Raw genomic sequence first — 114612 nt, 5'->3', positions numbered from 1 at the left:
TATTGCGCGCCGCGCGCGACGCGCTCGATTTCTTCGCGTACCAGGCGCTCGACCAGCGTCGGCAGGTTGTTGTCCAGCCAATCCTGCAGCATCGGCCGTAGCATCTCCTCGGCCATCTCGTCGAAGGTCTTCTTGCTGCGGCTGGCGAAGGCTTCGGAGAGCTCGCCGAAGGCGGCTGCGACTTGCCGTCCCGTATGTTCCGAAACGATCGCCGGCCGAACCGGAATTGTATCGGCCGGGCGCGCGTGCTCGCTGCGCGAAGGATGAGGCTCGAAAGCCGGCTCGGCAGCGAGATCGTCTTCGAAAGCCTCGACCTCCGCGATTGCTGCCTGCCGATTTTCAGTCTCTGGCTGCCTGATCTCGGGCCGCCGTACTGTCTCAGCCGGTTTTGCCTGATTGCCAACGGCCGCGATTTCGCGGCGCCAATCCGTGACGATCGAGTCGGTGGTTTCCGTCTTTGCCCGCACTGCAGCTTCTGCCCCGACGGCGGGGGCAGGTTCACTGGCTATCCTGGCGCTCACTTCCGCCAGGGTCATCGGAGCATGCGCGGGTGGCGCGGCGGTCGTGGCATTTGCCGCAATGGCCGGCTTCACTGGCGACGGCTCGGAGCGCGGCTCCAGCCGCGCAACCACCGGCTCGGCCAGTTGGGCCTGCACCTCGGCCAGCGTCACCGGCTTCTTGCTTTCGGTCGAGCTGTGCAATTCGCTGCGGAAGGCCTCGACATCCGAAACAGGCCCGGCGGCCGGCACAAGGTCCTGTCGCAACTCATCGGCGTCGCCCTTGCGGCCGGTGTCGCTGTCTTCGATGATCCTCCTGATGGAAGCCAGTATTTCTTCCATGGAAGGTTCGCGCTGTGCGCTGCTTGCCGTCGCCATCGTCACATCCGCCGCCCCCGCGCATGATCCCGAAAATCGATCTTCGATTTTCGAAGAGGATCAGGCGCAAAATCAAAGTTCTACAGCCTCCTTTGCGCATCCATCGGACGCGTGGCGCTGCAGTGACCCGTTCCTGGATTCCTGTCCGGCAAAGCCGGATACGAATCATGGCGACAGCGTAGCCGACGGATCGCCATCCGAGAATCCCCAATCTCGGAAGACGCCGGATTTCAACAATTTAGGCTACAAAAGACAAACGCCGCGCATCCTTGGAAAGCGCGGCGCTACGATACTTTCAATCTTTTGAGCCGCCCAGGTGGGCTCAACGACCGTCCGGCGTACGCAGCCCGATCCATTTGTCCTTGACGGCTCTGTAGTGCTCTTCAGGCTTGTACTTCACCACATTCAACGCCAGGCGATCGGCCGACAGGCGGCCCATTGCCGAAAGGATGGCGTAGCTCGCTACAACCACATCGCGCTCGGAGCTGGCGAGGTCGATCTTTGCCGAGATGACGGCGTTCTGGGCGTTCAACACGTCGAGCGTGGTGCGCTGTCCGACATTGCGCTCCTCGATGACGCCGTTGAGTGCCAACTGTGCGGCCGCGATCACCTGCCGATTAGCGTCGACGCTTTCCCGCGCTGCAATGTATTGCGTCCATGCCGAGGTCACGGCCTGGCGCACCGAGTCACGGCTGACATCCACCTCGATGCGAGCCTGGCTGAGCGATTCCTTCGACTGACGAACGAGTGCGGAGGTACGGCCGCCCGAATAGATCGGAACGGTCAGCGTCGCGCCGACGGTGGCGGCATTGGAGTCGCCGTCCGAATTCCCCGCGCCAGGTACGGTATTTTGATAGGCATGGGAAAGGCCGGCACTGGCAGTCAACTGCGGCAGCAACGCACCTTCCTGCGTCTTTACATCAAATCCCGCTGCATCGACGGAATGTAGGGCGGCCAGGATGGCCGGATGCTCGTTCGATGCAATACCGATCGCCGCCTCGAGACTCCTCGGCAACAGCTTCGCCAACGGCGACGCGGCCTTGAGCTTGCCCGGCTCGTCGCCGACGATCTGATGATAGGTTGCCGCACTGGCCAGAGCCTGCGCACGGGCGGCACTCAATTGCGCCACCGCGGCCGAACGCGACGCGTCGGCCTGCGCCACATCGGTGCGCGTGCCCTCGCCGACCTCGAAGCGCGAGCGTGCCGCGCGCGCCTGCTCGGTCAGGAACTGCAGGTTCTGTTCGGTCAGCACCGCCACCTGGCGGTCGCGAATCACGTCCATATAGGCGCTCGCCGCGTTGAACAGCGTGTTCTCTTCGGTGTTGCGCAGGCCCTCGACCGAGGCCCTCACCTGCGCAGCGGCCGACGCGACCCTGTTCTTGGTCTGAAAGCCGTCGAACAGCGTCTGATCAATCCGAACGCCGAAGCTGCCGGTGGTCAATGCCAGGCTCGCGTTCCTGCCGTTTAGGTGCCTGGAGGTGTAATCGATATCAGCCGAACCAGTGATCACCGGGCGATAGCCCGACTTGGCGATCGCCACGCCCTCATCGGTGACGCGCACGCCGGCACGGGCCGAATTCAGCGAGGAATTGTTCTGGTAGGCCTTGGAAAGCGCGCCGAGAATGGTTTCCGCCGAGGCGGCTATCGGCGAAAGCGCTGTCGCGGAAATGAGGACGGTAACAAACAGACTCTTGGCTAAGGACGGCACTTTATATCCCTCATTCGTTTTGCACGGGAACCACGCCACGCCAGCCCATTCCTAGAGATGGGCCAGCGCCGCGTCGATGTATCGTTCCCCCGCTGACAGCCTCCCGAAACCCCGGTTAACCAATCAGCAACGATTGTTCAATCGCAAGCCAACATGACAGAGTCTTTGCTGCAAGGCAAAATCACTTAGAACTCGAAGGCATGAATGCGTTCAAATCCGGGTAGTGGCTTAATTGCCGCATTAAATGCCCGTCTTCCGGTTACAACCCCCCCTGCATTGAAAAAGAGCCGAGCTACGCCCGCATTGCCCTGCCCTTCCACAGCCACCAGCCGGCCGCCTTCGGCAAGCTGGTCAAGCAGCGCCGCAGGCACTTTCTCGACGCTGCCGCCGATGAGAATCACATTGTAGGGCGCCTTGGCGGCATGACCTAGCGGCAGTGGGCCGGTGACCACGGTGACGTTATCGCAGCCCTGCGCCGAAAGCGCCGCTTTGGCTGCTTCCGCCAGTGTGGTATCGCTTTCCAGCGCCACGACGGATTTGGCCAGCCTGGACAGCAGCGCCGCGGAATAACCGGTGCCGCAGCCGACATCGAGCACCGAATCGCCGGCGTCGATCTCGGCCAACTGCAAAAGCTTGGCCAACGGCGACGGCTCCATGAGGTAGCGCGCACCGCTGCCATCGGCGCCGTCGGAGATGCGGATATCCTCGTCGATATAGGCGAGAGCCTGTCGGCCGGCCCCGACAAAGGCCTCGCGCGGCACGGCAAGCATGGCATCGAGCAATGCTGCGTCGGTCACATCGGTGGTGCGGACCTGGCCGTCGACCATCTTGACGCGAAGTTCGGAGAAATCAGCGCTCATGTCCCAACCAATCCGTCAAAGCCAATGCGCTGAAATGCGCTTGTCGCGCCGACACTGCGGCGCATTCGACCGGAACTCAAGCCCCCGGCATGCGGGAGTTGAAGCGATTGGAGGCCTCGCCCGGAATCGAACCGGGGTGCAAGGATTTGCAGTCCTCTGCGTAACCACTCCGCCACGAGGCCTCATCGCTCCCGGCGAGCGAACTCAATATGGTGGCAGCGAAAGGTCGTCAAGCGTCCGCGCGGCATTCCGGCGCGCTTTCCTCATCAGCCGCCGCAACGTGGTTCCCGAGCGGTTTCAGCGCTTGGCGCACCGGCATATTGGCCGCTCCTCAAGCATGGCTGCGCGACCGGCGAAACTCGAACCCGCGGCTTTATGCAGCGGGTGCAAACTGGCTTCCACCGTAAACGCGCGGCTGACACCAGGGCTGCCGTTCTCAAGGAGATATTCGAGGGGAAGGTCTGCGAGGGGCTGGAAGCGAAGCGTCCGCTGAACCGGGACCGCGCGCCATCGCTTTCAATTTGGCCGGCGACGCCGTTCCCACCAGACGACGAACCGGCGCCGCAGGCGGCGCACCGCGGCAAATTCGTAGGAAAGCACCAAAAGGCCGAGCGGAATCATCCAGAAGCCGAGAATCGGGAGGAAACCGAGAAGGCCGAAAAACACCAGCACGATACCGATGGCGATCCTCAGCCCGCGCGAGCGCGGCATGGTGAACTCGCGCCCGAACACCGAGATTTTCCGCGCCGGTGCCTGGTTTTCGTCTGCTGCAGTCATGTCGAAAGTCGATCCGGTTGCCTTCGATAAAGCCATATGCGCTAAAGGCTGCAATCGCCTTTCAGGTTCCGCCGACCAAGGTCCGACGGCGCCCAAGACGGCTCATATGTGGTGTCATCCGGCGATTGCCAGAAACCATTGGGTGAAAATGCGCTAAAAAATGCGAAATGCTTCTTTGCAAAGCCGAAAAGGGTTTGCTATAGGCTGCGCCACTCACATGAGAGCCTCTATTCCCCGGTAGCTCAGTGGTAGAGCAACCGGCTGTTAACCGGTTGGTCGCTGGTTCGAATCCGGCCCGGGGAGCCACCGCCTTTTCTAAGCCGTGGTGCGATCTTGTACACTACAGCGCCATTGTCCGCGCACTTCGGTCCGCTTAGCTTCTGCCAGAACGGCTGGTAACAGCTACGAAGCCGATCGAGGCAGTTTGGTGGGCATCGCGCCCCTGCCCTCGCCCGAAGGCAGCCTGATAACGCCCGGTATCACCTATGAAAATACCAAATCGGGAGGACGTTGGTGCAAACCAAGAAGATCATCAATGACGGCAATCGGGCCGTCGACGAGATGCTGGAAGGCATCCTGGCTGCGCATCCCCGCCATCTCAAAGCCGTTGACGGAAGCCCGCGCTCGATCATCGCCCGCGATGGACCGCGCCAAGGCAAGGTAGGCCTCGTCATTGGTGGCGGCTCGGGCCACGAGCCGAGTTTTCTCGGCTTCGTCGGCAAGGGGCTGGCCGACGCGGCGGCGATCGGCAATGTCTTCGCCTCTCCGCCGCCCGACCCGATCCTCGAATGCGCCAAGGCGGCGAGCGGCGGCGCCGGTGTGCTGTTCATGTACGGCAACTATGCCGGCGACGTCATGAATTTCGACATGGCGGCCGAGATGGCCGCGATGGACGACATCGAGGTGCGCACGGTGCTGAGCACCGACGACGTCGCTTCCGCGCCCGTTGGTGACAGGCACAAGCGGCGCGGTGTCGCAGGGAACTTCTTCATCTTCAAGGCGGCAGGCGCCGCCTGCGACCGCATGTTGTCTTTCGATGAATGCGAACGCATTGCCGGGAAAGCCAACGACCACACCTTTACCATGGGCGTCGCATTGGCGCCCTGTTCGTTGCCGCAAACCCGCCGGCCGAATTTCGAAATCGGACCCGACGAGATGGAGATCGGCATGGGCATCCATGGCGAACCCGGCATCGCACGCGGAAAACTCAAAACGGCCGACGAGATCACCGACGAAATGCTGGACAGGATTCTCGCCGAGATGGCGCCGGCACGCGGCGAGAAGGTCGCCGTGCTGGTCAATTCGCTGGGTTCGACACCGCTGATGGAACTCTACATCATGAACCGGCGCGTGAAGCAGCGGCTTGACGATATCGGTGTATCCATTCACGCAAGCTGGGTCGGCAATTACTGCACCTCGCTCGAAATGGCCGGCGCTTCGATCACGCTGCACCACCTCGACGACGAGTTGCAAACGATGCTCGACCACCCTTGCGACTGCGCCATGTTTCGCGCCGGGTAAACTGGGGACGGCAAGGAACAACAGATGACAACAATCGACACCACCCGCCTTGCCGCGATGTTCGTTGCCATCGCCGACGCCATGTCAGCCGACCGGGACCGGTTGTGCGCGCTTGACGGGGTGATCGGCGATGCCGACCACGGCATTGCCATGGAGTTGGGATTTGCCGCGGCACGCGACGCGGTGGCCGCATTGGACGACGGGACCACCGATCCGACCATCTTGCTGAACACGGCGGCGAAGTCGTTCCTCAACGCCGTCGGCGCCTCCTCGGGCCCGCTCTATGCCACGGCATTCATGCGCGGCGCGGCCGCCGTCAAGGGCAAGGCGACGCTCGACGACGCCGACGCGGTCGCTATGTTCCAAGCGATGGCCAGAGGCATTCAGGATCGCGGCAACGCCGAGCCTGGCGAAAAGACGATGATCGATGCGTGGGCGCCGGCCGCGAGGGCTGCGGGCGAGGCACTGGCCGCCGGCAAGGGGCTGGCCGGCAGCCTCGCGGCTGCAGCCGAGGCGGCAAAGGTCGGCGCGGAGGCGACCAAGACGATGATCGCCACCAAGGGCCGGGCCTCCCGCCTCGGCGAACGCTCGCTTGGCCATATGGATCCAGGCGCGGCGTCCGCCGTAACTGTGATCGAGGCGATGCGGATCGCCTTGACCGGCTAGGTCGGGAGCGGATCCTCAGCGCTTCGCGTCGAGCTTGTCGACAGCCTGCACGTTGGCGGCAGAGGGACCGTTCGGATCGAACTCCGAGGCCAGCCAGGCGTCGGCGATCGATTTGGCCAGTTCGGGGCCGATGACGCGCGCACCCATGGTGATGATCTGGGCATTGTTGGATTTCGCAGCGCGTTCCGCCGAATAGGTGTCGTGGGTTAGCGCGGCACGGATTCCGGGCACCTTGTTGGCCGAGATGCTGACGCCGATGCCGGTGCCGCAAAACAGGATGGCGCGGTCGTAATTGCCGTCGACAATTTCGTGGCCGACCGCAGCGGCAATATCGGCGTAGAATCCGGCCTGGCTGAGATCGACGACCTGCAGTTCTGGCTTGGTGGCGAGATGCTTGGCGATGACATCGAGCAGCGGCTTGCCGGCGCTGTCGGCTCCGAGTGCGATCTTCATGGCAATTAACTCCTTCGTTTTCGTGGTCAGCGCGCAATGGCGGCCGACGCCTTTTTGAGAATGTCGATATAGCCTTCCGCTTGCCATGCCGAGCGGCCGATGAACAGCCCATCGATATGCGGCTGGCCGATCAGTTCGGCCGCGTTGCCGGGATTGACGCTGCCGCCGTAGAGCACAAGCGGGGCGGTCGGCAACCGGGTTGCTGCGACCTGCTTGATCAGCGCCTGCTGCTTGTCGGCATAGTCGGCGCTGGCCGGAATGCCTTTCTCGCCGATCGCCCACACCGGTTCATAGGCAAAGAGTATCTCTGCCGACAACTCATTGTTTGCGAGACCCTGCAGCGCGCCCAAAACCTGCGCGGTCAGGATTTCGTCGGCGCGGCCGCCCTCGCGCTCGGCCAGCGTCTCGCCGACACAAATCAAGGGTACGAAGCCGTGCTTGACTGCCGCTGCGGTTTTCAGTCCCACGATCTTGTCCGTCTCGCCAAAATGCTCACGGCGCTCGCTATGGCCGAGTTCGATCAGGTCGAGCCCACAATCCCTCAGCATCACCGGCGAAATCTCGCCCGTCCAGGCACCGGCATCGGCCCAATGCATGTTCTGGGCGCCGACCTTGACGCGGGTGTTGGCGAGCGCCGCCTTGACCTGCCGCACCGCGGTGAAGGGGGGAATGACGAAAGGCTGTATCGCCGGATCGAAGCCCGGCACGAACGCCGCCAATGCCTCGGCGAACTGCAGCGCCTCCGCCAGCGTCTTGTTCATCTTCCAGCTCGTGCCGACCCAATATGGGGCCATTCTTCTCTCCTTCGATCCGAAATTCGAATGATGCGTGTTTCCGGGTCTGCGCCGGCCTTCGGGCCGGCGGTTTGCCTCAAGCGCGAGGCTTGAGACTTTCGCGGCCGCTGTCGATGTAAGGCGCCCAGAAATCCACCGACTCACGGATCATTGCAATAACCTGATGATCGACCGGTTCCCTCTCCCGGAAGGAAAGTTCAAGGCAGATTTCATTGTCGGTTCCGCCACCCGCCCGCACGGCGTCGAGCAGCTTCTGCGGGATGATGCGGCCATCCTTGTTGTAGGCGGCGGTGAACGGCCAGTGCCCGCCCTTGTTCATCGACGATTGCTTGATGTGGATGATCGGCGATTGCAACGGGAACGCTTTCGCCCAGGCATAGGGATCGGTGTCGTCAGGACTGGGCGAGGTCACGTCGCCATGGTCGATGTCGACCATCATCTGCATCGGGATCGGCAGCTTGGCCGCATCGATGGCGCCCTGCAATTCGACGCAGCTTTCGATCGTGTGGCCAAACTCGCGCCCGACCGACATCGGTTCCCAGAAAAGGTAGGTCAGGCCCGCCGCCTTGGCGTGCTCGGCCACTTCGCGCCAGCATTCGAGCGCGATGTCGAGAAGCGCCGCGCGCCGCTGCGGATCGTCAAAATCCTTGTAGGTGAATATGGCGAACTGCGTGCCCATGCCCGACGCGCCGAGTTCGGCGGAGATGTCGGCGAAGGTCTTGAACCAATCGACATAATAGCGGCGCACATCCGCGTCCGGATGGCCGAAATGATTGAGCCGGCCATAGGGACCGGTCATACCCGAAGTGATCCGCACGCCGGTCCGCGCCAGGGCGCTGTTGAACAGGCGAACGAACTTGGCGATCGTTGCCGCCGGCCAGCCCGGATTGACGAATTCATGCGTCAGTTGCACGTCGCGGATGCCGATGCCATAGGCAATGGCGTCGATCAGATCGTCGGGATCGGCGAAGCGATTGACCAGCGGGTTGGTGTTCAGCGAAAGCGTGAAGGCCATCAGTTCACCGCCGCCATTGTCTTTGTGCACCAGTCTTCGAATGTTTTCCGCTCGGCCGCATTGATATGCAGCCCGTGTTTGGTCCGGCGTTCGAGAACGTCGGCGGCGGTCATCGCCCATTCGGTCTCGAACAGGAAGACAGCTTCGAGCTCATAGAAATCCGGGCCGAAACGACGGCCGAGATCGGCTTCGCCTTTTACGCCTTTCAGCAAGGCGCGCGTGCGCGTGCCGTAGCTGCGGGCATAGTGCTTCACCAGCGACGGGCTAAGCCACGAAAACTCGGCGTGCAGATCGCCCAGGAACTGCTGGAAATCCGCGTTGGGCAGGTCGCCTCCCGGCAGGGGAATTTTGGCTGTCCAGGCCTTCTTCATGGTCGGAAAGAAGGGCTGGATCTTTTCCAGCGCATGTTCGGACAGTTTGCGGAAGGTGGTGATCTTGCCGCCGAACACAGAAAGCAGCGGCGCGCCACCGTTCGGGGCGTCGAGTTCGAAGATGTAGTCGCGCGTCACCGCGCTCGGGTTGTCGGCATTGTCGTCATAGAGCGGCCGCACGCCCGAGAAACTGTAGACCACGTCCTGCGCGGTGAGTTGGCGCTTGAAGTAGCGGTTGACCACCTTGATCAGATAATCGATTTCGCTGGCTTCGGCCGCCACTAGCTCAGGCCTGCCTTCATAGGGTATGTCGGTGGTGCCGATCAGCGCCAGATCATTCTCATACGGATTGACGAAAATCACCCGCTTGTCGTTGTTCTGGATCAGATAGGCCTGCCGTCCCTCCCAGAATTTTGGCACGACGATATGGCTTCCTTTTACCAGGCGAACGTTGCGGGTGGAATTCTGTCCGGCGACGCGGCTGACGATGTCATTCACCCATGGCCCGGCCGCGTTGACCAACCCGCGTGCGCGGACCCTCGTCACAGCGCCCGTGCGGCCGTCCTGCATGTCGATCGACCACAGGCCGTCTTCGCGCCAGGCAGCAATACAGGCAGTGCGAGTGAAGACTTTTGCTCCGCGCTGACTGGCATCGAGCGCATTGAGCAGCACCAGCCTGGCGTCATCGACCCAGCAGTCGGAATATTCGAAGCCACGCTTGAATTCGTCCCTGATCGGCGCCCCTTCCGGCGCCGTTCTCAGGTTCAGTGTCCTCGTTCCCGGCAGCCGCTTGCGGCCGCCAAGATGGTCGTAGAGAAACAGCCCGAGCCGCACCAGCCATGCCGGCCGGTCCTCGGGGCTGTGCGGCAGCACGAAACGCATTGGCCAGATGATGTGCGGCGCCGCCTCAAGCAGCACCTCGCGCTCGATCAGCGCTTCGCGCACCAGCCGGAACTCGTGATATTCGAGATAGCGCAGGCCGCCATGCACCAGCTTGCCGGAACGCGAGCTGGTGCCTTGCGCCAGATCGTCCTTCTCGCACAGGATGACCGACAGCCCGCGACCCGCGGCATCGCGCGCTATGCCGGCGCCGTTGACGCCACCGCCGATCACGAAGAGATCGACAATATCCGTTGTATCGCTCAAGACTTAGCTCCTGTGCGGTGCGCCATCGATTTCCACACCGGATGCAGCGCCTGACGCGCCGCGACAAAAGACGGAAACAGCGCATCGTAGGTTTGCGAAAGCGCCTCGTCATAGGCGTCGCATTCGCCCAGAAGCGGCGTCACCCATTCGGCGCAGCAATCATCCATCGAGCGATAAAAGCCGAGCCCGACCGCGGCCATCATCGCCGCACCCGCGGCACCTGCTTCTTGGCGGCTGCTGGTTCTGACCTGCGCGCGGGTTGCCGCGGCGATAATACGGCGCAGCGACGGACTGCGCGCCGCGCCGCCAGACAGGCGGATCTCGCTGGGCATGCTGCCCATGGCCTGGTAGCAATCGCGGGCCGCGAAGGCCAATCCCTCGAGAACGGCGCGCGCCAGATCGCCAAAACCGTGCTTGACCGAGAGGCCGATGAAGCCCGCGCGTGCGTCGGGGTCAACGAACGGTCCGCGTTCGCCGGCGAGCGAGATATAGGGCTGATAGACCAGCGATCCCGGCTCCGATCCTTCGACCCAGACATCGAGCGCTTTCAGCAGCTCGTCGCGCGAAGGTTTTGCGCCGCTGGCGGTCAGCACGTCGCGCGCCAGGCCAAGCAGCCAGTCGATGTTGAGCGTCGCCGCCATATTGGATTGCAGCTGCGCATAGGCGCCCGGAACCGGCATGGCGATCGTGTAGCCGGAGGCATTGTCGTTGAGGACGACATCATCAGGAGTGCGCGCTAGGCGTGTGTGGATGCCGGTCGAGCCGATGACCGTGCAGCCGACATTGCCGCTTGGATCATAGAGGCCGGCGCCGAGCGCGGTGCTGACCATGTCGACGTAGCCCAGCACCACCGGCGTGCCCGCAAGCAGGCCGGTCTCGCCTGCTGCCGACGCAGAAAGCGGATGATGGTCGGTCGTGCCTTCGAGCATGGGGGGCAGCAGGCGGCGGTGCGACGTCAGATCCAGAATGTCGAGCACCTCGTCGGAATAGCTGCGCGCGCGGAAATCGCCGAAGGTGAATGTTCCCTCCGAAGGATCGGTGGCGCGCTCGCCGGTCATCTTGAAATAGAGCCAGTCCTTGCAGTGAAAGGCAGTGGCGGCGCGCTCCAGGATTTCCGGGCTGTTTTTCTTCAGCCAGCTGAGCTGAGCGCCCTGCTGGCAGGCGTTGAGCCCGGTGCCGGTGATCTCGAACCGCGTGCGATCCCGGGGATCGCCGCGCATCTCGTCCACCAGATGTCCGGCGCGCGCATCGAGCCAGAGCCACGCGCGCCCGACCGGCATGCCGTCGCCATCGATCAGCCAGGTGCCGTCGCCCTGCCCGGTGACCGCGACGGCCGCGGTTCGCCGCGCGAGGTCTGGAATTTTCGTCGCCAGATCGAGAACGGTCAGCACCATGTCGCGCCAGGTCTGATTAAGGTCCTGTTCGGCGCCGCCGCCTTCCAGCGTGACGAAGCTGTTGGTCACCGATGCCATGGCGAGCTGCCGCCCCGATAGATCGAAAGCGACCGATTTGATCACGGACGTTCCCGCGTCGATCCCGATCAGCAGGTCTTTCATGCCGCAAGTTCCGGATGGTTATGAAGGCAAGTCACAAGGAGCAGTCTTTGTTGTCTCGAAGCCATGGAAGAGCCAGGGAGTGTCCGCGAAGGACACCCCTGAGCAGGTTTTTATTCCGACAGCACGAAGGGTGCGGTGTACTTGTCCACATTGTCCTTGGTGATGAGCAGGCAATCGAACAGTTGCTTCTCGCTGGTGGCGCCGGTAGCGCCCGTCTTGATGAACGAGTCGGCCTGCTGCACGGCCTTGGCCGAGAAGATGGCCACCGGCTGAAGCACGGTGTACTGCAGTTCGCCGGACTTGATGGCCGCAACCGCATCCGGGGAGCCGTCAAAGCCGCCGACCTTGATGCCGGCGAGCTTGCCGGCTTCCTTCAGCGCCGCAACCGCGCCAAGCGCCATTTCGTCGTTGCCGCTGATCACCGCGATGATGTCGGGATTGGCCTGCAGCATGCTCTGCATCTTGTCGTGTCCCTGGGTACGATCCCAGTTGGCGACCTGCGAAGCGGCCTTTTCGAGATCCGGATACTGGCTCAGCACAGTCGCGTAGCCGTTCGAGCGCGTGGCGGCGTTGTTGTCCGAGGGGGCGCCGAGCAGTTCGACATACTTGCCCTTTTCACCGACCGCCTGCACCCACTGCTGGGCGCCGAGAGCCGCACCCTGGGCGTTGTTGGAGACGAGCTGTCCCTTGGCAAGACCTTCCTGGTTGATCTCGGCATTGACGAGGAAAACCGGGATGTTGGCGGCAATCGCCTTCTTCACCGCGCCGACCGAACCATCGGCATTGGCCGGGTCGAGGATGATCGCCACCGACTTGTTGGTGATGGCGGTGTCGATCAGATTGCTTTCGGTATTGGTGTCGCCCTTGTGGGCGGCGACGTTGGCTGTATAGCCAAGCTTTTCGGCTTCGGCCTTGGCGACGTTGCCTTCGGTCAGCCAGTAGGGGTTGGCCGGATCGTTGACGATGATCGAGATCAGGCCCGCGGCCGATGCGGCTGCGCTAAACCCGACCACCATCGCGGCGGCAAGCAAACTTCTAAGCACGATTTTCATGTACATTCCTCCAATGATTTTACGCGGTCTTGCTGCCAGTCAGCTGGCAGTCTTCCCTTGGGCAGGATTGGCCGGTTCGGCCTTCCCCCGTTTCTGAGAAGTCGGTTGGCCGCCCGTCGAAGCTGGAAGCTTGCTACGGCGGCGATACTGAACGGCATTGAGGAGCACGGCGAGCACGATGACGGCGCCGGTGAACACTGTCTGCCAGTAGGATGAGATGCCGATGATCACCAGACCATCGGATAGGAAGCCGATGACGAAGGCTCCGAGCAAGGTGCCGCGAATGTTGCCGCGCCCGCCGGTGAGTGCGGCGCCGCCGATGACCACGGCGGCGATGGCCGTCAGTTCGTAGGTGGTGCCGGCGGTCGGCCCGGCCGAGGTCAGCTGCGAGGACAGGATCAGGCCGGCAATGGCGGCGCAGATGCCCGACAGCACATAGACCGAAATCTGCACGGTCTTGACCGGAACGCCGGAGAGTTCGGCGGCGCGCTCATTGCCGCCCGAGGCGTAGAGCCAGCGTCCAAAGGCGGTGCGGTTCAGGACGATGCTGCCGATCAGCGCGATAACCGCCAGCACCACCACGCCGGTCGGCACGCCGAACAGGCGGTTGAAGCCGAGAGCATCGAAACCGGTGTTGCCCAACTCCGGCTTGCCGCCGAGATTGTTGTAGGTCAGGCCGCTGGTCATCAGCAGTGCCAGGCCGCGCGCCATGTACATGACGCCGAGCGTGGCGACGAAGGCCGGAACCTTGAACCGCGCGATCAGCACGCCGTTGATAAGCCCGACGGCCGCACCCAGCATGCAGGCCAGCACCGCGACCATCCAGACCGGCGGGTAGAGAACGACGCCCAGCCAGGTCAGCGTCACGCCCTGCATCAGAAACCCAGCGACGACGCCGGCAAGCCCGAGCGTCGACCCCACCGACAGGTCGATGCCGCCATTGAGGATGACCAGCAGCATGCCGACGGCGAGAATCCCGAAGATGGCGACATGCGAGGCCATGGTCAGGAAATTCGCCACCGAGAGGTAATAGGGCGACAGGATCGAGAAGACGACAATGATGACGATCAGGGCAAAGAAGGCCCGGCCTTCGAGCAGCAGCTTGGCCACGTCGAAGCCCTCGCCGCCCGCATTGGGGCTGGACTGTTTGCTGGCCTGGCTGACATCGCTCATGGGTCGGGGCTCCGAAATTCTATGGTCAGGCGACCACGGCTTCGCCGGAGGCGGCCATGATCTGCTCTTTGGTGGCGTTGGCGCCGAATTCGGCTGAAATCTTGCCGCGCCGCATCACGACGATGCGATGGGCGATGCTGAGGCACTCATTGACCTCCGAGGTCGAGAAGACGACCGCCAGGCCTTGCGCGGCACGCTCGCTGAGCAAGCGAAAGACTTCGGCCTTGGCGCCGACATCGATGCCGCGGCTCGGCTCGTCGAGAAGGATGACCTTGGGATCTGTCGTCAGCATCTTGCCGATGACGACCTTCTGCTGGTTGCCGCCCGACAGCGATCCGATCATGGCGTTGCCGCCCGCGGTCTTGATGGTCACCTTGCGGATCGAATCGTCGATCAGTGCGCGTTCCCTCGGCCGGGAGAGGAACAGGCCTTTCGCGAACGCCTCGATGCTGGCAAGCGACAGATTGCGGCCGACGGTCATGGTCTGAACCAGGCCGTCGCGCTGGCGATCCTCGGGGACCAGAACCAGACCTCGGGCGATGCGCTGGGCAATGGTCAGCCCCGAAACGTCCTCACCCTCCAGCAGCGCCCGCCCGCCCGCCATGGGCACACGGCCGGCGACGGCCTCCAGCAATTCCGTGCGGCCCGCGCCCATCAGCCCATAGATGCAGACGATCTCGCCCGCTTTGACATCCAGCGACAGATGATCGACGACGTAGCCTGAACCCGAAGCGTCGGTGACGCTGACATCCTCGATCGACAGCGCGACCTCACCAAACGCATGGCCGGTCGGCGGCGAGCCGAGGTCGAAATTCTCACCCACCATGTTGCGGACGATCCATTCGAGGTCGATGTCCTTGGCTTCGGCCGTCGCCGTGATCGCCCCGTCACGCAGCACGACGGCGTAGTCGGTGATCTGCAGCGCCTCTTCGAGGTGATGCGAGATGTAGACGATGGAGACACCGCGGCTGGTCAGATCGCGGATCACCTTGAACAGCACTTCGACCTCCGTGGCGCTCAGCGCGGAGGTCGGCTCGTCCATAATCAGGATGCGGCTGTCGACCGATAGCGCGCGTGCGATCTCGACGATCTGCTGCTGCCCCAGGCGCAGGTCCTCCACCAAGGTCATCGGATCGATGTCTTCTTCGAGGTCGGCCATCAGCGCCCGCGCTTGGCGCGACTCCTCGGCGAAGTCGAGGCCGGTTCTGGTGCGCAGTTCGCGGCCCATGAAGATGTTGTCGCGAACGCTGAGGTTCGGCGCCAGGCTGAGCTCCTGGTGGATGATCGAAATGCCGCGATCGCGCGCGTCTGAAGACGAGGCAAAGCTGACGAGATTGCCGTCGAGTACGATGTCGCCGGATGTCGGCGTCACCACGCCGGACAGGATCTTCATCAGCGTCGATTTGCCGGCGCCATTCTCTCCGAACAGGGTGGTGACCTTGCCGCGATGGATGTCGAAATTGACGCCCTTGAGCGCGTGGACGCCGCCATACGACATGACGACATTGCGCGCCGAAAGCACGGCATCGCCAGTCGCGGGTTCTGTGCCGGCAGCCATTGTCATTTGACGTCCAGCCTCACCGGTGTGACCAGCCAGCTCTTCGGATTGACCAGCTTGAAGACGCCGACCACCGCTATTGTCTTGCCGGTCAAGGCGCTGGTGTCGACTTTCGCCAGCACCTCCTTCTTCATCTCGTTGTTCAGCGCCGAGCCGGCGTCCTGATACTCGATCTGGTTGGTGAACTGACCAAAGGTGATCTTGCCGGTGGCGTCGCGAAGCTCGGTGCCGTTGATCGCCGGCCCAGTCTGTACGCGGACGGTCAACGTGTCCGGCAAACCGTCGACGGCGACCTTGTAGATGCCCGATTTTCCCTCGCCGACGACGCAGGTGAACTTGACCGAGATGACCGGTCCGACTCCCGCCGGCACGCCATATTCCTTTTCGGCCGTCGCCCTGTCCTTGGCGATCGCCGTCGCCACCGTCGCGGCGTCGGCGGCACGCGCTTCGACATCGGCTTGCACCTTGGGGAATTCAGATTTGCCGTAGTCGGCCGCCGAAAACACGGCGTTGCGGACATCGCCGGCAGAGCCGATCTTGATCACCTTGGTGTCGAGCGCCATGGCGCCGAGCAGAACCACAACCGCGGCGCCGGCAAGCACCCGGCGCAAGCGGGGCGAAGCTTGCCGGGCGGTGGCAGCCTTCGCGCTCATGATGCAACCACCAGCGATTTTCCGTTGTCACGCATTCGAAGTTCCTCCGTTCACGCGGCGCTTCGCGGTCCCGGCTGCATCGTCGAGCTCGACCAGCGCGCGGGCCGTGCATTCGTCGGTGATCAGGCCGCTGAGATAACGGCTTTCGAGTACTGCCTTGATGGCGCGCACCTTCACCTTGCCGCCGGCGACGGCAACGATCCTGCGGCCCTTCAACTGATCCCGCGGAAGCGCCAGTATTCTTTCCGACAGCGCCGTTTCGACCGGACCACCCTTGTCGTCGAAGAAATGCGCCAGCAATTCACCAACGCCGCCGTCCCGCTTGACCTCATCGATTTCGGAAGGCTCGATCATGCCGGTGGCGACCAGCGACGCCTCCCGCTCGGCCGTGCCTATTCCGACGAACATCAGGTCGGACCGGCTGGCGAGAGCGAACACATCGCTGATGCCGCGTTGGCCAAGCAGCACTTCACGGTCCTCGGCGGTATTGGCGACAAAAGGCACCGGCATCACAAAGGCCTGCGCGCCTGTCCGCTCTGCCAGGCGATGCATGACGTCGTGCGGGTTGGCGGCGAATTTGCGCGTCACGCCGCCAAGCAGCGAGACGAAACGGATGTGAGCAGCAGTTGCGCGCGTCAGATATTCGACGCTGGCGGCAAGCGTGCGGCCATGGCCGACGCCGATCAGCATGTCTTCGCCGCGATCGATTTCGCGCTTCAGGAACTGGGCGCCTGCAATGCCCAGCCCCTTCAGCGGCAGTTCGTCCTGATCGAGATCGGGAACCACCTCGCAATAGTGGAGCCCAAAGGCGGCGATCAGGCGCTGTTCCAGGTCGACGCATTCGGCGACGTCGCCGTCGATGAAGACCCTGACCAGACCTTCCTGGTTGGCCTTGGTGATCAGCCTATGCGCCTTGAGGCTGGTCAGGCCAAGCCGCTTGGCCACCTGGGCCTGGGTCAGACCACCGGCATAGTGCAGCCAGGCCGCGCGCGTGGCGAGGCTGGATTCATGGTCGCGGTTTGCGCTTCCGCCGGAATTCAAGCTATCCCCTCCCCAGGGTGATAATATTATCTTTGTGTGCAAAAATTTTCATACCTTTGCACCGCTGTCAATCCCTCCGCAGATGGTTGCCTCAGCCGACGTTCGGCAGCCAACGCGAGCCTATTAGAAGGTGAGCATATAATATGACCATACGGTACTGTTAATTTAACGTCAATTTGTGTTACCGTATCCAGTGACGGCATGAGCCCGTAGGCGCCGGCAAATCCCAATCCGGGTGCAAAATGGGAAGGTGATGCACACGGCGCAACAAGGGCAAATCGATCGGATTGCCTCAGGAAAAGCTAGGCGTCGGCGATCAAGCGATCAGTCCAGCCGCATCAGGTTCCTGCCCTCGAGCTCGACAACAGCGGATTCGACCTCCCGCGTGAGGCGCTCGGTGCTCCACCCCAACGCCCGCCCCGCGATCGCGGCAATCTCCTGCAGGTCGCGGCTCGTCAGCGAGCCGCCTATCGCCAACGTGCTGCGGCGCATAACGACATCGGCCAGATGTTCGACGAATTCGTTGCGCACGATGTAGTCGATTTCCGCCTTGCCGTAGCCGTCCGAGTCCGGCAGACGACGACCCTCATCATCCGACCCGTGCCTGGCGATCTCAACGGCTCTGGTCCCGTAGCGCGACAGCAATTGGTCAAGGCGCCTTTCCCCGGCGCCTGTTGCCTGCTGTGCCTTAGCCAGCCAGTCCGCGCGCGCGGCGGCATTGGCCGGAAAATTCCTCCCGCCGCCGATCGGCATGGCTCGCGTCGTCACCTTGCGGCTGCGCTGCAGGCGCTTGAGTACCGTGTCAGCGACTTCCTCGGCAAAGCCGCGGAACGTCGTCCATTTGCCGCCGACCAGCGAAATGACTGCAAAGGGCCTGTTGCCGTCCGGCTCGGCGACCGGCGCTGAATGATCGCGGCTGATCAGCCCTGGTGTCGACGCCTCGGACGTCGGCAGCGGCCGGATGCCGCTATAGGCGTAGACGATCTGGTCGCGCTCGAACGCCATGCCCGGCAGCAGCGTTCGCACGCTGTCGAGCAGATAGTCGACTTCTTCGGGTTCGCAGCGGACCGCGTCCGGATTGTCGGCCTTGATGTCGGTCGAGCCGACCAGCGCCAGGCCGAGATAGTCGTAGACCAGGCAGATGCGGCCGTCATCGGCCTCGAAATAGAGCATGCGCCCGGCGAGGCTTTTGACCAGTTCGTCATGCCTTAACAGGATATGCGAGCCCTTGGTGCCGCCGATCATCTTCGATGGAGCACCAAGCAGCGCGTTGACGTCGTCGATCCACGGACCGGCGGCGTTCACCACCAGCTTCGGCCGCACCGAAAAGGCCGCGCCGTTTTCCGGCTGGAATGTGAGCACGCCATTGGCTGAAGCCGCCAGTGTCGTGTAGTTGGCACCGGCAGACGCCGCGTGAGCCTGCAAGCCGTCGAGGATCAGTTCCAGCACCAGCCTTTCCGGGTGACTTATCTTGGCGTCGTAGTAGGTGCCGGTGGCGACGATCGCCGGATTGAGCGCCGGCATCTCAACAAGCGCCTGCCGCCGCCCGACCATGCGGTGGCGCGGCATGACCTGGTTTCGTGAACCGTAGAAATCGTAGATCATCAAGCCGATCTTGATCAGTATGGCGCCGCGGCTGCGCGGCGCGCTGGTCGAGCCGAACAGCGTTCGCAACGCCGCGAGCATGCCCTTGCTCCACGAGAAGATCGGGATGACGGTCGGCAGCGGGCTGACATAGTGCGGCGCGTTTTGAAGAAGCAGATTGCGTTCGAGCGTCGACTGCGCCACCAGCCCGAACTCGCCGGTCTCGAGATATTTCAAGCCGCCGTGGATGAGCCTCGACGGCGCGGCACTGGTGCCCGAGCCGAAATCCGCCTTTTCGACGATCAGGCAGCTGACACCTTGCGCGCACAGATCGCGAAACAGCCCAGCCCCGTTGATGCCGGCGCCAAGAATGACGACGTCGACTTCGCCGGTCCCGGCCATCGCGGCGAGACGCCCGGCGGGATTGTCCGCCCCGGCTCCATCTGCTGGGTTCATGGCGCCTTCGTCTTGACGATGCGCAACTTCACCCCCGCCCGTTCGAGGCTCTGCGCCTGCGCATCGCCCAGGCCCTCGGTCACCAGCACGGCGTCGAAACTGGTCAGATCGTCGAAGACATGCAGCGCGATCCGGTCGAATTTTGCGTGGTCGACCAAAAGGATGCGCTTCACGGAGGCGGTCATCATCGCCTGCTTGACCCGCACGACATTCGGATCCTGGATGAAAGCCGTGGTTCCGGTGACGGCCGAAGCCGAACAGATCAGCACATTGGCGCGCAACTGCGCCACGGCGTTCTCGCAGACGATGCCGATATAGGCATTGTAGGTGCCGTGATACTGGCCGCCGAGGCAGATGAAATCGATATCGTCCACATTGATCAATTGGCCCGCCGTCGAGACGCTGTTGGAAATGACGGTCAGCGGCTTGACGTCGAGCAGCAGCGTCGCGACCGCGTTTGCCGTCGATGAATCGTCCAGCATCACCACCTGGCCGGCCTCGATATAATCCAGTGCCGCCCGCGCCAGTGCATCCTTCTCGGCTCGATTGACGGTCACCCGGTAGCGGAAAGCGCTCTCGTAGAGGCCGGAAGGCTGGACCGTCACCGCACCGTGCAGCTTGCGCAGCACGCCCTGCTGCGCCAGCCGGTCGATATGCCGGTGGATGGTCATGCGCGACACGCCGAAATGCTCGACCAGATCATCGATGCGCACCTGGCCGAGCTTGATCACATAATCGGCGATCTCTTCGCGTCGTTCGTCGGCCTTGATCATGCGTTTACCCCCGCCAGCCTTTCGATATCAGGCCAATGCGACTTCAGCTGCTCGGCTATGCGGCAGTAGAGCGAAAACCGCTCATTGAACACAGCACTGGAGGCGGGCACGGTTTGGTACGTCCGCTCCGTCATGCCGACCTGCCTGGCGCCCTCTTGCGGCGTCTTGAACAAGCCGACCGCAGCACCTGCGCAAAGCGCGGCACCGAGGGCCGCGGTCTCATCCGTCGAGGTGACGGTGACCGGGGCGTTCAGCACGTTGGCAAACATCTGGACGAAAGCAGGATTGCGCGAACCGCCGCCGGTCAGGCGGATCTCGCTGACGGCAAAGCCGTCGCGCAAAGCCTCGACATGGGTGCGGTGATTGAAGGCGATGCCTTCCAGAACCGCCTTCAGCATGTCGCCGCGATTGTGCCAGCCATGCAGGCCGACAAAGCTGCCGCTGGCCAAATCGCCATAGGGAGAGCCGAACAGATAGGGATGAAACAGGATGGTCGAAGGCTTCTTCAACGCCGCGTCGATCTCTCCCGCCAGCAATTCGTGGAGCGAGCCGCCATCCGTCCTGTCCTGCTCCGCGCGGCAAAACGTGTCGAGAAACCAGTCGTAGTTCGCGGTCGAGGCCGGCGAGATCGACATGTTGTTCCAACGCCCCGCATCGATGGCGTTGCGGCAGAACCAACGTCGGTCGACGCGCGGTTGCGAAGAGACGACTTCGTTGATGGAATACGTGCCGGCGACGATGGCGAGCACGCCGTCTTCATGGCCGCCCATGCCAAGCGCCGAGGCGGCCACGTCGTGCAGGCCGCAGGCGACCGGTGTTCCCCTGCGAAGGCCGGTCCTTTCGGCGGCATCGGCTGTGACTTGACCGGCGATGTCAGCGGAATGCGCCACCGGCGGCAGCGCGTTGAACAGATCCTCCAACCCGAAGATGCGCAGCGCTTCAGGCGCATAGGCTTGCGTGCGAAAATCCGTGAATGAAGTGCTGGCCTCCGTGCGGTCGGTCCCGATCGTGCCGGTCAGGCAAAAGCGCAGCCAGTCCTTGCAGGCCAGCACATGGCCGATGCGGCCATAGCGATCAGGATCGTTCTGCTTAAGCCACGCCAGCAGCGCCGACGGCGCCGAAACATGCGGCGTCTGGCCTGTCGTCGCCAGTGCATCGGTGAAAACGGTACCGGCGGACCACCTTTCGACAATGTCGCCGGCGCGGCTGTCGAGCGACAGGATGCCTGGTCCCAAAAGCTGACGATCATGATCGAGCAGATAGAGACCATCGCCATGCGCGGTCGCCGCCACCGCCTTGATGTCTTCCGCCGGCCTGCCGGAGAGCGCGATCGCCTCCTTGATGGCGTCGGCTGTTGCTTGCCACAGGCCTGACATGTCGCGCTCCACCCAGCGCGCGTGGGGCATCGATTGCGGCACCCGGCGACGGGCCACGGACAATTGCGTGCCGTCGGCATCGAAGATGACCGCCTTGGTGACCGTGAGGCCGTTATCGATTCCGAGCAGGCTGGGCATGATCACCGCCTCTTTCAGCAACTGGCGATTGCTACAGGGCGATCCTGCAGTCTGATGCAAGGGCGAAACACATGGCGACAACCCCGATTGAGCAAGGGGGACAAACGGCAAAAGCACCTCGCCGCAACAAAGAACTCATATCTTTATGTGAATTTAACGTCAACATACGCGACAAAAAGGCTTCGGCGCCAGGGAGCCACGGATGGATCTCGCGGTTGCCAGGCGACGCGTAATCAGCTGCTAAGGCCGTCACGGATGGCGCTGAAATAGCGGTCGGTTCCAACCTGCCCGCCCTTGAGTGCCACCTCCAGCCCATCGATCGCCTTGACGCGCGAGTGAGCGACGCAAAGCGGCGAGCCCGGCGACGCCGGCAACGGCATCCGCACGGTCAGCGCATCGACGCCCATCTGGCCGAGCGCGTGGCTCGACGTATCGCCGCCGGCAACGACCACGCGCTGCAACTTCTGCTCGATGGTCAGCGCGCGAAGCAGTTCGCCGAGGCCCCGCCCGAGCTTGTGGCGGGCGCCTTCCTGGCGGTCGATGTCGCCCCCCTATCGGCCGCGGGTCCAAGGGCCGTGTAGAGAACGACGCTGCGTCCGCCTTCCAGGCTGGCGCGACCGGCTGCCGTCGCGCGTGCGATCGCATCTCCGGAAGCTGCGGAGATCAGTTCGACGGGATCGACCTCGATGCCATCGAAGCCGTCGGTCAAAGCGTGCCGGATCTGTCGTTCGGTCGTCGGCGAACAACTGCCCGAGACGACCGCGATCCGGTCGGCAGCACCCGGCGGTGAAAATTTTGGTTCAGCTCTGACCGTCCCGTTCGACACCCATTCGGCCAGCAGCGCATATTCGATCCCCGACGAGCCGACGACGAACGAACCGCCCGGCTTGCGGGCGCGCCATATCTCCTTGCCGGCAAGCGCCTGCGTCTCGAGGCTGTCGACATCGACAAGTACGATGTCGGTGCCCTTTGCGAGCAAGCGGTCGAAGGCTTCCGAGCGCGACGCCGACTGCAACGTCGCGAGATCGACCAGCCCCGACGTGAGCTCCGTCTGCCGCGACAGATGGATCAGCAGGTCGGATTCATCCATCGGCGTCGTCGGGTGGCGGCTCATCACCGGATGGCGGTCGATGCGGAAATACTTTTCACGATAGGCCGCGAATAGATGACCGAAGGCAGTGTAACGCTTGAGTTGCGGCGCCCCGACCAGCAGCGGCACGCTGTCCTGCGCGAAGACCGAGCGGCCGATCTCGATCGCCCGGCCGATGCTGCCGATCGCCGGGCTGGAATCGAAGGTCGAGCAGACCTTGTAGTGACAGATCGCGGCATTCAGCGTCTTCAGCCAAGCGAAGGCATCGCTCAGATGCGTGTCCATCCATTGCGGCGTCTCGCTGCGGCTGGTGCCGGCCAGGCCAATGGCGCGGCAATGGCTGAACTGCTCAACCATGGCCGCGTCCGGCTGGCGCATGAACAGCACGGTCGGGACGCCGCCGAGTTCGAGCGCTTCCATGACGTCGGTCGAGCCGGTGAGGTCGTCGCCATAATAGCTGAGAAGCAGGTCTTGCATTGCTTCAGGCCGCTTTGCCGTCGCCGAATTTTTCGATCGACCGCGCCAGTTCGGGATGGCTCAAGGCGAAATCCGCCAGCGGAATGCCGTCGACCGCCGCCTGCCAGGCCTGCTGCACGGCACGCACCCCGGCGCCCGGTCCATCCGGATGGCTGACGATGCCGCCGCCGCACAGATAGAGCAGATCGACCGTGCGGCCGGTCCGTTCATAGGTCTCGGGCGCTTGCCCGCCCCATTGGCCGGAGCCCGCCACAGGCAAGGCGCAATCCTCAGGCGCAAAAATCGGCGTCGTCACCGCCTTGAAGGACTCGACGAAAGACGCGTCCGGCTCCCAGTATTTCGATTGGATGCCGTTGATCTGGAACTGGTCGACGCCGAGCAGCCGCCAGAACTGTTGCCAGACCTTGAAGTCCATGCCGAGGCCGGGATGGCGGGTAAGAATGTCCCAGCCGTTGCGATGGGCATGCAGCACCAGGCTGGAGCGTTTTCTAAGAAACGCCATGCCACCGAAGCCTATCGAATTGATGTTGACCACCGCGCAATTGCCGCCCGCCTTGGCCACCAGATCGTGGTTGCGCATCATCTCGTCCGGGTCGGCATGCGAGATGCCGAAGGCATACATCACCTTCTTGCCGGTCCTCTGCTCGTGGTCGAGGATCAGCGGCATGATTGCCTTCACCCGCTCCGCCAGCGGCGAATAGGCCGGGCTCATCAGCTTCTCGTCGTCCTTGATGAAATCGACGCCGGCGGCGATCAGCTCCCCCACCATTGCGGCGGTCTCGTGTGGCCGAAGCCCCAGCGCCGGCTTGACGATGGTGCCGATAATCGGTCGGTCCGCAACACCTGTCAGCCTGCGGCTGCCGGCGACGCCGAACTGCGGACCCGGATGGGCGCCACTGAATTCCCCCGGCAATTTCATGTCGACGACGCGAATGCCGGACAGGCCCTTGATCGAATAGGCGCCGCCGATGGCAATCGTCATCAGCGCCGACAGGTCGGTCCCGATGGCATCGAATGGAAAGGCGATGTCGACATCCGCGCGCTTGAACGGCCCGTCACCGGCCTCGGGAAGCGATGGCCTGTCAGCCTCAGGCAAATGCCGAATGGTCAGGACACGCGCGGCCACCCGGGCTTTCAGTTCCTCGGTCTCACCGGGCAGCGCGACGAAGGTTCCAGTCGACTGGTCGCTGGCGATCTTGGTCGCCAGCGCCTCGATGCTGCCTGACGTTTCGATGCGGTAGGTGAGCGTGATCATGGTTCGTTGTCTGAGGCCGCGGAGGTTCGAAATTAGTTCCTTGATCGTCAGAATCTGGTATAATGAGTACATAAGCTTTGCAAGCAATATCCTGTCTTGCGGCTATGGCCGATCGGGGCGACAGCCATTCCGGGAACAGCTGCGGCAGTGCTAGATAGACACAGGTCAAGGGAGTGATTCGCGACGATGAACCGTTCGGAGCCGATCGTCCGGCGCAAACTTTCCGACGAAGTTTTTTTGCGGCTGAAGCGCCTGATCACCAGCGGAGAATTGACGCCGGGCGACGACATGCCGTCGGAGCGCGAGTTGATGGAGCGCTTCGAGGTCGGCCGTCCCGCGATCCGCGAGGCGATGCAGGCGCTGAGCAATATGGGCCTCGTCGCGATCTCGCATGGGGAACGCGCCAAGGTGCTGCAGCTGACCGCCAAGTCGATCATCAAGCAGGTCGACGGCGCAGCCAAGATCATCCTGTCGTCGTCGAAGGACACGCTGGAGCACCTGAAAACGGCGCGCATCTTCTTCGAGCGCGGCATGGTCAGGGAAGCCGCCGAAAATGCCACTGCCGAGGACGTTGAGCAGCTGCGGGCCACAATTGCCGAACAGCGTGGCTTTCGCGGCGATTCCGAGGCTTTCATTTCAGCCGACATGAAGTTTCACACCCAGATCGCGGCCATTTCAGGCAACCCGATCTATATCGCCGTCAGCGAGGCGATGCTCGGTTGGCTGAAGGAATATCACACCGAAATGCTGATCTGGACCGGCAAGGAACAGTTCACGCTGACCGAGCATGAAGAGATCATCGGCCGCATCGAGAAGAAGGATGCCGACGGCGCCGAGAAGGCGATGATCAAGCACCTCGAGCGCTCGCGCGCGCTTTATGTGATGAACTCCGGCAACTGATTCAGCCGATCCGCGTGATCGCGTAAGGGGTCATCACCAGTTGGCCTCGGCCAAACGCTGAGATGTCGACCGTCACGTCGTTCGCCGTCAGGTTCGCCAGCCACGCCACGGTCTTGCCCGAAGCGGAGCGGCCGGCCAGCGCCAGCACCTTCGTCTGATCGCTCGTCCTTGCCGCCACATGCGCAAGGCCGGCCAGTTCGCAAAGCCCCTTGATGGCACCGAAGATCGGCCGAGGCGATCCTTCCGCGACGGGTTCGCCGGATGCTGCGAGCACGCCGAAGGGCCCGGCGAAGCCGGACAGCGTGAGCAGTTCCAGCCCAGCCGGCGCCACGCGCGCGGCATAGCCGATCGCCCATGCGGCTGCGAACAGGCCGGCATGGCGAGGGTCGCGATCGGCCATGGCGATGCGCTGTCCCCCGGGATTGCCCTTGGTCGCGCCGCCATAGGGGTTCTGGCGCATGGCGATCGTCGATGGACCGATGCGGTAAGGCTTTTCCCCGAAGATCGCCCGCGCCGACGCGGTGATGAAGGGCAGCGCCTCCAGCGACTGCATGACGCTGAGATCGTCGGCGGCGTGCACGATCGGGCACGTGCAGTGGGTGACGAAATCGAGTTGGCCCGCCGGCACGCGCTTGCGGTTGAGCTCGGTGAAATAGCTGAACATGCCGCCGCCGAGCCGGATATCGGGAAAGGCGCGACGGGCCGCGGCATAGACGTCTTCGAGCGGCGGACAGTCCGGCCACGCGCTGCCCGGCGGTGTCGACTGCCGGTCAACCGAAGGCGAGACGGCAATGGCCGAAAGCTTCAACCCGGCTTGACGCACCATGTCGGCAACGCCTGACAGCTCGGCATCGAGGTCGCCCGCGCAGGCAACGACGCATTCCAGCGTCGTCTGCACCGGATAGGCGGCGGTGAGCCTTGCATAAGACTGCAATGCTTCGACGCCGTGACCGCGCGTCGGATCGTAGTGGAAGACAAGTTGCTGCGGGCCGAGCTCGGTCAATGTCGAAAGATTTGCGAGCGCTGCTTCGACCTCATCCGGGTAGATGATCACGCCGAGATCCGGCAGCCTCTGCCCGGTCTCGCCGAGTTCGACGCTGACCGGTTCGGCGGCAGATGCTGCGGCCGGCATTCCCCCCTCGCCGGTGATGCGCAGGCTGACCGTCTGGCTTACAGTTTGGCCGGCCGGCAGCACATAGGGCCAAGGCAACGCCAGTGGCCGCACATAGGTCTTGTAGGACGCGTCCGACCAGTTACGCTGGTCCTCCATCTCGAAAGTGTCGCCCTCCATCCGGCATTCGGCAGTGATGCCCGGCCGGACCTCATGGGTGATCGCGCGCAAATCCTTGAAAGGCTGCCAGGGATCGATCAGCAGTGGCAGTTTCGTCGCCACCACGCTGCCGTCGGTATGCTCGACCGTGACCGGGCTGCCGGCGAGGCCGGCGATCGGATGCAGGACGCAAAAACCGCAGCGATTGGTCTCGAAATCGCTTTCAGGGACCGCGCTGACGTCGAACACTAGGTGACCGTTGGCGGAGCCCTTGATCGTAGCGCGAAAGTCGAGCCGGCTTCCGCCCGGTGCTAAGCAAGTTGCGGAGTAGCTGACGGAGCAGCTGTCGGCGTCCTGATCGACGGCAAGTTCCGTCAGCGCCGGTTCATAGGTGCCCCAGTCGCGGTCGCGCACGATGTAGGCGATGGCGCGCAGCACTTCGATGCCGCCGTAACGGATGGTGCGCAGGCTGCCGTTGACAAAGTCGGCGCTGAGCAAGCCCGCACTCAGCCTAACCGGCTCGGCCTCGACCACGCGTGTGCCGTATAGGAGGAAGGCGTCGGCTGTCATGTCAGCAAGCCATCCAGGTGGACAGGTTCGTGGCTCGCGGCGCCCAGATAGGCCGCCTCGACCAGCGCGAATGTCTTGAGATTGTCGGCGCCCGAGGTCGCCGGCTCGGTTCCCTTTGCCAGGCAGTCGACCCAGTGCTGCTGGATGGCGACGACGCTCTCCTGGATGTTGTGCCATGGGCGCGATGCCCAGGCGAGTACGGGCGGCGAAACGTCGGTAATCTTCGTGCCGCTCCTGCCGGTGACGGTGAGCCGATATCCCTGCGCCAAGCGGATCGTGCCGTCGCTGCCGTCGATCTCGATCAGCGTTTCGGGAAATGGTTCGGTGGCGAGCTTCGTCGCGTAGCTACAGTCGACCACTGACGTCGCCCCGCTCTTGTGGTCCATCAGCATCGTCGCGACATCTTCGCCCGCGATGCCGGGGTTGATGCGCGCGGTTCGCGTCGTGATCGTCGACACGTCGCCCAGTAGAAAACGGGCGATGTCGAGACTGTGGATACCGAGGTCCTCGATGATGAAGCGCTTTCCCTTGGCGAGATAGGGCTGGCCGGAAAACACGTCATAGGCAGAGCGGAAGGAGATGCGCCCGAAGAACGGCGTGCCGATCTCGCCGCTGTCGAGCACGGCACGCACCGCCTGGATCGCCGACTGCCAGCGAAAATTCTCATGCACCATCAGCGGTACGCCGGCTTCCACGCAGGCCCTCACCATCGCCTTGGCGTCGGCAAGCGTCGGCGCGAACGGCTTTTGGCAAATCACCGGCACACGGTGCAGCGCCGCCATCTCGACCAGCGGACGATGGCTGGGAACGGTAGTGGCGATATCGACGAAGTCGAGGCATTCGCTTGCAAACATCTCTGCCGCGTCGGTGTAGCGCTTCGCAATGCCGAACTGGTCGCCGATGATGCGCAGCCGCTCCGGGTCGCGGTCGCAAATGGCGACCATCGCGGCGCCTTCAATGTCGCGCCAGGCATGCATCTGGTTGATGGCAAAGAAGCCGCAGCCGATGAGCCCTCCCCGCAACTCCGCCATGCTCAGCCTGCCTTTGCCATCTGCATCAGCGTCACCCGGCTCTGCAGCCGGCGCTGCGCCTGGTCGACGACGACGGCGACGATGATGACAAGGCCCTTGATCACCATCTGCCAGAAGGAACTCACGCCCATCATCACCAACCCGTCCGAAAGAATGCCGATGACGAAGGCGCCGACAATGGTGCCGCCGATCGTGCCGCGCCCACCCGACATCGAGGTGCCGCCGAGCACCGCCGCCGCAATGGCGTTGAGCTCGAAACTTTCGCCTGTTGCCGGGTGCGAGGCCATCAATTCGGACGAGATGATCAGGCCGACGATCGCCGCGCAGAAGCCGGAGAACATGTAGACGAACATTTTCACCATGTTGACACGAACGCCCGAAATTCGCGACGCCCGTTCATTGCCGCCGACGGCGAAGATGTGGCGGCCGAGCGGGGTGTATTTGGTGAGGTAGGCCGCCGCCAGCGCAACGACGATCAGTATCCAGATCGCCACCGGCAGGCCGAGCAGCCGCCCGGCGCCGAGGAAACCAAACCCGGTGGTGCCAAGCTCCGGCTTGCCGACGAGGTTGGGGAAGGTGCGGCCGTCCGACGACAGCAACGCCAGGCCGCGCGCGACATAGAGCACGCCGAGCGTGGCGATGAACGGCGCGACGTTCAGCCTGGTGATCAGCAGTCCGTTGACGGCGCCGATCAATATGCCAACCGCCAGCGTGATCAGCGCGATCTCGACGACGTTGAAATAGATGGTGTAGCCGAATTGCAGGTCGATGCCGTTGAGCACGAAATAGCCGGCGACCATGCCGCACAGGCCGACGATCGAGCCGACTGAGAGATCGATGCCGCCGGTGATGATGACGAAGGTCATGCCCATGGCGAGGAAGGCGTTCAGCGCCACATGTTTCGACATCAGGATCAGGTTGGCGGTCGACAGGAAATTCGGCGCCGCGATCGAGAAGAAGACCAAGACGGCGATCAGCGCGATGAAGGTCCTCGCCTTCATCAGCGTCAGCAGCAGCGAGCCGCTCGAGACGGAGGGGGCAGCCGCCTTGGCCGGGATGTCAGTCATGGGTTCTCCGTGTGCGGGGCCGGTCCGTGGCCAAGTGCCGAGGCGGCGACAAGGGCTGCCTCCGTCGCCTCGGCGCGATCGAACATGCCGGTCAGTTTTCCGTTGCTCATCACCGCGATGCGATCGGACAGCGCCATCACCTCATCGAGATCGGAGGTGGCGAACAGAATGCCGAGCCCGTCTCGCGACAGTTTGCGCATGGTGCGAAAGACGTCGGCCTTGGCGCCGACATCGATGCCGCGGCTGGGCTCGTCCATCAGCAGCACCTTCGGCCCGGTGAGCAGCGCCTTGCCGATTACCACCTTTTGCTGGTTGCCGCCCGACAGCGATGAGACCTCCTGCGCCGGGTCGGCGACCTTGATCGCCAGTTCCCGCACCATCTGCGTCACCGCCTGCTTCTCTTGGCCGCCGCGAATGTGAAACAGGCGGACAAAACGCGACAGGCTGGCCAGTGTCAGATTGCTGGCGACGGAGAGGATCGACACCAGCCCTTCGCGTTGGCGGTCTTCGGGGATCAGCGCCAGCCCGCGCCGGATACGCCGCGTCGTGTCGCGCTCCTTGACCTTTTTGCCGGCGATGAAGATCGCGCCGGTAGCCTGGCCATGGCGGCCCATGATGCAGTCGAACAGCTCGCTCCGCCCGGCGCCCATCAGGCCGTATATGCCGAGGATCTCGCCGGCGCGCAGCGACAGCGAGACGTGATCGACCGCCAGCCCGCCGGTGGCGCGCGGCAGGCAGATGTCCTCGGCGCGGAATATTTCTTCGCCGGGAACATGGCCGTCGGCCTTGGCGAAATCCTTGGCGTCGGAGCCGATCATCTGCCGCACGATCCACCGCGTGTCGACGTTTTTCATCTCTTCCTGGCCGGTGATGTGTCCATCGCGCAGCACCGTGATGTAGTCGCCGATGCGGATCAGCTCTTCCAGCCGGTGCGAGATGTAGACGATCGCCACGCCGCGCGCCTTGAGGTCGGCGATCACCTTGAACAGGATCTCGACTTCCGCCGCACTGAGCGCCGAGGTCGGCTCGTCCATGATCAGGATGCGCGCATCGAGCGAAACCGCCTTGGCGATCTCGACCAGCTGCTGCTGGCCGATGCGCAGATCCTCGACCAGCATGTCGGGCCTTATCCCGGCCTGCAGGCGTTCGAGAAATTGCGCCGCGCGACGCTCCTGCTCCTTGCGGTCGATCTTGCGGAACCGGTTGGTGATCTCGCGCGTGGCGAAGATGTTCTCGGCGACGGTCATATTGCCAAACAGGTTCAGCTCCTGGAACACCATGCCGATGCCGCGGTTCACCGCGTCGCCCGATGACGAGAAGGAGACCTCCTCCCCTTCCAGGAGGATCCGGCCGAGCGTCGGCTGTTCGACGCCGGCGATAATCTTCATCAGCGTCGATTTGCCGGCGCCGTTTTCGCCGACCAGCACATTGACGGCGCCCTTGCGCACCTCGAAATTCGCGCGCTTGACCGCGACGGTGCCGGAATAGACCTTGGAGACGTCCTCCAGCTTCAAGACGACATCGTGAGCAACCGCAGCGCTCATGGCTTCGGCCCGATTTCTGCCTCCGCCGGCGTCACCAGCGGCAGGTCCTGGCCGTTTTCGAGCGTATAGGCGCCGAGGACCTTGGCGGTCCGGCCTTCCAGCGCGTCACGTGGCAGTTTGGCAAGCACGGCCTTGACGGCATAGGCGTTGAACGCCTTGCCGAACTGGGCGAAGTCGATCTGGTTGGTAAAATCGTTGAACTGGATGAAATCGAGACTGTCGCGCAGCGCGGTTCCGCGCATCGCCGGTCCGATCTGTACCCGCGCATCGGCCTTGCCGTCGCCGTCGACATCGATATCCATGGTCGCGGCCCGCGACTGCGTGTTGGCTGCGATGATCTTGCCCTCGACGCGAACCGCGAAGGTCCAGGGCGAATTCGCCTGCTTGTTCGGATTGCCATATTTGGTGCCGGCGGAAGCAGGATCAGTTTTTGCCAGAGCGTGGACCTCGGCAAAAGGCCCGGCCTTCTGCTGGAGGTAAGGCACGACCTTCGCGGCCCAGATCTCCTCGACCATCTTGTCCGGATTGAAGGCGGCAGCGCTGCCGCTATCCCCCGAGGGAGTCGGCAAAATCTTGCAGGCGGTCAGGCTGATGCCGACTGCAACGACAAGCATCGGCCAGGTCGGCTTGTTGTTCAGCATGATGGCCTGTTGAGCATGGTGATTGGCACCCACGGAAAATGGCGGCGAGGGACGACCTTGATCGCCCCTCGCTATTCATGTCACGCCGGCTCAGTTGGTAAGCGCAAAAGTTTCCAGCTTGGAAGCATTGTCGCCATTGACCAACACGCAGTCCATCAGCTGCTTTTCCTTCTCGGGCGACTTCTTGTTCTTGATGAAGTCGTTGGCCTGCTCGACCGCCATCTGCGCCTGCGCATAGGCCGGCTGCAGCACGGTTGCCTTGATGCCGCCCGCGGTGATCGAATCGCGCACGTCGTTGGATCCGTCGAAACCGACGACGATGACGTCCTTGCGGTTCGCCGCAACCAGCGCCGCATACGCGCCCATGGCCATCGTGTCGTTGCCGGAGATGACGCCCTTGATATCCGGGTTGGCCTGCAGGATCGATTCCATCTTGGAATAGGCTTCCGTCTGGCTCCAGTTGGCCGATTGCTGGGCGACCATCTTCAGGTCCGGATAATCGTCGATGACGTCATGATAGCCCTTCGAGCGAATGCCGGCATTGGTATCGGATTCCTTGCCGACCAGCTCGACGAAATTGCCCTTCTCGCCCATCAGCTTGACGAACTCCTGCGCGCCGAGCTGGGCGCCCTGGTAGTTGTTGGAGACGATCTGAGCCACGGCGACGCCGGTGGCGTTGATCTCGCGATCGATCAGGAACGACGGCACGCCTGCGTCCTTGGCCTTCTGCACGGCAGCGACGGTGGCGTCGGCGCCGGCATTGTCGAGGATGATCGCCTTGGCGCCGCGACCGATCGCCGTGTCGATCAATTCGGACTGCTTGTTGGCATCGTCGTCATGGACGAGCACCAGCGCTTCGTAGCCGAGTTCCTTGGCCTTGGCTTCGGCGCCGACGGCTTCCGCCTTGAAGAACGGATTGTCATGCGAGGGCGTGATGATCGCAATGAGGTCGGCCGCATAGGCGGGCACCGCCGTGCCAAGCGCCAGCATGCCGGCGAACGCCGCAAGTGTCATTCTGCGTGTGAGTTTCATGATGTCCTCCCGTTTGAAAAATTGCCTTGATCAATCAAGGCCCCTGCATTCGAATTCGTCGCGCAAAGCGGGCCGCCGATCGGTTCAGGCTGAATGCCGGTGCCGGCTTCCCAAACGATCGCTGCTCCCTCGCCGTCCCTCCACTCGCCCAGGCTTCGTACTTCCCGCGAACCCTTGCCCAAGCCATCAACAGCTAAGCCAACTGGTATGATGAGTCAATCACTAATTGAGGTGACATGTGCCCACTGAGCAAAAACAGTTGGGTGTCATGGCGGGTGTGTCGAGCCACCGAGGCGCTCCGGCAAGCCCCCGACTCGGCCTTTCTCAGGTAATGCGCCGAATGCTCGCGGCGATCTCTTCCGGCTCGAACACCCGCTTCCAGTCGTCGCGCATCAGCACCGGCTTGCCGAATTCGATCGCCTTGTTGCAGGCGTCGGAGAACACACCCTTGGTCTCGCCGAAAATGACGGCGCCGAGCACGTTCATATGGCCGAGCAGGAAATCGAGCGCCGCCTGTTGGTCGACGCCACGCGCGACGACCTCGTCGACGGCTTCCTTCATGACGACAAGCAGTGAGGCGCACACCGTCTCCGATAGACCGGGCTCCAGCAGCGCCATCTGCTCGACGGTGACACGGTGCGAGCGCATGACCGGCGCCCAGATGATTTTCGCGACCGCCTCGCCCTTGGCGTAGTCCGCTTCCGGCCCCTGCATCAGCGCGCTGACCATATGCTGCTTGGCCTTGACGCCGCCAAAATAATCCTTCTTGGCCGCCATGTCGGTCTCGTCGTTGAAGATCGGCGGATGACAGGGATGGGTGACGAAATAGGTCAGGTCCGGCCGGTTGGGCAGATGGCCGGCGAAGGGTGCGGCCGCGTCGAGCACTATCACCATCGTGCCAGGCGCGAGCTTGCTCTCGATATCAGCCGCCACCTTGCCGATATGCGTGTCGGGAACGGCCAGGATGACGATATCCGCCCCGTCCAGCGCCGCATCGGCACTGACCGCGTCGAAGCCCAGTCCGGTCTTCAGCCGATCGCGGCCGGCCTCGCTGACCTCGACATGGCGTACCGTGTAGGGCGATCCGCGAAAATTGGTCGACAGGCGGTAACCCATTTTGCCGCCGGCACCGAACAGCGCAATCGTCGTCATCTATCCCTACTCCCGCTTTGAACGACGGCCGCGCCGATCGTCATGTTATTAACTGGTATAATCACCTTACCACGAATTGAGGAGTTGAACAGGGCTTTGATGAGCGGCTATGCAGTCGCCGTTTGGCTTCCGTCCGCACGATTTCCGCGGTGGCGGCCGATAATTCAACCAAGCCAGAGCGCCGTTGCCTTTCCAGACAATCGATGCCCGCGCTAGAAGCCTCCAGGTCCATTTTCTCGGGGGCTCGGTTGCGAAGTGACGGTGGGGGCGTCACCAGCAAGGCGAAGCGCGTCCGCGCGGTCCGGTCGCGTTTTCGGGCCGTGAGTTCTCACGGCGATTTGGCGAAGGGGCTATAGAGAATTCGCGCTTCGCCGGGGTTCCGGCGAGCCAAATCACTTCTAGTCGATCATGCCGACAACTATTTACCGGTAGCTTCCCGGGTCCTTGGCTTTCTCCGCCCGACAGCTGTCCGTGCGTTGCGCCGCCGTGCGGTAAGCGCCTTCATAAAACCTGATGGCTCTCTTGAATTCGGGGGGATTGGGTATCAGGTGTTTATCTTGCACATCGTACAAGATGTATATCGCCGTTATTTTGGATTTTCCGTCTGGAGTCAGCTGCAGCGCCGGGCATCGCGTCGTAACGGCGATGACGTTAGCTGACCATGTTACGACCAATTTCAACTGGGCGTCGGACAGCCCGGCCAGATAGTTGATGTTTTTTTGATAGGCAGGGTCGATGTGTTGTCGATTATCTTTTGCAGACGCAGCGGAAGACAGGACACCTACCACGCCGAGTATAATCAATATGCATTTCAAAAGCTGCCTCCCCCAATGTTACGGCCATCTCGACCACGGCATTGTCCGTCCCCACAAAGCAGGTTGAAACAAGTCAATTTGAAAAGCAATTGGGGTTCGCGACCTTATACGGATCACCGCACCTTCAGAACCCGGTTGCTCGCGGACGCCCTTCTTCAACCAAGTGAAACCGGTAGCGGTCGCGCACGAACTCGTTGAAAAATTGCCCTTTCGAGAAGGCGGCCCGGAACGCCGCATAGGTCTCAGGCTCGACCTCTTCATAGTCGTAGCGGGCTCCGCTTGGAACGAACCAGACCGAGAGGATTTTCGTCGACGGGTCGTAATGGGTGTTGCGGATGGCAGTGGACGGCATGTCGAAAATCCTGCTTCGTCCCAAAATCTTGCTTCGCCCCAGATCCTGCTTCGAAAATGCGTAATGCCGCAACGATGCGGAGGTTCCGTCAGGGAGGCGCATCACAACGCCGAAAATCTTGCCCAGGCGGCGAGGCTTCCTATCTCTCCGTCAGATGGCACAGACGAAATCCAGCACAACAGCGTATGCCAGCCAGGGCGATCTCTTCGGCGCGGCCGACACGCTGCCGGAAGGATTTTCCTACCGGCCGGGCCTGATCACAACGGACGAAGAGGCGGAACTGGTCCGTCACCTCAATGAACTGTCCTTCAAGCCGTTCGATTTCCATGGCCATATTGCCAACCGGCAGGTCGCCGGCTTCGGCTGGCGCTATGACTACGACCGGCGCCAGGTCGTCGAAGCGCCGCCCATCCCGAAATTCCTGCTGCCGCTTCGCGACAAGGTCGCGGATTTTGCCGGCAGGCAGGCCACGGAATTCGCCCAAGTGCTCATCAACGAGTATCCGCCGGGCGCGGGCATAGGTTGGCATCGCGACAAGCCGCATTTCGATCTCGTCGCCGGCGTCTCGCTGCTGGCGCCCTGCAGCTTTCGGCTGCGCCGCAAAAACGGCTCCAAATGGGATCGCGAGACGATCGAGGTCGAACCGAGGTCCCTCTATCTCATGGACGGTCCGGCGCGCCACGAGTGGGAGCACAGCATTCCGCCGGTCGCCGGTCACCGCTACTCCATCACGCTGCGCACTCTTAAATAGGCGATACTCCAAGCCACGCAGCAGCCGCTCTGGAAGGCCGAGCGCTGTTGTGCTTCGATTGCACATGAGCGTTGACCGCAGCAGAATTTTAGTTACCCGCGTAGCGCCCTTTCTGTGGGCATGCCTGTCCTGCCTGCTGGCTCTGCAGTGGCTCGTCGACCTTGGCATGGTCGGCTTTCCCGACGGATACATAACGCCCTATGCAAGAGCAACGAGCACGCTGTTGCATGTCCTTGTCTGGGCGTGCCTGGCTCAAAGTCTCTACTTCGCTTGCCGAGCCTTGTTTGGCAAACGCTTCGAGCCTGCTCCTCTCTTCCTGCAAATCCTGATCGCCGCCGCACTGACTGTCGTGCCGGCATTCATCGTAAAACACTGTCCGCGGTCTCAGGTATGCAGCAACATCTATGAAGCGCTCACGAATACGATGATGGACGACGGCACCGGCGGATGACGTTGTGTCTCCAGTAACTGACGAGAGTTAGAACTTTGGCGTCGCGCCGCGCGGTGGCGGTAAAACCTGGAGGAACCATGCGAAAGATCCTGGCATCGATGCTGCTGTTCGCGGCAGCGCTATCTGCAAACCCCGCTCGGGCGCTGGACAGTACCATCCCGCCGGTTGTCGTCACACCGCTTGCCGATCGCAGCCAGACGGCGTCCGGCCAGCCGATCGTGCTGCCGCAGAAAAATGTCCAGGTCCTGGTTTCAACCTATGACATTGCGGTCGGTGCCACTCTGCCGGTGCACAAGCACCCGTTTGCCCGCTACGCCTATGTCGAGGCCGGGACACTCAAAGTGACGAATGTCGAGACCGGCAACAGCAACACCTACAAGACGGGCGATTTCATCATCGAGATGATCGGCCAGTGGCACCAGGCCACCAACATCGGCGACGGCCCGGTCAAGCTGCTGGTCATCGACCAGGTCGAACAAGGCGCCAAGAACACGGTGCTGCGCCAGTAATTGCGGATCGGCCGGGTTGCCGGGCTGGCCCAAGCAGCGACTGGCTGTTCCGGCTTCCCCACCAACCGAGCCGATGCTAGGGCTGGCCGTCATGCAATCATAAAGGATCGCCCCTTGGTCGGAAATGCTCGCCCCCTGATCGAAATCTGCGTCGAAGGCATCGATGGACTGCTGGCTGCGCAGGCCGCCGGCGCCGACCGGGTCGAGCTCTGCGCCAGCCTGGTCGAAGGCGGCATCACGCCCAGCCTCGGCACGGTGCGCGCCGCACTCGAGAGCGCGACAATTCCCTTCCATGTCATCGTGCGGCCGCGCGGCGGCGATTTCCTCTACAGCGAGGCCGAATACAGCTCGATGCTCGCCGATGTCGCAGCGCTTCGTGACCTCGGCGTCGCCGGCGTCGTTGTCGGTTGCCTCGATGCCGACGGCACCATCGATGAAACCCGCATGGGCGCGCTGGTCCATGCCGCCGGTCCGCTCGCCGTCACCTGCCACCGCGCCTTCGACATGACCCGCGACCCGGCCGAGGCGCTGGAAGCGCTGATCCGCTGCAAGGTCGGCCGCGTGCTGACCAGCGGCCAGAGGGACACCGCGGTGGAAGGCGCCGGCCTGTTGGCGGATCTCGTCCGCCAGGCCGACGGCCGCATCATCATCCTCGGCTGCGGCGCGCTGGACCCCGAAAACATCGCCGGGGTGCTGGCATCAACCGGGCTGACGGAAATGCACTTCGCCGCGCTCAAGGATGTACCGAGCGCCATGGCCTACCGCAACCCGCAAGTCGGCATGGGCGGCGGCGATCTCGACCGCGAATACCGCACCACAGTCACCGATGGGGCGCTGGTTGCCGCGACGATTGCGGCGGCCAGAGCATGATGAGCGAAGCCGTGACTGGGCCGTCGCCGATCAGCCGTGTCTCGCCTCAGGACGAAGCGGCCATCCTCGCACTCAACAATGAGCACGCCGCCGAACTGTCATGGCTCGAGCCCGAACGGCTGTCCTTCCTGCTTGGCGAAGCGTTTTACGTCAGGCGCATCGGCACGCTCGAAGCCTTCATCATGACCTTCGACCAGAATGCGGCCTACGACAGCCCGAATTTCCTCTGGTTCCGCGAGCGCTATCCACGCTTCGTCTATGTCGACCGCGTCGTCGTCGCGGCGCAAGCGCGCGGCCGCGGCCATGCCCGCCGGCTCTACGAGGATCTGTTCGGGGAAGTCGCCCGCGCGGGCCACAGCATCGTCACCTGCGAGGTGAATGCCGAACCTCCCAATCCGGCTTCGGACGCCTTCCATGCCGCGCTTGGCTTCGCCGAGGTCGGCGACGCGGTGATCCATGGCGGCAAGAAGGCGGTGCGCTACTACCTCAAGGAGATCGCCGGCTGATGGGTCGCTGGCTGATGATCGGCAAGCAGATCGTCGCGGCAGCATAAGATTAGGAGTCCGTAGCCCTCACCAATTCCGGTTCAGCCAGGCCCGCGCGGGCTTCTCGACCAGATAGTAGCTGCATAGTGCACAGGCGAAGACAGCCGCCAGCATCGGGATCGGCGCACTGCCCTGCTCGGCGACGAATTTGTAGAAGGGCTGTTGCCAGAGATAGAGCGAGTACGACCATAGCCCGATCATCACCATCGGCCTGGATGAAAGCAGGCCGGTAAGATGCCAGTTGCTGGTGTCCAGCGTATTCACGGCAAGCGCCAGCAACGGCACCGCCAGTAGGTAATGGATCGGCGTCGGCACCGGATCGAGGAACAGCAATATAGCCGCCGCCGCCGACACGAGGCTGACATAGGGGCTCTTCAGGAATGCCGGCAGCCGATCATCGTGCTTGAGCAGGCAGATCGATGCCGACAGCAGGATCGAGGCGATATGCACATCGGTGCGCCAATAGCTGTGCTCGTAATCCATGCCGAGTACCCAGTACGAAATGGCGCCATTGGCCATCGCCAGCAGCGACAGCGTCACCAGCAGCCGAACGACATTACCCCGCCCGGTCACCACCACGCTGATCAGCGCCAGGATGATGTAGGCATGCTCTTCCACGCATAGCGACCAGATGTGGTCGAGCGCGCCGGCGCGGGTGATGAGAATTCCGGCATAGTTGTAGGTGAATGTCAGCGCGGTCAGCGCCGCCTTCCATTTGAAGGCGATAAAGGTGCCGGAGAGCCCGATCATGGCTGATATCACGAACACCAAAAGCGCGGGATAGATGCGCGAAAAGCGGCGCTTGAAGAATTTTTTCAGCGGGAAGCGTTCGATGAACAGTATCTCGCCCATCAGCCGGCCTGAGAGCACGAAGAAGAACTCGACGCCGAGCACGCCGAGATTGATCCCGGGAACGGGGAAGAAATGGCCGATCAGCACCAGTGCGATCGAAAGCCCGCGCCAGCCATCGAGATAGGCCAGTCTTGCTCTAGCTGCTTTGTCGGCTGTGGCCCGCGGCAGGGCAACAGACGCTGCGGAGATGTCGGCCATGCCCGTCCTTCGCACTCAAGAACCGATGCAGCGCGCATCGCTGCGCCACGGATTCGCCTCGTATTCCCGCCCGGTTTATATTGCAGTGCGGGATAACTTTGTGCAAGTGCGAAGCTTTGAGATTGGCGCGTGTTGGCGCCAACGTTTGTGATCGCAAAAAAGAAAGGGGCCGCAATGGCCCCTTCCCGTCTCGAATTGGCACTGTTCAACCGTTGGCGGCGTTCACCGCGCGCTTGGCCATCACGGCGATCAAATTGGCGCGGTATTCGGCCGAAGCGTGGAGGTCGGTCATCAAATTCTTCGCCGGCACTTTCACGCCGTCGAGCGCCGATGCGGCAAAATTCTTCGCCAGTGCTGCTTCGATCTCCTTCGAGCGGAACACACCGTCATCGCCGGCGCCGGTAACGGCAACGCTGACCCCGTCCTTGCCCTTTGCCACGAACACGCCGACGATCGCATAGCGCGAGGCCGGGTTGCGGAATTTTTCGTAAGCAGCCTTGGCCGGCGCGGTAAAACTCACCGCGGTGATGATCTCGCCTTCTTTCAGCGCCGTTTCGAACAGGCCGGTGAAGAATTTCGCGGCTGAAATCTCGCGCTTGTTGGTGACTATGGTGGCGCCCAGCGCCAAGAGCGCCGCCGGATAATCGGCGGCTGGGTCGTTGTTGGCGGCCGAGCCGCCGATCGTGCCCTTGTGGCGCACCGCCGGATCGCCAATCAGCGACGCAAGGTGCGCAAGCGCCGGACAGGCCTTCCGCAGCTTCTCGTCATTGGCGACGTCGTAATGGGTTGTGGCGGCGCCGATGGTGACGGTCTTGCCCGACACCTTGACGCCTTGCAGTTCCTTGATCCGCGACAGGTCGATCAGGTCGGAGGGTGCGGCGAGCCGCGTCTTCATCGCCGGGATCAGCGTCATGCCGCCTGACAAAAGCCTGGCGTCGCCGCTCTTCACCAGCTTGGCGGCGTCGGCGACCGAGGCGGCGCGGTGGTAGTTGACTGCGTACATGGGATCCTCCCCTGAAGTGGTTAGGCAGTAGTGAGTAGGGAGTAGGGAATAGGGACGCTGTCATCTCCGGTAATGCCCATTCCCTACTCACTACTCCCTACTCACTCATTTCTTCGCCCTAATCGCCGCCCACACCGTCGACGGCGAGGCCGGCATGGCGATGTCCACAATCCCCAAAGCGTCGGTGATGGCGTTGATGACCGCCGGCGGCGAGCCGATGGCGCCGGCCTCGCCACAGCCCTTGATGCCGAGCGGATTGCTCGGACACGGCGTGTTCGAGGTCGACACCTTGAATGACGGCAAGTCGTCCGCGCGCGGCATGGTGTAGTCCATGTAGCTCGCCGTCAGCAGCTGCCCGCTATCGTCATAGTGCGCGCCTTCCAGCAGCGCCTGGCCGATACCCTGGGCGATGCCGCCATGCACCTGACCCTCGACGATCATCGGGTTGATGATGTTGCCGAAATCGTCCGCCGCGACGAACTGGACGATCTCGGTCGTGCCGGTTTCCGGATCGATCTCGACCTCGCAGATGTAGCAGCCCGCCGGGAAAGTGAAGTTCGCCGGATCGTAGAAGGCTGTTTCCTTCAGTCCCGGCTCCATGCCTGCCGGCAGATTGTGAGCGGTGTAGGCGGCAAGCGCCACCTGGAACCAGGGCAGGCTCTTGTCGGTGCCGGCAACCTTGACCTCGCCATTCTCGATGACGATGTCGCCCTCGTCGGCCTCGAGCAGATGGGCGGCGATTTTCTTGGCCTTGGCCTCGACCTTGTCGAGCGCCTTGGCAATTGCCGACATGCCGACCGCGCCCGAGCGCGAGCCGTAGGTGCCCATACCCATCTGCACCTTGTCGGTATCTCCATGGACGATCGAGACCGAGTCCAGTGGCACGCCAAAACGCTGGTTGACGAGTTGCGCGAAGGTCGTCTCATGGCCCTGGCCATGGCTGTGCGAGCCGGTCAGCACCTCGATCGTGCCGACGGCATTGACCCGCACTTCGGCCGATTCCCACAGACCGACGCCGGCGCCGAGCGAACCGACCGCCGCCGACGGCGCGATGCCGCAGGCCTCGATATAGCAGCTCATGCCGATGCCGCGCAGTCTGCCCTGGCTGGCGGCCGCCGCTTTGCGCTTGGCAAAGCCGGCATAGTCGGACGCCTGTGTCGCCGCATCGAGCGAAGCGCCGTAATCGCCGGCGTCATAATTCATGATGACCGGCGTCTGGTGCGGAAACTCGGTGATGAAATTGATGCGCCGCAACTCCGCCGGCGAGACCCCAAGTTCACGCGCGGCCGTCTCCATTGTCCGTTCGAGCAGATACGTGGCTTCCGGCCGCCCTGCCCCGCGATAGGCGTCGACGGGTGCCGTGTTGGTGTAGACGGTGCGCACATTGGCGTGGATCGTCGGGATGTTGTACTGGCCCGACAGCAGCGTCGCGTAGAGATAGGTCGGCACGCAAGACGAGAACAGCGACATGTAGGCGCCGAGATTGGCGATGGTGTCTACCTTGAAGCCGGTGATCCGGTTGTTCTTGTCGAACGCCATTTCGACTGTCGAGACATGGTCGCGGCCATGCGCGTCGGTGAGAAAGCTTTCGGTACGGTCGGCAACCCATTTGACCGGCACGCCGGTCTTCTTCGACGCCCAAAGGCAGACGATCTCTTCGGGATAGATGTAGATCTTCGAGCCGAAGCCGCCGCCGACATCGGGCGCAATGACGCGCAGCTTGTTTTCCGGCGCGACATTGTAGAAGGCGCTCATCACCAGCCGCGCGACATGCGGGTTCTGCGACGTCGTCCAGCAGGTGAAATGGTCCTCGGCCTTGTCGTAATGGCCAAGGGCCGCGCGCGGCTCCATGGCGTTGGGAACCAGCCGGTTGTTGACGATCTTCATGCGGGTGACATGGGCCGCCGCCTGGATCGCCGCGTCGGTCGCCTTGGCATCGCCGATCTCCCAGTCGAAGATAAGATTGTCCTCGGCTTCGGCATGGACCTGCGGCGCACCTTTTTGCAGCGCCTTGGTGGCATCGACCACCGCCTTCAATTCCTTGTAGGTGATCTCGACCGCTTCGGCCGCGTCGCGGGCCTGGCCCTTGGTTTCCGCCACCACGATGACGACCGCATCGCCGACATAGCGCACCTTGTCGACCGCCAGCGGCGACCACGCGCCCATCTTCATCGGCGAGCCGTCCTTGGAATGGATCATCCAGCCGCAGATCAGGTTGCCGATGCCGTCGGCCTTGAGCTCCTTGCCGGTCAAGACGCCGATGACGCCGGGCATCGCCTGCGCTCGTCTGACGTCGATCTTCTTGATCTGAGCATGCGCGTGCGGGCTGCGCACGAAAGCGGCATGCTTCATGCCGGGAACCACCATGTCGTCGACATAGCGGCCGGCGCCGGTGATGAACCGTTTGTCTTCCTTGCGCACGACCCGAGCGCCGATGCCTTCAATGCCCATAGGAATTCCTCCGGAATAGCGAATAGTGAGTAGCGAATAGTGAACAGTGAGTAGGGAATTGTGCTCGGAGCGGTTCGGCTAAACCGACTACTCGCTATTCACTATTCACTACTCGCTTCTTTCTACGCCGCTTGTTTCACCCTGCCCTTCGGCGCCTTCGCCATCGTTTGCGATGCGGCAAGGATCGCCTTGACGATATTGTGGTAGCCGGTGCAGCGGCAGATGTTGCCTTCGAGCTCGGCGCGCACCGTCGCCTCGTCAAGGCCTTCGGGATGGCGCGCGATCATGTCGGTCGCGGTCATGATCATGCCCGGCGTGCAGAAGCCGCATTGTAGCCCATGATGTTCCTTGAACGCGGCCTGCATCGGATGCAGGTCGCCGCCATTGGCAAGCCCTTCGATCGTCACCACGGTCGACCCGGAGGCCTGCACAGCCAGCATCGAACAGGACTTCACTGCCCTGCCGTCGACATGCACGACGCAGGCGCCGCATTGAGAGGTGTCACAACCGACATGCGTTCCGGTGAGACCAAGATTTTCGCGCAGGAAATGAACCAGAAGCGTTCGGTCCTCGGCAGCGCCGCTGATCCGTTTTCCGTTCACGACAAACGAAACGTCCGACATGCATCCTCCCTGGGTATGACCTTGGTAGTCATGCTGCCGATGCGGCTTTGGCGCTCGGCCATGCGCTATTGGTACACTGCACAAAGCGCAAAAAACACACGGCGCTCATTGTACTTTCGGTCATGGAGAAAACGAAAATCATGGGCCTGTCCGCCCCATTGCCAAAGAGCGAATAGGGGGCAACAATGCCCTCGACGCCAGCGCGCCGAGAGACATAAAACGGGCGCGCGCAGGAAGCGTCGGAGGATATCGGGAGGAAGCCTCTGGCCAGTTCACGGACGAGCTATGCATCCGGTCTGTCGGCGCTCACCACCGACGAGCCCGACGCCGATGCATTCGCCCTGGCGGTCGCCGTCGAGGCCGCAGCCATCGATGCCGGCTTTGCCCTGCTGTTCTTCTCCCAGAGCCTGTTTGACGCGAGCGTCCTTTCGCAAGGGCTGAAGACCCACGCGCCGACGCTGGCCTACGCCGCCTGCTCGACCGCCGGCGAGATTACCCCCCAGGGCCTGGAGGAAGGCCATGTGCTGGCGCTGCTCTTTCCCTCCGCGTCGTTTTCGGCGGTCAGCACCATGGTCGACAATCTCTCCTCGTCGGGCATGGACAGGATCACTGATGAAGTCGAGGCCCTGCGGCGCCTACTGCGCGGGCGCCTCGGCTGTTGCCATACCAAAAGCACCTTCGCGCTCTGCTTCATCGACGGCCTGTCCTTTGCCGAGGAAGCGGTGACCTCGGCCATCCATTGGGGGCTGGACGACATCCCGCTGCTCGGCGGTTCGGCGGGCGACGACCTCAAATTCGAAACCACCAGTCTGATTTCGAACGGCAAGGTGGCGTCAGACAGCGCCATCATCGTGTTGATTGCTACCGAAATTCCCTTCCACGTCTTCAAGACCGACAATTTCATCCCCACCGACGAAAAGCTGGTGGTGACGGCATCCGACCCGGACCACCGCACCGTGCGCGAGTTCAACGCCACCAATGCGGCCGAGGAATATGCAGCCTCGGTCGGCATCGTTGCGCAGAACCTGACGCCGCTGAGCTTCGCCTCTCACCCCGTTGTGGTGAAGGTGGGCGGCGAATACTACTGCCGCTCGATCCAGAAGATGCATCCCGACGGCTCGCTGTCGTTCTTCTGCGCCATCGACGACGGCGTCGTGCTGTCCATCGCCCAGCCCAAGGACATGGTGGAATCGACGCGCGCCGCACTGCGCGACGTCGAGGAGCGGCTCGGCGGCATCGACATGATCCTCGGCTTCGATTGCGTGCTGCGCCGGCTCGACGCCCGCAACCGCCAGGTGTTCCGCGACATTTCGGAGCTTTACCGGGTCAACAATGTCATCGGCTTCGGCACCTATGGCGAACAGTATCGTTCGATGCACCTCAACCAGACTTTCACCGGCATCGCCTTCGGCGAACGCCAGGCGGCGGAATAGCCCATGCCGCTCAGGGACATCGACGACGTCGACAGGCTGAAGAAGATCAACGCCGCTCTGGTCAGCCGCGTCGAGCGCTCGATGGACCAGCAGGGCAATGCCTTCTCGCTGTTCCAGACTGCAATTTCACTGGAAAACCGGGTGCGCATGCGCACCGAGGAACTGCACTCGACCTTGCGCCGGCTGGAACAGTCGAACATCGACCTCAGCGCCGCCAAGGAAAACGCCGAGCTGGCGAACCTGTCCAAGACCAGGTTCCTGGCCGCCGCCAGCCATGACGTGCTGCAGCCGCTGAACGCCGCCCACCTCTCGGTCTCGGCACTGGCCGAAGTGCAGACCAGCGACGAGGGCAAGAAACTCGTCCGTCAGGTCGAGCGCTCGCTGGAGACGATGGAAGACCTGTTGCGCACGCTGCTCGACATTTCCAAGCTCGACGCCGGCGTGGTCCAGCCCGACATTGGCGACGTCAATCTGGAGACGTTGTTTTCGTCGCTGCGCTCGGATTTCAAGCCGGTTGCCAAGCTGAAGGGGCTGACACTGAAATTCCGCCCGGTCAGCGCCGTGGTGCGTTCGGACCGCACGCTTTTGCGCCGCATCCTGCAGAACATCCTGTCCAATGCGCTGCGCTATACCCGCTCGGGCGGCGTGCTGGTCGGCACCAGGCATCGCGGCGACACCATCCGCATCGATGTCGCCGACACCGGCTGCGGCATTCCCGACGACCAGCGCGAGGCGGTGTTCGAGGAATTCCATCGCGGCTCCGCCATTCCGGCCGATGCCGGAATTTCCGGCGGCGGGCTGGGGCTGGGCCTTGCCATCGTGCGGCGCATGGCCGCCGCGCTCGGCCACCCCGTGACGTTTTCGTCGAAAGTCGGGCGCGGCACCATCTTCCACATCGATGTGCCGGTCGGCATCGGCGCCAGCGCCGACGCCATCGCCAGCCTTGCCGAGATGGAGCGGCCGCGCGGCTACGGCCTGTTCGGCACCAAGGTGCTGCTGGTCGAAAACGACGCCGATGTGTTGCAGGCGATGACCTTCCTGCTCGAGCGCTGGCAGTGCCTGGTGCGTGCCGCGACCTCGACCGAGGATGCGCTCAGCCTGCTCGGCGACACCGACTGGGTGCCCGACATCGTCATTGCCGACCAGCATCTCGACGACGGCGACCTCGGCACCGCAACAATAGCCGAAGTGCGCGATTATCTCGGCCGCGCCGTGCCGGCGCTGATCGTCACCGCCGACGGATCGGAGGCCGTCGCCAAAGCCGCCCGCGCCGCCGGCATCGAACTGATGCGCAAGCCGCTGAAACCGGCGCAGCTAAGGGCGCTGCTGGCGCATCTGCTGGCTTGAGCCCCATACCCTCCCCTTGATGGGGAGGGTCGGCGCGCAACGCCGGGGCGGGGTGCAGCGCCAAGGTCCCCCACCCCGCTCCGCTTCGCGGATCGACCCTCCCAACAAGGGGGAGGGTAAAGATCAAAACCCGGCCTGATCGCGAAACAGCTCCGCATTGTCCAGCTTCGACACCTCGATCACCGCTTGCGTGCGGCTGTAGACGTTGAGCTTGCGCAGGATCTCCGAGACATGCGCCTTGACCGTGGTCTCGCCGACCTGCAGCTCGTAGGCGATCTGCTTGTTGAGCAGGCCTTGGCGCAGCATCTGCAGCACGCGCAGCTGCTGCGGCGTCAGTTTGGCCAGCCGCTGCACCATGTCGGCGCGGTCGGCGCTGTCGGCGTCGGGCGGCTGTCCCTCATAGGTCTCCGGCACATAGATCGCGCCCTCCATCACCGAGCGGATTGCGGCCGCAAGATCGCTCTTGCGCGCCGATTTCGGGATGAAGCCGGCAGCGCCATAGGACAACGCCTCGGAGATGATCTTCGGCTCCTCATAGCCCGAGACGACGACCACCGGCAGCCGCGGATGGCGGGTCCTCAGCTGCAGCAACCCGTCAAAGCCATGCACATCGGGCATGTTGAGATCGAGCAGCGCCAGATCGAACGGTTTTATCCCACCCAGGAGATCGAGCGCTTCGGCAATCGAGCGCGCCTCCACCGTGTCGACTTCCGGGTACGCCATCTGCACGGCGCTGTGCAGCGCCTCGCGAAACAGCGGATGGTCGTCGATGATCAGAAACCGGGCGCGATCGTTGACTGCGGTCATGGTGTTCGTTTCAGTCCTCCCTGGGCACGATACTCCCGCTGGTATGGCCAGCTTATTGGCAAATAGTCTATCGCCATCTTAACCCCAGGAGGCGAAGCCGACTTTATCAGACAATCAAGGCGCAGCCGACGCTTTTGCGGAGGCTCCTGCCTTGCCCGGCGGTCCAAATCGGTCAAATGTGCCGGCAGTTGAAGCAGAAAGACCTGGCATGACAGACTTCGTCCTCCCCTTGCCCGCAACCCCATCGGTCGCCATAGAAGGCTCGGCCCAGCGTTTTGCGGTGCGCCGCATCTTCTGCGTCGGCCGCAACTACGCCGCGCACGCGCGCGAACTCGGCAATGACGAGCGCGACCCGCCCTTCTTCTTCACCAAGCCGGCCGATGCGGTGGTCGATAGCGGCACCACGGTCCCCTACCCGCCTTTGACCCAAAACCTGCACCATGAGATCGAGCTGGTGGCGGCGATCGGCAAGGCCGGCTTCCGCATCCCCCGCGCTGAAGCCCTCGAGCATGTCTGGGGCTACGGCGTCGGCATCGACCTCACCCGCCGCGACCTGCAGGACGAGGCCAAGAAAGCGGCGCGGCCCTGGGACTGGTCGAAGGCCTTCGACCGATCGGCGCCCTGCGGCCCGTTGGTATCAGCCGCCAAATCCGGCCACCCGCAAAAGGGCCGCATCTGGCTCGCCGTCGACGGCACGGTGAAACAGGAGGGCGACCTCGCCGAACTGATCTGGCCGATCGCCGATATCGTTTCGATCTGCAGCGGTGCGGTTGTACTACAACCGGGCGACCTGATCTTCACCGGCACGCCGGCCGGCGTCGGCGCGGTGGCGCCGGGTCAGACGATGACCGGCGGTGTCGACGGCATCGGCACCATCGAGATCACTGTCGGCCAAGATTCGATCGGCCAAAATTCCACCGACAAGCCGTGATCCAATGAGCGACCTCGTCCTCCACAACTACTACCGCTCCTCCACCTCCTACCGCGTGCGCATCGCGCTCGAGATGAAGGGGCTGGGCTACGACTACGTGCCGCATCATCTGCGGCATGGCGACCATCTGGAGCCGGCCTATCGCGCGGTCAATCCGCAGGGGCTGGTGCCGGCGCTGATCCTGGGCGACGGCACGCTTTTGACGCAGTCGCTGGCAATCATCGAATATCTCGACGAGACCCACCCCGAACCGTCGCTGCTGCCGAAGGACGCGCTCGGCCGGGCGCGCGTGCGAATGCTAGCGCAGATGATCGCCTGCGACATCCACCCGGTGAACAATCTGCGCGTGCTGACCTCGCTGCGCACTTTGTTCGGCGCCGGCGACCAGGATGTCATCCACTGGTTTCGCCACTGGGTGAACGAAGGGTTCCAGCCGCTTGAAAAGATTCTGGCTTCATCGGATGAGACCGGCACATTTTGCCATGGCGACGCACCGGGCCTCGCCGACATCTGCCTGGTCGCCCAGATCGCCAGCAACGCCCGCTTCGGCGTCGACCTGACACCCTACCCCGAGATCTCGCGCATCCACGCCGCCTGCGTGGCGCTGCCGGCCTTTCAGAAGGCGGCGCCGGAGAATCAGATAGATGCCGAATAGGCTCACAATGCCGGAGCTGAGCACGGAGAGTTGCCGATGAAAGCCGTCGTCTTCGAAAGATTCGGCGAGGCGCCGAGAATCCAGACCGTGCCGGATCCGAAACCGGCCGCGGACGGTGTGGTCATCAAGGTCGAGGCGACCGGGCTCTGCCGCAGCGACTGGCATGGCTGGATGGGTCATGATGACGGCATCACGCTGCCGCATGTGCCGGGCCATGAACTGGCCGGCATCGTCGTCGCCGTCGGCAAGCGGGTGACCCGCTGGAAGGCCGGCGAGCGCGTCACCGTGCCGTTCTGCGTCGGCTGCGGCCGCTGCTTCGAATGCAATTCGGGCAATCATCAGGTCTGCGAACACCAGACGCAGCCCGGCTTCACCGCCTGGGGATCGTTTGCCGAATATGTCGCCATCGAGCATGCCGACACCAATCTCGTGCGCCTGCCCGAGGAGATGGAGTTCGCCACCGCCGCCAGCCTCGGATGCCGCTTCGTCACCTCGTTTCGCGCCATTGTCGACCAGGGCCGGGTGACGCCGGGCGAATGGGTGGCGGTGCATGGCTGCGGCGGCGTCGGCCTGTCGGCGATCATGATCGCCAGTTCCATGGGCGCCAATGTCATCGCCATCGACCTCACCGACGAGAAACTGGACTTCGCCAGAAAGATCGGCGCCGTGGCGACCATCAACGCCTCGACCACGCCGAACGTGGTCAAGGCGATCAAGCAGATCACCAATGGCGGCGCGCATATGTCGATGGACGCGCTCGGCCACCCCACGACATCGTTCAACTCGATTGCCAATCTGCGCCGGCGCGGCCGCCATGTGCAGGTCGGCCTGATGCTGGGCGAACACGCCCGCCCGCAAGTGCCGATGGACAAGGTGATCGCCTTCGAGCTGGAAATCCTCGGCAGCCACGGCATGCAGGCCCACCGCTACCCCGCCATGATGGAGATGATCCGCACCGGCAAGCTCAAGCCCGAACTGCTGGTCGGCAAGAAGATCAGCCTTGATGAGGCGCCTGCGGCGCTGGTGGCAATGGGCGGGTTCGAGGGGATTGGCATTGGGGTGGTGACCAAGTTCTAGGCGTTACCGGCGCGCATTGGATTATGCAAGCCCTTGGCCGCGCAATAACTGGCGAAATAAGACAGGCACTTTCTCTAGAAGTTTCTCAGCTCTCGCGGCTCAGAGAGTATGCTTCATATAGCAGAATTCATTTGATAAAAACCGTCAAATAGCTGAACTAATGAGCTGATAAAAATAAGGGGGAAAGAATGCCATTTTCATCTACTGTTTTTAATGTGTTAATAGCGTCTCCCTCAGATGTTCCCGAGGAACGGGCGACAATCGCGCAGAGTTTGCATGAATGGAATTCCTTGCAGGCTCAAGATCAGGGAAAAATTCTCCTACCAGTGATGTGGGAGACACACAGCGCTCCGGCGATGGGTGACCGACCCCAAGGCCTAATCAACGAGCAGGTCGTTCGCGGCTGCGATATCCTTATCGGCTCCTTCTGGACTCGCTTGGGTTCGCCAACCGGAATTGAAGAGAGCGGTACCGTAGAAGAGATAAAATGGTTTCTGGCGAACAAGAAACCCGTTATGCTTTACTTCTCTAAGGCGCACGTTGAATTAGACAGCGTTGATTTGTCTCAATATCAGAAACTTAAGGAATTTAAGCAGTCGATAAGAGATAAAGGAATACAGGAAGAGTATCGCTCTATCTCAGAGCTAAGAGAGAAATTATCTAGGCAATTGACTATCGTTATGCGGGAGATGTCGGTTGGCCCGGTTATAGACAAGAAAACAGTGGCGGCCGCAAAAGCATCAACGCGAACCGGGGAACTTTTTGTTCTGGAGAAAGAAGAAGCAGCGCCGGATACCAATGAAGTATTTATGGAAGACTACACAGAAAAAGCTTTCATAGTTCGCGGTAACACAATTGACTACAAGGAAGCGTTTAAGGGTGCTAATGGCCGATGGATTTCAGTCAAAGGCGGCAAAGCTTGGATGTTTTCAAAACGCCATTTGAAAGATGTTGCAAAGATACTCAAATTGAAACCGGTGCTCCGACCTGCAGGCTAGCAGGTAAGGACGGAGAGGTTTCACCGCCATCGCTACCGCGCAAACTTCTTCGCGCCGAACACGCAGGCCACCACGCCGAGCGTGACGACAACCATCAGAGGGCTGACCTGTTCGTGCAGCAGCGTCGCTGCCAGCGCCAGGCCGAAAAAAGGCTGCAGCAGCTGCAACTGCCCGACCGCCGCGATGCCGCCCTGCGCGAGGCCGCGATACCAGAAGACGAAGCCGATCAGCATGCTGAACAGCGAGACATAGGCGAGACCGATCCAGGCGTGGGAGCCGACGGCGGCAAAGGATGACGGCAGCGTCGCAAAGGTCAGCACAAGCATGATCGGCAGCGAGATCGCCAGCGCCCAGCAGATCACCTGCCAGCCGCCCAGCCTGCGCGACAATGCGGCCCCCTCCGCATAGCCCAGCCCGCAGACGATGATGGCGGCCAGCATCAGGCCGTCGCCCACCGGTGACGCCGTCACGCCTTGCATCAGGGCAAAACCGGCGACCAGCGCGCTGCCGATGCAGGAAAACAGCCAGAAGGCCGGGCGCGGACGCTCGCCACCGCGCAGCACGCCGAAGATCGCGGTTGCCAGCGGCAGCAGGCCGACAAAGATGATGGAATGGGCGGAGGTGACGTGTTTGAGCGCGAGCGCCGTCAGCAAGGGAAAGCCGACGACCACGCCAAGGGCGACGATCACCAGCGACAGAAAATCGCTGCGCTCCGGGCGTTTCTGCCGGAATAGGACGAGCATCGCAAGACCAAGCAGCCCGGCAATCGCCGCGCGGGCCGAGGTCAGGAATATCGGATCGAACTCCGCCACTGCGACGCGCGTCGCCGGCAGCGAGCCTGAGAAAATCAACACGCCGATGAATCCGTTCACCCAGCCGCTCGCGGTCTTGTCCATTCCAGGCTCCATTGCTTTCGCCCTCTATCGGGCAAGTGCCTATGGTGCAGCCAGAGACAATGCAGTACAATTCCGCAAAACTGTAATGGCTATCAGAGCAATACAGATGACCGAACTCATTTTGGAAACCGGCAATGCGCACCCTCCTGTCGCGACCACGCTTGTGGAAACTGTCATGGCGACCATCCGCCAGCGGATATCGGCGCGCAGCCTGACGCCAGGCGCGCGGCTACCTTCGATCCGCGCCTTTGCCAAGGCCATGCAGGTGTCCAAGTCGACCGTGGTCGAAGCCTATGAGCGGCTCGCTGCCGAAGGCGCGATACGCTCACGGCCGGGTTCGGGTTTTTATGCCGCCGGATCGCTGGCGCCGTTGTCGCTGGCCGAGATCGGCCCGCGGCTCGACCGCGCCGTGGATCCGCTTTGGGTGTCGCGCCAATCGCTGGAAGCCGGCGACGAGATGCTGAAACCCGGCTGCGGCTGGATGCCTGCCTCGTGGATGCCGCAGTCCGCCTTGCGCCGGGCGCTGCGCACCGTTGCGCGCGCCGACGATGTCGACCTTGCCGATTACGGCACGCCGCTCGGTCTGCCGCCGCTGCGGCAATTGCTGGCGCGGCGCATGGAAGGGCACGGCATCGAGGTCTCGCCCGAACAGATCATGCTGACGGAATCGGGCACGCAGGCCATCGATCTCCTGTGCCGCTTCCTGATCGGGCCCGGCGACACCGTGCTGGTCGACGACCCCTGCTATTTCAATTTTCACGCGCTGCTGCGCGCCCACCGCGCCAAGGTCGTCAGCGTGCCCTACACGCCATCCGGGCCGGATATCGAGCTGTTCGCCCAGGCACTGGCCGAGCACAAGCCGCGCCTCTACATCACCAATTCCGCCATCCACAACCCGACCGGCGCGATCCTGTCGCCGGTGACCGCGCACCGGCTGCTGAAGCTCGCCGACCAGTCGGACCTGACCATCATCGAGGACGATATCTTCGCCGATTTCGAGCACAGCCCAGCGCCTCGGCTGGCGGCGTTCGACGGCCTCAACCGCGTCGTCCATATCGGTAGCTTCTCCAAGACGCTATCGGCATCGGTGCGCTGCGGCTTCATCGCGGCACCGCGCGACTGGATCGAGCAACTCACCGACCTCAAGATTGCCACCACCTTCGGCGGCGGCCGGCTGGCGGCCGAACTGGTGCTGACGCTGCTTAGGGATGGCAGCTACCGCAAGCACATGGATCTGCTGCGCGCGCGCCTTTCCCGCGCCATGGGCGAGACGGGCGCGCGCCTGAAGGCCATCGGCATCACGCCCTGGATCGACCAACCGGCCGGCTTGTTCCTGTGGTGCAGCCTGCCGGATGGCGTGGACGCGGCTGAAATGGCACGCCGCGCGCTGGCCGACAACATCGTGCTGGCGCCCGGCAACGCATTCAGCCTGTCGGGAACCGCCAGCCGGTTCCTGCGCTTCAACGTTGCCCAATGCCAAGACGAGCGGATTTTCAGGGTGCTCAAGGCGGCAATGGCGCGCTGAGCGCTCAGCGGGAGGCCGCGCAGACCTCCCGAACGCAATCTCGCAGCCAGCGTTGCGCCGGATCGGCATCGAGCCGTGGATGCCAGAGCATCGAGATGGTGACCTCCACCGTGGCGACCGGCAGCGGAAAGCTGACCATGCCGGCGCGTGCGCCTTGCGTGTGCCGTTCGGGCACGCTGGCAATAAGGTCCGAAGCGCGCGCCATGGCGAGTGCAGCCGAAAAGCCGGAGACCATGCACATGACGGTTCGCTGCAGGCCGAGCAGCGCCAAAGTCTGATCGATCGGCCCTCTTTCCCGACCCCGCCGTGAAACGCTGATGTGGCGGCCGGCCGCGTAGCGTTCAGGCGTTACCGCGCCTTCACTCAAAGGGTGGCCGGCTCGCACAGCACCGACGAAGCGGTCGCGAAACAGCGCCTGTGTCAGCACTTCAGGTCCGGCCTCGCCGGCAACGCCGATTTCGAGGTCGATGTCCGCGTCGCGCAGCGAGGCGACATCCTTGTCGGATTTGGGCCCAAAGCGCAGCCGCGCGCCCGGCGCCTCGGCTTGGATGCGGGCGACAAGACGCGGCCCGAATTCCTCGACGAACCCTTCATTGGTGCGCAGCGTGAAGATCTGTTCCAGCTTTGCGAGATCGAGAGGCCTGGCAGGGCGCAGCAACGTTTCTGCTTCCTGGACGACATGGCCGGCCTGCTGCCGCAATGCCTCCGCGCGCGGCGTCGGGACCAGGCCGCGGCCGGCGCGGACCAGCAGCGGATCGCCGGTCGCTTCCCGCAGCCGCGCCAGCGTGCGGCTCATCGCCGAAGGGCTGAGCCGCAGCCGGGTTGCCGCGCGCGCCACGCTGCCTTCGGCGAGCAAAACGTCGAGCGCGAACAGCAGATTGAGATCGGGCGATGCCATCGGCGGATTGTAGCACATGCCATGGCGTTTGCCGCACGAATAAGATGCAAATGATGCGCCTTCCGCCATTCCATCCTGACGACTAGATCTCCGACAGGTCCGGTTGCGGGACTGACAAGGAGGAAATCGCCATGGCAATTGCTGAGCAGAACGAGTGCGCATCGGCGCCGCAGAACACCCGGTCCGCAGGCCTGGCCCACTCTCCTGTCTTGGCATTGGCCAGCCTGTCGCTCGCCACGCTGCTGTCGTCGCTTGGAACCAGCATTGCCAGCGTCGGCCTGCCGTCGCTGATGCAGGCCTTCGGCGCGTCGTTCCAGTCGGTGCAATGGGTGGTTCTCGCCTATCTGCTGGCCATTACCGCCCTGATCGTCAGCGCCGGTCGGCTGGCCGATATGCTCGGCCGCCGGCCGTTGCTGCTCGGCGGCATCGCGCTGTTCACACTGGCCTCGGTGCTCTGCGGCCTGGCGCCGACGCTCTGGCTGCTGATTGCGGCGCGCGCCGTACAAGGACTGGGTGCCGCGCTGATGATGGCGTTGACGCTGGCCTTTGTCGCGGAGACCGTGACCAAGGAGAGAACCGGCAGCGCCATGGGCCTGCTCGGCGCCATGTCGGCGATCGGCACGACGCTCGGACCCTCGCTCGGCGGCTTGCTGATCGCCGGCTTTGGCTGGCGGGCGATCTTCCTCGTCAATGTGCCGCTCGGCCTCCTGACCTTTGCCCTCGCCTCGCTGGCCCTGCCTGCCCGCGACAAGACTGCGGAAGCAGCTCAAAACAGCTTCGATGCGATCGGGACGGTCTTGCTGGCCCTGACGCTGGCCGCCTATGCATTGGCCATGACGCTCGGCCGCGGCCATTTCGGCGCCCTCAACATCGGCCTCCTGGTGGCCGCCGGCATCGGCGTCGTTCTGTTCGACGTTGCGCAGACGAAGGCGAAAAGTCCCTTGATCCGGCTTGCCCGGTTGTACGACATCCGGCTCAGCGCCAGCCTCGCCGCGAACCTCGTTGTCGCCACCGTGATGATGGCGACCCTGGTGGTCGCTCCGTTCTATTTGTCGCGAGGGCTGGGGCTCAATGCTGCGATGGTCGGCGTGGTCCTGTCGACAGGTCCGCTGGTCTCCGCGCTCTCGGCGCTTATCGCCGGCCGCCTCACCGATCGCTTCGGTACCAACAGGATGATGATCGCCGGACTATTCGGCCTGGTCAACGGCACCTTGCTTTTGTCGCTCGCCGCAACAAAACTCGGCATTGTCAGCTATATCGTGCCGATCGCCGTCACCTGCTTCGGGTACGCCCTGTTCCAGACATCCAACAATGCCGCCGTCATGAGCGGTGTCGCTGCCGGCGAGCGCGGCGTGGTGTCCGGCCTGCTCAATCTGTCGCGCAATCTCGGCCTGATCACCGGCGCATCGCTTATGGGCGCCATTTTTGCGGCTGCCTCGACGGGAGAACGGCAAAGCCAGGACATGCTGACCTCAGCGGCAGCCGCGCGCGGCATGCAGGTTACCTTTCAGACGGCAACGGTCCTGGCGGTGGCTGCGCTGTTGCTGGCACTGCTCTCGACCCGCGCCGGCGGCAGGCTGTCGGGTGCGGCAACAGCCATCATGACCGAAGATAGGGAGCTTACGCTCCCGCCCGCTTGCGCCGCTCATAAAGCATGACCAGCGTTTCGGCGGTCAGCGCCGGCCTCTGTTCGCCCTCGATCTCGACCGTATTGGCGGCCTTCATCAGATACTGGCCCGGCCCCTTGTCCTCCACCGACAACAGCGTCGTGCGCAGCCGGATGCGTGCGCCGACCCTGACGGGCGCCAGGAACCGCACCTTGTCGAAGCCGTAATTGAAGGCGGCTTGCGTGTTTTCGGGTACGATGCCCATGCCCAGCGCCAGCGCGCCGATGATCGACAGCGTCAGATAGCCATGCGCGATCGTGGTGCGAAATGGGCTCTGCCGCTTCGCCCGCTCCGGATCGACGTGAATCCACTGATGGTCGCCTGTGCATTCGGCAAACTGGTTGATGCGGTTCTGGTCGACGGTCGTCCATTCCGACACGCCGAGCTCCTGCCCGGCCATCGCCCTTAACTGCTCGAAGGTCGGCGGCGTTTTCGGCCGTAGTTCCGTCATTCCTGCTTTCCCGATGGCTCCCAGTGCCTCGGACCACGAACGGACGGCTCCTGTCAATTCGCCCGTTGCGATTCCGTTCCGCCATTTTCCGCCAAACAGCGTCCCTCGTCCATGCTCATGCGCCGCAACCGGCCCACTCCTCTCATGGTTGCGTTGAGAGTCACTTCTTGTCATAGCCCGAGCGGATTTCCTCCATCGCTTCCTTGATGCGGCTGCGCAGGATTTCGACCGATTCGGTGCCGGATTTCTTGACCAGCTCGGCCACTTCGCCGGCATTTTTCAGGGCGGCTTCGAAGGATTTCCTGGCGAACTCCGCCTGTTTTGTCATCAGTTCCTGGGGATTGCCCGGCGCCTTGTAGCTCTGCGCCATGTCGCTGACTTCACGCAGCGTGTCCTGCAGCATCTCGCGCTGTCTGGACAACAATGAGGTCGCGCCGGCAGCTCCCGCCCGCGCCGATCTTTCCAGGGCCTCGAGGTTCTTGCGATGATGCGCGAGGATCGCCTCGACATTCGGCACCTTCAGGTCACGGCCGAACCGGCTGAACATGTCAAGGAACGAATCGGAGTCGGGTTGTTTGGCCATTGCTCGTGCTCCCCAGTTGTCGCAAATGCTGAACCTCGAGCAATTCCAGGAAAAGTGTGAAACGGTTTTCCGTCAGGAATTGCGTCAAAACAAAGAGTTAGAGCAGGTCGCCGTTTCCTTGAAACGGTGAACTGTTCTGTTCTGGACAATAGCACTCGCGCGCCGTGTGTCCATTCGCACGCCCAAGCAATTCAGCGGCAAATGCAGCATCAGCCAGCGAGAAACAGCCTCTCCGCCGTGTAGAGCACGAGACCGGCCAGGCCGCCAATAATCATGCCATTGAAGCGGATATATTGCAGGTCCCTGCCGATGTTCATCTCGATCAGCCTCGTCAGCTGGGCAAGGTCCCAGCGCTTGACCTGATCGGCGATGAACGTCGACACACCGCTCTTCTGGCTCTCGACGAATGACGACAGCGCCACGACAAAGCCCCGGTTCATGTCGGCCCTGATCTGCGGATCGCCTGAGAGATGGCGGCCGACCTCGACGAACATGTTGGCGAGATGCGCGCGAACAATCGAATTCTCCGCCTTGGCGTCCTGTTCGATGAACACGCTGAGGCTCTGCCACATGTCGCCGGCGAGCGACTTCACTTCCGGCCGCGCCAGGAAATCGCGCTTCAGCTTCTCGGCCCGTTTGGCGTATTGCTTCGAGGTTCTGAGCCGCTCGATGAAGCTGTGCGCGAAACGGTCGAATTCGGCGCGCATCGGATGGTCGGGGTCGGCCCGCACCTCGTCAAGCAGCGAACCGGCGGAAGCGACGATCTTTTTCAGCAGATAGGCGTCGGCTCTGAACAGGTTGAACAGCGACGGCAATTCCTCGCGGATTTTCTCGCGCATGGTCGCCAGCGCCTCTTCATCGTTCAGGAACCGGCCGATCACCCTGGTGAATTCGTCGAAGAGCTTCTGGTGGCGGCGGTCGTCGGTCAGTGCCGACAGCAATTCGGCCGCGAGCGGCGCCAGCGGCACCTTGTCGATCTGCTCCAGCATGCGGCTGGTGACGAAGCCGCGCAGGCCGGATTGCTCGATCGCCGCAAGCGTCTGCGGGACCAGCCGTACGACGAAGCGTGACAGGCCGGCAGAGCGTTCGGCGTCAGTCAGCCAGTCGGCGACGAGTGCTGCAAAATCGACCTCGGCCAGCTTTTCCTGCACCGGCTCCGGCGCCAGAAAATTGACCTCGATGAAGCGGCCCAGATTATCGGCGATGCGGTTCTGGTTCGCTGGGATGATGGCGGTGTGCGGGATCGGCAGGCCCAGCGGCCGCTTGAACAGCGCCACCACCGCGTACCAGTCGGCCAGGCCGCCAATGGTCGCCGCCTCGGCGAAGGCCGCCACGAAGCCCAGCCACGGATACTTGGCCTCGAACGATTTGGCCACGGCAAAAACCACGACGCAAAGCACCAGCGCAGCCGTGGCGAGGAACTTTGTCCGCCGCAACGCGAAAAGCTTGGCGCCCGTCTCGGCATCAAAACCGCCAGGCGCCAGGGACGAAGCCGATTGGACATGATACGCCGCTCCTCATCGATCTCTTGGCTATCTGGCATGGGCTATTTAGGGGGTGTTTGGGCCCGTAGCATGATCGGATGGGCCGATTTCGTCCGGGAATTGCCGGTTTCGCACGCAAAGTTGACAAGAATGTTCATCTATCATGAAATCCCAGTCTGGAATTGTTCCAAGGTATAGGCCATATTCCGATCGGGCCAGTGTGGGCGAATCCGAAACTCCGGGTGAGAAAGCCGCACCAGCACAATCTAAAATCTGGTGCAGTTCCAGCGCGCCAGCACTCGGGTGAGGAATTAAATGCGGCTGACGCGCCAGACCAACTACGCCATGCGCATCCTGATGTATTGCGCCGCCAACAACGATCGCCTGAGCCGCATCCCCGAGATTGCGGCCGCCTATTCGGTGTCGGAGCTTTTCCTGTTCAAGATCCTGCAGCCGCTGGTCGAGCATGGCCTGGTCGAGACGGTGCGCGGCAGGAATGGCGGCGTGAGGATCGGCCGCCCCGCCGAGCAGATCAGCCTGTTCGACGTCGTACGGGTGACCGAAGAGAGCTTCGCCATGGCCGAGTGCTTCGAAAACGACGCCGCCGAATGCCCGCTGGTCGACAGCTGCCAGCTGAATTCGGCGCTGCGCGAGGCGCTCAACGCCTTCTTTGCCGTACTCTCCCGCTACACCATCGCCGATATGGTGGCGGCGCGCCCGAATGTGCGTCATTTGCTCGGCATCGACATGCTGGTCCAGCGAGCTCCGGCCGCCTGAGTTTTCTAGTGCATGTCGCTCAAAAGTGGCCCCGGTTTTGAGACAACGACATGCATAAAAACAAAGACCTAAAGCGCGTCGCCTGAGTCCGTTCAAACGCGACGCGCTTTTAGGCGGCTGACTGCGGCAAGACGAACGGCATGCTCGCCGCCGGCAACACACCGACCCTTAGCCGACAATCGAACACCTTTTCGATCAGATCGTCGCTCAGCACCTCCTGCGGTGAACCGTCGGCGGCGAGCCGGCCGCGATGCATCACGAAAATCCGGTCGGCATACATGGCCGTCAGATTGAGGTCGTGCAGGATGGCGATCACACCGCCGCCGCGCCGGGCGAAATCGCGGGCGATGTTCATGATGATCAGCTGGTGCTTGATATCGAGGCTGGAGACCGGCTCGTCGAGATAGAGATAGCGCGGCTTGCCGTCGAGCACCGGCGCCCAGACCTGGCACAGCACGCGCGCCAGTTGCACACGCTGTTGTTCGCCGCCCGAAAGCTCCTGATAGAAGCGGCCGGCAAAGCCGTCGAGGTCGACCCGCACCAGCGCCCGCTCGGGCAGACGATCATCTTCGCCCGGCAGAACGCCGGAACGGCCGCCGATAAGGCCGAGCCTGACCACTTCGTGCACGGTGAAGGGAAAGGACAGCGTCGCGGCCTGCGGCAGCACGGCACGCACAGTCGCGGCCTCCACCGGCTTCATCGCGGAGAGGTCGCGCCCGTTGACGGCCACTGTCCCCGCAAACGCCAGATCGCCCGACAACGCCTTCAAAAACGTCGTCTTGCCCGAGCCGTTGGGTCCGACGATTGCCGCAATTTCGCCCGGCCGCGCGACGAAATCGACATTGGCAACAATGCGCTTGCCGCCGATCGCCACCGAGACATCGCGTGCTTCGATCATGCCGCCTCACAAGTCGATTACGCCGCGCTTGCGCAGCAGGATCCAGAGGAAGAACGGCGCGCCGGCGATCGCCGTGACGATGCCGATTGGCAATTCGGCCGGCGCCACGATGACGCGGGCAACTGCGTCGGCAAGAAGCAGCATCGAGGCGCCGAGCAGCGCCGATGCGAGCAAAAGATAGCGATTGTCCGGACCGATCAGCAGCCGCAGCAGATGCGGCACGACGATGCCGACAAAACCGATGCCTCCGCTGACTGCGACAGAGGCGCCGACCGCTGCCGAGACGCCGACGATCGCGGTGTATTTCAGCCGCTGTACCGGGATGCCGAGATGTCCGGCCGTCGCCTCGCCGAGCGCCAGGGCGTTGAGGCCTTTGGCCAGGAACGGCATTGCCGCAAGCGCCAGGATGATGATCGGACCGACGGAAGCGATCTTCGGCCAGGTCGCGCCGCCCAGCGAGCCCAGTTGCCAGAAGGTCAGGTCGCGCAACTGCCGGTCGTCGGCCATGAAAATCAGGATACCGGTCAGCGCCATGGCAAGGGCTGCGAGCGCAATGCCGGCAAGCAGCATGGTAGCGACCGATGTGCGCCCCTGCCGCGTGGCGACGCGGTAGAGCACCAGCGTGACCGCAAGGCCGCCGCAGAAAGCGGCGAGCGGCAAGGCCAGCCCGCCGAGCGCCAGAGTGAGCGGCGCCAGCCACGTCGTGCCGAGCACGATGACGGCGACCGCGCCGAGGCTCGACCCGGCGGAAACGCCGATCAGGCCGGGATCGGCGAGCGGGTTGCGAAACAGGCCTTGCATGACCGCACCCGATACGGCCAGTGCCGCCCCGATGAGCACACCGAGCAGTACGCGCGGCATGCGGATATCGTAGACGATCAACCGGTCGCGGGCACCAAGCGCGGCGTCGTCCGGCGTGGCGCCGGTCAGCCAGTCACGAATGACACCAACGGCCGATGCATCGGAAGCGCCCGACCTCAGCGACAGGAACATCGAAAGGGCAAGCGCCACACACAGGAGCACAATAACCAGGCGAGCGCGCCCGGAACGATCGCCCTCGGCCACCTTGCCCGCCGCGCCGGCGATCGACTGATCCACCATCGGCTCAGTCCGTGACCTGGCTGCCATAGAGCGAGGCGGCCAGATCGTGGATGGCATCGGCCGTGCGCGGCCCGAAGCCGAGGAGATAGCTGCCATCCATCAGGGTCAGCTTGCGGCCTTCGCCCGCCGGCGTCGAGGTGATCGACGGGATGGCGAACAGCTCGGCCTCCGCAATCGGCGGGCCGGCATTCTTCATGGCCAGGATCACGTCCGGCCTGGCAGTGACGATCGCCTCGTCGGACATCTGCTTGTAGCCGGAAAAACCTTCGACCGCATTGACGGCACCGGCGAGCTTGATGATGCCGTCACCGGCGGTGTCGGTGCCGGCGGCCAGGATCTTGCCGCCCTGGATCGACAGCACGAACAGGATGCGCTTGCGCTGCTTGATCGACGCCGTCTGCTTCTCGGCCGCCTTCAGCTTGGCGTCGGTCTCAGCCACCAGCGTCTCGGCCTTGGCGTCGACGCCAAGCGCCTTGCCGACGATGCGGATCTTTTCCAGGATGCCGTCATGGCTGTAATGCTCGGGCACGTCGATGAACGGAACGCTCGACTTTTTCAGCACATCGACCGCTTCCTTCGGCCCACTGCCATGCAGCGCCAGAATGCCCGAAGGATTGACCGACAACACGCCTTCCGGCGACAGCTGGCGCATATAGCCGACGTCGGGCAGCGCGACCGCGGCGGCGGGGTAGCGGCTGGTCGAATCGCGGGCGACGAGATGACCTTCCTCGCCAAGCGCGTAGACGATCTCGGTGATCGAACCGCCGATCGCCACGATCCGCGACGTGTCGGCCAACACGGCCACGTTCTCGCTGGCCGGCACTGGGGCGGCAATAAACAGCGACAGGCCCATGGCCGCGGCAAGCGTCCTGAACAGTGAAATCATCGTCGTTTCCTCAGGCTGCGGTCGGGCTTGGAATGCGCGGCAGGTTCTCGGCAAGGAACCGCCAGTCGTCGCGCTCGCCCTCGCCTTCACGGCGCTTGCCGAAGAACTGGATGATCATCTTGCCGTCGGCGCCATAGGCTTCGAGCGAGGTGACATGACCGTCCTTGGTCGGTTTGCGCACCGCCCACACCTCCTGGATGTGGTCGGTGCGCAGATGCAAATGGAAGGTCTCGTCCATGACGTTGATCCACGGCCCCATCGGCTTGATCGACTTGACCGGGCCGGAATGGATCTGGATGCAGCCTCGGTTTCCGACAAAACACATGATCGGCATGCCGTCGGCGGCGGCATGGTGGAACATGGCGCCGATGGCGTCATTGTCGAGCAGCCAGGCATAGTCCTGGCCGACCATGCGCACGGCCTGGCGGCGGCTGAGCTTCAGCGCTTTCAACATGCCAAAGAACTGGTGGACGTCGGTCAGCCGGCTCCAGCGGTCGCGCAGATCATCGATGTCTGCGGCAATGCCCGACGTCTCCGCGTCGTCGTCGGCCAGGCCTGCGATAGACACGGTCGCCTCCTGGTTCGGCGATTCGAGTGCGGCCACGAGCTTCTGGTAGGCATAGAGATTGGACGCCGGCCGCAGATGCACCTTGTGCACCGCATCGCCGGCCGCGTCGAAGAATTGCAGGCTGCGGCGGATGTCGCCACCGTCGCGCTTTTCCACGGCAAAGCCATGCGCCCAGACCTTTGGAAAGATACGCAGGTCGATGTTTTCGCCCAGCACCATGGCATTGTGCGCGCCTGTGACAACCTTGTCGTAGACGCCGATCTTCTCGTGCACCGCGCTTTCGTTGCGGGTCAGCGCCATCACTTCGCCGACGGCGTCGAGGCCGGTCAGAAGATCGTTGACCCTGGGCTCGACGCGCACGACACCGTCGCCGCAATGCGCGGCCACCAGCTCGGCTTCGGAAATACCGAGCTCGGCGGCAAGATCGCGCTCGCGCGCTTTCGGATTGTCTGCCCGCGCTCGCCGGATTTCATGCGGTGCGGGTTTTACGCGCTGGTCCATGTCCTGCTTACCTGTCCTGCCTGGCGTTTTGGCCTGCCTGGCTGTTTCGTCACTTGTTGAGGATGAGCTTGCCCTGGCGGGTGATCTTCAGCCGATAGAGCGCCCCATGGTGCTCGATGCCGATCTCGTGCTCGCCCTGGAACAGCGTGTTGGAGGACAGCGTCCGCACCGCCAGCGGCACCCGGTCGAAGCGGGTCGGCGTCTCCTCGGAACGGCGGACGCGGTAACGGAAGTCGTTGGGATTGTGGGTGTTCATCTCTTTCGATCCCTTTCCTGTGCCGGGCAACTGGCTAGCGTTGTAAAAATGCCGATTCATTTCTTGACTCGAATAATCATGTTTATTAGTCAGTGCAATACCGGACAAAATGAGTCAACATTTAAGACGCCGGACAGAATGAAAAATGCCAGCGAGCACCAAGCCAGCCAGCATCGAACCTGGAATTTTGGAGTTGGGGCATGGGCTTGGGAAATTGTGGACGACTGGGTCTGGCGAACGCCGATCCGGTGCATCGGCCTATGGCAAAGGCAATGGCAGCCTTGCTTGCGGGGGCAGCGACGATCGCGCTGCTGACATCGCCGGCCAGCGCTCAGCAGGCTGCTCAGCCGGCCGCTGACCAGGCCGACCAGACCAGGAAAACCGAAGACACCAAGCCGGCGCCCGCCGGCGCGACCCTGCTGGACAAGATCCTCGTCATCAGCCGCACCGGCGAGACGGCAATCGAATCGCTGGCCTCAGCCAGCCATGTCGACCAGGAACAGCTCGACCGCCGCATGGCGACGACGCCGAACGAAATGCTGCTCGGTGTGCCTGGTGTCGCCGTGCAGGCCGATGCGCGACGCGTCAGCTCCAGCATCAACATCCGCGGCCTGCAGGATTTCGGTCGCGTCGCCGTCATCGTCGACGGCGCCAGGCAGAATTTCCAGCGCTCAGACCACGGCACGCAGTCGACCTTCTATGTCGATCCCGAGCTCATCAAATCCGTTGACGTCATTCGCGGACCGACCGCCAACACCTACGGCTCCGGCGCCATTGGCGGCGTCGTCTTCTTCGACACCAAGGATGCGGTGGATTTCCTCAGATCGGGCGAAACCTGGGCCGGCTCCGTCACCGGGCGCTATGAAAGCAACGGCAAGGGCTGGACCGCCAGCGCCAGCGGCGCCTACAAATTCAACGACGATTTGGATGTGCTGGGCAACATCGTCTACCGCGACTACGGCGACTACAAGAATGGCAGCGGCGACACCGTCGCCGGTACCGGTTTCGACGTGCTGAGCGGCCTGCTCAAGACCACAATCCGCCCGAGCGAGAACAGCGAATTGAAGCTCGGCTGGGTCGGCTCGAGCGACGGCTGGACGGAAACCAGCGGCGGCGTGCCGGCCAACGACGTCGACCTGAAGTCGAACACCTTCACCGCCCGCTACAACATCACTGACGACGCCAAGAGCTGGCTCGACCTCCACATCAACGCCTCCTACAACAAGACCAATCTCGACCTCACCACGCTGGTCCCGCAGAACCGCTTCGATCCGTCGACCGGCCTTCCCGTGCTGCTGCCCGTCGGTTCGACCTCGACCTTCGACGTTGGCACGGCCGGCGTCGACATCTGGAACACGTCGCGCTTCGAAACAGCCGGTGTTGCGCACGAATTGACCTATGGCGGCGACTGGGTGGGTGACGATGTCGAGACCGGCGGCACCGCCGGCGGCGACAGCTTCTACACCCCATCGGGCAAGCGTAGTGTTTCGGGCGCCTACATCCAGGACAAGCTCACCTGGGACTGGCTCGAGGTCATTGCCGGGCTGCGTTACGACAATTACAGCCTCGAAGACAGCACCCACGAAACGTCAGGTGATCGTCTGTCGCCGCGCATCACCGTTGGTGTCACGCCCTTCGAAAGCGCCAGCCTGGCGGGCCTGCAGTTCTATGGCACCTACGCGGAAGGCTACCGCTCGCCGTCGCTGACCGAAACGCTGATCAGCGGCAACCATCCGGCGGGCGTCACCTTCCCGTTCCTGCCCAATCCGAACCTGCGGCCAGAAACCGGCAAGACCACTGAATTCGGCGTCAACTACAAGCTGAACGACCTTATCGAGGCCGGCGACGCGTTCCGGCTCAAGGCCGGCTACTTCCACAACGATGTCGACGACTACATCGAAGGCGTCACGTTGTCGGCATTCGACCCGACCAGCGGTTGCCCGTTCGGCCCCGGCATCCCGATCTGCTTCCAGTACCAGAACGTCGCCCAGGCCAAGATCAACGGCTTCGAACTGGAAAGCGTCTACGATGCCGGCTGGGGCTATGCTGGCCTCTCAGCCTCGATCATCAACGGCCACACCATCTCCGATGAAGGCGAGCGGGCCGACCTTGCCACCATCCCGTCCTCGCAGGTCACCGGGCAGCTCGGCTTCCGCTTCCTTCAGGACAAGCTGACCGTCGGCGGCGAGGTGCAGTACAACGGCAAGCCGAAGGGCAACCCCGTGGCCAAGGATTATACTCTGGTCAACGCCTTCGCCAGTTACCAGGCCACCGACAATCTGAAGGTGGACTTCCGCGCCGACAATTTGTTCGACGTCAAATACACCAACCCGCTGAACGGCGGTACCACCGCCGTCATCTATGAACCCGGCATCACGCTGAAGCTGGCCGCAACCATGCGCTTTGGAGGCTGACACCCATGACAAGTTTGACGGCATCGCTTCGCCTCCTGACCTCGACGCTGGCGATGTCGCTTGGCTTGATGCCGGCGTGGGCTCAGTCCGCGTCGGCTCCGCAACTCAGCCTCGAGCTCAATGCCGCGCAGCCCTCCGAAAAGGGTTGCCGGCTGACCTTCGTCGTCAACAATGCGCTCGGCGCCGATCTTTCCAAGGCGGCATTCGAAATCGCGCTGTTCAACGAGGCCGGCATTGTCGACCGCCTGAGCGTGCTCGACTTCAAGGACCTGCCGGCCGGCAAGACCAAGGTGACCCGCTTCGACCTCGCCGGCACCGACTGCACCAAACTCAGCCGCGTGCTGATCAACAGCGCCACCGAATGCGCCGGCGTCGAACCGGGCGCCTGCATGCGCGGCCTGAAGACGCAGACCAAGACCGGTATCGCATTCGGCGTCTGAGGTGGGCCTGCATCCCGCCTTCCTGCACGACAATGCGACACGACCCGTCGCAGCTCCGCCGTCATGGCCGGCAACCGATCTTGATTTGACAATCCCACCCCGCTCGCGGCAGGTCTCGCCGCGAACCATGCAGGACATCACCCCCCTCCCCGACGCCGGCAACGAACCGGCGATTACGATGGACGAGCTCGCACAGCCGGCAGCCGCGGACCGCAAATGGACTGTGGCGATCGTCGCGTCCTGCCTGCTCCATGCCGCTGCCGCAGCGGCGTTCTTCATCGGACCCGCAGGGACATTCGATTCCAGTAACGCGATACAATCCGAAGGCACCGACCAATCGGGCGCCGAGGTGGTCGGCAGCGCCTTGGACAGCCAGGCTCCCGACGCGGTCGATGTTACCCTGGTAACCGATCCGCAGCCGGCCAAGCCCGAGGCCGTTCGACCCGTGCCGCCGACCGAGGCGCCTCAACCGGTAAAGGAGCCGGCGGCGCCCAAGCCTGCGCCGGAAGCCGCCGAACAGACGACCGCCGCGCCAGATACACTGACGGCCGCCATCCCGAATGATCAAACTGTCGCCCCAAGCGCTGAGACGTCGACTCCGCCAGGGGTTCAAACGCAAAGTTCAGAGGCACCGCCCGCCGACGAGCCCGCCGTTGATTTGCCTGCTGCCAAACCACCAGTCCCGAGCCCGCGGCCGACCCCTCCAGCCGGATCTGGAGATACCCGCGGTGCGGCAGATGGCGAAGAACGCGACGCACCGGCGGTTGCCAGCAAGGGTAAAAACCAGGACGCGGCTGGCAATGCGATGGAATCTCGTTACGGCGGTGAAATTCAAAAGAAGCTTGCCCGCGCTAACCGGCGCGTTTCGAAGGAAATTCAAGCCAAGGCTCGCAACAATGCCAGGGTCTATTTCGTCGTCATGGCTGACGGCAGCGTCAGCGACTTGCAGCTTGTCGAAAGTTCAGGGTCTGCCGAACTAGACCAATTCGCTTTGAAACTGGTGCGCCAGCAAGCCCCGTTCCCGCCCATTCCACCCGAGACCGGATTATCAAGTTGGGTGTTCAGGGCGCGGATCGGTCCGTTTTAACCAGCTCGCAGACCTTCGCCAAATCGTCCATCAATTCAAGAGGAAGCCCAATGTACATCGCCATGAACCGCTTCAAGGTCCAGAACGGCTTGGAGACCGCTTTCGAGGATGTCTGGAAGAACCGCGATTCGAGCCTCTCGGAGATGAAAGGCTTCAGGGAATTCCACTTGCTGCGCGGCCCGGTCAACGAGCCCGAGGGTTACACGCTATTTGCCTCGCACACGGTGTGGGCAAGCCATGAGGATTTCGTCGCCTGGACCAAATCCGAGAATTTTCGCGCCGCCCACCGCAACACCGGCACGTCGAAGGTGCACTATCTCGGCCATCCGCAGTTCGAAGGCTTTTCGGTCGTCGAAGGCGCCTGATTGAGATTTCACCCGTCGACGAGATCTGACGACGGGCAGATGCCGTCATGTTCCGGTTGAATTCCGGCCGCCCAGTCGCTGAAGCCACTGGGCAATGTGCAGGCGCAGCCGCCGCCAGGGCTGTCCGCGTGTCAGGTAGCGCGCCAACCGCGGATCACCGGCCAGCTCCGGGAATTGGCGCACATGCTGCGTCAGGAATGCAGCTATGAAATTGCGCCCGTTGAGATCGCTGAGCCAGGCAGAATTCGCCAGCAAATAGTCTGCGGCATCCGCCGCCAACACGCTCCTGTAGCTCCTGTATGCAGGCGTTTGCCGCACATTGGCGCCGGCAAAGGCAGTTCCGGTGGACAGGTTGGAGCCATGCAGGCGATAGAGCCCGAGACCTTCTGACAGGATGAGGCTGCCGCCGGCCTGGTGCGCGAGTGTCGCCGTCAGATAATCCGTCCCGACCTTGGCCTTGAACGGGAAGGACAATACCGGTTCCAGCGCGCCACGCCGGTACATGATCGCCGAGCATTGCGACCACAGCCAGCCCGTCACCGCAGGTGCGAAATAGGTTACCGGATGCTCCGATGCGTAGGCGATCCCGGGCGCCATGCCGGCAAGCCGGCCACCGGGCGCGATGGCGACGCCACTGCGATCCGCTCCGGACCGCGGTTTGCGCAAGGCAAGGAAGGTACCGCCCAGCAAGGTGCCGTCGCCATCGACAAGGAACACATCGGAACTCGACAGTGCGGCCGAATGCGTCGTGTTGAGGTGGGCGGACAGATGCGCGAGGAGAAAATCCGGCAGCCACACGTCATCGGCGTCGAGAAACGCGACGAAGGGCGCGTCGGTTGCGGCAAAGCCGTCGCGGAATCCCGCGGTCTGGCCGCCATTCTCCGTGCGCGCCAACAGGCGCAGGCGCGGGTCGTCTATATCCCTTAGAAGCTGTCGGACATGGTCGGCCGAGCCGTCCGTCGAGGCATCGTCGACGATGACGCATTCCCAATTCCGGTAGGTCTGCGCAAGCACCGAGCGGATCGCCTGTTCGACGTACGGCCGATAATTGAAGCAGGTGATGACCACCGCCACGCGCGGCAGCTCAAACGGTCGGGACGTGTCTTCCATCTGTTCGGCTGCCCCGCTCGAGTTGCTCTCTATCCCTTGCGCATACCCTTGCAACCCGACGCAGGCAAGCGAGCCGCGAAAAGCCCCCTAGGCCGCCGCGAGCAGGCTGGCATTGCCGCCGGCGGCCGTGGTGTCGACGCAGACAGCGCGTTCATGCGCATAGGCCGCCGGGTTGAGCACCTCGCTGACCAGCGGCACGATCGGCCCGCTGCGGTCGGCAATGACCTTGCGCACGATCCGCGCCGCCTCGGGCCTGCCCGAGAAGGCGACGACATGGACGCGCAGCGAACGCGCTTCGACTGGGTCTGGCCGACCGTCTATGGCCGCCAGCGGCAACCCCTTGCCGGTCAGCGCCGACAGTGCCGCCGGCGCGCTCGGCGCCACGGCCAGCACCGCATTGCCGGCGGCCAGCGCCTGGATCGTCTGGGCAAGCAGCGTGTCGGCGTCCGGACCGAGGCACAGCACCCGGCCACGCGGCGACAGCGACAGCGTGTTGGCCTCGCCGGTCGGTCCGGGCAGGTCGACCTGGCCGAAATCGATGGCGGCTGCAGCGCCGATCGCTGCAGCGCCCTTGCCGCGCAGATGCTTTCTCAAGATGGCGATGCGGTCCGGCCGCGTCGACCAGCCGCCAAGCGTCGGATCGGGCAGATTGTCGGCCAGTTCGGTCGCCGTCACCTTGTGGCCCTCGGCAATCTCCGTGCCCGCCTCCGGCCCCTTGCGGAACCGCCGGAGATAATGCGGCCCGCCGGCCTTCGGCCCGGTGCCCGAAAGCCCCTCGCCGCCAAAGGGCTGCGAGCCGACGACGGCGCCGATCTGGTTGCGGTTGACATAGATGTTGCCGGCATGGATGCCGTCGACGAAATGCTGGACGCGGCCTTCGATGCGGGTGTGCAGGCCGAAGGTCAGGCCATAGCCTTTGCGGTTGATGGCGGCGATGACGGCGTCGATCCCGTCGGCGTCGAAGCTGGCGACATGCAGCACCGGACCGAACACTTCGCGCTCCATCTCCTCGATGCCTTTGACCCGGAACACATGCGGCGCAACGAAGCGGCCATCTTTGGGTGCTTCGAGCTTGGCGATCAGCCGGCCCTGCAGCCCCATTTTGGTGCAATACTCGCGGATCGAGTTCTGCGCCTCGTCATCGATGACCGGCCCAACATCGGTCGAAATCTGCCAGGGATCGCCGATGGTGAGCGCTTCCATGGCGCCCTTCAGCATCTCCAGCATCTTCTTCTCGACATCCTTCTGCACGTAAAGCACGCGCAGCGCCGAGCAGCGCTGGCCCGCACTCTGGAAGGCGGACGCCAGGATGTCGCGCACCGCCTGTTCGGGCAGTGCTGTGGAATCGACAATCATGGCATTGAGACCGCCGGTCTCGGCGATCAGCATGGCGTCGGGCGCAGCTGTCTCGGCCAGTTGCTTCTCGATCAGCTTTGCAACCTCGGTCGAGCCGGTGAAGCAGACGCCGGCAATGCGCGGATCCGCGGTCAGCGGTCCGCCGACCGACGGGCCGTCGCCCGGCAGAAGCTGGATCACATCTTCCGGCACGCCGGCCTCGCGCAGCAGCTCGACGGCGCGGAAGGCGATCAGCGGCGTCTGTTCGGCTGGCTTGGCGATGACCGAATTGCCGGTGACGAGCGCTGCCGCGATCTGGCCGGTGAAGATGGCGAGCGGGAAATTCCACGGCGAAATGCACACGATCGCGCCGCGCGCCTCGGTGCCCGCTTCGTTGTTGGCCGCTTCGGCAGCGTAGTAACGCAGGAAGTCGACGGCTTCGCGCACTTCAGCCACGCCGTCGGCCAGCGACTTGCCGGCTTCCCTTGTAGCCAGCGCGAAAAACTCGACCGCATTGGCCTCATAGAGGTCGGCGGCGCGGTTGAGGATGGCGGCGCGCTCGGCGACGGGACGCTTCGCCCAGGCCGGCTGCGCTTCCACAGCAAAGCGCACCGCGGTCGCGACCTGCTTGGCAGCGGCTTCGGCGACCGTGCCGACGATCTCGGCAGGCTTTGCCGGATTGACCACCGGGCGCTGCTTGCCGTAGCCGGCGGCGCGCGTGATCGGCTTGGCATGCCAGCGCTCGGGCCCGGCAAAGGCCGCCTTGGCCTTGTCGATCGCCGCCAGCGTCACCGGATCGGTGATGTCGAACCCCTTCGAGTTGCGCCGACCAGCGCCGAAGATCGTCGCAGGACGAGCGATTGCCGGATTGGCGGCGGGGCCCTGGCTCTCGACCGTCTCGAGCGGATCGCGCGCAATATCCTCCGGCTCGACGTCCTCGTCGGTGAGCTGATGGACGAAGGAGGAGTTGGCGCCATTCTCCAGCAGGCGGCGAACCAGATAGGCCAAGAGGTCGGAGTGCGCGCCGACCGGCGCATAGATGCGGCAGCGCGTGCCTTCGGCCTGGCGCACCGTCTCATGCAGCGCCTCGCCCATGCCGTGCAGGCGCTGGAATTCGAAAGCGTCACGGTTGTCAGCCATCGACAGGACGGCAGCGACTGTATGGGCGTTGTGCGTGGCGAATTGCGGATAGATGCGGTCGGTCATCGACAGCAACTTCCTGGCGCAGGCCATGTAGGAAACATCGGTGTTGGCCTTGCGGGTGAAGACAGGGTAGCCGGAAAGCCCGAGCGTCTGTGCCCGCTTGATCTCGGTGTCCCAATAGGCGCCCTTGACCAGCCGCACCATGATGTTGCGGTCGTACTTTTTCGCCAGCGCATAGAGCCAGTCGATGGTGAAGGCCGCGCGCGGGCCGTAGGCCTGGACGACGACGCCAAAGCCATTCCAGCCGGCAAGCTCCGGCTCGGACAACACACGCTCGATCACATCGAGCGACAGGTCGAGCCGGTCGGCCTCCTCGGCGTCGATGTTGAGGCCCATGCGCGAATGGCGTGCGGCCAGCGCCAGCGACAGCAGCCGCTCGGCCATCACCGGCAGCATCTTTTCCTTCTGTGCCTCTTCGTAGCGCGGATGCAGCGCCGACAGTTTGACCGAGATGCCGTGGTTCTGGCGGATATCGGGACCGTTGGAGCCTGAATCGAGCGAGGAGATCGCATCGGCATAGGCCTTGAGGTAGCGCAGCGCGTCGGCCTCGGTGCGGGCCGCCTCGCCCAGCATGTCGAAGGAATAGAGATAACCTTTCTGGATCATCGACTTGCCGCGCTTGACGGCTTCCGCAATGGTGCGGCCGAGCACGAACTGCTCGCCCATTTCGCGCATGGCGGCGGCGACCGCCTTGCGGATCACCGGTTCGCCCAGCCGGCGAACCATCGAGCGCAGCGTGCCTTCAATGCCGCCCTCGCCTTCGTCGAGCACACGGCCGGTCAGCATCAGCGCCCAGGTCGAGGCGTTGACGAAGATCGAGCTCGAACCGCCCGAATGCGCCGACCAGTCATGCGGTGCGATCTTGTCGGCGATCAGGTCGTCCATGGTCTCGGTGTCGGGCACGCGCAGCAGTGCCTCGGCCAGGCACATCAGCGCCACGCCTTCCTTGGTGGAGAGGCCGTAGGCCGAGAGAAAAACCTCCATCAGCCGCGGGTCGGACGAGCCGCGCACCGCGCGCACCAGATCCGCGGCACGGGCCGAGACGGCTTTGCGGTCATCGGCCGAAAGTTCTGTCGCGGCAGCCAGGCGCTTCACAGCCGCGTCTTCGTCGGGCAGGTAGTTGGCGCGGATCTGCTGGCGGATGGTGTCGAGCGGCATGGCGGTCCTGCGGAGCAAGCATCTGGGAGCGGGCCGGCGGTCGCCGGACCGAATGGCGCAAGCTAGCACAGAGCCGCATTTTCGGCCGGTCCAAAGAAATCGACATGCCAGGCCGAGCGGTCTATCATGCGGCTAAATTGTTATCAGATGGACTGTGATATCCGTGACAGGAGACCAATTGGACCGCATCGACAGAAACATCCTGTCGGCGCTGGCGCGCGACGGGCGGCTGTCCATGTCGGAACTGGCCGGCAAGGTCGGCCTGTCGAAGACGCCGGTGCAGGCGCGGGTGAAGCGCCTGGAGAAGGACGGCTATATCAGGGGCTATCAGGCGATCATCGATCGCGAGCGCATGGGCGAAGGTCATGTCGCCTTCGTCCAGGTCAAACTGTCGGACACACGCTCGGCCGCGCTCGATGCTTTCAATCGCGCGGTGCAGGCCGTGCCGGAGATCGAGCAGTGCCACATGATGGCGTCGAGCTTCGATTATCTTCTGAAGGTCCGCACCACGGACATCGCCGCCTATCGCCGTGTCCTCGGCGAGCGCATCTCGGCATTGCCGCATGTTGCGCAGACTTCAACCTTCGTGGCCATGGAGACGGTGAAGGATCGCTGACTCACTCCGACAGCGTCTTCAAAAACGCCACCAGCGCCGCGCGTTCGCGGTCCGACAGTTGCAGCGGGTGGACCTCGGAGGTGCCCTCGACGCTCGCCTCCGCCTTCGCATAGTGCGCCACCACCTCCTCCAGCGTGGAGAACTGTCCGGCATGCATATAGGGCGGCCGTGTCGCCGCGCCCCGCAGCGACGGCGTCTTGTAGGCGCGCATCAGTTCGGGTGCTGCCTTGACGATGAAGCGCAGCTCGCCGCAGGCGCCGGCGTCGCCATCGCGGAAGGCGCCGAAGCAGTTGAATGGGTCGGCCTGAACCTGGGCCACCGCATCGAAACGGCCGCGATCCAATGGCAAATCCCTGACCGGCGGCACGCCGGTGTTGTGGAAAGCGTTGTCGGTGAAGCGCGGGCCGTTATGGCAGGTGACGCAATTGGCCTTGCCGATGAACAGTTTCAGCCCGAGCATCTCCTCCGGCGAAAAGGCATCGTCGGCTTTCGGCTTGGCGCCTGACGCAAGATCGATGGCAAAGCGGTCAAAGCGCGTCTGTGCCGGTTCGACCGACCGTTCGAAGGCGGCGATCGCCTTGCCGATGTTGGAAAAGACGCGGTTGACGTCGTCCATTTCCGCCGCGGTCATTGCCTTCCATGCCGCCTGCTCGGCCTCGTTGCCGAGCGGGCTGGCGTTGGCCGGCACGGCGGAAAGATCCGGCAGTGGCCCGAAGATGCGCTCGTAGCGCGCACCAAAGCGCTTCTGGATGTAATGGGCGAAGGCGGCGCGGTTCCCCGCCTGCTCAAGCGGGTTTTCCAGCGGCGTCAGCGCCTGCGCCCACAGGCTGTCGCGCCGTCCATCCCAGAAGAACCACGGATTGCGGGCAATGCCGGCCAGCGGCATCGAGCGCCTGTTGGTTCGGCCAACGCCGACGGATTGCGGCAGGTCATCCTGGAATTGCCGGTCGATCTTGTGGCAGGTCGAGCAGGATACGTTCCCGTCACGGCTCATCCCCTGGTCGAAGAACAGAGTGGAGCCCAGGGCGGCGGCGGCCGGCACGTCGGCGAAGCGGTTGGTGGTGTCGGGTTTGAGCGCCGGCAAGGTGTTCAGCGCCAGCGAAGCGATGGTCTTCTTCTCGGCATCGGAAAAATCCGGTTTGCCGCAGCCGGCAACGAGCACGACCGCCGCCAATGCCAGAAGGCGCAACAGGCCGTTCATCCGCTCACAGCACCACGTTGAAGACGACCGTGTCGGAACCGGCCGCCGCCGAAATGGCGAAGCGCAACTGCCACACGCCGCTCATGGTGAATTTCAGCCCCTCGATCCGGTAGCGCCCCTCGCCAAGATAGTCGGTCGCCTGCGGACTGGTCGGCAAGCCGTGATTGTGCTGCGGCATGCCGCCGGACACCGAGATCGCCGCACCTTCCACGGAATCGCCCTTGACCGTCTTCAGGGTCAGCAACCAGGATTGCAGTTCGCCTTGCCGGATAACGCCGCGTTCCGGCTGAATGCTGGCGACAAACAAGCCGTTCGCCGTCTTCTTCGAGCGCGAAATATCCGGGCTCGGCGCCGACTGCGGCGCGGTCAGATAGACGATCGCCAATATGCCAGCCAGCAAGGCGGCCAGACCAACGCCCGCAAGAAGATAACGCCATATCGATGCCAAACCGGTTCCTCTTCTGGGCATAACGTCTCGGGAAGCAATTCGCGTCCCGCCGCTTCTGTGGGAAAACGCTTCTGGCGCAAAAAACCGCCGCCGCCAAGCATGGCGCTGCCGGCCGCAAAAAGCTACAGCAGCGAACTGATCCGGAGACAGATACATGGCAGCAGACGGCGTCGCTTCGATCGGTGAATGCATGCTCGAACTGTCGGGCCAGGCCGGGCCGAACTGGCGCATGGGCTTTGCCGGCGACACGTTCAACACGCTGTGGGCGCTGCATGCGCTGAGCGGCGAGCGGCCGGCGACCTATGTCTCCGCCTTTGGCGACGATCCCTTCTCGCAGGGCCAGATTTCGTTCTTCGCCGAAAACGGCATCGGCATCGGCGCCAGCCCGGTCATCCCAGGCGCGCGGCCCGGCCTCTACGCCATCACCTTGACCGGTGCCGAACGCGCCTTCACCTATTGGCGCAGCGACGCGGCGGCCAGGCGGCTTGCCTCGGACCCGGCCGCCTTGGCAAAAAGCCTTGAAAGCCAGGCGCTTGTGTATTTTTCCGGAATCACTTTAGCAATTCTGGATGCCGCCGCGCGCAAGACGTTGCTGGCAGAAGTGGCCAAGGCGCGGGCTGCCGGTTCGCTCGTCGCCTTCGACCCCAACTACCGGCCGCGCCTGTGGCAGAGCCGCGAGGAGGCGCAAGCCGCGATACGCGACGCGCTTGCCGTCGCCGACATCGCGCTGCCGACCTTTCCCGACGAGCAGATGCTGTTTGGCGACTCGGCACCGCAAGCGACCGCCGAACGGTTCGGAAAACTCGTCGGCGAAGTCGTCGTCAAGAATGGCGAGAAGCCCGCGCTGATCGCCACTGGCGGAGCCCTGCAGCCGGTTCCGGCCCAGCATGTCGCCACCCCGGTCGACACCACCGGCGCCGGCGATTCCTTCAATGGCGGCTATCTCGCCGCCCGGCTTGCCGGCCATGCCCCGGCGGATGCCGTGCAGCGCGCGCATCGCGTCGCCGCCGCTGTCGTGCAGGTGCGAGGCGCGCTGGCGCCGTTCGAGGTTCTAAGAACCGCTTTCGAGGGCTAGTCTAAGACCTTAGGGAAGCCTGAAACGATATTCCGTCACCTGATGATAGATCTGGCCCGGCCACAGCGTGGCCTGCGGAAAATAGGGCCGGTTCGGCGCGTCGGGCCAGGTCTGCGCTTCCAGGCAAAAGCCGGAAAACGCCTTGTAGCGCCGTCCGTCCAGGCCGCCCGAGGTCGGCGCGACATACTGGCCGGTGTAAAGCTGCAGGCCCGGCTCGGTGGTCCAGACTTCCATCTCGACGCCGGAATTGGCGCCTTGCGCCCACGCCACCTGGTGAAGCGGGCCCCGGGCTGACGCCAGGCAGAAATTGACGTCGTAGGGAAGCTGCTCGCCTTCCGTTTCCATCCGCAGCGGCCGCGCCTGGCGGAAGTCGAAGGGCGTGCCGTCGACAGGTTTGACCACGCCGGTCGGGATCATCTCGCCATCGATCGGCGTATAGGCGCCGGCATTCAGCATCAGCCGGTGGTCGAGAATGTCACCGGCGCCGCCATCGTCGAGATTGAAATAGGAATGCTGCGCCAGATTGCACAGCGTCGGCTCCTCGCAAGTGGCGGTCAGTTCCATCGAGAGCGTGCCGGGAATCTTCAGCCGGTAGGTGCAGGTGACGTCGAGCGCGCCGGGAAAGCCCATCGTGCCCTCGGGATCGTGCAGGGTCAGCGTGACAAAATCCCGGCCGTGCAGCGAAACCGTCCACGGCCGGTGGAAGAAGCCCTCCGAGCCGCCATGCAGCGTGTGCTTGCCGAGGAAATTGCGCTCGGTCTGGTAGCGCTGGCCGGCAATGGTGAAGCGGCCGTCGCGGATGCGGTTGGCATAGCGGCCGACGACCGCGCCGAAGAAGGCCCGGTCAGTCTCGTAAGGCTCGAAGCGATCGTAGCCCAGCACCAGCGGCGCATCGTGGCCGGCGAGCCGCAGATCCTGGATGATTGCGCCGAGCCCGATGATGTTGGCGCTGATGCCGCCGCCCCGGATGGTGAAACGGCGAACGGATTCGCCTGCCTGCGTCGTGCCGAAGACTTCGCCGTCCTTCATCGCTATGTCCAAATGCTAATTCGTCGATCTATCGACTTAGAGCAATTCCAGGAAAAGTGTGAAACGGTTTTCCGTCCGGAATTGCAAAAAACAAAGAACTGGAGCGGTTCGGCGATTCCGTGAAACGCTGAACCGCTCCAGTCCGGCTGAATGTCGTCTGGCAAGGGCAGGCGCGCGGCCTGCCCCGTCAATGATTTAGAGGCCGAGACCCCCGATGCAGACATATTTGGTGTCGAGGTAATCCTCGATGCCCTGGTGTCCGCCTTCCTTGCCGAGGCCCGATTCCTTGACGCCGCCGAACGGCGCTTCCGGCGTGGTGATCAGGCCTTCATTGACGCCGACCATGCCGTATTTCAGGCCTTCCATGACCCGGAAGGCGCGGCCGAGATCGCCGGTATAGAAATAGGCGGCCAGGCCGAACTCGGTGTCGTTGGCGAGTGCAATGGCTTCCTCCTCGGTCTCGAACTTGAACACCGGGGCGATCGGGCCAAAAATCTCTTCCTTCATGAAGCGCATGTCAGGCTTCGCATCGGCGATGACGGTCGGCTGGAAGAATGAGCCGCCAAGCGCGTGGCGCTTGCCGCCGGCAACGACCTTGCCGCCCTTCGACGTGGCGTCGGCGATGAATTCCTCTACCTTCTCGACCGCCTTCACGTCGATCAGCGGTCCCTGCTGCACGCCCTCTTCCAGGCCCGAGCCAACCTTCAGCGCATTGCTGGCAGCGGCCAGCTTCTCGACAAACTTGTCGTAGATGCCGGCCTGCACCAGGAAGCGGTTGGTGCACACGCAGGTCTGGCCTGAATTGCGGTATTTGGCGGTGATGGCGCCGGCGACGGCGCGATCGAGGTCGGCATCGTCGAAGACCAGGAACGGCGCATTGCCGCCGAGTTCCATCGAGACCTTCTTGACGGTGACGGACGACTTCTGAATCAGCAGCTTGCCGATCTCGGTCGAGCCGGTGAAGGTGATCTTCGACACCAGCGGATTGGCGCAGATCTCGTCGCCGATTTCGCCGGCAGCACCCGTCAGGATGTTGATGACGCCCTTGGGGAAGCCGACTTCCTCGGCGAGCGCGCCCCATGCAAGGCCGGAATACGGCGTCTGCGAGGCCGGCTTGACCACGGCGGTGCAGCCGGCGGCAAGCGCGGGGCCAAGCTTGCGGGCAAGCATCGAGGAGGGGAAATTCCACGGCGTGATGGCGGCAATGACGCCGACCGGCTCCTTGGTCACCAGGATGCGGCGATCGCCCCATGGCGATGGCACGACATCGCCATAGGTGCGGCGGCCTTCCTCGGCAAACCACATGATATAGGCGGCGGCCGAACCGATCTCGCCCTTGGATTCGGCGAGCGACTTGCCCTGCTCGATGGTGAGCAGTTCGGCCAGCACATCCTGATTGTCCATCATCGCGTCATGCAGCTTGCGCAACAGCTTCGAGCGCTCAAGCGCGGTCGTCTTGCGCCAGGTCTTGAAGGCTTCGCTTGCGGCTTCGATGGCGCGGCGGGTTTCCGCCTTGCCCGACTTCGGCACGGTGCCGATCTTGAGACCGGTGGCCGGGTTGTTGACGTCGACCGTCTGGCCGCTGTCGGCCTGCACCCATTCGCCGTTGATGAGATTGGCCTGGCGCATGAAATGGCTGGTTTTCTGCAGCATGGTCTAGCCTCCGTTCGGCGCACTGACGGGCCGGTTTCCTGGATCTCTTGAACGAGCGTGCACAATGGCGGCGGAGCCGACACGCTGAAGCCACTGCTCTTTACCTAGGGCAAGCCCGGCAAGCAATTGCAAGATGGCATATAGGCTTTGGGCCAGCCCAACGCCAGAGAAAATTCACATGTAAATTAGTTTGGGCCGCAGCCTTGCCAAAGACCAGCCTTGCCAAAGACCAGCCTTACAGAAGACCAAGCCTACCCAAAGACATGCACCACCACCGTCAGCCAAAAGGCGGTTGTAACAACCGCGCTTGCCGTGGCGATGGTCATCTGGTTCGACGCCAGCGCCTGGCCGGTGTTGAACTGCACGGCGATGAGATAGGAATTGATGCCGGACGGCAGCGCCGCCACCACGACCGCCACTTTGGCCGTCAAGGGCGGCAGGCCAAACAGCCAGACCAGGCCGAGCACCAGCGCCGGCATCAGGAACAGTTTCAGCGTCGACAGCGCCAGCGCCGGTCGGATGTTACCGGAAATGCCGAAACGGCGCAGGCTGAGCCCCATGGCGAACAGCGCCACCGGCCCGGCGGTGTTAGCCAGCGCATCGGCCAGTCGCATGGCAAGGTTCGGCAGCGGCGCGCCGGTGAGGCGCCATGCCAGCCCGGCCAGGATGCCGATGATCAACGGATTGGTGAACAGTCTTCTCAGAAAGCTCTGGATGATGTGCAGCGGGTGTACGGGCTCGCTGCCGCCGCGGCCAAATATCTCGAACATGATGATCGAAGCCATCATCATGGTCGGCAGATGCACGGAAACGAGCAGCGACAGCACTTCGAATCCGCTGGACCCGAATACGCCGAGAACGAAGGGAATGCCCAGCAACACCACATTCGAGAAGGACGACGACACTCCACCGACGATGCCGGCGCGCGCGTCCCGCCCAAAGATCCGTGTCGTCACCAGATGGCCGGCGGCCCATGTCATTGCAACCGCCGTGAAGTAAGCGCCCCACAGCGACCAGGGCGCCACGCCGTGGAAATCCGAATTCACCATCGTCCGAAACAGCAGCAGCGGCATCGCGACGTTGATGGCGAATTCGGAGATGCCGTCCCCGCTGGCCGGTTTCAGATAGCCGGTGAGCCCGGTGACATAGCCGAGCGCGACGAGGCTGAAGACGAAAAGAACGGTTTCGGTGAGCGGAGACATTTTTCAGGGATAGGCGAGCCCGGATTCCAGTGCAATCGCCATGATCTTCAGAAACTGATCCTCGATCCGCCCGGCGCCTGAATTTGATCATGGTCGGGTGGCAGCGCTATACAGGCTTGGGATCATCAGGGCGGACACACAGCGAATGGTTGCGACGCCGAAACAGCGTCATTTCAGACAGGGGTGGCTGGTCAGACAAGTGTGGCTGGTCAGACAGGGGTGGCTGGCGGGTTTCGTCGCTATACTGCTTTGCCTTGGCGTATCTGAGGCCCAGGCCGCCGAGACCAAAAGTCTCAGGGGCGTGGCGCTGATCATCGGCCAGTCGAAATACGAACACATCGCAGCCCTTGCCAACCCGGCCAACGACGCCCGCGACATGGCCAAGATGCTGACCGACCTCGGCTTCGACGCCCGCAACGTCACCGATCGCGATGCCGCCAAGCTGAAGCGCGATCTCGATCGGTTTGTCGAGGACGCCGAAGGCGCCGACGTCGCCTTCATCTATTATTCCGGCCACGGCATCGAGGCGGGCGGCGAGAATTATCTGGTGCCGGTCGATGCCGACGTCTCGTCGTTGAAAAATGCCGGTGAGGCGCTGGTGCCGATTTCAGCCGTCATGGACGAGCTGAAAAAGACCGTGCCGGTGACGATCGTGCTGCTTGACGCCTGCCGCACCAACCCGTTTCCGCCGGACGCGGTCGTGCGCCGCGGGCCGACGGCTTCCGCCGAGCCTGTCGGCGCCGGCGGGCTGGAACCGGTGCGCGGCGCCAAGGCGCTTGCCAGTGCCTCAGTGGATGATGCTAGCCTGGGAACCGTGGTCGGCTTCGCCGCCGAGCCGGGCCGACCGGCGCTCGATGGCGCCGCCGGCCAAAACAGCCCCTACGCCGCCGCCCTGCTGCGCCACCTCACGGCGATGAAAGGCACCGAGTTCGGCTCGGTCATGCGCATGGTCACCGAGGAAGTCTATCTCGACACCAAGGCAAAGCAGCGCCCCTGGGTCAGCGAGAGCCTGCGTCGCCTGCTCTATTTCGGCGTCGCGCCGCCGGAACCGACCGGCGACGACGGGCTGATCACCGGTGAGCGGCGGCAATTGCTGCTGACCATTTCCGACCTGCCCGATCCCAAGCGGGCTCAGGTGGAGTTGGCTTCTCTCCAGGACGGCGTGCCCCTTGACGCGCTCTACGGCGTGCTCAAGGCGCTCGGCACGGAAAAGATCCCTGAGGATCCCAACGACCTGCAGAAGGTGCTGGACAGCCAGGCTGAGCGTCTGAAGAAGATGATGGCCGAGCGCGCCGCGCTGCGCACCGACGATCCCGAGATCAGTCGCCTGGTCGCATCCGCCGACAAGGCCATAGGCCAGGGCGCCATGGTGACGGCGCGCAAATTCCTCGACGACGCGGTCGGCCGGATCGAGGAAAACAGCGGTGCGGTCGACGAGGCCGAGGACCTGCTCCGGCAAAAGCGCATCGCCGACGCCGCCATCTATGCCAAACGCGCCGACGCCGCCGCGCTGGTCTTCGACTACAAATCCGCCGCCAACGACTATGCCAAGGCGTATTCGCTGGTCGAGAAGTGGGACGAAAAGCTGCGCTGGAACTACAAGAACCAGGAGGCCGAGGCGTTGAACGCTGATGGCTACGCCACCGGCGACCTCGATGCGCTGCAGCACTCCATCGAGGCCTATCGCACCATCTTGAACTTCATCCCCAACGGCGAACAGAATCGCGACTGGGCAATCACCCGCAACAACATGGCGGTGGTGCTGCAGACCATTGGAGAGCGCGAAACCGAGACTGCGCATCTCGAAGAAGCAGCGGTGATTTTCCGCGATTCGCTGGTGGTGTTCGAGCGCGAGAAGGACGACCGCAACTGGGCCGCGGCGCAGAACAACCTGGCCAACGTGCTTCTGAAGATCGGCGAACGCGAGAGCGACCCGAAGCGTCTCAATGAAGCGGTGGCGGCGACGCGCGCCACCCTTGAGAAGCGTCCGCGCGACAAGCTGCCGTTGGACTGGGCCGGTTCGCAGAACAATCTAGGCCTCGCGCTCTATGCACTCTCCGAGCGTGAGCCTGCCGGCGAGCATCTCACCCAGGCGGAAGCAGCCTACCGGCTGGCGCTTGAGGAATACACACGCGAGAAAGCACCCGTGGAATGGGCGATGGTCGAGAACAATCTCGGCAACACGCTTGTAACGCTTGGCATCCAGCTCAACGACAAGGCGAAGATCAACGAGGCGGCCGACGCGTTTCGCGCCGCGCTGGAAGTGCGAACCCGCGAAACTTTCCCGGTGTCCTGGGCGACCAGCCGCCTCAACCTGGGCAATGCGCTGAGCGGTATCGCCCGCTTCGATATGGGTACGGCTACGCTCGAAGAAGCTGCTGCTGCCTATGACGACGCTCTGACGGTGTTTACCCGCAAGCGCTTCCCGATGGACTGGGCGTCAGCCCAGAACAATCTCGGCTCGATCTATCAGACGCTGGGCCAGCGCACGCGTGATGCGGCCAAGCTGGAACAGTCGGCGGCAGCCTTCCAGGCGGCACGGCAGGTCTATGTCAGGCGGAAGTTCCCGCAGGACTGGGCGATGAGCTACTACAATCTCGGCAACACGCTGCAGCTTCTCGGCGGCGTCACCGACAAGCCCGAGCATTACAGCGAGGCGGTCGACGCCTACGGCAATGCGTTGCGCGAGTACAAGCGCGAGACCAACCCGCGGCAATGGGCAATGGCCCAGGCCGGCCTGGGCTCGACGCTGCACTGGTTGAGCATGAGCAATGGCGATGCCAAGACGCTGCAGGATTCGATTGCGGCGCGGCGGGCAGCGCTCGAAATACTCACCATCGAGGCCGCGCCGGTCGACTGGGCCAACGCTCAAAATGGCATCGGTATGAGCCTGCTCAATCTCGGCAATCTCCAGCGGACCGACAAATATCTCAACGACGCCGAAGCGGCGTTCACGGCGGCGCTGAAGGTGTTTACGCGCGAAAGTCAGCCGCTGCAGTGGGCCTTCGAGCAGAACAATATCGGCGACGTCCACTGGAACCGCGCCAGCTATGGCGCGGGCAAGCCGGAATATCTCAAGGCGATCGAATTCTTCGAGAACGCCAAGCAGGGCTTCACCGAAGCCGGCTACACGATCCCTATCCCGCTCACCGATCAGAAGATCGAGCTGGCGAAGAAGCAAATGGCGAAAATGTGAAGCGAACCGAGGGTTCGCCTTTCGCTTGTCTTTGTGCCGGCTTTCCGATCCCTATATCAGAATGACCGGAGCCGGCATCCGGCTCCCGGAAAGGTTTCGATGATTCGATTTGTGCTGTCGCTGTTCCTGCTTGCTGTTCCCGCCGTCGCCCACGCGACCGACGCCGGCTGGGCGCTGCTGCGTGACGGCGGGCATGTCGTGCTGCTTCGCCACGCACTGGTCACCGGCACCACCGACCCCGCCAATTTCGTCATCGACAACTGTGCCACCCAGGTCAATCTATCGGCGCGCGGCAAGCAGCAGGCGAGCAAGATCGGCGCGCTGTTCGGCGCCCGCGCCGCCCCCATCGAGCGGGTGCTGTCCAGCCGATATTGCCGCTGCCTCGACACTGCCCGCATCGCCTTCGAAGCGGAGCCGGAGCTTTTTGCGCCGCTCGACCTCCTGAGGAGCGATCCGACCGAGAAGGCCGCGCAGCTCGACGCGGTGATGAAGGAAATCCGCGCCTACACCGGTTCCGACAATCTGGTCATGGTCACGCATCTCGAAAACATCGTCGCGCTGACCGGCGTCTCGCCGCGCGAGGGCGAAGCGGTGGTGGTCGAGCCGCAGGGCGATGGCTTGCGCGTGCTCGGCCGCGTCACGTTCTGAGAAAGCCAGTGGTCAAGCTCCCTAAAAACTGATCTGACGTAACGTCAACTGGAAGGGCCGCCGGCTTGTCGGGCAGCCCTTCTTGTCTTTATGGGAAGGCCATACCATCTGCGCCCCGCGCATCAGGCCTTTTCCTGCCGGGAAAAACCGATTAGACAGCGCCCAAACCAGATGCGGACAGATTCCGCCCGCAACCGAAGGAAGAGCCCTTGTCCACCACGTTCGACAAAGTCGCCAAGATCATTGCCGACACCAGCGAGATCGATATCGACACCATCACTCCCGAGAGCCACACGATCGACGATCTCGGCATCGACAGTCTCGATTTCCTCGATATCGTCTTTGCCATCGACAAGGAATTCGGCATCAAGGTGCCGCTGGAAAAGTGGACCCAGGAAGTCAATGACGGCAAGGCTTCGACCGACGATTACTTCGTCATGAAGAACCTGTGCGCCAAGATCGACGCGCTGGTCGCCGCCAAGACCGCCTGATATCGGCTGGCGCGCGGCCTTGACGGGCTGCGCCGCCTGACCCACAAAGCCGCTCATGAGCAGCCCTCGCGACGTCGTCATCACCGGTATCGGCCTTGTCTCCTCGCTGGGAGAGGGTCCGGATACCCACTGGCAGAAGCTGGCGCAGCCCGGCCTGCAGCCGGTGCTCGAAGCCGCGCGCTTTGCGCCCTACACCGTGCATCCACTGCCGGAGATCGACTGGAACCTGCAGATCGCCAAGCGCGGCGACCAGCGGCAGATGGAAACATGGCAGAGGCTGGGCACCTATGCCGCCGGCATGGCGCTGGACGACGCCGGCATCAAGGGCAATGACGAGCTCTGCACGACCATGGACATGGTTGTCGCTGCCGGCGGCGGCGAGCGAGACGAGGCGGTCGATGCCGCCATCCTCGCCGCGTCCGAGAGCCGCAACGACCGCGACGTGCTGCTCAACGAGAAGCTGACCACCGAATTGCGGCCGACGCTTTTCCTGGCCCAGCTCTCCAATCTGCTCGCCGGCAACATCTCCATCGTCCACAAGGTGACGGGATCGTCGAGGACCTTCATGGGCGAGGAAGGTGCCGGCGTCGCCGCCGTCGAGACCGCCGCGGCGCGCATCCGCTCCGGACAGTCGACCCACATACTGGTAGGTGGCGCCTTCCAGACCGAACATTCCGACATGCTGCTCGGCTATGAATTGGCCGGCTATCTGCATCGCGGCCCATGGAAGCCGGTCTGGCAGAGACAGGGCGCCGAGGGCGGTGGCCTGGTCTCCGGCTCCGGTGGCGCCTTCCTGGTGCTGGAGCAGCGCGAACACGCGCAAAGGCGTGGGCGGAAAATCTATGCCGAGCTCGGACCGGTCGTCTCAGGCCGCGCCCGGCGCTCGCGCGGCGAGCTTGACGCCGAGATCGCGGCATTGCTCAAACAGGCGGCTCTCCCGAACGGCAAGTTGCTGGCCCTGTCGGGCGCATCCGGGGCGCATACCGCAACGTCAGCCGAAAAGTCAGCGCTGGATGCCAATCCGGCGATATCGGCGCGCGGCTTCGCCACGCTGACCGGGCATATGAAGGAAGCGCAGTTTCCATTCGCGGTCGCCCTCGCCGCCCTGGCCGTCGACCGCAAGGCCGCCTACCCCGTATTCGACGCCGCGGCCGAGAAGCGGTTCGAAGGCATTCCCGAAACCGTGCTCGCAACGGCGATCGGCTATCACCAATTCGAGGGCATGGCGCTGGTCAACGCTGCTTGAAGCAGCGCTGCGCGATCGTGCTGCAAAGTTAAGAGGTTCCGGATGGCCAATCTCAGAGATCACATGGGCAGGCCGATCGTCGCCGTCACCGGCATCGGCGTGGTAACGTCGCTCGGCATCGGCAAGGCCGATAACTGGGCGGCACTGACCTCCGGCAAATCGGGCATCCACCCGATCACCCGCTTTCCCGTCGACCACCTCAACACCCGCATCTCCGGCATGGTCGACTTCCTCGACTCAAGCTCGAAAGGCGCCAGCCTGCTGACCTACGAGCTGGCCGAAACCGCAGCGAAGGAGGCGGTGGCCGAATCCGGCCTCGATTCCTCTGATTTTGGCGGGCCTCTGTTCCTCGCCTCGCCGCCGGTCGAACTCGACTGGCAGGATCGCTTCGCGCTCTACAATTCCGACGGCAAAGGCGCCGGCGCCGAAAGGCTGCTCAGGGTGGCGCGCGGGCTGAAGGAAACAGATACGTTCGCAAGCACGCAGTTCGGCGCGATCGCCGACCGGCTGGCCGACCGCTTTGGCACGCGCGGCCTGCCGATCACGCTGTCGACGGCCTGCGCTTCGGGCGCCACCGCCATCCAGCTCGGCGTCGAGGCGATCCGGCGCGGCGAATGCGACCGGGCGCTGTCGATCGGCGCCGACGGTTCGGCAACCGCCGAGGCGCTGATCCGCTTTTCGCTGCTCTCGGCGCTGTCGACCCACAATGACATCCCGGAAAAGGCGTCAAAACCCTTCTCCAAGGACCGCGACGGCTTTGTGCTGGCCGAAGGCTCCGGCGCTCTGGTGTTGGAATCGCTTGAGGCGGCCCTTGCACGGGGCGCAAGCGTTCTCGGCATCCTGCGCGGCTGCGGTGAAAAGGCCGACGATTTCCATCGCACCCGTTCCAAGCCCGACGGTTCCCCGGCGATCGCAGCAGTGCGCGCCGCTCTTGCCGATGCCGGCTTGAGCAAGGACGAGATCGACTACGTCAACGCTCACGGCACCTCGACACCGGAAAACGACAAGATGGAGCATCTGTCGCTGTCGACCGTGTTCGGCGATCGCATCGGCTCGATGCCGGTCTCGTCCAACAAGTCGATGATCGGCCACACGCTGTCGGCGGCCGGCGCCGTCGAAGCGGCGTTTTCGCTGATGACCATGCGCGAAAGCGTCATTCCGCCGACCATCAACTACGACAATCCCGACCCGGCAATCGTGCTCGACGTGGTGCCCAACAAGAAGCGCAATGCCGAAGTCGGCACCGTGCTCTCGAACTCGTTCGGCTTCGGCGGCCAGAACACTTGCCTTGTCATGGCGCGGGAACCGGTCTAAGCGACCTTTTTCAGCCAGACTGACAGGCCCCATGCGCGCACTGCAACTTATCGAGGACCGCCGTCTTGAAACGGTGGACCTGCCGCCCCCGCCGCCCCCCGCATTGGGCGAAGTCACGTTGCGCATCAAGGCGGTGGCGCTGAACCATATCGACGTCTGGGGCTGGCGCGGCATGGCGTTCGCCAAGCGCAAGCTGCCGCTGGTCGTCGGCGCCGAAGCCTCCGGCGAGGTCGAGGCTGTCGGCCCCGGCGTGTCCAGCCTGCTGCCCGGACAATTGGTATCGATCTACGGCGCGCGCACCTGCGGCCTTTGCCGCGCCTGCCGCGAAGGCCGTGACAATCTCTGCGAACATGTCTCGGGTGTCCACGGCTTCCATCTCGACGGCTTTGCGCAGGAGAAGATCAACCTGCCGGCGCGCCTGCTGGTCCCTGCCCCTCCCGGCGTGACCGATGTCGGCGCTGCCGTCGCCCCTGTCACCTTCGGCACCGTAGAGCACATGCTGTTCGACAATGCCAAGCTGCAGCCCGGCGAAACCATCCTCATCCATGCCGGCGGCTCCGGCATCGGCTCGGCGGCGATCCAGCTGGCCAGGCGCATGGGTTGCACCATCATCACCACGGTCGGCTCCAACGACAAGATCGACAAGGCCAAGGCGCTCGGCGCCGATCACGTCATCAACTACCGCGACGACCGTTTCGAAGGCGTCGTGCGCAAGCTCACCAGGAAGAAGGGCGTCGACGTCGTCTTCGAGCATGTCGGCGCCGACACCTTTGCGGCCTCGATGCTGTGCCTCAAGCGCGGCGGCCGCCTGGTCACCTGCGGCTCGACCTCCGGCGTGTCGACGCAGATCAATCTGATGCAGCTGTTCCAGCAGCAGCTGAAGCTGCTCGGGTCCTTCGGCTGCCGCATGGAGAACATGGCCAACGCCATGCAGAAGATGGCGGCGGGACAGGTCGCACCTGTCATCGACACCGAGGTCGGCTTCGACGGCATCGACGCCGCGTTGAAGCGCATGGAAGGCCGCGACGTGTTCGGCAAGATCATCCTGCGCGTTTCCTAGGACTATGGCCGGCTCGGTGTTCAAGAAAGCCCGCCGGGACTTCATGTTCCGCTATGGCCGAAGACTGCGCCAGATGGAGCACTGGCTGGTGGCGCGCGTGGCGATGACGATCATATCGCTGCTGCGCCTCTTGCCCGCGGACAGGGCGCTCAATTTCGCCGACCGGGCGGCCCGGCGCATCGGTCCGTGGGTCGGGCGCCACCGCGTCGCCATCAACAATCTGCGCCTTGCCTATCCCGAAAAGAGCGATGTCGAGATCGAGGCCATCGCCTCCGACATGTGGGGCAACATGGCCCGGCTCGCCGCCGAATACATCTTTCTCGACGCGCTCTTCGACTATGATCCGAACGCAGCGACGCCCGGCCGCGTCGAAGTTGGCGGCGCCGATCATTTCCATCAGATAGCTGGCGAGGACAAACCGCATATCCTGTTCACCGGCCATCTCGGCAATTTCGAACTGCTGCCGGTGGCTGCCGCGACGTTCGGCATGAAGATCACGGCGCTGTTTCGTCCGCCGAACAATCCTTACCTCGCCGATTATATCCATTCGACGCGGCGTTCGAGCATGGGCGCCTTGCTGCCGTCTTCGACCGGCGCCTCCTTCGCGCTGGCGTCGATTCTGGAGAAAGGCGGCAATATCGGCGTGCTGGTAGACCAGAAATTCTCTAGCGGACTGGAGACAATCTTCTTTAACCGCCCATGCCAGAGCAATCCGGTTCTGGGCATGCTCGCCCGTCACTATGATTGCGACGTCTATCCGGCGCGATGTGTGCGGCTGCCTGGCAACCGCTTCCGCCTCGAGATCGAGGACAAGCTGACCTTGCCGCGCAATGAAAGCGGCAGCGTCGATGTCGCGGCCACCACCCAACTGCTCGCCAACGTGGTCGAGCGCTGGGTGCGCGAGGATCCGGGACAGTGGATGTGGTTCCACAAAAGGTGGGAAATCTCGGGCCGGCGTCGGCGCCGGCGCGGACAGGCCAACGCCACCGGCCAGCGGCAGCGTCAATCTTAAGTCGTCGATAGCCTCAGTTCGTCACAACGATCCGCGTATTGCCGAAGCCGACTTCGCGCACCATCGCATAGAACATCGCGGCATTGGCGGTGTGCAGCCGCACGCAGCCATGCGATGCGGGACGCCCTAGCTGCCTGACCGCGCCGGTGCCGTGGATGGCGTAGCCGCCATGGAAGAACACCGAGTAAGGCATTGGCGACATGTGGTATTTTTTCGAATACCACATCCTCGCCGTGCGTTGCGGCCGATAGGTGCCGCGCGGCGTGAAATAGCCACTGCGGGCGGTCGACACGCTCCAGCGATAAAGCACCTGGCCGTATTGGCTGACGGTCATGGTCTGCGACGAGACGTCGATGCTGGCCACCAGCGAGGCAGCCCTGCTTTCGATGGACGTGCCGAACAGCATCGCAGCAAAAGCAGCTGCCATGAGAACGATTTTAGTCATGAGATCAAACCCCTTTGATGCCCCTTGCCTGCCCTGTCATCACGCGGTTTTTCATCTTTTTAACGACAGGTGAGTGATCTAACACACACTCCTTGATAAATTCGCCAATCTAAAGCAGCGAATTTGAACGATTTTCCGCCATAGTTGCCGCTGCGACACGAAGTTTCGGCGCCAGTGGCGCGATGCTTGCAAAACCACCCCCTTGCCTGCTCAAATCCGGGAATGAACAAACGACTCTTCAAAGCGATAGACGCCCGTGTTGATGACTTGGTCGCACTGACCGCCGACCTGATCCGCTTCCCGACCATCAACCCGCCTGGCGAAGCCTATCGCCCCTGCGCCGAATATATCGGTGCGCGCCTAGGCAGGCTTGGCTTCGAAACCGAATTCATCCGCGCCGAAGGCACGCCCGGCGACACCGACCGCTATCCCCGCGTCAATGTCGTCGCCCGCTTCGACGGCCGCTCGCCTGGAGCCTGTGTCCATTTCAACTCCCACATCGATGTGGTCGAAGCCGGCGAGGGCTGGAGCGTCGATCCCTTTGCCGGCGTGGTGAAGGACGGCAAGGTCTACGGGCGCGGCGCCTGCGACATGAAAGGGGGCATGGCCGCCTCGATCATCGCGGCGGAAGCCTTCATGGAGGTATTCCCCGACTTTCCTGGCGCCATCGAAATCTCCGGCACCGTCGATGAAGAGTCCGGCGGCTTCGGCGGCGTCGCCCATCTGGCGAAGCTTGGCTATTTCTCGAAACCCAAGGTCGACCACGTCATCATCCCCGAGCCGCTGAACAAGGACCGCATCTGTCTTGGCCATCGCGGCGTCTGGTGGGCGGAGATCGAGACCAAGGGCGAGATCGCGCATGGCTCGATGCCGTTCCTCGGCGACAATGCCGTGCGCCACATGGGCGCCGTGCTGCAGGCCTTCGAGGATGAACTGTTTCCGGCGCTCGACCGCAAGGTGACGCGCATGCCTGTCGTGCCCGAAGGCGCAAAGCGCTCGACCATGAACATCAACTCGATCCATGGCGGCCAGACCGAGGATTTCCGCCCCGGCCTGCCCTCACCCAACGTGCCCGACGCCTGCCGGCTGACCATCGACCGCCGCTTCCTGCTCGAGGAGGACCTTGCCACGGTCAAGAGCGAGGTGACCGATATCCTCGACCGGCTGAAGCGCGAGCGCAAAAAGTTCGACTACGAGATTCGCAACCTGATGGAGGTGCTGCCGCTGATGACCGAGCGCGACGCGCCGGTGGTCAAGGCGGTGGCGCAAGGCATCATGGCGATCTTCGACCGCGAGCCGGATTATGTCATTTCGCCAGGCACTTACGACCAGAAACACATCGCCCGCATCGGCCACATCTATGATTGCATCGCCTATGGCCCGGGCATTTTGGACCTCGCCCACCGGCCCGACGAATGGGTCGGTATCTCTGATATGGTGGAGTCGGCCAAGGTGATGGCGATCGGGCTGAATGTGCTGCTCAGAGGCACGGCCGCGGACTGAACCATCGACTTCGCTGAAAAAACATTCCTCCCCGCGCCGCTGCAGAGCACGAAACGCAATTTACTCCACCTCGAAATCACGCTTCTATCGCACCAGGGTTCGAGCATTTGGGAGTTGCACGATGAAATTGTGGAAAACCATTCTTGCCGCCGCGGTGCTGGCACTGGCCGGCAGTCAGGCATTTGCCGCACGCACCGACCTGGTGATCGGCATTACGCTCGAGCCGCCACATCTCGATCCGACCGCCGGTGCTGCCGCGGCGATCGACGAAGTGCTCTACGCCAACGTCTTCGAGGGCCTGACCCGCATCGGTCCGAATGGCGAAGTGCTGCCCGACCTTGCCGAGAGCTGGGCCATTTCCGACGATGGCAAGGTCTACACCTTCAAGCTGCACACCGGCGTCAAATTCCATGACGGCAGCGATTTCGACGCCGGCGACGTGAAGTTCTCGCTCGACCGCGCCCGCGCCGACAATTCGGTCAACGCGCAAAAAGCCCTGTTCGCCTCCGTCGATACGGTCGAAGTCGTCGATCCGACTACGGTCAAGGTGACGCTGAAGAACCCGCAGGGGTCGTTCCTCTACAATCTGGGCTGGGGCGACGCGGTGATTGTTGCGCCCGAGAGCGCCGACACCAACAAGGAAAAGCCCATCGGCACCGGCCCGTTCAAATTCCAGAGCTGGGCCAAGGGCTCGTCGATCACGCTGGTGAAATCGGACACTTACTGGGGCGCCCCGGTGTTCCTCGACAAGGCCGAGTTCCGCATCGTTCCCGACGCCGCCGCGGCCGTGCCGGCGCTGCTCTCGGGCGACATCCAGGCTTTCCCTTTCTTCGATCCCGACAGCGTCGCGCAGGTCAAGGACGATCCGCGCTTCAAGGTGGTGATCGGCTCGACCGAGGGCGAGACCATTTTGGCGATCAACAACAAGAAGCCGCCTTTCGACAAGCTCGAGGTGCGGCAGGCGATTGCCTTTGCGCTCGACCGCAAGGCGATCATCGACGGCGCCTCGGCCGGCCTCGGCGTGCCGATCGGTTCGCACATGTCGCCCGCCAGCAAGGCCTATGTCGACCTCACCGGCCTGTACCCGCACAATGTCGACAAGGCCAAGGAGCTGCTGAAGCAAGCCGGCTTCGAAAACGGCATCAAGGCGACGCTGAAACTGCCGCCGCCTTCCTATGCACGGCTTGGCGGCGAGATCATCGCCTCGCAGCTGCGCGATGTCGGCATCGACCTGGAAATCATTCCGGTCGAATGGGCGCAGTGGCTGGATCAGGTGTTCACCAAGAAGGATTACGACCTGACCATCGTCTCCCACACCGAGCCCGGCGACATCGATATCTATTCGCGCAAGGACTACTACTTCAACTACGACAACCCCGCCTTCGACAAGATCATCGCCGAGCTGAACCTCACCTCCGACGACGCCAAGCGCAACACGCTGCTCGGCGAAGCACAGAAGATCCTGGCCGACGACGCCGTGGTCGGCTTCCTCTATGAACTGCCGAAGGTCGGCGTCTGGGACGCCAAGCTGCAGGGCCTGTGGGAGAATGCGCCGATCCAGGCGAATGATCTGACCAAGGTGAAGTGGACGGATTGAGGCGGCGCCCGACAGGCAACAGTGTGCATTCCTTCACACCCCCCTCTGCCCTGCCGGGCATCTCCCCCGCAAGGGGGGAGATTGGGCTCTCATCTCCGCTTTCGCCTATCGCGAACGTTGAACGCTGGTCGACGACACGGAAACTGCTGATCTCCCCCCTTGCGGGGGGTGAGGAGTGGTCCGCGCAGCGGACGGAAAGCCAACTGCTTGGCTTTCCGAACAACGAACGCCCGAAGCGACAGCGAAGGGCCGGGTCCGGCAGGACAGAGGGGGGTGTGACAGAACGCTGCCTTTGCTCAGTCATCGCACTTGGCAACGCACCATTCCCTCCACCATGACCGCCTACCTCCTCAAACGCCTCGCCATCGCCATCGCAACCTTGATCCTGGCCTCGATGATCGTTTTCGCCGTGCTCGAAATCCTGCCCGGCGACCCGGCGCGGCTGATGCTCGGCCTCAACGCCAGCGCCGATCAGGTCGAACTCCTGCGCAACCAGATGGGCCTCAACGCACCGCTTCTCCTGCGTTACCTCCACTGGGTCGGTGGCCTGCTCAGCCTCGATTTCGGCCGCTCCTACACTTATTCGGTGCCGGTCATCGACCTTGTCCGCGAGCGCATGGCGGTTTCCCTGCCGCTGGCGCTGATCGCGCTGGCGCTGTCGACCATCATTGCCATCCCGGTCGGGCTCTATTCCGCCAGCCGGCGCGGGCGGGCCGGTGACACGATCGCCATGGGCGCCGCCCAGCTCGGCGTCGCCATCCCGAACTTCTGGTTCGCGCTGATGCTGATCTACCTCTTTGCCGTCTGGCTGCGGCTGGTGCCGGCCGGCGGTTTCCCCGGCTGGAGCGCCGGCGCCTGGCCGGCGCTGAAATCGCTGCTGCTGCCGGCCGTAGCACTCGCTCTGCCGCAGGCCGCGATCCTGGCTCGCGTTGCCCGCTCCGCGCTGCTCGAGGTGCTGAACGAGGATTATATTCGCACCGCCCGCGCCAAGGGCCTGCCCTATCGCGCTGTGCTGTGGCGGCACGCGCTGCGCAATGCGATGATCCCGGTTCTGACCATTCTGGGCCTGCAATTCGCCTTCCTGCTCGCCGGCACCATCATCATCGAGAACGTCTTTTATCTGCCTGGTCTGGGACGGCTGGTGTTCCAGGCGATCACTCAGCGCGACCTGATCGTGGTGGAAAGCATCGTCATGCTGCTGGTCGTCGCCGTCATTGCAGTCAACCTCGTCGTCGACGTCTCCTACGCCATCGTCGATCCGCGCCTTCGAGGCCGGCAATGACGCTGCACATCGACATCCCGCAGGAGACGTTGGGCAGCATTCTGGCCAAGGCCTTCCGCAACCGCTCCTTCCTCATCGGCTTCGCCATCACGGTGCTGGTGGCTGCAATAGCGGTCATCTCCTACGTCTGGACGCCCTACGACGTGACCAAACTGGTGATCTCGGACAAGACGCTGGCGCCCTCTGCGGCGCACTGGTTCGGCACCGATCATTTCGGCCGCGACATCCTGTCGATGATCATGGTCGGCGCCCGCAACTCAATTGCCGTGGCGCTGGTCGCGGTCGGCATCGGCATGGGCGTCGGCGTGCCGCTCGGCGCCTTCGCCGCGGCGCGCGGCGGGTTTGTCGACGAGGCGCTGATGCGGCTGAACGACCTCGTCTTCGCCTTCCCGGCGCTGCTGTCGGCGATCATGATCACCGCCATCTTCGGACCGGGCGCAATCAACGCCATCATCGCAATCGGCATTTTCAACATCCCGGTGTTTGCGCGCGTCGCCCGGGCAGGTGCGCTGGCGATCTGGCCGCGCGAATTCATCCTCGCCGCGCGCGCCGCCGGCAAGAGCAAGACGCAGATTACAATCGAGCACGTGCTGCCCAACATCGCCACGCTGCTTCTGGTGCAAGGCACCATCCAGTTCGCGCTCGGCATTTTGGCCGAAGCCGGCCTCTCCTATGTCGGACTCGGCGCCCAGCCGCCAATGCCGAGCTGGGGCCGCATGCTGTTCGACGCTCAGACGCGCATGGTGGTGGCGCCTTGGATGGCCATCTTCCCCGGCATGGCCATCGTCGTCACGGTGCTTGGGCTCAATCTGCTCGGCGACGGCATCGCCGACATACTCGACCCGAAATCGCGGCGGCAGCGATGAGCCTGCTGCAGATGGAGAACCTGTCGCTGGCCATCGGCGACACGCCGATCCTGAAAGGGGTCGACCTCTCCGTCGCGCCCGGCGAGGTGATGGGGCTGGTCGGCGAATCCGGCTCGGGCAAATCGATGACGGCGCTGACCATCATGCAGCTTCTGCCGCATGCTGCGCGCGCCACCGGCCGCGTGACCTTCGACGGCATCGATATTCTGGCCGCAACCGAGGACCAGATGTGCGCGCTGCGCGGCGACGACATCGGCATGGTGTTCCAGGAACCTATGACGGCGCTTAACCCGGTCAAGACGATCGGCGAGCAGGTCGCTGAAGGCATACGCCGGCACACCAGGGCAAGCCGCGCGGAAGCCGAAGACCGGGCGCGCAAAATGCTCGACCGCGTCGGCCTGCCCGAGGCCAAATTCCCGCTGTCGCGCTATCCGCACGAACTGTCGGGCGGCCAGCGCCAGCGCGTCGTCATCGCCATTGCCTGCGCATTGAAACCCAAGCTGCTCATCGCCGACGAGCCGACCACGGCGCTCGACGTGGTGCTGCAGGCGCAGATCCTCGACCTCTTGCGCGGCCTTGTCAGCGAAAACCGCATGGGCCTGCTGTTGATCTCGCACGATCTCGCGGTCGTCACCGAAATGACCGACCGCATCACCATTCTGCGCCATGGCGAGGTGATGGAAGCCGGCGACACCGCACGCACGCTGTCGGAACAGCTGCATCCCTACACGCGCCAGCTGGCGCTGGCCTCCATGCACGTGCCCGCCCGCGCCAAGGTTCACGCCGCCGGCCAGGGCAAACCGCTGCTTGAGGTCGAAGGCGTGACACGGGACTATCCGGGCCGGCGCACCTCCCTGTTCAAGTCAGCGTCTCCGATCCGCGCCGTCGACGACGTGTCCTTGTCGCTGGCGCCGGGCCAATCGGTGGCGCTGGTCGGCCGCTCCGGCTGCGGCAAGTCAACGCTTGCCCGCATGATCCTGGCGCTCGACAAATCGACATCGGGAACGATCCGCTTTCGCGGCGAGACCATCACCGGCAAAAGCGAGGCGGAGCTCAAAGCCGCGCGGCGCGACATGCAGGTGGTGTTCCAGGATCCCTACGGCTCTTTCGACCCGCGCCAGAAGGTCGAGAAACTGGTCGCCGAGCCGCTGCATGTACTGGAAAAGAAGCCGACACCGGCCGAGCGGCGCGAGATGGTGGCGCATGCGCTGCACGAGGTCGGCCTCGGCGTCAGCGACATGGACAAATATCCGCATGAGTTTTCCGGCGGCCAGCGCCAGCGCCTGTCGATCGCCCGCGCCATCATCACAAGGCCGAAGCTGGTCGTCGCCGACGAGCCGGTCTCGGCGCTCGACGTGTCGATCCGCGCCCAGATCCTCGATCTGTTCGCAGAGCTCAACCAGAAGCTCGGCATCGGCTATCTCTTCATCACTCACGATTTGACCGTCGCCCGCGCCATCACCGATGAGGTGCTGGTCATGCATGACGGCAGGATCGTCGAGCGCGGCAAGACCGGCGACGTGCTCGATCATCCGCAGTCGGAGGCGGCCAGGGCGCTGGTCGCGGCTGCGCCCGATCTGCATCGGGCGATCGCTCACCGTATGCAGGAACAGGGGTGAGTGACCGGTTCGCGCAGCGAATTCATCGTGCCAGTGGCACGATGAAAGGTCACGAACGCTGGGACGCTGCGAAGCAGCGGGGACCCGGCCGGGCGGCCGTTGCCCCTGGTCTGCCTCACTCCTCCGGCTTCACCACATCGACCGGGCTGATGTCGAGCAAATCGAGCGTGCGGCGCAACAGCCGCACTTCGCTCTCGGCCAGTTTGGAATCGGCTTTGGCGATCTCCGCCATGTGGAGCGCCAGCAACTTGCGCCGTTCGACATCGAGATCGCGGAACAGCGCCATGGCTTGCGAACCGTTGGTCTCGTAGCCGAAATCATTGAGATATTCGATGACCGCGTCGATGCTGCTTTCCGGGATGCCGAAGGCGTCCTTGCAGATGCGCCGGAAGGCGACCATCTCGCTCTCCGAAACCGAGCCGTCGGCCAGGATCATGCGAAACAGCATCAAGAGTTCCGCCGACAGCACCGGGTCGTCGGCAACCTTGCGCACGCCGGGGTCACCATCGAAGATCGAGCGTATCTGGTCGAGCAATGCCATCGCCAACAGTATCCCTTTTCCGAGTCCGCTCAGTGCACATGACCCAAAATTGCCCAGCGGTATTGGGATAATGACATGCACCACAGGAAATCCAAGCGCAACGCGCTTGGATGGACGTAGCGCGGAATCGGCCTTGCGCAAACCAGATGGCCATGAGAAGGCGCGGCATCACCTTTCCCGCCGGAATGTTCAGAAATCCCGATGCTCCACCTCGCTACCCACACCGTCATCATGCTTGCCTTGGCCGCCTTTGCAGCCGGCTTTGTCGATTCGATAGCCGGCGGCGGCGGGCTGATCACCATCCCGGCCCTGCTGCTTGCCGGATTCCCGCCGGTCGCAGCGCTTGGAACCAACAAGCTGCAGGGCATTTTCGGCACCGCTTCGGCGACCATCCACTATGCCAGGAATGGCCATGTCGATCTGCGCCGACAGCTGCCATCGGCGCTTCTGGCCCTTGCCGGCAGTGCCGTCGGCGCCTTGCTGGCGGCATTCGTGCCGGGTGATCTCCTGCGGGCGCTGCTGCCGCTGCTTTTGATCGCCATCGCGATCTACTTCGCCGTGAAACCCAACATGAACGATGTCGACCGCGCCGAGCGCCTGTCGCACTTCCTGTTCGGGCTGGTCATCGCCCCTTTGGTCGGCTTCTATGACGGGCTGTTCGGGCCGGGAGCCGGCTCCTTCTACATGCTGGCCTTCGTCAGCCTTGCCGGCTTCGGCGTGCTCAAGGCGACGGCACACACCAAGCTGCTCAATTTCGCCTCCAACATTGGCGGCTTCATCGTCTTTGCCGTCGCCGGCGTCGTCTACTGGAAGATCGGGCTGATGATGGGCGTCGCCCAGTTCCTCGGCGCCCGGCTCGGCGCCAGCCTTGCCATCCGCATCGGCGCAAGGCTGATCAAGCCGCTGCTGGTGATCATCTGCCTGTCGCTGGCGGTGAAGCTGCTGGCCGACCCGGCGAACCCACTGCGCCAGCTGATTGGTGTATAGGCCCACGCCTGATAGAATGCCGTTGTACGAATCATGTTGGAGGGACCACACATGAATCTTAGTGCACCCACTCAGCTTGTTTTCATCATCTCCCTAGTTATCGCCATCATCGGCGTGCTCGCCGCGCTTGGCGTTCTTGCGTTCATTCCTCTGGCTGCGGTGTGGATTGTCCTCATCGCATACATTGTGCTTGCCGCCGCCTGCCTGATGCGCGGCGCCTAGGCACCCGCGACCTCTGCAATTCGAAGCGCCCGGTCAAAAGCCGGGCGCTTTTGCTTTGGATGCATGGTCTGTTAGGGTCTTCCGCGGAAGGATGGCCACGAAGCAAAGCGGACGCGCAGACCCGAGGATGACGAAACGGTGGACGGCCCTACCTCGCTAACCCAAAAATCGCATCGCAATCGAGATGGCGCTCCAGTTCGGCTGCGATCTCGTCCAGAGCGTTTTCCACGTCCGCCCGATAGTCGACGCCGCCGCCTTTCACGCCGAGGCTTTCCAGGAATCTCGCTCGGAAAGCGTCGGCGGAAAACAGGCCGTGCAGATAGGTGCCAAAAACCTTGCCATCGGCGGAAATGGCACCGTCGTCGATGCCGTTGATCACAGCCGACGGCCGCGCCATGTCCGGCCCGGTGGTACGGCCGAGATGGATTTCGTAGCCCTCGAGCGCCAGGCCGAACGGCACCGAGCGCGCGCTGACATTGCGCACCGTCTTTTCCGGTTCCATCACCGTCTCGATGTCGAGCAGACCAAGACCTTCCGCCTCGGTGACGCTGCCCTCGATGCCATCGGGATCGCGCACCAGGCGGCCGAGCATCTGGAAGCCGCCGCAAATGCCGACGATATGGCCGCCGCGTTTGCGGTGCGCGAGGAGATCGCGATCCCAGCCATTCTCGCGGAATTTCATGAGATCCCCGATCGTCGATTTGGAACCGGGAATGACCACCAAGCCGGCATCCTCCGGCAAGCGCTGCCCCGGCGGCACGAACACCACTTCGACCTGCGGCTCGGCCTTGAGCGGGTCGAGGTCGTCGAAATTGGCGATGCGGCCAAGCATCGGCACGGCGACCTTCAACGCCCGCTTCTCGCCCGATGCCATGCGTTCGAGCACGACCGAATCCTCCGAAGGCAATCGCGCCGCCGCCTTCAGCCACGGCACGACGCCAAAGCAGCGCCAGCCGGTGAAACTTTCGATCGACCGGATGCCGTCGTCGAACAGCGAGACATCGCCGCGGAACTTATTGATGAGGTAGCCGACGATCATGCGCCTGTCTTCCTCCGGCAGGATCAGATGCGTGCCGGCGACCGAAGCGATGACGCCACCGCGGTCGATGTCGCCGACCAGGATGACCGGCACGGCGGCGCGCGTGGCAAAGCCCATATTGGCGATGTCGCGGCTGCGCAGGTTGATTTCGGCCGGCGATCCGGCGCCCTCGACGACGACCAGATCGGCGCCCTCACCGACCTTCGTCCAGGACTCCAGCACGGCGTCCATCAGCCCCGCTTTCATTGCCTGGTAGTCGCGCGCTCGCGCCTCGCCGAACACCTTGCCCTGCACGATCACCTGCGAACCGATGTCGCTCTGGGGTTTGAGCAGCACCGGATTCATATGCACGGTCGGCTGAACACCACACGCCAGCGCTTGCAGCCATTGCCCACGGCCAATCTCGCCGCCGCCGGGGCGGTCGTCGCCCGGAATGTCGGCGACGGCGGCATTGTTCGACATGTTCTGCGGCTTGAACGGCCTGACTTTCAGCCCGCGATTCCTGGCCGCGCGGCAGAGCCCCGCCACCAGCACCGTCTTGCCGACATCCGAACCCGTGCCTTGCAGCATGATCGCCTTGGCCATGCTCAGCCCCTGCCCTGCGCGCCGGAAACGGTCGATTTCTGCGCCAGCGGCCCGCCGCGCCAGATGTAGAGCGCCAGCAACGCTTCGCTGCCGGTGCGCATGGCATGGCTGACATTGGAGGCGTGATGGATAATTTCGCCCGCCTGGCGGGTGCGAAAGCCGCCTTCGCCCATGCGCCACTCGGTGCCGCCGGTCAGCGGAATGTAGATCTCCTCGGCAATGTGATGATGGTCGGGATAGGTGATGCCGGGCCCCAGGATCAGCAATCCGGCCGCGACCTCTTCATTGGCGAAATGGCCGCGCGTGCCAAACACCTCCAGCCAGCCGTATTTCTGCAAGAACGCTTCACCAAAATCGCTCGCGTTGTAGGTCTGCCCCCAGCACAGATCGTCACGACGCTCCGCCAGCAGTTGCACCAGAGGCTGCGGGTCCGGCGGCGCCAGTTCGACAATGCGGTCGAGCAGACCAAGGCAAGGCAGCGGATGCGCTTCGAGCACGCGCGCCGTCATATTCCAGCCGATCCGGGTCACGGCGTCCCGCACCAGCGCGTTGTCCACGCCCCGGAGATAGGCATGGAAGCGGTCGAGCAATTCGTCGAAATATGTCGGCACGCAATGCTCCGTTGATCCATTCATGCACAGCGGCTGCGCGGCGAGCCGGGTTGCGCGGCGGCATCATTGGTCTAGATTGAGCGGCGCGCAAAGCCAAAAACAACAGGCCAGCAAGCCAACCCCAGCTGGGGAACACAGGGAGCACGCCATGGACGCCGCGGTCGATGCGAGCACCAGCCAGTTCGAGCTCAACGAGGAACAGCGCGCCATCCAGGAGATGGCACAGGCCTTCGCCGCCGATCGCGTTGCGCCCAATGCGCTCGAATGGGACCGGGCAAGACACTTTCCCGCCGATGTAATCCGCGAGACCGGCCCGCTCGGCCTCGGCGGCATCTATGTCAGGGACGATGTCGGCGGCTCGGCGCTCGGCCGGCTCGACGCCGTGCTGATCTTCGAGGCACTGTCGCACGCCGATCCGGCGTTTTCCTCCTTCATCTCGATCCACAATATGGCGGCGTCGATGATCGATCGCTTCGGCGACGACGAGCAGCGCCAACGCTTCCTGCCGAAGCTGACCTCGATGGAATGGCTGGCGAGCTACTGCCTGACCGAGCCGGGTTCAGGCTCGGATGCCGCGGCGCTGAAGACGCGCGCGGTGAAGAACGGCAACGACTATGTGCTTAACGGCGCCAAGCAGTTCATCTCCGGGGCCGGCGACAGCGACCTCTATGTCGTCATGGCGCGCACCGGCGCCGACGGGCCGAAGGGCATTTCCACCTTCGTCGTGCCGAAGGATGCGCCCGGCCTCTCCTTCGGCGCCAACGAGCACAAGATGGGCTGGCACATGCAGTCGACCCGCCAGGTGATCTTCGAGGACTGCAAGGTGCCGGCTGCAAACCTGCTGTCGGGGGAAGGCGCAGGTTTCGGCATCGCCATGGCCGGCCTTGACGGCGGCCGCCTCAACATTGCGGCATGCTCGCTCGGCGGCGCGCAATCGGCGCTCGACAAGGCTTTGGCCTATACCGCCGAGCGCAAGGCTTTCGGCTCGAAGATCAACCAGTTCCAGGCGCTGCAGTTCAGGTTGGCCGACATGGAGACCGAATTGCAGGCAGCGCGGATCTTTCTCTACGCCGCCGCCTCGAAACTCGACCGCAAGGCGCCGGACGCCGGCAAATGGTCGGCCATGGCCAAGCGCTTCGTCACCGACATCGGCTTCAACGTCGCCAACGAGGCGCTGCAGCTGCATGGCGGCTACGGCTATCTCCATGATTACGGCATCGAAAAACTGGTGCGCGACCTGCGCGTCCACCAGATCCTCGAAGGCACCAACGAGATCATGCGCGTCATCATCGCGCGGGCGTTGATCGGACGGCAGTAGGCAGTAGGCAGTAGGCAAAGATGACCGGCAAGATCAACTCGTACAAGGATCTTATCGTATGGCAGCAGGCGATGGATCTGGCTGTCAGCACCTACTCATTGACCAAGACATGGCCCAAAGAGGAAATATATGGGCTGACCAGCCAAATCCGCCGTTCAGCAACCTCTATCCCTGCAAACATCGCGGAAGGCTATGGCCGAGACAACCGAGGCTGCTATCAGCAATTTCTCAGGATAGCCCAAGGCTCGCTTAAGGAGTTCGAGACACACCTCCAAATCGCTCAACGCATTGGCGTTGCCACGCATGGGCAAGCTGAGCACCTGCTTCTGGCGGCCGAGGCCATCGGAAAAATGCTTCGCCAACTTATTCTCAAACTCGCACCCGAATAGGTCGCCCTACTGCCTACTGCCTACTGCCTACTGCCTACTGCCTACTGCCTACTGCCTACTGCCTACTCATCATGGAGCACCGCTATGACCACCATCGCCTTCATTGGTCTCGGCAATATGGGCAGCCCGATGGCTGCCAATCTCGTCAAGGCGGGGCACGCGGTGCACGGCTTTGACCTGATGCCGGAAAACCTCACCGTCGCCCACGAGCATGGCGTCATTGTCACGGCGAATGCCGTGGCGGCGGTGAAAGACGCCGATGTCGTGATCACCATGCTTCCCGCCGGCAAGCACGTGCTCTCGGTCTACGAGGACATCGCACCCAAGGCCAAACCAGGCGCCCTGTTCATTGATTCCTCGACCATCGATGTCGAGTCGGCCCGCAAGGCGCATGCCGTAGCAAGGAAGCACGGGCTGCATTCGATCGACGCCCCCGTCTCCGGCGGCACCGGCGGTGCTGCTGCGGGAACGCTGACCTTCATGGCCGGCGGCGCCAAGGATGCCTTCGCCAAGGCCGAACCGGTCCTGAAGCCGATGGCAGGCCGCATCGTCCATTGCGGTGACGACGGCGCCGGTCAGGCAGCCAAAATCTGCAATAACATGATGCTCGGCATTTCGATGATCGGCGTCGCAGAGGCCTTCGTGCTGGCCGAAAAGCTCGGCCTCTCGCATCAGGCCCTGTTCGACGTTGCCTCGACCTCGTCGGGCCAGTGCTGGTCGCTGACCACCTATTGCCCGGTGCCGGGTCCCGTGCCGGCCTCACCCGCCAACCGCGACTACAAACCGGGCTTTGCCGCAGCACTCATGCTGAAGGACCTGAAACTGGCGCAGGAGGCGGCCCAAAGCGCCGGCGCGGTGACGCCAATGGGGGCCGAAGCGGCCCAGCTTTATGCGCTGTTCAACGCCCAGGGAAATGGCGGATCGGATTTTTCCGGCATCATAAATTTCCTTCGCGGCAGTTCTCTATAAGTTTCGAATTTGGCAGCGCTTTTCTCGATTTTTATTGCGCGGAAAAATTGCAAATTTAGATTTGCTTAAGCTCTCGATAACCCGGCGGTAACGATGTGCCTATATAACGGATGGCGAGGCGGACATATCGCATCCGCCCGGCGCTCCGGATCAGGTCTCGCGTACCGGAGCCCGTAAGTTTCGCAAGTGTATTGTTGGCGAAATGCCATGCGTATCTGGCAAAGCCGCGTTCCTATGGAGCGCGGTTTTTGCGTTTTGCAGTACTATACTGCTCGGTCTGAATTATTATTCCGGTTGCAGCGTTCGGAATTGCCTCATGGCCTTTATTGACCAGCACGATCGGTGCGCTGACCCCGTCGACCCTGACGATAAGCAGGCGCACAGTCCGGGCGCCCTGTTTGCAAGGCGCCCGGCGCTCGTTCCATCTACTTCTTGCGCAAATCCGCTTGCGCCAGATCCAGCGCTTTGGCGATGCGATCGCAAGCCATGTCGATCGTCGCGCGGGTCCAGATCAGCGGCGGCGACAGGATCATCGTGTCGCCGGTGGCGCGCAGCATAAGGCCTTGCGCGATGGCGTGGTCGCGGACGGTGACGGCGGCACTGCCCGCCGGCAGGAAGCGCTCCTTGGTCGCCTTGTCCTTGACGATCTCGATCGCGCCCATCAGCCCGATCGATCGCACCTCGCCGACCAGTTCGTGGCCGGCAATGCGCTCTTGCAGCGCCTGGGCGAAGTAAGGTCCGGTGTCGTTCCTGACCCTGTCGACCAAGCCTTCGCGCTCCATGATCTCGAGATTCTTCAGCGCCACCGCGCAGGCCACCGGGTGACCCGAATAGGTATAGCCGTGGTAGAATTCGCCGCCCTTTTCGACCAGCGTCGCCGCGATACGGTCGCCGACCAGCAGCGCCGACAGCGGCTGATAGCCCGAGGTCAGTGCCTTGGCCGTGGTGATGGTGTCAGCCTCGACGCCGAAGGTCTGCGCCGCAAACCATTCGCCGGTGCGGCCATAGCCGGTGATGACCTCGTCCAGCATCAAAAGCACATCGTATTTGCGGCAGATGCGCTGCACTTCCGGCCAATAGCTCATCGGCGGTATTTTCACCCCGCCCGCGCCCATCACCGGCTCGCCGATGAAGGCCGCCACCTTGTCGGCACCGGCTTCGAGGATGGCGTCCTCGACGGCCTTGGCCGCGCGCAGGCCGAAATCATGGTCGCTTTCGCCGGGCAGCGCCAACTCATAAGCATAGGGCATCATGACATGGACGATGTTGGGAACCGCCCCGCCGAGCTGCTTGTGCATCAAATCCATGCCGCCCAGCGACGTCCCGGCGACGGTCGAGCCGTGATAGGCCGACTTGCGCGAGATGATGCGGTTCTTCTCCGGCTTGCCTTCCAGCACCCAATAGTGGCGCACGAGCCGCAGCGCCGTGTCGTTGGCCTCCGAGCCGGAGGAGCCGTAGAAAACCTGGCTGATGCCCTTGGGCGCCAGCTCGGCCAGCTTCTTCGACAGCAGCACGGGCGTCGGCGTCGAGCATTTGAAGAAGGAATTGTAGTAGGGCAATTCCTTCATCTGCGCGTAAGCGGCGTCCGCCAGCTCGTCGCGGCCATAGCCGACATTGACGCACCACAGCCCGGCCATGCCGTCGAGTATTTCGGTGCCGTCGGCATCGTAGATGAACGGGCCGTTGGCGTGGGTGATGATGCGCGAGCCGGTCTCGCGCAATTCCTTGTGGTCGGTGAAGGGATGCAGATGATGCGCGGCGTCAATCTGCTGAAGCTGCTTCAGCGAATAGTTCTGGTAAGTCATGGGTTTGCTCTTTCCTCTGGAATCAAACCGGCAAGCTGCCGGGGCGACTTCGTCAGAGGACGGCGGGCGGCGAATAGCCGATGCGGGCGCACAGCCTGAGCAGTTCGGCGCGCAGCGTGCGCGGCGACGGTGTCACCGCGACCCCGAAGGCGCCGGATGTGCTCATGTAGACCATGGCGGCAGTCTATGCCGCCCGAGGCCCGGAATTCAAGCGGTGCCGCTCAATACCCTTTGCAGGAACACGTATTTCATGGCGGTTTGCGCCGCTTGCGGCCGGCGGTCGCCGCGCCCGCCATGGCCGCCTTCCGTCTCCTCGAAGAACAACGTCTTGCCGTGACCTGCTTCCTGCAGCTTCGCGGCCATCTTGCGGGCATGGCCGGGATGGACGCGGTCGTCGGCGGTCGATGTCGTGAGCAGCACCGGGGGATAGTCGGCATCGGCCGAGACATGATGGTACGGCGAATAGGCGGCGAGCCACTTGGCTTCTTCCGGTTTTGCCGGATCGCCATATTCGCCGATCCACGAGGCGCCTGGCGGCAGTTCGGTGTAGCGCAGCATGTCGAGCAGCGGCACCTCGATGATGACGGCGCCGAACAGTTCGGGATGCTGCGTCAGGGAAACGCCGGTAAGCAGGCCGCCATTCGAGCCGCCCTGGATGCCGAGGGAAGCAGCCGTGGCTATGCCGCGCCTGACGACGTCCTCAGCCACCGCGGCGAAATCGTCGAAGGCAGTCTGGCGATTGCCCTTCAGCGCGGCCTGATGCCAGGCCGGCCCGAACTCGCCGCCACCGCGGACGCAGGCCTGCACATAGGCGTTGCCCTTTTCCAGCCACAGCCTGCCGCGCACGCCGGCATAGCCGGGCAGCAGCGGTATTTCGAAGCCGCCATAGCCGTAGAGCAGCGTCGGCACCGGACCCTTCTGGTCGCGCCGCCTGACGACGAAATACGGGACCATTGTGCCGTCCTTCGAGCGCGCGTCGAACTGTTCGGAGACCAGCGGCGCGGCGTCGAACCGAGCCGGCTGCGATTTCACGGTGGCCAGCGTCGCCCCGTTATCATCCGACCAGATGATCGAACTCGGCGTCAGGAAATCGGTGAAGGAGAAGGAGACGCTGGAACCGAAATGCTCAGCATGCGCGATGCCGACATTGCCGTTCTCGGGCAGCGCCACCGGCTTCAGCGACCAGCGGTCGCCGCTGCGCTCGGCGACAACGACCTTGCCGCGCACATTGTCCATCAGATTGATGAACAGCCGGTCCTGAGTGCGGGCAATGCCGGCGACCGAAACACGGTGCGCTGGCGCGAGCATGGTTTCAACAGGGCCCAGGTCGCCGGTGTCCATCCAGTGTTCGAAATCGAAGGAATAGAGGCCGTCCGGCAAGCACTCAGTGCCGCCCGGCGCCGTCCATGGGCTGCGCACCCCGAACACGAACCGGCCCTTGAACAGCGCGGTGTCGGTGACATCGTCCGGCAGCGGGATGCGCCGGTTTTCGCCCGACGGCAGGCGCAGAAAACTGTGCGAGGAGAAGAAGGCGATCGTGCGGGCCAGAAACAAATACTGCCTGTCGCCATCATGCTCGACCCCCGCGCCGGCCGCGAGATCCTGCTTCTCGGCCTCGAAGATCGGCGTCGCCTCCTCCAACCGGGTGCCGCGCTTCCACAGCTTGACGACGCGCGGATAACCGGACTGGGTCTTGTCGTCTTCATTGAAGGCAGCCGAGACAATGACCGTGTCCTTGTCCAGCCAGGAAAAGCCGGATTTCGAGGCGGGAGCGCGGAAGCCGCCCTCGATGAATGATTTGGTCTCGATGTCGAATTCGCGCATCTCGCTGGCATCGCCGCCATCCGGCGACATCGCCACCAGGCAAAGGTTGAAATCGGGGTAAAGGCGGCTGGCGCCGCTGAACACCCACTTCACCCCCTCCTTGGCCGACAGCACGTCGAAGTCGATGATCGTCTCCCACACAGGCTTCTCGGTCTTGTAGGAAGCAACCGTCGTGCGGCGCCAGAGGCCGAGCACATTGGTCTTGTCCTGCCAGAAATTATAGACTTGGCCGTTGAGCGCGGCACCGGCCGCAATGTTGTCCTCGGCCGTCATCAGGTCGAGCGCCGTCTCGAAGGCCGCCTGGTAGGACGGATCGCCCTGTAGTTCGGCCACGGTGATCTCGTTCTGGCGATGCACCCAGTCGAGCGATTCCTTGCTGGTCCGGTCCTCCAGCCAGAGGAACTTGTCCTCCGCGGTGGCATCCGTCTGGCGTTTTGTCATCGATTGGGTCACGCATGGTCTCCAGGCTAGTGGCGGGCAGCCCTGCCTACATCGCGTTGCAAGCGGTTTTATTCAAGATGGTGACGTCAGGTCATCGGGGGAATGCGGCCTCAAACCATCCGCCGGCGCAGGACCGTGGCCACAGCCAGTGCCAGACAAATCGTGCCCAGCGTGATCGGCAGGCCGGAGGCGCCGATCACATCCATGACGCCACCCGCCAGCGGCGGCACCACGATGCCGCCGATGCCCCACATCAGGGAGAAGGCGGCATTGCCGGCGACCAGCGCCGAGCCGGTAAAGCGCTCGCCGAGCTCGATGATCGACATGGTGTAGATGCCATAGGAGACCGCGCCCCAGATAAAGACGCAAGGCCAGATCAGCGGCGTCTCGATGAGCAGCGGCAACAGGGCGCAGCCCAGCACCGTCACCACGACGCAGATGAATCGCACCAGCCGCGCCGTCAGCCGTTCCGCCAGCAAGCCGAGCGGCACCTGCATGGCGATGTTGCCTGCGATCATCACCGACAGCAGCGCCGACATGCGCGCTTCCGCGATGCCATGGTGCGTGCCGTAGACCGGCAGCAGCGCCAGCACGCCCTGTTCGAAACCGGCGGCAACGACCACCGCCGACAGCAGTAGCCATGCCAGGGGCATGAAGCCCATGACCGAAACCCTGTGCCCGGCTTCGTCGACCTTCGGCAGTCGCGGCAGCACCAGCGCCAGGCAGGCGCCGCAGAAGATGAAGGCGGCGATCCCCACCAGGAATGGCGGCCATCCCACGGTGCCGACAGCGAGCAGGCAGAGCGGCCCGGCAGCGAAGCCGGCCGAGATGATGGTTGAATAGACACCCATGACGCGACCGCGGCGCGATGGCGGCGCAGTGCAATGACCCAGATTTCGCTCAAGACATAGAGCGGATTGGTCACCACCCCGATCAAGAAGCGCAGCGGAAACCACAGATAGACATTCTGCGTCCAGCCGATCAGCGCAAGCACAATAGCCGAAAACGCCGCGCAGGTAAGCGCGGTGCGCCCTGCCCCGAACCGGCGCGCCAGTGCCGGGATCAGCGGCGACGAGACAATGAAGCCGATCGGCGTCATTGCCGCCGAGAGCCCGATGATGGCCGGCGAAACGCCTTGGCGTTGCAGGATGAAGCTCAGCAGCGGATAGGACAGGCCTTGCGCGATGGCGAACACCGAGACGGTCGCGATCACGCCGCTGATCGCCGCCCACTGCATCTTCTCGTTGTCAGCTTCCGCCAGGTTCATCATTTGCACCTAAACCAGGCTCAGGACTAGCTTTTCTGTCCGACGCGGGTAAGCCCCGCCCCGGGAAAAACCGTTTGCTCCAGACAAGGCCTGTCATGAGTTTGGGCCTGTCAGGAGTTTTTGGGCCTGTCAGGAGTTTGGCGCTTGAACGATCGGTAAAGCGCGAAGCTCACCAGCAGCGCGTGGAGTCCGGCGATGGCCACCGGCAGACCCAGCGGACCGATGATCTGCATCAAGGCACCGGCGCCAGGCGGGCCGACAATGCCGCCGGCGCCCCACATCAATGCGAGGCGGCGTTGCCGGCGACCAGCACGGTTCCCCTGAAGCGGCTGCCGAGCTCCACCAGCGCCATGGTGTAGACGCCGTAGCCGACAGCGCCCATGACGAGAAGGACGAGCCAGATCGCCGGCGTCGTGATCAGCAACGGCAGCAAAACCGCGCAGGTCGTTGTCGCCAACGCACAGAAGATGACCATCGCCCGCCCGCCGAAACGCTCGGCCAGCAGGCCGAGCGGGATTTGCAGGAAGATGTTTCCCAGCGACAGTGCCATCACCAGGGCCGCCAGCGTCCTCTCGGGCAGGCCATAGGCGGCACCGAAGACCGGCATCAAAGCGTAGGTGCCCTGCTGGACCGCCGCCGAAACCAGCACGGCAAACAACAGCGCCGGCGCCAGCCTGGCGAAACCGAAAAAGCCGCCGGGCAATTGGCCGTCATCCTCGAAGCCGGCGAGGCTTGACGAAACAGCACGAAGGATCGCGGCGCACAGGATGAAGCCGGCCATGCCGACCAGGAAAGGAACCCAGCCCGATATCCCAACCGCGGTCAGGACCAAAGGCCCCGCAGCATAGCCAGCGCCCAGCACGGTGTTGAATGCCCCCATCACCCTGCCGCGGCGCGACGGCGGCGCCAGCGACAGCGCCCATACTTCGCCCAGTATATAGAGCGGGTTGATGACGATACCGATGATGAAGCGGATGACGAACCAGCCCACCCAGTCCTGCAGGTAGCCGATGCCGAGGAAGCACAGCGCCCCAATCAATGAGCAACCCACAGCCAGGTTGCGCGCGCCGACCAGCCGAACGGCTGCCGGCACGAACGAGGCCGAAAGGATCAGACCAAGCGGCATCATCGCTGCCGACAAGCCGATCAGCGCCGGCGACATGCCTTGCTTCTGCATCAGCAGCGTAAACAGCGGCGAGCTCAGCCCTTGCGCCGCACCGAACATCGCGAGGGCGGCAGTTACGCCGGCAAGCGCTGCCCATTGCGTCCCCGCTTCGCCATCGCTCGAACCGGTCGCAGCCATGATGCCTTCCACATGAATTGCCGGCCCATCCAGCGGCAAACCACTGAGCTAGCGGTTCGATTTAGGGAAAGGAAGGGCCGCGCCTGAAATCCCCTTGCGCCAAGAGCCGCAGTGGGCGCGTCCTGTCCGCCAATCCCCGGCAAGGTTGTCAGCTATCGGACTGCCGTTCGGGCATGTCGCTTCCCTCGTCCTAGTGGTCGCCGCCTCCGCAATGGCCGGACAGCCGCCGGTCCATTATGCCGCCCGCTACCAGCATCGTACGAGGACCATCATGACCGCCGCCCTGCATCCAGCCGAACCGCCTTTGGCAACCGACCGGGCCCGTCGCGGTGGCCGTGCGGGCAAGCGCGCCGGCGGCTCGGCCGCCTTCGAACAGCCGGCTTTTCGGCAACTGAGAAATCCGCTAACGCCGACCAAGCTGGTCTCTGACGACGAGCTGGAATCGATCCACCTCGCCTCGCTGCGCGTCTTGAGGGAAATAGGCGTCGACGTGCTGCATGACGAAGCGCGCCGCATCATGAAGGAAAATGGCGCTGATGTCCGCGAGGGCAGCGAGCGCGTGCGCTTCGACAGCGACATGATCCTCGATCTCATCTCCAACTGCCCGTCGGAATTCACGCTCCATGCCCGCAACCCGGCGCACAATGTGCGCTTCGGCGGCAACAATGTGATCCTGTCGATGATGGCGTCGGCACCGAACTGCTCCGACCTCGATCGCGGCCGCCGTCCGGGCAACCAGCAGGACTACCGCAACTTCCTGCGCCTGGCGCAGATGCACAACATCCTGAACTGCACCGGCGGCTATCCGGTCGAGCCGACCGACATCCACCCGTCGGTGCGCCACCTCGAATGCATCCGCGACCTCGCCACGCTGACCGACAAGGTGTTCCACATCTATTCGCTCGGCAAGGAGCGCAATGTCGACGGCATCGAGATCGCCAGGATCGCCCGCGGCATCAGCCATGAGCAGATGCTCGAAGAGCCGTCCGTCTTCACCATCATCAACACCAATTCGCCGCTGAAACTGGATGTGCCGATGATGGAAGGCATCATCCAGATGTCGAGCAAGGGTCAGGTCGTCGTCATCACGCCCTTCACCCTGTCCGGCGCGATGGCGCCGGTGACCATCGCCGGTGCGCTGGTGCAGCAAAACGCCGAGGCGCTGTCCGGCATCGCCTTCGCCCAGATGGTGAGAAAGGGCGCGCCGGTTGGCTATGGCGGCTTCACCTCGAATGTCGACATGAAGTCAGGCTCGCCGGCCTTCGGCACGCCTGAATATATGAAGGCGCAGCTTGTCGGCGGCCAGCTTGCCCGCCGTTACAAGATCCCCTACCGCACCTCCAATACCTGCGCCGCCAACACGGTCGACGCGCAGGCAGCCTATGAAAGCGTGTTCTCGCTGTGGGGCGCCATCCAGGGCGGCGGCAATCTGATGATGCACGGCGCCGGCTGGCTCGAAGGCGGCCTGCGCTGTTCCTACGAGAAGACCATCCTGGACATCGACCTGTTGCAGATGGTGGCCGAGTTCCTCACCCCGCTCGACCTGTCCGACGAAGCGCTCGGCTTCGACGCCATCCAGTCGGTCGGCCCCGGCGGCCATTTCTTCGGCACCCAGCACACGCAGGACCGCTACAAGACAGCCTTCTACTCGCCCATCCTCTCCGACTGGCGCAATTTCGAAACCTGGGCCGAAGCCGGATCGCCGACCGCGCTGGAAAAGGCCAACAAGGTCTGGAAGGAGCGGCTGGCATCCTACGAGGAACCCTATATGGACCCGGCAATTCGCGAAGAGCTCAACGACTTCGTCGAAAAGCGCACGTCCGAAGGCGGCGCGCCGACCGATTTTTGATCAATGTTGTTGATGAACTGATCATTCGTATGGATCTGATGAACAGTCGACCCCCACTCCGTCGAGCTGCGCTCGACACCTCTCCCCCGACCGACGGGGGAGAGGAAAGGCGCGAAGTTATGCGGGCTGGCTCCCTTCCTCTCCCTCCGGAGGGGGGAGAGGAAGGGCCGCGAAGCGGCGACGGAGTGGGGGACGGCGCTCATGAAACCCGCAGTCGCCGCAAGATGGGCACCACTCAACGCGCGCGAACGCTGAGGCAAGGCGGCCACCAGGCGGAAGCATTGCTGTGGCTTGAATTGGAGGCGCACAAGCTAGGGGGCTATCGCTTCACCCGCCAGTTTTCCATCGGACCCTTCTTTGCAGACTTCGCCTGTCGCGAAAAATGGCTTGTCGTGGAAATCGACGGCCATCAACACGCCGACAGCTCCTATGACCGTCGCCGTGACGATTTCATGCGCGCCCAAGGCTATTCGATCCTGCGTGTTTGGAACCATGACGTCCTGAACCATCGCATTTCCGTCTGCGAGACCATCCTTGCCGCGCTTGATGGCAGGTTGGCCGAGAACGTCGCTGCGGCCGATTCCGCTTTGTTTTCACGCCCCGCCCATTCGATTCAATCTCTTAAAAAACGGACCTATCTCTCATGAAATCTCATGTAAAAGCGGTTGTCATTGGCGGCGGCGTCGTTGGCTGCTCGGTGCTCTATCACCTGGCCAAGGCCGGCTGGACCGACATCATGCTGATCGAGCGGTCCGAGCTCACCTCCGGCTCGTCCTGGCACGCAGCCGGCGGCTTCCACACGCTGAACGGCGATCCAAACGTCGCCAAGCTGCAGGCCTATACGGTGCAGCTCTACAAGGAGATCGAGGAAATCTCCGGCCAGTCCTGCTCGCTGCATCTGACCGGCGGCGTGATGATGGCCGATACGCCCGAGCGCATGGATTTTCTGCGCCTGGCCCACGCCAAGGGCCGCTATCTCGGCATGGACACCGAGCTGATCACGCCCTCCGAAGCCAAGGCGATGTTCCCGCTGATGGACGAGACCAATTTCGTCGGCGCCATGTGGGATCCGGTCGAAGGCCATCTCGATCCCTCCGGCACGACGATCGCCTACTCGAAGGCGGCCAAGAAGCTGGGCGCCGAGATCGTGCTGCGCAACCGCGTCGTCGACTTGACGCAGGAAGTTGACGGCACCTGGAACGTCGTCACCGAACAGGGCACCGTCCACGCCGAGCATGTCGTCAACTGCGGCGGCCTGTGGGCGCGCGAGATCGGCCGCATGGTCGGCGTCGAACTGCCGGTGCTGGCCATGGAGCACATGTACCTGCTCACCGAGCCGATGCCCGAGGTCGAGGAATTCAACAAATCGACCGGCCGCGAGATGATCGGCGTGCTCGACTTCAAGGGCGAGATCTACACCCGACAAGAGCGCAACGGCATCCTGCTCGGCACCTATGAAAAGGCCTGCAAGCCATGGTCGCCGGTCAACACGCCGTGGGATTTCGGCCATGAACTGCTGCCGCCGGACCTCGACCGCATCGCGCCGTCGCTGGAGATCGGCTTCAAGCATTTCCCCGGCATCGAGAAAGCCGGCATCAAGCAGATCATCAACGGCCCCTTCACCTTCGCGCTCGACGGCAATCCGCTGGTCGGGCCGGTGCAGGGCCTGACCAATTTCTGGTGCGCCTGCGCCGTCATGGCCGGCTTCAGCCAGGGCGGCGGCGTCGGCCTCGCGCTGTCCAACTGGATGGTGCATGGCGATCCCGGCTTCGACGTCTGGGGCATGGATGTCGCCCGCTTCGGCGAGTGGGCCGGCCTGCGCTACACCAACGCCAAGGTGCGCGAAAACTATTCGCGCCGCTTCTCCATCCGCTTCCCCAATGAAGAGCTGCCGGCTGCGCGCCCTGCACAAACCACCCCGCTCTACGACACCATGCTCGCCAACAACGCCGTCATGGGCGATAGCTGGGGCCTGGAGACCCCGCTGTGGTTCGCGCAGAAAGGCAAGGAGCCGAAGGACGTCGTCTCCTTCCACCGCTCCAACGATTTCGGTCCTATCGGCGAGGAAGTGCGCGCCACACGCGAACGCGTCGGCGTCACCGAAATCGCCAACTTCGCCAAATACGAAGTGTCGGGACCTGCGGCTGAGGATTTCCTCAACCGGCTGATGACCAACCGCATGCCGAAGATCGGCCGCATCGTGCTGACGCCGATGATCAACGAGTTCGGCAAGCTGATCGGCGACTTCACCATCGCCAAGGCAGGCGAAGACAGATTTATGATCTGGGGTTCGTCCGCCGCGCAGAAGTACCACATGCGCTGGTTCGAAAAGCACCTGCCGAAGGATGGTTCGGTGCGCATCCACCGCTTCGATCAGACGCTCGTCGGCCTGTCGATCGCCGGGCCGAAATCGCGCGATCTCTTGCAGAAGCTGGTCGATGTCGACATCTCGACCAAGGCGTTTCGCTTCATGGATTTCCGCGAAATGGCGGTCGGGGGCGCGCCCTGCATGGTCAACCGCATCACCTATACCGGTGATCTCGGCTATGAAATCTGGATGGCGCCGGCCTATGAGCGCCTGGTCTACAAGGCGATCAAGGACGCCGGCGAGGAGTTCGGCCTCGTCGATTTCGGCATGCGCGCTTTGCTCTCCATGCGCCTGGAGAAGAACTTCCCGACCTGGTACCGCGAGTTGCGGCCGATCTACGGCCCGTTCGAAGGCGGGATGGACCGCTTCATCAAGCTGGAGAAGAACGACTTCATCGGCCGCGAGGCCGCCGCCAAGGAACAGGCGGAAGGACCGAAACTGCGCCGTGTCTCCTTCATCATCGATGCGGCCGACGCCGATGTCATGGGCGACGAGCCGATCTGGGCCAAGGTCGGCAAGGACTATGGCACGGTGGAAAAGCCGCATGGCTATGGCGCGCCGCGCTTCGACATGGCGGGCAAGGAAGTGCGTGGCTCGAAGGCTGCCGAAGGCGCTTCCGCCGTGCGCGGCATCGTCGACGGCGACTGGCGCGTGGTCGGCTGGGTCACCTCGGGCGGTTATGCGCACTATGTGCAGAAATCGATGGCGCAGGGCTATGTGCCGGCGGCACTCGCCGAGGACGAAAGTGCCGGACTGTTCGAGATCGAGATCCTCGGCCACCGGCGTCCGGCGCGTATCAATGTCGAGGCGCCCTTCGACCCCAGCGGCGAGAAGATGCGGACCTGAAAAGGCGACAGGGAGCGTGAGATCGTGTAAGGGGCCTTCGGCAGTTGGCCGCAGGCATTTCCCTCGATGAGAAGACGATCCCCTTGCAGTATCTAGAGAAATGGACGGACTGGCTCGGCGAAGGCAAGGTCGGTCCCTTCAACGCCGCACTGGTCTGCGTCGCGGTCTATTGCGTCGTCCAGATCGTGGTGATGGCGCTGCTGTCCCGTGTCGTGGGAACCGGTGTCGGCGTCGACGATTCCGAACAGCTGATGTACATGCGCTACCTCTGGGCTGGCTATGGCGGCTCGCAGCCGCCGCTCTACACCTGGCTCGCCCGCCTCGTCGCCGCCGTGGTCGGAACGAACATCCTCGCGCTCAAGATCGTGAAGTACCTACTGATCGGAGCGGCGCTGGCGTCGGTTTTCATCGCTGTCCGCCGCCTGGGCTATTCCAGCCGCGCTGGCGCCGCCGCATTGTTCGGCCTGCTGTTGTTTCCGCAGATGGTGTGGGAGATGCAGCACGCCCTCACCCACTCGATCGCCGCTTTCTGTTTTTCAGTGGTGCTGTTTCTTGCGCTCGTCGAACTGGTGCAGCGGCGTTCCCTGGCCACCTATGTGCTGTTTGGCGTGGCGATGGCCGCCGCCATCCTGTCGAAATACAACAACGCGATCTTTCTCGGCGCGCTGATCCTGTCCACCCTGTCGCTGCGCGAAACGCGCGGCGTCATCCTCAACCGCCGGTTTTCGATCAGCCTTGTCGTGGCGGTGCTGCTTTGCCTGCCGACGCTCTACTGGAACCTGACCTACACCGACCAGCTGCTGTCGCACAGCGGCGGCTTCGGCATGGGCAGAGGAGAAAGCGCCATACAAACCGCATTCTACGGAATGCGCGGACTGGGCAAGGCTATCCTGTATTTC

At 63.4% G+C, this 114612-nt stretch carries 101 protein-coding genes, 2 tRNA genes and 3 pseudogenes (2 of these 106 only partly in view); 46 read left to right on the top strand and 60 right to left on the bottom strand.

What is annotated here, in order from left to right:
• Positions 1-875: the 5' portion of a PopZ family protein gene (locus tag NKL04_RS05725; protein WP_023681664.1), read on the bottom strand. Its footprint begins 1 nt before the window's first position; 875 of the gene's 876 nt are visible here — the first part of the coding sequence; its start codon is at positions 873-875; only part of the stop codon is in view: it crosses the left edge, with 2 bases visible at positions 1-2.
• Here NKL04_RS05725 and NKL04_RS05720 point away from each other — a divergent pair.
• The gene (locus tag NKL04_RS05720; RefSeq protein ID WP_198029317.1) at positions 817-1182 is read left to right on the top strand and encodes a hypothetical protein; all 366 of its coding nucleotides are present in this window, start codon (positions 817-819) and stop codon (positions 1180-1182) included. The genes NKL04_RS05725 and NKL04_RS05720 overlap by 59 nt on opposite strands.
• A gap of 15 nt (positions 1183-1197) precedes the next feature.
• On the opposite strand, the gene NKL04_RS05715 is transcribed toward NKL04_RS05720, so the two are convergent.
• The 4 genes from NKL04_RS05715 to NKL04_RS05700 form a co-directional block, all read right to left on the bottom strand.
• The gene (locus tag NKL04_RS05715; protein WP_023667706.1) at positions 1198-2583 is read right to left on the bottom strand and encodes a TolC family outer membrane protein; all 1386 of its coding nucleotides are present in this window, start codon (positions 2581-2583) and stop codon (positions 1198-1200) included.
• 185 nt (positions 2584-2768) lie between these two features.
• Entirely contained in the window at positions 2769-3443 is a 675-nt protein-coding gene (locus NKL04_RS05710; RefSeq protein WP_023701682.1) for a protein-L-isoaspartate O-methyltransferase family protein, read from the bottom strand.
• A gap of 108 nt (positions 3444-3551) precedes the next feature.
• Positions 3552-3625, bottom strand: a tRNA-Cys gene (locus NKL04_RS05705).
• 334 nt (positions 3626-3959) lie between these two features.
• Positions 3960-4220, bottom strand: a complete 261-nt coding sequence (locus tag NKL04_RS05700; protein WP_027050334.1) for a PGPGW domain-containing protein — start codon at positions 4218-4220, stop codon at positions 3960-3962.
• Between the two features lie 231 nt (positions 4221-4451).
• Here NKL04_RS05700 and NKL04_RS05695 point away from each other — a divergent pair.
• From NKL04_RS05695 to dhaL, 3 genes are all read left to right on the top strand, one after another.
• Positions 4452-4526: transfer RNA gene (locus NKL04_RS05695), tRNA-Asn, on the top strand.
• 207 nt (positions 4527-4733) lie between these two features.
• Positions 4734-5741: a dihydroxyacetone kinase subunit DhaK gene (locus NKL04_RS05690; RefSeq protein ID WP_023667709.1), complete on the top strand. Its 1008-nt coding sequence runs from the start codon at positions 4734-4736 to the stop codon at positions 5739-5741.
• Between the two features lie 24 nt (positions 5742-5765).
• Positions 5766-6407 (top strand): dihydroxyacetone kinase subunit DhaL, encoded by a 642-nt coding sequence (gene dhaL / locus NKL04_RS05685; RefSeq protein ID WP_023701684.1) that lies wholly within the window; start codon positions 5766-5768, stop codon positions 6405-6407.
• A gap of 15 nt (positions 6408-6422) precedes the next feature.
• Here dhaL and derI read toward each other — a convergent pair whose 3' ends face one another.
• The 15 genes and pseudogenes from derI to oiaX all read right to left on the bottom strand — a co-directional run bounded on the left by derI (position 6423) and on the right by oiaX (position 24368).
• Entirely contained in the window at positions 6423-6860 is a 438-nt protein-coding gene (derI, locus tag NKL04_RS05680) for a D-erythrulose-4-phosphate isomerase (RefSeq protein ID WP_023672592.1), read from the bottom strand.
• 26 nt (positions 6861-6886) lie between these two features.
• A complete protein-coding gene (locus tag NKL04_RS05675) occupies positions 6887-7654 on the bottom strand; it encodes a triose-phosphate isomerase (RefSeq protein WP_023701685.1) in 768 nt (255 codons plus the stop codon).
• A 76-nt stretch (positions 7655-7730) separates the two neighbouring features.
• A complete protein-coding gene (locus NKL04_RS05670) occupies positions 7731-8669 on the bottom strand; it encodes a sugar phosphate isomerase/epimerase family protein (protein WP_023701686.1) in 939 nt (312 codons plus the stop codon).
• The gene (locus NKL04_RS05665; RefSeq protein WP_023701687.1) at positions 8669-10186 is read right to left on the bottom strand and encodes a glycerol-3-phosphate dehydrogenase; all 1518 of its coding nucleotides are present in this window, start codon (positions 10184-10186) and stop codon (positions 8669-8671) included. Before NKL04_RS05665 ends, NKL04_RS05670 begins: the two co-directional genes overlap by 1 nt.
• Complete coding sequence (locus tag NKL04_RS05660; RefSeq protein ID WP_023672596.1) at positions 10183-11742, bottom strand: FGGY-family carbohydrate kinase; 1560 nt, start codon at positions 11740-11742, stop codon at positions 10183-10185. Before NKL04_RS05660 ends, NKL04_RS05665 begins: the two co-directional genes overlap by 4 nt.
• Positions 11743-11852: 110 nt before the next feature.
• Positions 11853-12794: a D-ribose ABC transporter substrate-binding protein gene (locus tag NKL04_RS05655; protein WP_081726801.1), complete on the bottom strand. Its 942-nt coding sequence runs from the start codon at positions 12792-12794 to the stop codon at positions 11853-11855.
• Between the two features lie 39 nt (positions 12795-12833).
• Positions 12834-13967 carry an ABC transporter permease gene (locus NKL04_RS05650; protein ID WP_023672598.1) on the bottom strand — a complete coding sequence of 378 codons (1134 nt, stop codon included), beginning with the start codon at positions 13965-13967 and terminating at the stop codon, positions 12834-12836.
• A 25-nt stretch (positions 13968-13992) separates the two neighbouring features.
• Positions 13993-15531, bottom strand: a complete 1539-nt coding sequence (locus NKL04_RS05645; protein WP_023701688.1) for a sugar ABC transporter ATP-binding protein — start codon at positions 15529-15531, stop codon at positions 13993-13995.
• A complete protein-coding gene (locus NKL04_RS05640; protein WP_023701689.1) occupies positions 15528-16178 on the bottom strand; it encodes a DUF2291 domain-containing protein in 651 nt (216 codons plus the stop codon). The genes NKL04_RS05645 and NKL04_RS05640 overlap by 4 nt, the downstream gene beginning before the upstream one ends.
• Positions 16179-16205: 27 nt before the next feature.
• Positions 16206-17219, bottom strand: a complete 1014-nt coding sequence (locus tag NKL04_RS05635) for a sugar-binding transcriptional regulator (RefSeq protein WP_023701690.1) — start codon at positions 17217-17219, stop codon at positions 16206-16208.
• Positions 17220-17543: 324 nt separating this feature from the next.
• Positions 17544-19259, bottom strand: a complete 1716-nt coding sequence (locus NKL04_RS05630; protein WP_023753379.1) for a glycerol-3-phosphate dehydrogenase/oxidase — start codon at positions 19257-19259, stop codon at positions 17544-17546.
• Positions 19256-20032 carry a DeoR/GlpR family DNA-binding transcription regulator gene (locus NKL04_RS05625; RefSeq protein ID WP_031194761.1) on the bottom strand — a complete coding sequence of 259 codons (777 nt, stop codon included), beginning with the start codon at positions 20030-20032 and terminating at the stop codon, positions 19256-19258. The genes NKL04_RS05630 and NKL04_RS05625 overlap by 4 nt, the downstream gene beginning before the upstream one ends.
• Entirely contained in the window at positions 20029-21546 is a 1518-nt protein-coding gene (locus tag NKL04_RS05620; protein ID WP_023701692.1) for an FGGY-family carbohydrate kinase, read from the bottom strand. Before NKL04_RS05620 ends, NKL04_RS05625 begins: the two co-directional genes overlap by 4 nt.
• Before the next feature lie 233 nt (positions 21547-21779).
• Positions 21780-23056, bottom strand: a pseudogene (locus NKL04_RS05615) (four-carbon acid sugar kinase family protein).
• A gap of 61 nt (positions 23057-23117) precedes the next feature.
• Positions 23118-24368, bottom strand: a complete 1251-nt coding sequence (gene oiaX, locus NKL04_RS05610; protein ID WP_023701694.1) for a 3-oxo-isoapionate-4-phosphate decarboxylase OiaX — start codon at positions 24366-24368, stop codon at positions 23118-23120.
• A gap of 186 nt (positions 24369-24554) precedes the next feature.
• On the opposite strand from oiaX, the gene NKL04_RS05605 reads away from it, so the two are divergent.
• A complete protein-coding gene (locus NKL04_RS05605; protein ID WP_023672607.1) occupies positions 24555-25268 on the top strand; it encodes a transcriptional regulator NanR in 714 nt (237 codons plus the stop codon).
• Position 25269: 1 nt separating this feature from the next.
• Here the strand turns inward: NKL04_RS05605 and apnL are convergent, their stop codons facing one another.
• From apnL to NKL04_RS05560, 9 genes are all read right to left on the bottom strand, one after another.
• A complete protein-coding gene (gene apnL, locus NKL04_RS05600; protein WP_023701695.1) occupies positions 25270-27108 on the bottom strand; it encodes a D-apionate lactonase in 1839 nt (612 codons plus the stop codon).
• Positions 27105-28139: a Gfo/Idh/MocA family protein gene (locus NKL04_RS05595; RefSeq protein ID WP_352497804.1), complete on the bottom strand. Its 1035-nt coding sequence runs from the start codon at positions 28137-28139 to the stop codon at positions 27105-27107. Before NKL04_RS05595 ends, apnL begins: the two co-directional genes overlap by 4 nt.
• Before the next feature lie 2 nt (positions 28140-28141).
• Positions 28142-29206: an ABC transporter permease gene (locus NKL04_RS05590; protein WP_023672610.1), complete on the bottom strand. Its 1065-nt coding sequence runs from the start codon at positions 29204-29206 to the stop codon at positions 28142-28144.
• A complete protein-coding gene (locus tag NKL04_RS05585; RefSeq protein ID WP_023672611.1) occupies positions 29203-30750 on the bottom strand; it encodes a sugar ABC transporter ATP-binding protein in 1548 nt (515 codons plus the stop codon). Before NKL04_RS05585 ends, NKL04_RS05590 begins: the two co-directional genes overlap by 4 nt.
• On the bottom strand, positions 30747-31391 hold the full coding sequence (locus NKL04_RS05580; RefSeq protein ID WP_023672612.1) for a DUF2291 family protein: 645 nt from the start codon (positions 31389-31391) through the stop codon (positions 30747-30749). Before NKL04_RS05580 ends, NKL04_RS05585 begins: the two co-directional genes overlap by 4 nt.
• 90 nt (positions 31392-31481) lie before the next feature.
• Positions 31482-32423 (bottom strand): D-ribose ABC transporter substrate-binding protein, encoded by a 942-nt coding sequence (locus tag NKL04_RS05575; protein WP_023701699.1) that lies wholly within the window; start codon positions 32421-32423, stop codon positions 31482-31484.
• A 324-nt stretch (positions 32424-32747) separates the two neighbouring features.
• Positions 32748-33575, bottom strand: coding sequence for a phosphogluconate dehydrogenase C-terminal domain-containing protein (locus NKL04_RS05570; RefSeq protein WP_023697644.1), 828 nt, complete (start codon positions 33573-33575; stop codon positions 32748-32750).
• A gap of 422 nt (positions 33576-33997) precedes the next feature.
• Positions 33998-34378, bottom strand: coding sequence for a hypothetical protein (locus NKL04_RS05565; RefSeq protein WP_023697645.1), 381 nt, complete (start codon positions 34376-34378; stop codon positions 33998-34000).
• 136 nt (positions 34379-34514) lie between these two features.
• Positions 34515-34844 (bottom strand): KTSC domain-containing protein, encoded by a 330-nt coding sequence (locus NKL04_RS05560; protein ID WP_348529202.1) that lies wholly within the window; start codon positions 34842-34844, stop codon positions 34515-34517.
• A 52-nt stretch (positions 34845-34896) separates the two neighbouring features.
• On the opposite strand from NKL04_RS05560, the gene NKL04_RS05555 reads away from it, so the two are divergent.
• From NKL04_RS05555 to NKL04_RS05535, 5 genes are all read left to right on the top strand, one after another.
• A complete protein-coding gene (locus tag NKL04_RS05555; protein WP_023701700.1) occupies positions 34897-35493 on the top strand; it encodes an alpha-ketoglutarate-dependent dioxygenase AlkB in 597 nt (198 codons plus the stop codon).
• 64 nt (positions 35494-35557) lie between these two features.
• Positions 35558-35944 carry a hypothetical protein gene (locus tag NKL04_RS05550; RefSeq protein ID WP_023697647.1) on the top strand — a complete coding sequence of 129 codons (387 nt, stop codon included), beginning with the start codon at positions 35558-35560 and terminating at the stop codon, positions 35942-35944.
• 77 nt (positions 35945-36021) lie between these two features.
• Positions 36022-36453, top strand: a complete 432-nt coding sequence (locus NKL04_RS05545) for a cupin domain-containing protein (RefSeq protein WP_023681708.1) — start codon at positions 36022-36024, stop codon at positions 36451-36453.
• Between the two features lie 114 nt (positions 36454-36567).
• On the top strand, positions 36568-37323 hold the full coding sequence (locus tag NKL04_RS05540; RefSeq protein WP_023697648.1) for a copper homeostasis protein CutC: 756 nt from the start codon (positions 36568-36570) through the stop codon (positions 37321-37323).
• Positions 37323-37829: a GNAT family N-acetyltransferase gene (locus NKL04_RS05535; RefSeq protein WP_023701701.1), complete on the top strand. Its 507-nt coding sequence runs from the start codon at positions 37323-37325 to the stop codon at positions 37827-37829. The genes NKL04_RS05540 and NKL04_RS05535 overlap by 1 nt, the downstream gene beginning before the upstream one ends.
• 66 nt (positions 37830-37895) lie before the next feature.
• Here NKL04_RS05535 and NKL04_RS05530 read toward each other — a convergent pair whose 3' ends face one another.
• The 4 genes from NKL04_RS05530 to NKL04_RS05515 form a co-directional block, all read right to left on the bottom strand.
• Positions 37896-38918 (bottom strand): acyltransferase family protein, encoded by a 1023-nt coding sequence (locus NKL04_RS05530; RefSeq protein WP_023688179.1) that lies wholly within the window; start codon positions 38916-38918, stop codon positions 37896-37898.
• Between the two features lie 205 nt (positions 38919-39123).
• Positions 39124-39921 carry an FAD binding domain-containing protein gene (locus NKL04_RS05525; RefSeq protein WP_023697650.1) on the bottom strand — a complete coding sequence of 266 codons (798 nt, stop codon included), beginning with the start codon at positions 39919-39921 and terminating at the stop codon, positions 39124-39126.
• Between the two features lie 105 nt (positions 39922-40026).
• Positions 40027-42372, bottom strand: coding sequence for a xanthine dehydrogenase family protein molybdopterin-binding subunit (locus tag NKL04_RS05520; RefSeq protein ID WP_023672623.1), 2346 nt, complete (start codon positions 42370-42372; stop codon positions 40027-40029).
• 122 nt (positions 42373-42494) lie between these two features.
• The gene (locus NKL04_RS05515; protein WP_023672624.1) at positions 42495-42995 is read right to left on the bottom strand and encodes a (2Fe-2S)-binding protein; all 501 of its coding nucleotides are present in this window, start codon (positions 42993-42995) and stop codon (positions 42495-42497) included.
• Between the two features lie 248 nt (positions 42996-43243).
• On the opposite strand from NKL04_RS05515, the gene NKL04_RS05510 reads away from it, so the two are divergent.
• The gene (locus NKL04_RS05510; RefSeq protein WP_352653838.1) at positions 43244-44428 is read left to right on the top strand and encodes an FIST N-terminal domain-containing protein; all 1185 of its coding nucleotides are present in this window, start codon (positions 43244-43246) and stop codon (positions 44426-44428) included.
• 3 nt (positions 44429-44431) lie between these two features.
• The gene (locus tag NKL04_RS05505) at positions 44432-45775 is read left to right on the top strand and encodes a hybrid sensor histidine kinase/response regulator (protein WP_023701704.1); all 1344 of its coding nucleotides are present in this window, start codon (positions 44432-44434) and stop codon (positions 45773-45775) included.
• A 123-nt stretch (positions 45776-45898) separates the two neighbouring features.
• Here NKL04_RS05505 and NKL04_RS05500 read toward each other — a convergent pair whose 3' ends face one another.
• Positions 45899-46582: a response regulator gene (locus tag NKL04_RS05500; protein ID WP_023701705.1), complete on the bottom strand. Its 684-nt coding sequence runs from the start codon at positions 46580-46582 to the stop codon at positions 45899-45901.
• Positions 46583-46790: 208 nt separating this feature from the next.
• Between NKL04_RS05500 and NKL04_RS05495 the strand changes: the two genes are divergently transcribed.
• The 4 genes from NKL04_RS05495 to NKL04_RS05480 all read left to right on the top strand — a co-directional run bounded on the left by NKL04_RS05495 (position 46791) and on the right by NKL04_RS05480 (position 50243).
• On the top strand, positions 46791-47513 hold the full coding sequence (locus NKL04_RS05495; RefSeq protein ID WP_023701706.1) for a fumarylacetoacetate hydrolase family protein: 723 nt from the start codon (positions 46791-46793) through the stop codon (positions 47511-47513).
• Between the two features lie 4 nt (positions 47514-47517).
• Positions 47518-48168, top strand: coding sequence for a maleylacetoacetate isomerase (maiA, locus tag NKL04_RS05490; protein ID WP_023701707.1), 651 nt, complete (start codon positions 47518-47520; stop codon positions 48166-48168).
• 36 nt (positions 48169-48204) lie between these two features.
• Positions 48205-49245, top strand: coding sequence for a zinc-dependent alcohol dehydrogenase family protein (locus NKL04_RS05485; protein ID WP_023825747.1), 1041 nt, complete (start codon positions 48205-48207; stop codon positions 49243-49245).
• 188 nt (positions 49246-49433) lie between these two features.
• Positions 49434-50243 carry a DUF4062 domain-containing protein gene (locus tag NKL04_RS05480; protein WP_023701709.1) on the top strand — a complete coding sequence of 270 codons (810 nt, stop codon included), beginning with the start codon at positions 49434-49436 and terminating at the stop codon, positions 50241-50243.
• Positions 50244-50275: 32 nt separating this feature from the next.
• Here NKL04_RS05480 and NKL04_RS05475 read toward each other — a convergent pair whose 3' ends face one another.
• Positions 50276-51139: a DMT family transporter gene (locus NKL04_RS05475; protein ID WP_023701710.1), complete on the bottom strand. Its 864-nt coding sequence runs from the start codon at positions 51137-51139 to the stop codon at positions 50276-50278.
• A gap of 106 nt (positions 51140-51245) precedes the next feature.
• On the opposite strand from NKL04_RS05475, the gene NKL04_RS05470 reads away from it, so the two are divergent.
• Positions 51246-52664, top strand: a complete 1419-nt coding sequence (locus NKL04_RS05470; RefSeq protein WP_023701711.1) for an aminotransferase-like domain-containing protein — start codon at positions 51246-51248, stop codon at positions 52662-52664.
• Positions 52665-52668: 4 nt separating this feature from the next.
• Here NKL04_RS05470 and NKL04_RS05465 read toward each other — a convergent pair whose 3' ends face one another.
• Positions 52669-53562, bottom strand: coding sequence for a LysR family transcriptional regulator (locus tag NKL04_RS05465; RefSeq protein ID WP_023701712.1), 894 nt, complete (start codon positions 53560-53562; stop codon positions 52669-52671).
• Positions 53563-53693: 131 nt separating this feature from the next.
• On the opposite strand from NKL04_RS05465, the gene NKL04_RS05460 reads away from it, so the two are divergent.
• Entirely contained in the window at positions 53694-55220 is a 1527-nt protein-coding gene (locus NKL04_RS05460; protein ID WP_023701713.1) for an MFS transporter, read from the top strand.
• On the opposite strand, the gene NKL04_RS05455 is transcribed toward NKL04_RS05460, so the two are convergent.
• From NKL04_RS05455 to NKL04_RS05445, 3 genes are all read right to left on the bottom strand, one after another.
• Positions 55183-55680 carry a MaoC family dehydratase gene (locus tag NKL04_RS05455; protein WP_023681725.1) on the bottom strand — a complete coding sequence of 166 codons (498 nt, stop codon included), beginning with the start codon at positions 55678-55680 and terminating at the stop codon, positions 55183-55185. The two genes, NKL04_RS05460 and NKL04_RS05455, sit on opposite strands and share 38 nt — an antisense overlap.
• Positions 55681-55840: 160 nt before the next feature.
• Entirely contained in the window at positions 55841-56263 is a 423-nt protein-coding gene (locus tag NKL04_RS05450) for a phasin family protein (protein ID WP_023701714.1), read from the bottom strand.
• 209 nt (positions 56264-56472) lie between these two features.
• The gene (locus NKL04_RS05445) at positions 56473-57747 is read right to left on the bottom strand and encodes a DUF445 domain-containing protein (RefSeq protein ID WP_352724035.1); all 1275 of its coding nucleotides are present in this window, start codon (positions 57745-57747) and stop codon (positions 56473-56475) included.
• 315 nt (positions 57748-58062) lie between these two features.
• On the opposite strand from NKL04_RS05445, the gene rirA reads away from it, so the two are divergent.
• Positions 58063-58524: an iron-responsive transcriptional regulator RirA gene (gene rirA / locus NKL04_RS05440; RefSeq protein ID WP_023672640.1), complete on the top strand. Its 462-nt coding sequence runs from the start codon at positions 58063-58065 to the stop codon at positions 58522-58524.
• A gap of 109 nt (positions 58525-58633) precedes the next feature.
• Here rirA and NKL04_RS05435 read toward each other — a convergent pair whose 3' ends face one another.
• From NKL04_RS05435 to hemP, 5 genes are read right to left on the bottom strand one after another with little or no spacing between them, the layout of a single operon-like run.
• Positions 58634-59422, bottom strand: coding sequence for a heme ABC transporter ATP-binding protein (locus NKL04_RS05435; RefSeq protein WP_023681728.1), 789 nt, complete (start codon positions 59420-59422; stop codon positions 58634-58636).
• A 6-nt stretch (positions 59423-59428) separates the two neighbouring features.
• Entirely contained in the window at positions 59429-60523 is a 1095-nt protein-coding gene (locus NKL04_RS05430; RefSeq protein WP_286461669.1) for a FecCD family ABC transporter permease, read from the bottom strand.
• 4 nt (positions 60524-60527) lie between these two features.
• A complete protein-coding gene (locus tag NKL04_RS05425) occupies positions 60528-61409 on the bottom strand; it encodes a heme/hemin ABC transporter substrate-binding protein (RefSeq protein ID WP_031194752.1) in 882 nt (293 codons plus the stop codon).
• A 10-nt stretch (positions 61410-61419) separates the two neighbouring features.
• A complete protein-coding gene (locus tag NKL04_RS05420) occupies positions 61420-62478 on the bottom strand; it encodes a hemin-degrading factor (RefSeq protein ID WP_023681730.1) in 1059 nt (352 codons plus the stop codon).
• Between the two features lie 49 nt (positions 62479-62527).
• A complete protein-coding gene (gene hemP, locus NKL04_RS05415) occupies positions 62528-62734 on the bottom strand; it encodes a hemin uptake protein HemP (RefSeq protein WP_023673860.1) in 207 nt (68 codons plus the stop codon).
• Positions 62735-63006: 272 nt separating this feature from the next.
• Here hemP and NKL04_RS05410 point away from each other — a divergent pair, with 272 nt between their 5' ends.
• The 4 genes from NKL04_RS05410 to hmuQ all read left to right on the top strand — a co-directional run bounded on the left by NKL04_RS05410 (position 63007) and on the right by hmuQ (position 67040).
• On the top strand, positions 63007-65148 hold the full coding sequence (locus NKL04_RS05410) for a TonB-dependent hemoglobin/transferrin/lactoferrin family receptor (protein WP_031209530.1): 2142 nt from the start codon (positions 63007-63009) through the stop codon (positions 65146-65148).
• A 5-nt stretch (positions 65149-65153) separates the two neighbouring features.
• Positions 65154-65588 carry a hypothetical protein gene (locus tag NKL04_RS05405; RefSeq protein ID WP_023673858.1) on the top strand — a complete coding sequence of 145 codons (435 nt, stop codon included), beginning with the start codon at positions 65154-65156 and terminating at the stop codon, positions 65586-65588.
• A 127-nt stretch (positions 65589-65715) separates the two neighbouring features.
• Positions 65716-66675: an energy transducer TonB family protein gene (locus NKL04_RS05400; RefSeq protein WP_023697661.1), complete on the top strand. Its 960-nt coding sequence runs from the start codon at positions 65716-65718 to the stop codon at positions 66673-66675.
• 50 nt (positions 66676-66725) lie between these two features.
• Complete coding sequence (gene hmuQ / locus NKL04_RS05395; protein WP_023701717.1) at positions 66726-67040, top strand: heme-degrading protein HmuQ; 315 nt, start codon at positions 66726-66728, stop codon at positions 67038-67040.
• 45 nt (positions 67041-67085) lie between these two features.
• Here the strand turns inward: hmuQ and NKL04_RS05390 are convergent, their stop codons facing one another.
• Together NKL04_RS05390 and putA are read right to left on the bottom strand one after the other, a co-directional pair.
• Complete coding sequence (locus NKL04_RS05390) at positions 67086-68150, bottom strand: glycosyltransferase (protein ID WP_023701718.1); 1065 nt, start codon at positions 68148-68150, stop codon at positions 67086-67088.
• 87 nt (positions 68151-68237) lie between these two features.
• Positions 68238-71846, bottom strand: coding sequence for a bifunctional proline dehydrogenase/L-glutamate gamma-semialdehyde dehydrogenase PutA (gene putA / locus NKL04_RS05385; protein ID WP_023735259.1), 3609 nt, complete (start codon positions 71844-71846; stop codon positions 68238-68240).
• A gap of 163 nt (positions 71847-72009) precedes the next feature.
• Here putA and NKL04_RS05380 point away from each other — a divergent pair, with 163 nt between their 5' ends.
• Positions 72010-72462: an Lrp/AsnC family transcriptional regulator gene (locus NKL04_RS05380; RefSeq protein ID WP_023688158.1), complete on the top strand. Its 453-nt coding sequence runs from the start codon at positions 72010-72012 to the stop codon at positions 72460-72462.
• A gap of 1 nt (position 72463) precedes the next feature.
• On the opposite strand, the gene NKL04_RS05375 is transcribed toward NKL04_RS05380, so the two are convergent.
• Positions 72464-73663, bottom strand: a complete 1200-nt coding sequence (locus NKL04_RS05375) for a cytochrome-c peroxidase (RefSeq protein ID WP_023700295.1) — start codon at positions 73661-73663, stop codon at positions 72464-72466.
• Between the two features lie 4 nt (positions 73664-73667).
• Positions 73668-74111, bottom strand: coding sequence for a FixH family protein (locus tag NKL04_RS05370; protein ID WP_023691049.1), 444 nt, complete (start codon positions 74109-74111; stop codon positions 73668-73670).
• 154 nt (positions 74112-74265) lie between these two features.
• On the opposite strand from NKL04_RS05370, the gene NKL04_RS05365 reads away from it, so the two are divergent.
• Positions 74266-75186: a sugar kinase gene (locus tag NKL04_RS05365; RefSeq protein WP_023700296.1), complete on the top strand. Its 921-nt coding sequence runs from the start codon at positions 74266-74268 to the stop codon at positions 75184-75186.
• 9 nt (positions 75187-75195) lie between these two features.
• Here the strand turns inward: NKL04_RS05365 and NKL04_RS05360 are convergent, their stop codons facing one another.
• From NKL04_RS05360 to NKL04_RS05350, 3 genes are all read right to left on the bottom strand, one after another.
• Positions 75196-76221 (bottom strand): aldose epimerase family protein, encoded by a 1026-nt coding sequence (locus NKL04_RS05360; protein WP_023700297.1) that lies wholly within the window; start codon positions 76219-76221, stop codon positions 75196-75198.
• Positions 76222-76410: 189 nt separating this feature from the next.
• A complete protein-coding gene (locus NKL04_RS05355) occupies positions 76411-77868 on the bottom strand; it encodes an NAD-dependent succinate-semialdehyde dehydrogenase (RefSeq protein ID WP_023670445.1) in 1458 nt (485 codons plus the stop codon).
• A 251-nt stretch (positions 77869-78119) separates the two neighbouring features.
• Positions 78120-79070 carry an AEC family transporter gene (locus tag NKL04_RS05350; RefSeq protein WP_023700298.1) on the bottom strand — a complete coding sequence of 317 codons (951 nt, stop codon included), beginning with the start codon at positions 79068-79070 and terminating at the stop codon, positions 78120-78122.
• 145 nt (positions 79071-79215) lie between these two features.
• On the opposite strand from NKL04_RS05350, the gene NKL04_RS05345 reads away from it, so the two are divergent.
• The 7 genes from NKL04_RS05345 to NKL04_RS05315 all read left to right on the top strand — a co-directional run bounded on the left by NKL04_RS05345 (position 79216) and on the right by NKL04_RS05315 (position 88037).
• Positions 79216-82266 (top strand): caspase family protein, encoded by a 3051-nt coding sequence (locus tag NKL04_RS05345; RefSeq protein ID WP_245271365.1) that lies wholly within the window; start codon positions 79216-79218, stop codon positions 82264-82266.
• Between the two features lie 99 nt (positions 82267-82365).
• The gene (locus tag NKL04_RS05340) at positions 82366-82914 is read left to right on the top strand and encodes a histidine phosphatase family protein (protein ID WP_023670442.1); all 549 of its coding nucleotides are present in this window, start codon (positions 82366-82368) and stop codon (positions 82912-82914) included.
• A gap of 209 nt (positions 82915-83123) precedes the next feature.
• The gene (locus NKL04_RS05335; protein WP_010909964.1) at positions 83124-83405 is read left to right on the top strand and encodes an acyl carrier protein; all 282 of its coding nucleotides are present in this window, start codon (positions 83124-83126) and stop codon (positions 83403-83405) included.
• A 55-nt stretch (positions 83406-83460) separates the two neighbouring features.
• The gene (locus NKL04_RS05330) at positions 83461-84651 is read left to right on the top strand and encodes a beta-ketoacyl-ACP synthase (RefSeq protein ID WP_023700300.1); all 1191 of its coding nucleotides are present in this window, start codon (positions 83461-83463) and stop codon (positions 84649-84651) included.
• A gap of 42 nt (positions 84652-84693) precedes the next feature.
• On the top strand, positions 84694-85965 hold the full coding sequence (locus NKL04_RS05325) for a beta-ketoacyl-ACP synthase (protein WP_023700301.1): 1272 nt from the start codon (positions 84694-84696) through the stop codon (positions 85963-85965).
• A 31-nt stretch (positions 85966-85996) separates the two neighbouring features.
• Complete coding sequence (locus NKL04_RS05320; RefSeq protein WP_023681745.1) at positions 85997-87025, top strand: zinc-binding dehydrogenase; 1029 nt, start codon at positions 85997-85999, stop codon at positions 87023-87025.
• Between the two features lie 4 nt (positions 87026-87029).
• Positions 87030-88037 carry a lipid A biosynthesis lauroyl acyltransferase gene (locus NKL04_RS05315; protein WP_031209203.1) on the top strand — a complete coding sequence of 336 codons (1008 nt, stop codon included), beginning with the start codon at positions 87030-87032 and terminating at the stop codon, positions 88035-88037.
• Positions 88038-88050: 13 nt separating this feature from the next.
• Here the strand turns inward: NKL04_RS05315 and NKL04_RS05310 are convergent, their stop codons facing one another.
• Positions 88051-88482 (bottom strand): L,D-transpeptidase, encoded by a 432-nt coding sequence (locus NKL04_RS05310; protein ID WP_023681747.1) that lies wholly within the window; start codon positions 88480-88482, stop codon positions 88051-88053.
• A gap of 222 nt (positions 88483-88704) precedes the next feature.
• Here NKL04_RS05310 and NKL04_RS05305 point away from each other — a divergent pair, with 222 nt between their 5' ends.
• From NKL04_RS05305 to NKL04_RS05285, 5 genes are all read left to right on the top strand, one after another.
• The gene (locus tag NKL04_RS05305; protein WP_023700303.1) at positions 88705-89985 is read left to right on the top strand and encodes an acetylornithine deacetylase/succinyl-diaminopimelate desuccinylase family protein; all 1281 of its coding nucleotides are present in this window, start codon (positions 88705-88707) and stop codon (positions 89983-89985) included.
• Positions 89986-90106: 121 nt separating this feature from the next.
• Positions 90107-91582, top strand: a complete 1476-nt coding sequence (locus NKL04_RS05300; protein WP_023700304.1) for an ABC transporter substrate-binding protein — start codon at positions 90107-90109, stop codon at positions 91580-91582.
• A gap of 334 nt (positions 91583-91916) precedes the next feature.
• Positions 91917-92864: an ABC transporter permease gene (locus NKL04_RS05295; protein WP_023700305.1), complete on the top strand. Its 948-nt coding sequence runs from the start codon at positions 91917-91919 to the stop codon at positions 92862-92864.
• On the top strand, positions 92861-93730 hold the full coding sequence (locus tag NKL04_RS05290) for an ABC transporter permease (RefSeq protein ID WP_023700306.1): 870 nt from the start codon (positions 92861-92863) through the stop codon (positions 93728-93730). The genes NKL04_RS05295 and NKL04_RS05290 overlap by 4 nt, the downstream gene beginning before the upstream one ends.
• Positions 93727-95349, top strand: a complete 1623-nt coding sequence (locus tag NKL04_RS05285; RefSeq protein WP_023700307.1) for an ABC transporter ATP-binding protein — start codon at positions 93727-93729, stop codon at positions 95347-95349. The genes NKL04_RS05290 and NKL04_RS05285 overlap by 4 nt, the downstream gene beginning before the upstream one ends.
• A gap of 115 nt (positions 95350-95464) precedes the next feature.
• On the opposite strand, the gene NKL04_RS05280 is transcribed toward NKL04_RS05285, so the two are convergent.
• The gene (locus NKL04_RS05280; RefSeq protein ID WP_023700308.1) at positions 95465-95896 is read right to left on the bottom strand and encodes a TerB family tellurite resistance protein; all 432 of its coding nucleotides are present in this window, start codon (positions 95894-95896) and stop codon (positions 95465-95467) included.
• 195 nt (positions 95897-96091) lie between these two features.
• Here NKL04_RS05280 and NKL04_RS05275 point away from each other — a divergent pair, with 195 nt between their 5' ends.
• Both NKL04_RS05275 and NKL04_RS05270 read left to right on the top strand, forming a co-directional pair.
• Positions 96092-96877, top strand: a complete 786-nt coding sequence (locus NKL04_RS05275; RefSeq protein ID WP_023700309.1) for a TSUP family transporter — start codon at positions 96092-96094, stop codon at positions 96875-96877.
• A 51-nt stretch (positions 96878-96928) separates the two neighbouring features.
• The gene (locus tag NKL04_RS05270; RefSeq protein WP_023670429.1) at positions 96929-97099 is read left to right on the top strand and encodes a hypothetical protein; all 171 of its coding nucleotides are present in this window, start codon (positions 96929-96931) and stop codon (positions 97097-97099) included.
• Positions 97100-97247: 148 nt separating this feature from the next.
• Here NKL04_RS05270 and NKL04_RS05265 read toward each other — a convergent pair whose 3' ends face one another.
• Together NKL04_RS05265 and NKL04_RS05260 are read right to left on the bottom strand one after the other, a co-directional pair.
• Complete coding sequence (locus NKL04_RS05265) at positions 97248-98723, bottom strand: cobyric acid synthase (RefSeq protein WP_352723376.1); 1476 nt, start codon at positions 98721-98723, stop codon at positions 97248-97250.
• A 2-nt stretch (positions 98724-98725) separates the two neighbouring features.
• Positions 98726-99334, bottom strand: coding sequence for a dimethylsulfonioproprionate lyase family protein (locus tag NKL04_RS05260; protein ID WP_023700311.1), 609 nt, complete (start codon positions 99332-99334; stop codon positions 98726-98728).
• A 148-nt stretch (positions 99335-99482) separates the two neighbouring features.
• On the opposite strand from NKL04_RS05260, the gene NKL04_RS05255 reads away from it, so the two are divergent.
• The 3 genes from NKL04_RS05255 to mmsB all read left to right on the top strand — a co-directional run bounded on the left by NKL04_RS05255 (position 99483) and on the right by mmsB (position 102010).
• Entirely contained in the window at positions 99483-100652 is a 1170-nt protein-coding gene (locus tag NKL04_RS05255) for an isobutyryl-CoA dehydrogenase (RefSeq protein WP_023700312.1), read from the top strand.
• Between the two features lie 20 nt (positions 100653-100672).
• Positions 100673-101041, top strand: a complete 369-nt coding sequence (locus tag NKL04_RS05250; protein ID WP_023700313.1) for a four helix bundle protein — start codon at positions 100673-100675, stop codon at positions 101039-101041.
• Between the two features lie 84 nt (positions 101042-101125).
• The gene (mmsB, locus tag NKL04_RS05245; RefSeq protein ID WP_023700314.1) at positions 101126-102010 is read left to right on the top strand and encodes a 3-hydroxyisobutyrate dehydrogenase; all 885 of its coding nucleotides are present in this window, start codon (positions 101126-101128) and stop codon (positions 102008-102010) included.
• Positions 102011-102435: 425 nt separating this feature from the next.
• Here the strand turns inward: mmsB and NKL04_RS05240 are convergent, their stop codons facing one another.
• The 5 genes and pseudogenes from NKL04_RS05240 to NKL04_RS05220 all read right to left on the bottom strand — a co-directional run bounded on the left by NKL04_RS05240 (position 102436) and on the right by NKL04_RS05220 (position 108650).
• Positions 102436-103815 (bottom strand): aspartate aminotransferase family protein, encoded by a 1380-nt coding sequence (locus NKL04_RS05240; protein ID WP_023670423.1) that lies wholly within the window; start codon positions 103813-103815, stop codon positions 102436-102438.
• Between the two features lie 52 nt (positions 103816-103867).
• Positions 103868-103990: a hypothetical protein gene (locus NKL04_RS05235; protein WP_023670422.1), complete on the bottom strand. Its 123-nt coding sequence runs from the start codon at positions 103988-103990 to the stop codon at positions 103868-103870.
• Between the two features lie 32 nt (positions 103991-104022).
• Complete coding sequence (locus tag NKL04_RS05230; protein ID WP_156951431.1) at positions 104023-106080, bottom strand: prolyl oligopeptidase family serine peptidase; 2058 nt, start codon at positions 106078-106080, stop codon at positions 104023-104025.
• 110 nt (positions 106081-106190) lie between these two features.
• A pseudogene (locus NKL04_RS05225) lies at positions 106191-107350 on the bottom strand (MFS transporter).
• 107 nt (positions 107351-107457) lie between these two features.
• Positions 107458-108650: pseudogene (locus tag NKL04_RS05220) on the bottom strand (MFS transporter).
• Positions 108651-108921: 271 nt separating this feature from the next.
• On the opposite strand from NKL04_RS05220, the gene NKL04_RS05215 reads away from it, so the two are divergent.
• From NKL04_RS05215 to NKL04_RS05200, 4 genes are all read left to right on the top strand, one after another.
• Entirely contained in the window at positions 108922-110499 is a 1578-nt protein-coding gene (locus NKL04_RS05215) for a trimethylamine methyltransferase family protein (RefSeq protein ID WP_023700316.1), read from the top strand.
• A gap of 224 nt (positions 110500-110723) precedes the next feature.
• Positions 110724-111146: an endonuclease domain-containing protein gene (locus tag NKL04_RS05210; protein ID WP_023700317.1), complete on the top strand. Its 423-nt coding sequence runs from the start codon at positions 110724-110726 to the stop codon at positions 111144-111146.
• Complete coding sequence (locus tag NKL04_RS05205; protein ID WP_023700318.1) at positions 111143-113713, top strand: GcvT family protein; 2571 nt, start codon at positions 111143-111145, stop codon at positions 113711-113713. The genes NKL04_RS05210 and NKL04_RS05205 overlap by 4 nt, the downstream gene beginning before the upstream one ends.
• A gap of 44 nt (positions 113714-113757) precedes the next feature.
• Positions 113758-114612, top strand: partial view of an ArnT family glycosyltransferase gene (locus NKL04_RS05200; protein WP_023700319.1) — the 5' portion only. The gene runs 714 nt beyond the window's last position; 855 of the gene's 1569 nt are visible here — the first part of the coding sequence; it begins with the start codon at positions 113758-113760; its stop codon lies off the right edge, out of view.

This window comes from Mesorhizobium sp. C264A (genome assembly GCF_040324515.1).
GTDB lineage: Bacteria > Pseudomonadota > Alphaproteobacteria > Rhizobiales > Rhizobiaceae > Mesorhizobium.
This window is presented reverse-complemented; position numbering and strand designations above follow the sequence as displayed.

Excerpts from the sequence above, each read along its gene's own strand:
- NKL04_RS05720 (WP_198029317.1), top strand. The coding sequence starts at position 817 with ATGGAAGCCAGTATTTCTTCCATGGAAGGTTCGCGCTGTGCGCTGCTT.
- NKL04_RS05710 (WP_023701682.1), bottom strand. The coding sequence starts at position 3,443 with ATGAGCGCTGATTTCTCCGAACTTCGCGTCAAGATGGTCGACGGCCAG.
- NKL04_RS05700 (WP_027050334.1), bottom strand. The coding sequence starts at position 4,220 with ATGACTGCAGCAGACGAAAACCAGGCACCGGCGCGGAAAATCTCGGTG.
- dhaL (WP_023701684.1), top strand. The coding sequence starts at position 5,766 with ATGACAACAATCGACACCACCCGCCTTGCCGCGATGTTCGTTGCCATC.
- derI (WP_023672592.1), bottom strand. The coding sequence starts at position 6,860 with ATGAAGATCGCACTCGGAGCCGACAGCGCCGGCAAGCCGCTGCTCGAT.
- NKL04_RS05675 (WP_023701685.1), bottom strand. The coding sequence starts at position 7,654 with ATGGCCCCATATTGGGTCGGCACGAGCTGGAAGATGAACAAGACGCTG.
- NKL04_RS05670 (WP_023701686.1), bottom strand. The coding sequence starts at position 8,669 with ATGGCCTTCACGCTTTCGCTGAACACCAACCCGCTGGTCAATCGCTTC.
- NKL04_RS05660 (WP_023672596.1), bottom strand. The coding sequence starts at position 11,742 with ATGAAAGACCTGCTGATCGGGATCGACGCGGGAACGTCCGTGATCAAA.
- NKL04_RS05655 (WP_081726801.1), bottom strand. The coding sequence starts at position 12,794 with ATGAAAATCGTGCTTAGAAGTTTGCTTGCCGCCGCGATGGTGGTCGGG.
- NKL04_RS05650 (WP_023672598.1), bottom strand. The coding sequence starts at position 13,967 with ATGAGCGATGTCAGCCAGGCCAGCAAACAGTCCAGCCCCAATGCGGGC.
- NKL04_RS05645 (WP_023701688.1), bottom strand. The coding sequence starts at position 15,531 with ATGACAATGGCTGCCGGCACAGAACCCGCGACTGGCGATGCCGTGCTT.
- NKL04_RS05640 (WP_023701689.1), bottom strand. The coding sequence starts at position 16,178 with ATGAGCGCGAAGGCTGCCACCGCCCGGCAAGCTTCGCCCCGCTTGCGC.
- NKL04_RS05630 (WP_023753379.1), bottom strand. The coding sequence starts at position 19,259 with ATGAACCCAGCAGATGGAGCCGGGGCGGACAATCCCGCCGGGCGTCTC.
- NKL04_RS05625 (WP_031194761.1), bottom strand. The coding sequence starts at position 20,032 with ATGATCAAGGCCGACGAACGACGCGAAGAGATCGCCGATTATGTGATC.
- NKL04_RS05620 (WP_023701692.1), bottom strand. The coding sequence starts at position 21,546 with ATGCCCAGCCTGCTCGGAATCGATAACGGCCTCACGGTCACCAAGGCG.
- oiaX (WP_023701694.1), bottom strand. The coding sequence starts at position 24,368 with ATGATCACGCTCACCTACCGCATCGAAACGTCAGGCAGCATCGAGGCG.
- NKL04_RS05605 (WP_023672607.1), top strand. The coding sequence starts at position 24,555 with ATGAACCGTTCGGAGCCGATCGTCCGGCGCAAACTTTCCGACGAAGTT.
- apnL (WP_023701695.1), bottom strand. The coding sequence starts at position 27,108 with ATGACAGCCGACGCCTTCCTCCTATACGGCACACGCGTGGTCGAGGCC.
- NKL04_RS05595 (WP_352497804.1), bottom strand. The coding sequence starts at position 28,139 with ATGGCGGAGTTGCGGGGAGGGCTCATCGGCTGCGGCTTCTTTGCCATC.
- NKL04_RS05590 (WP_023672610.1), bottom strand. The coding sequence starts at position 29,206 with ATGACTGACATCCCGGCCAAGGCGGCTGCCCCCTCCGTCTCGAGCGGC.
- NKL04_RS05585 (WP_023672611.1), bottom strand. The coding sequence starts at position 30,750 with ATGAGCGCTGCGGTTGCTCACGATGTCGTCTTGAAGCTGGAGGACGTC.
- NKL04_RS05580 (WP_023672612.1), bottom strand. The coding sequence starts at position 31,391 with ATGCTGAACAACAAGCCGACCTGGCCGATGCTTGTCGTTGCAGTCGGC.
- NKL04_RS05575 (WP_023701699.1), bottom strand. The coding sequence starts at position 32,423 with ATGAAACTCACACGCAGAATGACACTTGCGGCGTTCGCCGGCATGCTG.
- NKL04_RS05570 (WP_023697644.1), bottom strand. The coding sequence starts at position 33,575 with ATGACGACGATTGCGCTGTTCGGTGCCGGCGGCAAAATGGGTTACCGC.
- NKL04_RS05560 (WP_348529202.1), bottom strand. The coding sequence starts at position 34,844 with ATGCGCCTCCCTGACGGAACCTCCGCATCGTTGCGGCATTACGCATTT.
- NKL04_RS05555 (WP_023701700.1), top strand. The coding sequence starts at position 34,897 with ATGGCACAGACGAAATCCAGCACAACAGCGTATGCCAGCCAGGGCGAT.
- NKL04_RS05550 (WP_023697647.1), top strand. The coding sequence starts at position 35,558 with ATGAGCGTTGACCGCAGCAGAATTTTAGTTACCCGCGTAGCGCCCTTT.
- NKL04_RS05545 (WP_023681708.1), top strand. The coding sequence starts at position 36,022 with ATGCGAAAGATCCTGGCATCGATGCTGCTGTTCGCGGCAGCGCTATCT.
- NKL04_RS05535 (WP_023701701.1), top strand. The coding sequence starts at position 37,323 with ATGAGCGAAGCCGTGACTGGGCCGTCGCCGATCAGCCGTGTCTCGCCT.
- NKL04_RS05530 (WP_023688179.1), bottom strand. The coding sequence starts at position 38,918 with ATGGCCGACATCTCCGCAGCGTCTGTTGCCCTGCCGCGGGCCACAGCC.
- NKL04_RS05525 (WP_023697650.1), bottom strand. The coding sequence starts at position 39,921 with ATGTACGCAGTCAACTACCACCGCGCCGCCTCGGTCGCCGACGCCGCC.
- NKL04_RS05520 (WP_023672623.1), bottom strand. The coding sequence starts at position 42,372 with ATGGGCATTGAAGGCATCGGCGCTCGGGTCGTGCGCAAGGAAGACAAA.
- NKL04_RS05515 (WP_023672624.1), bottom strand. The coding sequence starts at position 42,995 with ATGTCGGACGTTTCGTTTGTCGTGAACGGAAAACGGATCAGCGGCGCT.
- NKL04_RS05505 (WP_023701704.1), top strand. The coding sequence starts at position 44,432 with ATGCCGCTCAGGGACATCGACGACGTCGACAGGCTGAAGAAGATCAAC.
- NKL04_RS05500 (WP_023701705.1), bottom strand. The coding sequence starts at position 46,582 with ATGACCGCAGTCAACGATCGCGCCCGGTTTCTGATCATCGACGACCAT.
- NKL04_RS05495 (WP_023701706.1), top strand. The coding sequence starts at position 46,791 with ATGACAGACTTCGTCCTCCCCTTGCCCGCAACCCCATCGGTCGCCATA.
- maiA (WP_023701707.1), top strand. The coding sequence starts at position 47,518 with ATGAGCGACCTCGTCCTCCACAACTACTACCGCTCCTCCACCTCCTAC.
- NKL04_RS05485 (WP_023825747.1), top strand. The coding sequence starts at position 48,205 with ATGAAAGCCGTCGTCTTCGAAAGATTCGGCGAGGCGCCGAGAATCCAG.
- NKL04_RS05480 (WP_023701709.1), top strand. The coding sequence starts at position 49,434 with ATGCCATTTTCATCTACTGTTTTTAATGTGTTAATAGCGTCTCCCTCA.
- NKL04_RS05475 (WP_023701710.1), bottom strand. The coding sequence starts at position 51,139 with ATGGACAAGACCGCGAGCGGCTGGGTGAACGGATTCATCGGCGTGTTG.
- NKL04_RS05470 (WP_023701711.1), top strand. The coding sequence starts at position 51,246 with ATGACCGAACTCATTTTGGAAACCGGCAATGCGCACCCTCCTGTCGCG.
- NKL04_RS05465 (WP_023701712.1), bottom strand. The coding sequence starts at position 53,562 with ATGGCATCGCCCGATCTCAATCTGCTGTTCGCGCTCGACGTTTTGCTC.
- NKL04_RS05460 (WP_023701713.1), top strand. The coding sequence starts at position 53,694 with ATGGCAATTGCTGAGCAGAACGAGTGCGCATCGGCGCCGCAGAACACC.
- NKL04_RS05455 (WP_023681725.1), bottom strand. The coding sequence starts at position 55,680 with ATGACGGAACTACGGCCGAAAACGCCGCCGACCTTCGAGCAGTTAAGG.
- NKL04_RS05450 (WP_023701714.1), bottom strand. The coding sequence starts at position 56,263 with ATGGCCAAACAACCCGACTCCGATTCGTTCCTTGACATGTTCAGCCGG.
- rirA (WP_023672640.1), top strand. The coding sequence starts at position 58,063 with ATGCGGCTGACGCGCCAGACCAACTACGCCATGCGCATCCTGATGTAT.
- NKL04_RS05435 (WP_023681728.1), bottom strand. The coding sequence starts at position 59,422 with ATGATCGAAGCACGCGATGTCTCGGTGGCGATCGGCGGCAAGCGCATT.
- NKL04_RS05430 (WP_286461669.1), bottom strand. The coding sequence starts at position 60,523 with ATGGTGGATCAGTCGATCGCCGGCGCGGCGGGCAAGGTGGCCGAGGGC.
- NKL04_RS05425 (WP_031194752.1), bottom strand. The coding sequence starts at position 61,409 with ATGATTTCACTGTTCAGGACGCTTGCCGCGGCCATGGGCCTGTCGCTG.
- NKL04_RS05420 (WP_023681730.1), bottom strand. The coding sequence starts at position 62,478 with ATGGACCAGCGCGTAAAACCCGCACCGCATGAAATCCGGCGAGCGCGG.
- hemP (WP_023673860.1), bottom strand. The coding sequence starts at position 62,734 with ATGAACACCCACAATCCCAACGACTTCCGTTACCGCGTCCGCCGTTCC.
- NKL04_RS05410 (WP_031209530.1), top strand. The coding sequence starts at position 63,007 with ATGGCAGCCTTGCTTGCGGGGGCAGCGACGATCGCGCTGCTGACATCG.
- NKL04_RS05405 (WP_023673858.1), top strand. The coding sequence starts at position 65,154 with ATGACAAGTTTGACGGCATCGCTTCGCCTCCTGACCTCGACGCTGGCG.
- NKL04_RS05400 (WP_023697661.1), top strand. The coding sequence starts at position 65,716 with ATGCAGGACATCACCCCCCTCCCCGACGCCGGCAACGAACCGGCGATT.
- hmuQ (WP_023701717.1), top strand. The coding sequence starts at position 66,726 with ATGTACATCGCCATGAACCGCTTCAAGGTCCAGAACGGCTTGGAGACC.
- NKL04_RS05390 (WP_023701718.1), bottom strand. The coding sequence starts at position 68,150 with ATGGAAGACACGTCCCGACCGTTTGAGCTGCCGCGCGTGGCGGTGGTC.
- putA (WP_023735259.1), bottom strand. The coding sequence starts at position 71,846 with ATGCCGCTCGACACCATCCGCCAGCAGATCCGCGCCAACTACCTGCCC.
- NKL04_RS05375 (WP_023700295.1), bottom strand. The coding sequence starts at position 73,663 with ATGAACGGCCTGTTGCGCCTTCTGGCATTGGCGGCGGTCGTGCTCGTT.
- NKL04_RS05365 (WP_023700296.1), top strand. The coding sequence starts at position 74,266 with ATGGCAGCAGACGGCGTCGCTTCGATCGGTGAATGCATGCTCGAACTG.
- NKL04_RS05355 (WP_023670445.1), bottom strand. The coding sequence starts at position 77,868 with ATGCTGCAGAAAACCAGCCATTTCATGCGCCAGGCCAATCTCATCAAC.
- NKL04_RS05350 (WP_023700298.1), bottom strand. The coding sequence starts at position 79,070 with ATGTCTCCGCTCACCGAAACCGTTCTTTTCGTCTTCAGCCTCGTCGCG.
- NKL04_RS05345 (WP_245271365.1), top strand. The coding sequence starts at position 79,216 with ATGGTTGCGACGCCGAAACAGCGTCATTTCAGACAGGGGTGGCTGGTC.
- NKL04_RS05340 (WP_023670442.1), top strand. The coding sequence starts at position 82,366 with ATGATTCGATTTGTGCTGTCGCTGTTCCTGCTTGCTGTTCCCGCCGTC.
- NKL04_RS05330 (WP_023700300.1), top strand. The coding sequence starts at position 83,461 with ATGAGCAGCCCTCGCGACGTCGTCATCACCGGTATCGGCCTTGTCTCC.
- NKL04_RS05325 (WP_023700301.1), top strand. The coding sequence starts at position 84,694 with ATGGCCAATCTCAGAGATCACATGGGCAGGCCGATCGTCGCCGTCACC.
- NKL04_RS05320 (WP_023681745.1), top strand. The coding sequence starts at position 85,997 with ATGCGCGCACTGCAACTTATCGAGGACCGCCGTCTTGAAACGGTGGAC.
- NKL04_RS05315 (WP_031209203.1), top strand. The coding sequence starts at position 87,030 with ATGGCCGGCTCGGTGTTCAAGAAAGCCCGCCGGGACTTCATGTTCCGC.
- NKL04_RS05310 (WP_023681747.1), bottom strand. The coding sequence starts at position 88,482 with ATGACTAAAATCGTTCTCATGGCAGCTGCTTTTGCTGCGATGCTGTTC.
- NKL04_RS05305 (WP_023700303.1), top strand. The coding sequence starts at position 88,705 with ATGAACAAACGACTCTTCAAAGCGATAGACGCCCGTGTTGATGACTTG.
- NKL04_RS05300 (WP_023700304.1), top strand. The coding sequence starts at position 90,107 with ATGAAATTGTGGAAAACCATTCTTGCCGCCGCGGTGCTGGCACTGGCC.
- NKL04_RS05295 (WP_023700305.1), top strand. The coding sequence starts at position 91,917 with ATGACCGCCTACCTCCTCAAACGCCTCGCCATCGCCATCGCAACCTTG.
- NKL04_RS05290 (WP_023700306.1), top strand. The coding sequence starts at position 92,861 with ATGACGCTGCACATCGACATCCCGCAGGAGACGTTGGGCAGCATTCTG.
- NKL04_RS05285 (WP_023700307.1), top strand. The coding sequence starts at position 93,727 with ATGAGCCTGCTGCAGATGGAGAACCTGTCGCTGGCCATCGGCGACACG.
- NKL04_RS05275 (WP_023700309.1), top strand. The coding sequence starts at position 96,092 with ATGCTCCACCTCGCTACCCACACCGTCATCATGCTTGCCTTGGCCGCC.
- NKL04_RS05270 (WP_023670429.1), top strand. The coding sequence starts at position 96,929 with ATGAATCTTAGTGCACCCACTCAGCTTGTTTTCATCATCTCCCTAGTT.
- NKL04_RS05265 (WP_352723376.1), bottom strand. The coding sequence starts at position 98,723 with ATGGCCAAGGCGATCATGCTGCAAGGCACGGGTTCGGATGTCGGCAAG.
- NKL04_RS05255 (WP_023700312.1), top strand. The coding sequence starts at position 99,483 with ATGGACGCCGCGGTCGATGCGAGCACCAGCCAGTTCGAGCTCAACGAG.
- NKL04_RS05250 (WP_023700313.1), top strand. The coding sequence starts at position 100,673 with ATGACCGGCAAGATCAACTCGTACAAGGATCTTATCGTATGGCAGCAG.
- mmsB (WP_023700314.1), top strand. The coding sequence starts at position 101,126 with ATGACCACCATCGCCTTCATTGGTCTCGGCAATATGGGCAGCCCGATG.
- NKL04_RS05240 (WP_023670423.1), bottom strand. The coding sequence starts at position 103,815 with ATGACTTACCAGAACTATTCGCTGAAGCAGCTTCAGCAGATTGACGCC.
- NKL04_RS05235 (WP_023670422.1), bottom strand. The coding sequence starts at position 103,990 with ATGGTCTACATGAGCACATCCGGCGCCTTCGGGGTCGCGGTGACACCG.
- NKL04_RS05230 (WP_156951431.1), bottom strand. The coding sequence starts at position 106,080 with ATGACAAAACGCCAGACGGATGCCACCGCGGAGGACAAGTTCCTCTGG.
- NKL04_RS05215 (WP_023700316.1), top strand. The coding sequence starts at position 108,922 with ATGACCGCCGCCCTGCATCCAGCCGAACCGCCTTTGGCAACCGACCGG.
- NKL04_RS05210 (WP_023700317.1), top strand. The coding sequence starts at position 110,724 with ATGGGCACCACTCAACGCGCGCGAACGCTGAGGCAAGGCGGCCACCAG.
- NKL04_RS05205 (WP_023700318.1), top strand. The coding sequence starts at position 111,143 with ATGAAATCTCATGTAAAAGCGGTTGTCATTGGCGGCGGCGTCGTTGGC.